108 protein-coding genes, 1 other RNA gene and 2 pseudogenes (1 of these 111 only partly in view) are annotated in these 111,711 nt (G+C 63.0%); 76 read left to right on the forward strand and 35 right to left on the reverse strand.

Features of this window, described 5'->3' with window-relative positions:
• Nucleotides 1-207: 207 nt before the first annotated feature.
• The 8 genes and pseudogenes from NKI38_RS11015 to NKI38_RS11050 all read left to right on the forward strand — a co-directional run.
• Nucleotides 208-423, forward strand: a pseudogene (locus NKI38_RS11015) (transcriptional regulator); the annotation flags it as partial.
• Between the two features lie 20 nt (nucleotides 424-443).
• Complete coding sequence (locus tag NKI38_RS11020; protein ID WP_352657310.1) at nucleotides 444-902, forward strand: carboxymuconolactone decarboxylase family protein; 459 nt, start codon at nucleotides 444-446, stop codon at nucleotides 900-902.
• Nucleotides 903-971: 69 nt separating this feature from the next.
• Nucleotides 972-1,349, forward strand: a complete 378-nt coding sequence (locus tag NKI38_RS11025) for a DoxX family protein (protein ID WP_352631558.1) — start codon at nucleotides 972-974, stop codon at nucleotides 1,347-1,349.
• A gap of 110 nt (nucleotides 1,350-1,459) precedes the next feature.
• Nucleotides 1,460-2,521 (forward strand): glycosyltransferase family 4 protein, encoded by a 1,062-nt coding sequence (locus tag NKI38_RS11030; protein ID WP_352631560.1) that lies wholly within the window; start codon nucleotides 1,460-1,462, stop codon nucleotides 2,519-2,521.
• A gap of 35 nt (nucleotides 2,522-2,556) precedes the next feature.
• Nucleotides 2,557-4,719 (forward strand): amylo-alpha-1,6-glucosidase, encoded by a 2,163-nt coding sequence (locus NKI38_RS11035; RefSeq protein ID WP_352631561.1) that lies wholly within the window; start codon nucleotides 2,557-2,559, stop codon nucleotides 4,717-4,719.
• 149 nt (nucleotides 4,720-4,868) lie between these two features.
• The gene (locus NKI38_RS11040; protein WP_352657313.1) at nucleotides 4,869-6,647 is read left to right on the forward strand and encodes an alpha,alpha-trehalose-phosphate synthase (UDP-forming); all 1,779 of its coding nucleotides are present in this window, start codon (nucleotides 4,869-4,871) and stop codon (nucleotides 6,645-6,647) included.
• A complete protein-coding gene (gene otsB, locus NKI38_RS11045; protein WP_352657316.1) occupies nucleotides 6,644-7,408 on the forward strand; it encodes a trehalose-phosphatase in 765 nt (254 codons plus the stop codon). The genes NKI38_RS11040 and otsB overlap by 4 nt, the downstream gene beginning before the upstream one ends.
• A gap of 53 nt (nucleotides 7,409-7,461) precedes the next feature.
• The gene (locus NKI38_RS11050; protein ID WP_352657319.1) at nucleotides 7,462-7,722 is read left to right on the forward strand and encodes a hypothetical protein; all 261 of its coding nucleotides are present in this window, start codon (nucleotides 7,462-7,464) and stop codon (nucleotides 7,720-7,722) included.
• A 30-nt stretch (nucleotides 7,723-7,752) separates the two neighbouring features.
• On the opposite strand, the gene NKI38_RS11055 is transcribed toward NKI38_RS11050, so the two are convergent.
• Nucleotides 7,753-8,475, reverse strand: coding sequence for an SDR family oxidoreductase (locus tag NKI38_RS11055; protein WP_352657322.1), 723 nt, complete (start codon nucleotides 8,473-8,475; stop codon nucleotides 7,753-7,755).
• The gene (locus tag NKI38_RS11060) at nucleotides 8,472-9,317 is read right to left on the reverse strand and encodes an SDR family oxidoreductase (protein ID WP_352657325.1); all 846 of its coding nucleotides are present in this window, start codon (nucleotides 9,315-9,317) and stop codon (nucleotides 8,472-8,474) included. The genes NKI38_RS11055 and NKI38_RS11060 overlap by 4 nt, the downstream gene beginning before the upstream one ends.
• A gap of 103 nt (nucleotides 9,318-9,420) precedes the next feature.
• Here NKI38_RS11060 and NKI38_RS11065 point away from each other — a divergent pair, with 103 nt between their 5' ends.
• Nucleotides 9,421-10,302 carry a helix-turn-helix transcriptional regulator gene (locus NKI38_RS11065; RefSeq protein WP_352657328.1) on the forward strand — a complete coding sequence of 294 codons (882 nt, stop codon included), beginning with the start codon at nucleotides 9,421-9,423 and terminating at the stop codon, nucleotides 10,300-10,302.
• A gap of 4 nt (nucleotides 10,303-10,306) precedes the next feature.
• On the opposite strand, the gene NKI38_RS11070 is transcribed toward NKI38_RS11065, so the two are convergent.
• Complete coding sequence (locus tag NKI38_RS11070; protein WP_352657330.1) at nucleotides 10,307-10,942, reverse strand: TetR family transcriptional regulator C-terminal domain-containing protein; 636 nt, start codon at nucleotides 10,940-10,942, stop codon at nucleotides 10,307-10,309.
• Nucleotides 10,943-11,169: 227 nt separating this feature from the next.
• Between NKI38_RS11070 and aptA the strand changes: the two genes are divergently transcribed.
• The 6 genes from aptA to NKI38_RS11100 all read left to right on the forward strand — a co-directional run bounded on the left by aptA (nucleotide 11,170) and on the right by NKI38_RS11100 (nucleotide 16,597).
• Complete coding sequence (aptA, locus tag NKI38_RS11075) at nucleotides 11,170-12,498, forward strand: omega-aminotransferase AptA (RefSeq protein ID WP_352657333.1); 1,329 nt, start codon at nucleotides 11,170-11,172, stop codon at nucleotides 12,496-12,498.
• A gap of 112 nt (nucleotides 12,499-12,610) precedes the next feature.
• Entirely contained in the window at nucleotides 12,611-13,057 is a 447-nt protein-coding gene (locus tag NKI38_RS11080; protein WP_352657336.1) for an endonuclease domain-containing protein, read from the forward strand.
• Between the two features lie 4 nt (nucleotides 13,058-13,061).
• Nucleotides 13,062-14,312 carry a Zn-dependent hydrolase gene (locus tag NKI38_RS11085; protein WP_352657339.1) on the forward strand — a complete coding sequence of 417 codons (1,251 nt, stop codon included), beginning with the start codon at nucleotides 13,062-13,064 and terminating at the stop codon, nucleotides 14,310-14,312.
• Between the two features lie 65 nt (nucleotides 14,313-14,377).
• Nucleotides 14,378-15,829, forward strand: coding sequence for a dihydropyrimidinase (gene hydA / locus NKI38_RS11090; protein WP_352657342.1), 1,452 nt, complete (start codon nucleotides 14,378-14,380; stop codon nucleotides 15,827-15,829).
• A gap of 2 nt (nucleotides 15,830-15,831) precedes the next feature.
• A complete protein-coding gene (locus NKI38_RS11095) occupies nucleotides 15,832-16,203 on the forward strand; it encodes a hypothetical protein (RefSeq protein ID WP_352657345.1) in 372 nt (123 codons plus the stop codon).
• A 16-nt stretch (nucleotides 16,204-16,219) separates the two neighbouring features.
• Nucleotides 16,220-16,597: a hypothetical protein gene (locus NKI38_RS11100; protein WP_352657348.1), complete on the forward strand. Its 378-nt coding sequence runs from the start codon at nucleotides 16,220-16,222 to the stop codon at nucleotides 16,595-16,597.
• Between the two features lie 29 nt (nucleotides 16,598-16,626).
• Here NKI38_RS11100 and NKI38_RS11105 read toward each other — a convergent pair whose 3' ends face one another.
• On the reverse strand, nucleotides 16,627-17,031 hold the full coding sequence (locus tag NKI38_RS11105) for a cupin domain-containing protein (RefSeq protein WP_292458110.1): 405 nt from the start codon (nucleotides 17,029-17,031) through the stop codon (nucleotides 16,627-16,629).
• A 129-nt stretch (nucleotides 17,032-17,160) separates the two neighbouring features.
• Between NKI38_RS11105 and NKI38_RS11110 the strand changes: the two genes are divergently transcribed.
• The 5 genes from NKI38_RS11110 to NKI38_RS11130 are packed head-to-tail and all read left to right on the forward strand — an operon-like array spanning nucleotide 17,161 to nucleotide 21,520.
• On the forward strand, nucleotides 17,161-17,952 hold the full coding sequence (locus NKI38_RS11110; protein WP_352657351.1) for an ABC transporter ATP-binding protein: 792 nt from the start codon (nucleotides 17,161-17,163) through the stop codon (nucleotides 17,950-17,952).
• Nucleotides 17,945-18,478, forward strand: coding sequence for an endonuclease domain-containing protein (locus tag NKI38_RS11115; protein WP_502899293.1), 534 nt, complete (start codon nucleotides 17,945-17,947; stop codon nucleotides 18,476-18,478). The genes NKI38_RS11110 and NKI38_RS11115 overlap by 8 nt, the downstream gene beginning before the upstream one ends.
• Nucleotides 18,479-19,357 (forward strand): ABC transporter permease, encoded by an 879-nt coding sequence (locus NKI38_RS11120; protein ID WP_352657356.1) that lies wholly within the window; start codon nucleotides 18,479-18,481, stop codon nucleotides 19,355-19,357.
• Entirely contained in the window at nucleotides 19,354-20,508 is a 1,155-nt protein-coding gene (locus tag NKI38_RS11125) for an ABC transporter permease (RefSeq protein WP_352657359.1), read from the forward strand. Before NKI38_RS11120 ends, NKI38_RS11125 begins: the two co-directional genes overlap by 4 nt.
• 40 nt (nucleotides 20,509-20,548) lie before the next feature.
• Nucleotides 20,549-21,520 carry an ABC transporter substrate-binding protein gene (locus tag NKI38_RS11130; protein ID WP_352657361.1) on the forward strand — a complete coding sequence of 324 codons (972 nt, stop codon included), beginning with the start codon at nucleotides 20,549-20,551 and terminating at the stop codon, nucleotides 21,518-21,520.
• A gap of 48 nt (nucleotides 21,521-21,568) precedes the next feature.
• Here NKI38_RS11130 and NKI38_RS11135 read toward each other — a convergent pair whose 3' ends face one another.
• The gene (locus tag NKI38_RS11135; protein ID WP_352657363.1) at nucleotides 21,569-22,027 is read right to left on the reverse strand and encodes an Lrp/AsnC family transcriptional regulator; all 459 of its coding nucleotides are present in this window, start codon (nucleotides 22,025-22,027) and stop codon (nucleotides 21,569-21,571) included.
• Between the two features lie 122 nt (nucleotides 22,028-22,149).
• Between NKI38_RS11135 and NKI38_RS11140 the strand changes: the two genes are divergently transcribed.
• Together NKI38_RS11140 and NKI38_RS11145 are read left to right on the forward strand one after the other, a co-directional pair.
• Nucleotides 22,150-23,433 (forward strand): cystathionine gamma-synthase family protein, encoded by a 1,284-nt coding sequence (locus NKI38_RS11140; protein ID WP_352657366.1) that lies wholly within the window; start codon nucleotides 22,150-22,152, stop codon nucleotides 23,431-23,433.
• A gap of 157 nt (nucleotides 23,434-23,590) precedes the next feature.
• Nucleotides 23,591-24,031 (forward strand): CHRD domain-containing protein, encoded by a 441-nt coding sequence (locus NKI38_RS11145; protein WP_352657369.1) that lies wholly within the window; start codon nucleotides 23,591-23,593, stop codon nucleotides 24,029-24,031.
• Nucleotides 24,032-24,080: 49 nt separating this feature from the next.
• Here the strand turns inward: NKI38_RS11145 and NKI38_RS11150 are convergent, their stop codons facing one another.
• From NKI38_RS11150 to NKI38_RS11160, 3 genes are all read right to left on the reverse strand, one after another.
• A complete protein-coding gene (locus NKI38_RS11150) occupies nucleotides 24,081-25,730 on the reverse strand; it encodes a thiamine pyrophosphate-binding protein (protein WP_352657372.1) in 1,650 nt (549 codons plus the stop codon).
• Nucleotides 25,727-26,902: a CaiB/BaiF CoA transferase family protein gene (locus NKI38_RS11155; RefSeq protein WP_352657374.1), complete on the reverse strand. Its 1,176-nt coding sequence runs from the start codon at nucleotides 26,900-26,902 to the stop codon at nucleotides 25,727-25,729. Before NKI38_RS11155 ends, NKI38_RS11150 begins: the two co-directional genes overlap by 4 nt.
• A gap of 99 nt (nucleotides 26,903-27,001) precedes the next feature.
• A complete protein-coding gene (locus NKI38_RS11160; RefSeq protein WP_352657376.1) occupies nucleotides 27,002-27,934 on the reverse strand; it encodes an alpha/beta fold hydrolase in 933 nt (310 codons plus the stop codon).
• Between the two features lie 184 nt (nucleotides 27,935-28,118).
• On the opposite strand from NKI38_RS11160, the gene NKI38_RS11165 reads away from it, so the two are divergent.
• From NKI38_RS11165 to NKI38_RS11185, 5 genes are all read left to right on the forward strand, one after another.
• Nucleotides 28,119-29,126, forward strand: a complete 1,008-nt coding sequence (locus NKI38_RS11165) for a ribonuclease T2 family protein (RefSeq protein ID WP_352657378.1) — start codon at nucleotides 28,119-28,121, stop codon at nucleotides 29,124-29,126.
• 257 nt (nucleotides 29,127-29,383) lie between these two features.
• Complete coding sequence (gene ettA / locus NKI38_RS11170; RefSeq protein WP_013530923.1) at nucleotides 29,384-31,033, forward strand: energy-dependent translational throttle protein EttA; 1,650 nt, start codon at nucleotides 29,384-29,386, stop codon at nucleotides 31,031-31,033.
• 43 nt (nucleotides 31,034-31,076) lie between these two features.
• Nucleotides 31,077-31,844, forward strand: coding sequence for a trans-aconitate 2-methyltransferase (gene tam, locus NKI38_RS11175; RefSeq protein WP_352657380.1), 768 nt, complete (start codon nucleotides 31,077-31,079; stop codon nucleotides 31,842-31,844).
• Nucleotides 31,845-31,984: 140 nt separating this feature from the next.
• Complete coding sequence (locus tag NKI38_RS11180; RefSeq protein ID WP_352631611.1) at nucleotides 31,985-32,323, forward strand: hypothetical protein; 339 nt, start codon at nucleotides 31,985-31,987, stop codon at nucleotides 32,321-32,323.
• Nucleotides 32,324-32,455: 132 nt separating this feature from the next.
• Nucleotides 32,456-33,577, forward strand: coding sequence for a beta-ketoacyl-ACP synthase III (locus NKI38_RS11185; protein ID WP_352657383.1), 1,122 nt, complete (start codon nucleotides 32,456-32,458; stop codon nucleotides 33,575-33,577).
• Here the strand turns inward: NKI38_RS11185 and NKI38_RS11190 are convergent.
• The 3 genes from NKI38_RS11190 to NKI38_RS11200 all read right to left on the reverse strand — a co-directional run bounded on the left by NKI38_RS11190 (nucleotide 33,564) and on the right by NKI38_RS11200 (nucleotide 35,088).
• The gene (locus NKI38_RS11190; RefSeq protein WP_352657386.1) at nucleotides 33,564-34,154 is read right to left on the reverse strand and encodes a methyltransferase family protein; all 591 of its coding nucleotides are present in this window, start codon (nucleotides 34,152-34,154) and stop codon (nucleotides 33,564-33,566) included. The genes NKI38_RS11185 and NKI38_RS11190 overlap by 14 nt on opposite strands.
• Before the next feature lie 99 nt (nucleotides 34,155-34,253).
• Nucleotides 34,254-34,646: a VOC family protein gene (locus NKI38_RS11195; protein ID WP_352657388.1), complete on the reverse strand. Its 393-nt coding sequence runs from the start codon at nucleotides 34,644-34,646 to the stop codon at nucleotides 34,254-34,256.
• Nucleotides 34,647-34,665: 19 nt separating this feature from the next.
• Nucleotides 34,666-35,088 (reverse strand): tautomerase family protein, encoded by a 423-nt coding sequence (locus tag NKI38_RS11200; RefSeq protein ID WP_352657391.1) that lies wholly within the window; start codon nucleotides 35,086-35,088, stop codon nucleotides 34,666-34,668.
• 110 nt (nucleotides 35,089-35,198) lie between these two features.
• On the opposite strand from NKI38_RS11200, the gene NKI38_RS11205 reads away from it, so the two are divergent.
• Together NKI38_RS11205 and NKI38_RS11210 are read left to right on the forward strand one after the other, a co-directional pair.
• Nucleotides 35,199-35,861 (forward strand): TetR/AcrR family transcriptional regulator, encoded by a 663-nt coding sequence (locus NKI38_RS11205; RefSeq protein WP_352657393.1) that lies wholly within the window; start codon nucleotides 35,199-35,201, stop codon nucleotides 35,859-35,861.
• Between the two features lie 4 nt (nucleotides 35,862-35,865).
• The gene (locus tag NKI38_RS11210) at nucleotides 35,866-36,483 is read left to right on the forward strand and encodes an MOSC domain-containing protein (RefSeq protein WP_352657395.1); all 618 of its coding nucleotides are present in this window, start codon (nucleotides 35,866-35,868) and stop codon (nucleotides 36,481-36,483) included.
• A 69-nt stretch (nucleotides 36,484-36,552) separates the two neighbouring features.
• Here the strand turns inward: NKI38_RS11210 and NKI38_RS11215 are convergent, their stop codons facing one another.
• Nucleotides 36,553-37,386 carry an SDR family oxidoreductase gene (locus NKI38_RS11215; protein ID WP_352657398.1) on the reverse strand — a complete coding sequence of 278 codons (834 nt, stop codon included), beginning with the start codon at nucleotides 37,384-37,386 and terminating at the stop codon, nucleotides 36,553-36,555.
• A gap of 132 nt (nucleotides 37,387-37,518) precedes the next feature.
• Nucleotides 37,519-38,481 (reverse strand): D-amino acid aminotransferase, encoded by a 963-nt coding sequence (locus NKI38_RS11220; RefSeq protein ID WP_352657401.1) that lies wholly within the window; start codon nucleotides 38,479-38,481, stop codon nucleotides 37,519-37,521.
• A gap of 158 nt (nucleotides 38,482-38,639) precedes the next feature.
• Here NKI38_RS11220 and NKI38_RS11225 point away from each other — a divergent pair, with 158 nt between their 5' ends.
• Nucleotides 38,640-39,137 (forward strand): hypothetical protein, encoded by a 498-nt coding sequence (locus NKI38_RS11225; RefSeq protein ID WP_352657404.1) that lies wholly within the window; start codon nucleotides 38,640-38,642, stop codon nucleotides 39,135-39,137.
• 7 nt (nucleotides 39,138-39,144) lie between these two features.
• Here the strand turns inward: NKI38_RS11225 and NKI38_RS11230 are convergent, their stop codons facing one another.
• Nucleotides 39,145-39,459: a DUF2293 domain-containing protein gene (locus NKI38_RS11230; protein ID WP_352657407.1), complete on the reverse strand. Its 315-nt coding sequence runs from the start codon at nucleotides 39,457-39,459 to the stop codon at nucleotides 39,145-39,147.
• Nucleotides 39,456-39,995: a tRNA (N6-threonylcarbamoyladenosine(37)-N6)-methyltransferase TrmO gene (gene tsaA, locus NKI38_RS11235; RefSeq protein ID WP_352657409.1), complete on the reverse strand. Its 540-nt coding sequence runs from the start codon at nucleotides 39,993-39,995 to the stop codon at nucleotides 39,456-39,458. The genes NKI38_RS11230 and tsaA overlap by 4 nt, the downstream gene beginning before the upstream one ends.
• Before the next feature lie 186 nt (nucleotides 39,996-40,181).
• On the opposite strand from tsaA, the gene NKI38_RS11240 reads away from it, so the two are divergent.
• Nucleotides 40,182-41,204: an ArsR/SmtB family transcription factor gene (locus NKI38_RS11240; RefSeq protein WP_352657412.1), complete on the forward strand. Its 1,023-nt coding sequence runs from the start codon at nucleotides 40,182-40,184 to the stop codon at nucleotides 41,202-41,204.
• A complete protein-coding gene (metF, locus tag NKI38_RS11245) occupies nucleotides 41,204-42,121 on the forward strand; it encodes a methylenetetrahydrofolate reductase [NAD(P)H] (RefSeq protein WP_352657415.1) in 918 nt (305 codons plus the stop codon). The genes NKI38_RS11240 and metF overlap by 1 nt, the downstream gene beginning before the upstream one ends.
• 437 nt (nucleotides 42,122-42,558) lie before the next feature.
• Here the strand turns inward: metF and NKI38_RS11250 are convergent, their stop codons facing one another.
• Nucleotides 42,559-43,476, reverse strand: a complete 918-nt coding sequence (locus NKI38_RS11250) for a DMT family transporter (RefSeq protein WP_352657418.1) — start codon at nucleotides 43,474-43,476, stop codon at nucleotides 42,559-42,561.
• Nucleotides 43,477-43,683: 207 nt separating this feature from the next.
• Here NKI38_RS11250 and NKI38_RS11255 point away from each other — a divergent pair, with 207 nt between their 5' ends.
• Nucleotides 43,684-44,904: an alanine racemase gene (locus tag NKI38_RS11255; RefSeq protein ID WP_352657421.1), complete on the forward strand. Its 1,221-nt coding sequence runs from the start codon at nucleotides 43,684-43,686 to the stop codon at nucleotides 44,902-44,904.
• A gap of 111 nt (nucleotides 44,905-45,015) precedes the next feature.
• Here the strand turns inward: NKI38_RS11255 and NKI38_RS11260 are convergent, their stop codons facing one another.
• The gene (locus tag NKI38_RS11260) at nucleotides 45,016-46,197 is read right to left on the reverse strand and encodes a lytic murein transglycosylase (RefSeq protein WP_352657424.1); all 1,182 of its coding nucleotides are present in this window, start codon (nucleotides 46,195-46,197) and stop codon (nucleotides 45,016-45,018) included.
• 306 nt (nucleotides 46,198-46,503) lie between these two features.
• Nucleotides 46,504-47,304, reverse strand: a complete 801-nt coding sequence (locus NKI38_RS11265) for a glycoside hydrolase family 25 protein (protein WP_352657427.1) — start codon at nucleotides 47,302-47,304, stop codon at nucleotides 46,504-46,506.
• A 276-nt stretch (nucleotides 47,305-47,580) separates the two neighbouring features.
• On the opposite strand from NKI38_RS11265, the gene NKI38_RS11270 reads away from it, so the two are divergent.
• Nucleotides 47,581-48,960, forward strand: coding sequence for a serine hydrolase domain-containing protein (locus tag NKI38_RS11270; RefSeq protein WP_352657430.1), 1,380 nt, complete (start codon nucleotides 47,581-47,583; stop codon nucleotides 48,958-48,960).
• A gap of 21 nt (nucleotides 48,961-48,981) precedes the next feature.
• Here NKI38_RS11270 and NKI38_RS11275 read toward each other — a convergent pair whose 3' ends face one another.
• From NKI38_RS11275 to NKI38_RS11295, 5 genes are all read right to left on the reverse strand, one after another.
• A complete protein-coding gene (locus tag NKI38_RS11275) occupies nucleotides 48,982-49,290 on the reverse strand; it encodes a HigA family addiction module antitoxin (protein WP_352657432.1) in 309 nt (102 codons plus the stop codon).
• A gap of 9 nt (nucleotides 49,291-49,299) precedes the next feature.
• Nucleotides 49,300-49,596, reverse strand: coding sequence for a type II toxin-antitoxin system RelE/ParE family toxin (locus NKI38_RS11280; RefSeq protein ID WP_352657435.1), 297 nt, complete (start codon nucleotides 49,594-49,596; stop codon nucleotides 49,300-49,302).
• A 105-nt stretch (nucleotides 49,597-49,701) separates the two neighbouring features.
• The gene (locus NKI38_RS11285) at nucleotides 49,702-50,385 is read right to left on the reverse strand and encodes a class I SAM-dependent methyltransferase (protein WP_352657437.1); all 684 of its coding nucleotides are present in this window, start codon (nucleotides 50,383-50,385) and stop codon (nucleotides 49,702-49,704) included.
• Nucleotides 50,382-51,680 carry a BtaA family protein gene (locus NKI38_RS11290; RefSeq protein WP_352657440.1) on the reverse strand — a complete coding sequence of 433 codons (1,299 nt, stop codon included), beginning with the start codon at nucleotides 51,678-51,680 and terminating at the stop codon, nucleotides 50,382-50,384. The genes NKI38_RS11285 and NKI38_RS11290 overlap by 4 nt, the downstream gene beginning before the upstream one ends.
• 22 nt (nucleotides 51,681-51,702) lie before the next feature.
• Nucleotides 51,703-55,551, reverse strand: a complete 3,849-nt coding sequence (locus tag NKI38_RS11295) for a hydantoinase B/oxoprolinase family protein (protein ID WP_352657443.1) — start codon at nucleotides 55,549-55,551, stop codon at nucleotides 51,703-51,705.
• Between the two features lie 179 nt (nucleotides 55,552-55,730).
• Here NKI38_RS11295 and NKI38_RS11300 point away from each other — a divergent pair, with 179 nt between their 5' ends.
• The 7 genes from NKI38_RS11300 to NKI38_RS11330 all read left to right on the forward strand — a co-directional run bounded on the left by NKI38_RS11300 (nucleotide 55,731) and on the right by NKI38_RS11330 (nucleotide 59,788).
• Nucleotides 55,731-55,991 carry a hypothetical protein gene (locus NKI38_RS11300; RefSeq protein ID WP_109668284.1) on the forward strand — a complete coding sequence of 87 codons (261 nt, stop codon included), beginning with the start codon at nucleotides 55,731-55,733 and terminating at the stop codon, nucleotides 55,989-55,991.
• A gap of 176 nt (nucleotides 55,992-56,167) precedes the next feature.
• Nucleotides 56,168-56,887: a TerB family tellurite resistance protein gene (locus NKI38_RS11305; protein ID WP_352657446.1), complete on the forward strand. Its 720-nt coding sequence runs from the start codon at nucleotides 56,168-56,170 to the stop codon at nucleotides 56,885-56,887.
• On the forward strand, nucleotides 56,884-57,639 hold the full coding sequence (locus tag NKI38_RS11310) for an N-acetylmuramoyl-L-alanine amidase (protein WP_352657449.1): 756 nt from the start codon (nucleotides 56,884-56,886) through the stop codon (nucleotides 57,637-57,639). Before NKI38_RS11305 ends, NKI38_RS11310 begins: the two co-directional genes overlap by 4 nt.
• A 210-nt stretch (nucleotides 57,640-57,849) precedes the next feature.
• Nucleotides 57,850-58,575, forward strand: coding sequence for a lytic transglycosylase domain-containing protein (locus tag NKI38_RS11315; RefSeq protein ID WP_352657452.1), 726 nt, complete (start codon nucleotides 57,850-57,852; stop codon nucleotides 58,573-58,575).
• Nucleotides 58,576-58,625: 50 nt separating this feature from the next.
• An RNA gene (gene rnpB / locus NKI38_RS11320) (RNase P RNA component class A) lies at nucleotides 58,626-59,036 on the forward strand.
• 177 nt (nucleotides 59,037-59,213) lie between these two features.
• Complete coding sequence (locus NKI38_RS11325; protein WP_352657455.1) at nucleotides 59,214-59,489, forward strand: type II toxin-antitoxin system ParD family antitoxin; 276 nt, start codon at nucleotides 59,214-59,216, stop codon at nucleotides 59,487-59,489.
• Nucleotides 59,486-59,788, forward strand: coding sequence for a type II toxin-antitoxin system RelE/ParE family toxin (locus tag NKI38_RS11330; RefSeq protein ID WP_352657458.1), 303 nt, complete (start codon nucleotides 59,486-59,488; stop codon nucleotides 59,786-59,788). The genes NKI38_RS11325 and NKI38_RS11330 overlap by 4 nt, the downstream gene beginning before the upstream one ends.
• An 8-nt stretch (nucleotides 59,789-59,796) precedes the next feature.
• On the opposite strand, the gene NKI38_RS11335 is transcribed toward NKI38_RS11330, so the two are convergent.
• Together NKI38_RS11335 and NKI38_RS11340 are read right to left on the reverse strand one after the other, a co-directional pair.
• Nucleotides 59,797-60,909, reverse strand: a complete 1,113-nt coding sequence (locus NKI38_RS11335) for a cystathionine gamma-lyase (RefSeq protein ID WP_352657460.1) — start codon at nucleotides 60,907-60,909, stop codon at nucleotides 59,797-59,799.
• Between the two features lie 126 nt (nucleotides 60,910-61,035).
• The gene (locus NKI38_RS11340) at nucleotides 61,036-61,887 is read right to left on the reverse strand and encodes a glycosyltransferase domain-containing protein (protein WP_352657463.1); all 852 of its coding nucleotides are present in this window, start codon (nucleotides 61,885-61,887) and stop codon (nucleotides 61,036-61,038) included.
• Between the two features lie 450 nt (nucleotides 61,888-62,337).
• Between NKI38_RS11340 and mraZ the strand changes: the two genes are divergently transcribed.
• The 23 genes from mraZ (at nucleotide 62,338) to NKI38_RS11455 (ending at nucleotide 89,948) form a co-directional block, all read left to right on the forward strand.
• Nucleotides 62,338-62,796 carry a division/cell wall cluster transcriptional repressor MraZ gene (mraZ, locus tag NKI38_RS11345; RefSeq protein ID WP_352657466.1) on the forward strand — a complete coding sequence of 153 codons (459 nt, stop codon included), beginning with the start codon at nucleotides 62,338-62,340 and terminating at the stop codon, nucleotides 62,794-62,796.
• Nucleotides 62,793-63,824: a 16S rRNA (cytosine(1402)-N(4))-methyltransferase RsmH gene (rsmH, locus tag NKI38_RS11350; protein WP_352657469.1), complete on the forward strand. Its 1,032-nt coding sequence runs from the start codon at nucleotides 62,793-62,795 to the stop codon at nucleotides 63,822-63,824. Before mraZ ends, rsmH begins: the two co-directional genes overlap by 4 nt.
• 4 nt (nucleotides 63,825-63,828) lie before the next feature.
• Complete coding sequence (gene ftsL, locus NKI38_RS11355) at nucleotides 63,829-64,224, forward strand: cell division protein FtsL (protein WP_352657471.1); 396 nt, start codon at nucleotides 63,829-63,831, stop codon at nucleotides 64,222-64,224.
• On the forward strand, nucleotides 64,221-65,930 hold the full coding sequence (locus NKI38_RS11360) for a peptidoglycan D,D-transpeptidase FtsI family protein (RefSeq protein ID WP_352657474.1): 1,710 nt from the start codon (nucleotides 64,221-64,223) through the stop codon (nucleotides 65,928-65,930). The genes ftsL and NKI38_RS11360 overlap by 4 nt, the downstream gene beginning before the upstream one ends.
• Before the next feature lie 54 nt (nucleotides 65,931-65,984).
• Complete coding sequence (locus tag NKI38_RS11365) at nucleotides 65,985-67,439, forward strand: UDP-N-acetylmuramoyl-L-alanyl-D-glutamate--2,6-diaminopimelate ligase (protein ID WP_352657477.1); 1,455 nt, start codon at nucleotides 65,985-65,987, stop codon at nucleotides 67,437-67,439.
• Nucleotides 67,436-68,893 (forward strand): UDP-N-acetylmuramoylalanyl-D-glutamyl-2,6-diaminopimelate--D-alanyl-D-alanine ligase, encoded by a 1,458-nt coding sequence (locus NKI38_RS11370; protein WP_352657480.1) that lies wholly within the window; start codon nucleotides 67,436-67,438, stop codon nucleotides 68,891-68,893. Before NKI38_RS11365 ends, NKI38_RS11370 begins: the two co-directional genes overlap by 4 nt.
• An 18-nt stretch (nucleotides 68,894-68,911) precedes the next feature.
• On the forward strand, nucleotides 68,912-69,994 hold the full coding sequence (gene mraY / locus NKI38_RS11375; RefSeq protein ID WP_013530954.1) for a phospho-N-acetylmuramoyl-pentapeptide-transferase: 1,083 nt from the start codon (nucleotides 68,912-68,914) through the stop codon (nucleotides 69,992-69,994).
• Nucleotides 69,995-70,002: 8 nt separating this feature from the next.
• On the forward strand, nucleotides 70,003-71,403 hold the full coding sequence (gene murD / locus NKI38_RS11380) for a UDP-N-acetylmuramoyl-L-alanine--D-glutamate ligase (protein WP_352657483.1): 1,401 nt from the start codon (nucleotides 70,003-70,005) through the stop codon (nucleotides 71,401-71,403).
• Nucleotides 71,403-72,554 (forward strand): putative lipid II flippase FtsW, encoded by a 1,152-nt coding sequence (ftsW, locus tag NKI38_RS11385; RefSeq protein ID WP_292189153.1) that lies wholly within the window; start codon nucleotides 71,403-71,405, stop codon nucleotides 72,552-72,554. The genes murD and ftsW overlap by 1 nt, the downstream gene beginning before the upstream one ends.
• Nucleotide 72,555: 1 nt before the next feature.
• Complete coding sequence (gene murG / locus NKI38_RS11390; protein ID WP_352657486.1) at nucleotides 72,556-73,683, forward strand: undecaprenyldiphospho-muramoylpentapeptide beta-N-acetylglucosaminyltransferase; 1,128 nt, start codon at nucleotides 72,556-72,558, stop codon at nucleotides 73,681-73,683.
• Entirely contained in the window at nucleotides 73,680-75,086 is a 1,407-nt protein-coding gene (murC, locus tag NKI38_RS11395; RefSeq protein ID WP_352657489.1) for a UDP-N-acetylmuramate--L-alanine ligase, read from the forward strand. The genes murG and murC overlap by 4 nt, the downstream gene beginning before the upstream one ends.
• On the forward strand, nucleotides 75,083-76,048 hold the full coding sequence (gene murB, locus NKI38_RS11400) for a UDP-N-acetylmuramate dehydrogenase (protein WP_352657492.1): 966 nt from the start codon (nucleotides 75,083-75,085) through the stop codon (nucleotides 76,046-76,048). Before murC ends, murB begins: the two co-directional genes overlap by 4 nt.
• A 301-nt stretch (nucleotides 76,049-76,349) precedes the next feature.
• Entirely contained in the window at nucleotides 76,350-77,276 is a 927-nt protein-coding gene (locus NKI38_RS11405) for a D-alanine--D-alanine ligase (protein ID WP_352657495.1), read from the forward strand.
• The gene (locus tag NKI38_RS11410; protein ID WP_352657497.1) at nucleotides 77,264-78,205 is read left to right on the forward strand and encodes a cell division protein FtsQ/DivIB; all 942 of its coding nucleotides are present in this window, start codon (nucleotides 77,264-77,266) and stop codon (nucleotides 78,203-78,205) included. Before NKI38_RS11405 ends, NKI38_RS11410 begins: the two co-directional genes overlap by 13 nt.
• On the forward strand, nucleotides 78,202-79,509 hold the full coding sequence (gene ftsA, locus NKI38_RS11415) for a cell division protein FtsA (RefSeq protein WP_352631679.1): 1,308 nt from the start codon (nucleotides 78,202-78,204) through the stop codon (nucleotides 79,507-79,509). The genes NKI38_RS11410 and ftsA overlap by 4 nt, the downstream gene beginning before the upstream one ends.
• 66 nt (nucleotides 79,510-79,575) lie before the next feature.
• Nucleotides 79,576-81,255 (forward strand): cell division protein FtsZ, encoded by a 1,680-nt coding sequence (ftsZ, locus tag NKI38_RS11420; protein ID WP_352657500.1) that lies wholly within the window; start codon nucleotides 79,576-79,578, stop codon nucleotides 81,253-81,255.
• 275 nt (nucleotides 81,256-81,530) lie between these two features.
• Nucleotides 81,531-82,481, forward strand: a complete 951-nt coding sequence (lpxC, locus tag NKI38_RS11425) for a UDP-3-O-acyl-N-acetylglucosamine deacetylase (protein WP_352631683.1) — start codon at nucleotides 81,531-81,533, stop codon at nucleotides 82,479-82,481.
• A gap of 262 nt (nucleotides 82,482-82,743) precedes the next feature.
• Nucleotides 82,744-83,613, forward strand: coding sequence for an outer membrane protein assembly factor BamD (locus NKI38_RS11430; protein ID WP_013530965.1), 870 nt, complete (start codon nucleotides 82,744-82,746; stop codon nucleotides 83,611-83,613).
• 226 nt (nucleotides 83,614-83,839) lie between these two features.
• Nucleotides 83,840-85,513: a DNA repair protein RecN gene (recN, locus tag NKI38_RS11435; RefSeq protein WP_352657503.1), complete on the forward strand. Its 1,674-nt coding sequence runs from the start codon at nucleotides 83,840-83,842 to the stop codon at nucleotides 85,511-85,513.
• A 168-nt stretch (nucleotides 85,514-85,681) separates the two neighbouring features.
• Nucleotides 85,682-87,886, forward strand: a complete 2,205-nt coding sequence (gene ligA, locus NKI38_RS11440; RefSeq protein ID WP_352657505.1) for an NAD-dependent DNA ligase LigA — start codon at nucleotides 85,682-85,684, stop codon at nucleotides 87,884-87,886.
• The gene (locus NKI38_RS11445; protein WP_352657507.1) at nucleotides 87,883-88,587 is read left to right on the forward strand and encodes a DUF2461 domain-containing protein; all 705 of its coding nucleotides are present in this window, start codon (nucleotides 87,883-87,885) and stop codon (nucleotides 88,585-88,587) included. Before ligA ends, NKI38_RS11445 begins: the two co-directional genes overlap by 4 nt.
• Nucleotides 88,588-88,926: 339 nt before the next feature.
• The gene (locus tag NKI38_RS11450) at nucleotides 88,927-89,655 is read left to right on the forward strand and encodes an AzlC family ABC transporter permease (RefSeq protein WP_352657510.1); all 729 of its coding nucleotides are present in this window, start codon (nucleotides 88,927-88,929) and stop codon (nucleotides 89,653-89,655) included.
• Nucleotides 89,652-89,948 (forward strand): AzlD family protein, encoded by a 297-nt coding sequence (locus NKI38_RS11455; protein ID WP_352657512.1) that lies wholly within the window; start codon nucleotides 89,652-89,654, stop codon nucleotides 89,946-89,948. The genes NKI38_RS11450 and NKI38_RS11455 overlap by 4 nt, the downstream gene beginning before the upstream one ends.
• Before the next feature lie 77 nt (nucleotides 89,949-90,025).
• Here the strand turns inward: NKI38_RS11455 and NKI38_RS11460 are convergent, their stop codons facing one another.
• From NKI38_RS11460 to NKI38_RS11470, 3 genes are all read right to left on the reverse strand, one after another.
• The gene (locus tag NKI38_RS11460; protein WP_352657515.1) at nucleotides 90,026-91,870 is read right to left on the reverse strand and encodes an aminopeptidase P family protein; all 1,845 of its coding nucleotides are present in this window, start codon (nucleotides 91,868-91,870) and stop codon (nucleotides 90,026-90,028) included.
• A gap of 139 nt (nucleotides 91,871-92,009) precedes the next feature.
• Complete coding sequence (locus NKI38_RS11465; RefSeq protein ID WP_352657518.1) at nucleotides 92,010-92,882, reverse strand: 50S ribosomal protein L11 methyltransferase; 873 nt, start codon at nucleotides 92,880-92,882, stop codon at nucleotides 92,010-92,012.
• 10 nt (nucleotides 92,883-92,892) lie between these two features.
• Complete coding sequence (locus tag NKI38_RS11470) at nucleotides 92,893-93,471, reverse strand: SCO family protein (RefSeq protein ID WP_352657520.1); 579 nt, start codon at nucleotides 93,469-93,471, stop codon at nucleotides 92,893-92,895.
• Nucleotides 93,472-93,685: 214 nt separating this feature from the next.
• Between NKI38_RS11470 and NKI38_RS11475 the strand changes: the two genes are divergently transcribed.
• Both NKI38_RS11475 and NKI38_RS11480 read left to right on the forward strand, forming a co-directional pair.
• A complete protein-coding gene (locus NKI38_RS11475; RefSeq protein WP_352657522.1) occupies nucleotides 93,686-94,189 on the forward strand; it encodes a CreA family protein in 504 nt (167 codons plus the stop codon).
• Nucleotides 94,190-94,271: 82 nt separating this feature from the next.
• Complete coding sequence (locus NKI38_RS11480; protein ID WP_352657525.1) at nucleotides 94,272-94,913, forward strand: DapH/DapD/GlmU-related protein; 642 nt, start codon at nucleotides 94,272-94,274, stop codon at nucleotides 94,911-94,913.
• A 38-nt stretch (nucleotides 94,914-94,951) separates the two neighbouring features.
• Here the strand turns inward: NKI38_RS11480 and NKI38_RS11485 are convergent, their stop codons facing one another.
• Nucleotides 94,952-96,058, reverse strand: coding sequence for a LysR family transcriptional regulator (locus NKI38_RS11485; RefSeq protein WP_352657528.1), 1,107 nt, complete (start codon nucleotides 96,056-96,058; stop codon nucleotides 94,952-94,954).
• Between NKI38_RS11485 and NKI38_RS11490 the strand changes: the two genes are divergently transcribed.
• Nucleotides 96,057-96,212 carry a YjiS-like domain-containing protein gene (locus NKI38_RS11490; protein WP_245266380.1) on the forward strand — a complete coding sequence of 52 codons (156 nt, stop codon included), beginning with the start codon at nucleotides 96,057-96,059 and terminating at the stop codon, nucleotides 96,210-96,212. The genes NKI38_RS11485 and NKI38_RS11490 overlap by 2 nt on opposite strands.
• A 363-nt stretch (nucleotides 96,213-96,575) precedes the next feature.
• Nucleotides 96,576-97,001: a low affinity iron permease family protein gene (locus tag NKI38_RS11495; RefSeq protein WP_352657531.1), complete on the forward strand. Its 426-nt coding sequence runs from the start codon at nucleotides 96,576-96,578 to the stop codon at nucleotides 96,999-97,001.
• A gap of 3 nt (nucleotides 97,002-97,004) precedes the next feature.
• Here the strand turns inward: NKI38_RS11495 and NKI38_RS11500 are convergent, their stop codons facing one another.
• Complete coding sequence (locus tag NKI38_RS11500; RefSeq protein WP_352657533.1) at nucleotides 97,005-97,871, reverse strand: SDR family NAD(P)-dependent oxidoreductase; 867 nt, start codon at nucleotides 97,869-97,871, stop codon at nucleotides 97,005-97,007.
• A 125-nt stretch (nucleotides 97,872-97,996) separates the two neighbouring features.
• On the opposite strand from NKI38_RS11500, the gene NKI38_RS11505 reads away from it, so the two are divergent.
• Entirely contained in the window at nucleotides 97,997-98,278 is a 282-nt protein-coding gene (locus tag NKI38_RS11505) for a hypothetical protein (RefSeq protein WP_352633593.1), read from the forward strand.
• Between the two features lie 35 nt (nucleotides 98,279-98,313).
• Here the strand turns inward: NKI38_RS11505 and NKI38_RS11510 are convergent, their stop codons facing one another.
• A complete protein-coding gene (locus NKI38_RS11510; RefSeq protein ID WP_352657535.1) occupies nucleotides 98,314-98,742 on the reverse strand; it encodes an SgcJ/EcaC family oxidoreductase in 429 nt (142 codons plus the stop codon).
• 105 nt (nucleotides 98,743-98,847) lie between these two features.
• A complete protein-coding gene (locus NKI38_RS11515) occupies nucleotides 98,848-99,423 on the reverse strand; it encodes a TMEM175 family protein (RefSeq protein ID WP_352657538.1) in 576 nt (191 codons plus the stop codon).
• Nucleotides 99,424-99,656: 233 nt separating this feature from the next.
• Here NKI38_RS11515 and NKI38_RS11520 point away from each other — a divergent pair, with 233 nt between their 5' ends.
• Nucleotides 99,657-100,061 carry an SH3 domain-containing protein gene (locus NKI38_RS11520; RefSeq protein ID WP_352657541.1) on the forward strand — a complete coding sequence of 135 codons (405 nt, stop codon included), beginning with the start codon at nucleotides 99,657-99,659 and terminating at the stop codon, nucleotides 100,059-100,061.
• A 194-nt stretch (nucleotides 100,062-100,255) separates the two neighbouring features.
• On the forward strand, nucleotides 100,256-101,464 hold the full coding sequence (locus NKI38_RS11525) for an MFS transporter (protein WP_352657544.1): 1,209 nt from the start codon (nucleotides 100,256-100,258) through the stop codon (nucleotides 101,462-101,464).
• Nucleotides 101,465-101,527: 63 nt separating this feature from the next.
• On the opposite strand, the gene NKI38_RS11530 is transcribed toward NKI38_RS11525, so the two are convergent.
• Nucleotides 101,528-103,000 carry an MATE family efflux transporter gene (locus tag NKI38_RS11530; protein ID WP_502899294.1) on the reverse strand — a complete coding sequence of 491 codons (1,473 nt, stop codon included), beginning with the start codon at nucleotides 102,998-103,000 and terminating at the stop codon, nucleotides 101,528-101,530.
• Nucleotides 103,001-103,271: 271 nt separating this feature from the next.
• On the opposite strand from NKI38_RS11530, the gene NKI38_RS11535 reads away from it, so the two are divergent.
• Complete coding sequence (locus NKI38_RS11535; RefSeq protein WP_352657549.1) at nucleotides 103,272-104,060, forward strand: L,D-transpeptidase; 789 nt, start codon at nucleotides 103,272-103,274, stop codon at nucleotides 104,058-104,060.
• 56 nt (nucleotides 104,061-104,116) lie between these two features.
• On the opposite strand, the gene NKI38_RS11540 is transcribed toward NKI38_RS11535, so the two are convergent.
• Nucleotides 104,117-105,592 carry an esterase-like activity of phytase family protein gene (locus NKI38_RS11540; protein ID WP_352657552.1) on the reverse strand — a complete coding sequence of 492 codons (1,476 nt, stop codon included), beginning with the start codon at nucleotides 105,590-105,592 and terminating at the stop codon, nucleotides 104,117-104,119.
• Between the two features lie 306 nt (nucleotides 105,593-105,898).
• Here NKI38_RS11540 and NKI38_RS11545 point away from each other — a divergent pair.
• The 3 genes and pseudogenes from NKI38_RS11545 (at nucleotide 105,899) to NKI38_RS11555 (ending at nucleotide 110,266) form a co-directional block, all read left to right on the forward strand.
• Nucleotides 105,899-108,309: pseudogene (locus NKI38_RS11545) on the forward strand (GcvT family protein).
• Nucleotides 108,310-108,321: 12 nt separating this feature from the next.
• On the forward strand, nucleotides 108,322-109,875 hold the full coding sequence (locus NKI38_RS11550) for a trimethylamine methyltransferase family protein (protein WP_352657554.1): 1,554 nt from the start codon (nucleotides 108,322-108,324) through the stop codon (nucleotides 109,873-109,875).
• 76 nt (nucleotides 109,876-109,951) lie between these two features.
• Nucleotides 109,952-110,266 carry a ferritin family protein gene (locus NKI38_RS11555; protein ID WP_352633612.1) on the forward strand — a complete coding sequence of 105 codons (315 nt, stop codon included), beginning with the start codon at nucleotides 109,952-109,954 and terminating at the stop codon, nucleotides 110,264-110,266.
• Between the two features lie 43 nt (nucleotides 110,267-110,309).
• Here the strand turns inward: NKI38_RS11555 and NKI38_RS11560 are convergent, their stop codons facing one another.
• Nucleotides 110,310-111,335: a LacI family DNA-binding transcriptional regulator gene (locus NKI38_RS11560; RefSeq protein WP_352657557.1), complete on the reverse strand. Its 1,026-nt coding sequence runs from the start codon at nucleotides 111,333-111,335 to the stop codon at nucleotides 110,310-110,312.
• A gap of 194 nt (nucleotides 111,336-111,529) precedes the next feature.
• Between NKI38_RS11560 and NKI38_RS11565 the strand changes: the two genes are divergently transcribed.
• Nucleotides 111,530-111,711 carry the 5' portion of a Gfo/Idh/MocA family protein gene (locus NKI38_RS11565; RefSeq protein WP_352657560.1) on the forward strand. Its footprint extends 850 nt past the window's final position, so 182 of the gene's 1,032 nt are visible here — the first part of the coding sequence; it begins with the start codon at nucleotides 111,530-111,532; its stop codon lies off the right edge, out of view.

The raw sequence follows: 111,711 nt of genomic DNA on the forward strand, positions 1-111,711 counted from the left end.
TCTTCACGCAGATGACGCCGCCGCCCGGCGACGCCGGCGGCCTGCTCAACGCCATCTATGGCAGCGTGGTGATGACGATCATCGCCGTGCAGGGGGGGGGGCCCCCGGGGGGGGGGGGGGGCGCCGTGTCTTTGTGCGCGGCACACCTGTGGGCGCCCGGTCCGGGCCCCCCCGGGGTGTGCGGGGCGCCGTCTTCGCCCCCCACCCGGTCCGGTCAGGCTCGACGCTTCCGCCTATGTCAAACCCTGCGGCATCAATGCCGCGATGCTGAAGGCCGAGAAGGCCTATCGCGCTGCACTCGCAGAAGCAAAGCTGTCCGACATCGTTTCGGAATACGTGACCGATGCCGATCCGCGTTCGGTCGCCGCCGGCTGCGCCTTTGTCGCGCGCCATCAGCGGCCGCAGAAATCCAGTTCAACCTAGCAAGCGTAAAGGACATCAAGATGAAGCAGAGGCTGCAATTTTTCGCCAAGGCGCCGGAGATCATGAAGGCGGTGTCGGCGCTCAACAAGGCGGTGGACGAATGTGGGCTCGAGGAAAGCCTGCTGCACCTGATCAAATTGCGGGCGTCGCAGATCAATGGCTGCTCGTTCTGCGTCGAGATGCACAGCCGCGAGGCGAGGCGTGACGGCGAGACCGAGCAGCGGCTCTACCTCGTCTCGGCGTGGAAGGAATCGCCGCTGTTTTCCGAGCGTGAACGCGCCGCTTTGGCCTGGACCGAGGCGGTGACCCTGATCGCCAACAACGGCGTGCCGGACGAACTCTATGCAAGGACACTTGAGCATTTCTCGGAAGAAGAATTGGTCAAGCTGTCTGTCGCGCTCGGCATGATCAACACCTGGAACCGGCTCTGCGTCCCGTTTCAGGCCCTCCATCCGATGCCGGCGGCCAAGGCTGCCTGATTGTCCGGATTTGGTTTTGGAGTGCCGTCGAGAGGCGGCGCTCCCACTGCTTTTCAAAGGGAGCGTTTGATGCCTGCCGATTTGCCTTCGACCCTGTTGTTCCTGGGCCGCCTGTTGCTCGGCGGCGCCTTCGTTTTCGCCGGCCTGCGCAACATCCAGAACGCGGCCTTCCTGACCCAGTTGATGGCCGCGCGCGGCGTGCCACAGGCGCGGTTGGTGTTGTGGCTCGGCATCGTGCTTCAGGTCGCTGCCGGCATGCTGGTGATCGCGGGCCTGTGGACGGCAATCGCTGCGGCGGTACTGCTGGTATTCCTCATCGTCGCCACGCCGATGTTCCACAATTTCTGGGATCATCAGGGCCCGGATCGCGCGTCGCGCATCAATGGCTTTGTCGGCAATGTCGCGCTGAGTGGCGGTTTCCTGTCGCTGATCGCGCAATCTGTTTGACGCCATAGCGACTGCGGCACTGTGGCGCCGCCAGTATCGATCATTAAATCGGAACCAATCGAGCGGTTGACGCATTTCGCACCTGTATGCCGAGCATCCCGGGATGAAATATGAAAATTGCCCATGTCGCGCCGCTGTATGAATCGGTGCCACCCAGGCTTTATGGCGGCACCGAACGCATCGTCTCGTATCTGACCGAAGCGCTGGTCGACCTGGGCCATGAGGTGACGCTATTTGCGAGCGGGGATAGCCAGACCTCCGCAAAGCTGGTGGCTGGCCGGGAATGCGCGCTACGCCTCGATCCGCGTCCGCTCAAATCCGAGATCGCGGCGCATCTTTCGATGCTTGCGCAGGTGCGGAAACGGGCGCGAGAGTTCGACGTCATCCATTTCCACCTCAGCCACTTCCTGCATTTTTCCTTCTTCGAGGACATGGCGGAGCGGACGGTGACGACGCCGCATGGCAGGCTGGATTATGTCGACCTGGCGCCGGCCTATGAGCGTTTCCCACGCTTCCCGATGATTTCCATTTCGCACAGCCAGAAAACCGGCCTTGCCCGCGCCAACTGGTTGGCAACAATCCATCACGGACTGCCGACCGGCATCTACGAACCGACTTTCGAGACGACGGCGGAAGAACCTTATCTTGCCTTCCTTGGCCGGTTTTCACGCGACAAGCGCGCGGATCGCGCCATCGAGATCGCCTTGCGCTCGGGGCTCAGGCTGAAACTTGCGGCGAAGATCGGCGACGATGACCGCGCTTTTTTCCACGAAGCGATCGAGCCTTTGATCGACGGCGATCGGATCGACTTTGTCGGCGAGATCGAGGAGGGTGAGAAGGCGGAATTTCTCGGCAACGCAGCCGGCCTGCTGTTCCCTATCGACTGGCCGGAGCCGTTCGGCCTTGCGGCCATCGAGGCGATGGCCTGCGGCACGCCGGTGATCGCCTGGAATTGCGGCGCACTGCCTGAGATCATCGATCAAGGCGTCACCGGCTTTATTGCCGACACAATGGATGGCGCCGTCGCCGCGGTGCCGGACTTGCTGCGGCTCGACAGGCGGACCGTGAGAACCGTCTTCGAAAAACGGTTTTCCGTCAGAAGAATGGCCGGCGACTACCTGGCCGCCTATGCGCGGCTGATCGGTCTCCCGGGCGAAGCGAAGGCGTCGTGAACAGCGACGGGAACGAACGACAGGATCTGTAACGGATGACCCAACTCGATGAGCGCCAGCTCGATCCCGCCGTAGCGCTTGCATCGCTCGACGCGACCGCACCTCGTGAGCCGCACCGGCTGTTTGCGCTCAAGCAGGCCGACTGCTTTGCGGTTGCCGATGCCTATGGCGACATACGCGGCGCCGGCGACGGTTTCTTCCGCGACGACACACGGGTGCTCTCCGAATTCCGGCTGACCGTCGGCGGCAGGCCGACATCGCTGCTTGGCGCCTCGCTCAGCCAGGACAATGTCTTGTTCACCGCCAACCTGACCAATCTGCCGATACTGAGCGCCAGCGGTCGCGACATTCCGCAGGGCGCGATTCATATCGAACGCACCAGGCTGCTTTGGCAGGACAGGCTGTTCGAACGCATCACCCTTTCCAACTACAGTCGGGAAACTTCGACAATCGGCGTTTCCCTGCACTTTGCCGCCGATTTCCGCGATATGTTCGAAGTGCGCGGCTCGACGCGGCTGAAGCGCGGACTGGCCCATGTGGCCGAGATGGATGCCACATCCGTCCTGTTGCGCTACGACGGGTTGGACGGGCTGGTGCGCACATCGGCGATATCGTTCTCGCAAGCACCGGATCAACTGACAGCCGAGCGCGCGGATTTCCTGATCGCCGTAACCAAGCGCAGCAGCAATGTGCTGTATATCGAGATCGGCCCCGAGATGACGGATCCGCCCGATCGCGACCGTTTCCGCGCCGCCGCCGCCAGGGCCCGCTTTGGCATGCGGGCCAAGCGCCGCCACGGCGCCACGGTGCACAGTTCCGGTCGCGTCTTCAACGACTGGGTCGAGCGCGCCCGCGCCGATGTCGCGCTGCTGACCACCGAACTGGCGACCGGACCCTATCCCTATGCCGGCATCCCCTGGTTCTCGACGGCGTTCGGCCGCGACGGCGTCATTTCAGCGCTGCAGATGCTCTGGCTCAATCCAGGCCTGGCGCGGGGCGTGCTGGCCTTCCTTGCCCAGCACCAGGCGACGGAGACGTCGCCGTTCAGCGATTCGCAGCCGGGCAAGATCATGCACGAGACGCGCAAGGGCGAGATGGCGGCGCTGCGCGAGCTTCCTTTCGGCCGCTACTATGGCGGCGTCGACACGACGCCGCTCTACATCCATCTCGCCTGTGCCTATGCCGATCGTACCGGTGACATGGCGTTCATCGACAGCCTGTGGCCGTCGCTGTGCGCTGCGGCCGAATGGACGGAGGAGGCGGGCCGCGAGACCGGATTCGTCACCTATCAGCGGGCCGCCGAGTCCGGCCTCGCCAACCAGGGATGGAAGGACAGTTTCGATTCCGTCTTTCATGCCGATGGCCGCATTCCCAAGGGCCCGATCGCGCTCGTCGAGGTGCAAGGCTATGTCTTTGCCGCCTTCCGGGGGCTGGCCGCACTTGCCCGTCGCCGCGGCGAGGACGACAAGGCCGCTCACTGGGAGGACCGCGCCGAGGCCATGCGGGTCGCGGTGGAACGCGATTTCTGGCTCGACGATCTCGGCTTCTATGCCCTGGCGATCGATGGTGCCGGAGAGCCCTGCAAAGTGCGGACCTCGAATGCGGGCCATCTCCTCTTTGTCGGATTGCCCGAGCTGGAGCGGGCGCAGATGGTCGCCAATCAGCTGGTTTCGGCCTCCTTCCATTCCGGCTGGGGGCTGAGGACGCTCGCCGACGATGCCGTGTTCTTCAACCCGATGTCGTACCACAATGGCTCGATCTGGCCGCATGACACCGCCATGTGCGGTGCCGGCCTGGCGCGCTATGGCGAGCGTGAAAGTGTGGTCCGCCTGATGAGCGGCACGTTCGAATCCGCGGTCCATTTCAATATGCGGTTGCCCGAACTGTTCTGCGGTTTTACCCGCGCACCGGGCGAAGCACCGATCGCCTATCCCGTCGCCTGCCTGCCGCAAGCCTGGTCGGCGGGCTCCGCCTTCATGCTGATGCAAGCCTGCCTTGGCCTGGAGATAGACGGTTGGGATGGCGAAATCCGCGTTACCCGTCCCAGGCTGCCGATTGGCATCGATACGCTCACGCTGCGGCACCTGGGCGTCGGCGAAAGAGTGGTCGATCTCAGTTTCCAGCGCGTCGGCGACAGAGTCGTCGCTTTCCTCGCCGATCGCCATGAAGGACTGGTGCCGCTCGTAGTCAGAACATGATCTGAGCCAAATTGGCTGGGAACCGATCCCGGCTTTGTGCGTTGCAAAAGCACATGATCGGACGGCGACCATGTCGCCACCGGACAGTTTTAAATCGGAAACACGAACAAAAAAGGCCGCCGAACGGCCGGAGGCGAGTTGACATTCCAATGACAAACTACGGTGCGGACCTGCTCTGGGTTCTGATCCTTGCGAGCCTCGGTCTTTCCGCTCTTGCCGTTTTCTTCTCCATATCGCGACAGCGTCGCAGTCACCCCCCGGCGGTCGCACATCCGGCCGGCGAGGACGTGGCTGCGGAAGCGGCGCGCAAGGTGATACGGGAGTTCGAAAAGAACGGCCAATCGGCCGATGCGGCCCTTGTAACATGGTCGCCCGAAACATTGCGCAAGATCCTGGCCGATGATTTGCCCGATGCGCAGGTCATCGTGGTCTCCAACCGTGAACCGTACATCCACAACGCAAAGGACAATGATGTCGAGTTGCTCGTGCCGGCCAGCGGACTGGTGTCGGCGCTTGAGCCGATCACCCGCGCTTGTGCCGGCACCTGGATCGCCTATGGCGGCGGCACCGCGGACCGGCTGATGGTCGACGAGGACGACCGGATACAGGTGCCGCCCAGCAATCCGTCCTACACGCTGCGCCGGGTCTGGCTGACGGAGGAAGAGTATCAGGGCTACTACCTCGGCTTCGCCAATGAGGGCCTCTGGCCGCTCTGCCATATAGCCTTCACACGGCCGATTTTTCGCGCCTCGGACTGGGAGGCATACGAAGCCGCCAACCGGAAGTTCGCCGACACGGTGGTGGCCGAAGCCCGCAACGAGCGGCCGATCGTGCTGGTCCAGGATTACCACTTCGCGCTGCTGCCGCGCATGATCCGGGAGCGCCTGCCCGAGGCGATCGTCATCACCTTCTGGCACATCCCGTGGCCGAACTCGGAAGTGTACAGCATCTGTCCGTGGCGTGAACGCATTCTCGAGGGACTGCTCGGCAGCTCGATCATCGGCTTCCACACCCAGTTCCATGCCAACAATTTCACCGAAAGCGTCGATCGTTTCCTGGAAAGCCGCATCGAGCGGGCCGATGCGGCCATCTCCTATGGTGGGCAGACGACGCTGGTGCACGCCTATCCCATTTCCATAGAATGGCCGGCGGACCTTCTGGCAAAATTGCCCGACGCCGACGACTGCCGCGCCCGCCTGCGCGACAGGTTCGGACTGAAAGCGGATGTGAAGCTGGCCGTCGGGGTCGAGCGTCTCGATTACACCAAGGGCATTCTGGATCGTTTTCACGCGTTGGACGAATTGTTCAAGCGATACCCTGAATGGATCGGAAAGCTGGTTTTCCTGCAGATCGCCGCCCCCAGCCGCGGCACGCTCCCTGCCTACAAGCAGCTCCATGACGAATGCCGCCGCTATGCCGAAGAACTCAACCAGCGTTATGGCAGCGAAGGCTACAGTCCGGTGATCATGGTGGCCGAACACCATTCGCAGGAACGGGTCTATGAGATCTATCGGGCCGCCGACATTTGCATGGTCACCAGCCTGCATGACGGCATGAACCTGGTCGCCAAGGAATTCGTCGCGGCGCGCGACGACGAACAGGGCGTCTTGATGCTCAGCACATTCGCCGGTGCCTCGCGCGAATTGCTGGAAGCGTTGATCGTCAACCCCTACGACGCAGCCATGATGAGCGAAGCGCTGCTGCAGGCGCTGACCATGACTTCAGACGAACAGCGCGAGCGCATGCGGCCCATGCGGCAGATAGTCCGCGACAACAATGTCTATCGCTGGGCCGGCAGCATGCTTCTGGACGCGGCACGCTTGCGCAAGCGCGGCGACCTGGATCGGGTAACCGGTGCTGGCGACCGGCCGTCAGGCATCGACAATGTCGTCTCCATGTTCGAGCGTAAACGGGTGGCACTATCATGAGCGAAATCCTGCAAAAGGCTGCGAGCGAGACCCTGCAAAAGCCGCAGCCTTTGCTGACTGGCGAATGGGCGCTGTTCCTCGACATCGATGGCACCCTGCTGGAGCATGCCGAACATCCGGACGCCGTTTCGGTCAGCGCCGAGCTTCGCTCTTTGCTGCAAGGCCTGGATCACAAGTTGAACGGGGCATTGGCCTTCATCACAGGCCGCTCCGTTGCGGCCGTGGATCAGTTGTTTCAGCCTTTGAAGCTGCGCGCAGCCGGGCTTTATGGGCTGGAACACAGGCTCCTGCCGGACGACGACGTCGAAATCGCGGACGAGCCGGCGGATATTGCGGCCCTTGCCGAGGAGATTGAGGCCGAGTTCGGTCGTGGGCAGGTCTATATCGAGCGCAAAGGCCGGGTGCTGGCCATCCACACGCGCGCCGCCCCGCACCTGCTCCCCCGCGCCACGCAGCTTGTCGAGCAAGCGCTGGCCGTCCTGCCGAAGGGCTACCGGGTGGTTGCCGGCAATGCCGGTGTGGAGTTGCTGCCGCTCGAGGCAGCCAAGGGCGCCGCGATCCGGCGTTTCATGGACATCGCGCCATTCACGGGCCGCCGCCCGGTCTTCCTGGGCGACGACACGTCGGACGAAAACGGCTTCGAAGCCATCAACGATGCCGGCGGCATATCGATACGGGTGAAGCCACCAGCGTATACCGCCGCGCGGTACGGGCTTGCCGGCGTTGCCGAGACGCTCGCCTGGCTGAGAGGTCAACTTTAGGTGCGCGACCGTGATCGCGCATGCTGGAAAGGGCAAGGAAAGGAACGGTTTCGATGGGACGCTTTGCAGAATTGGTTCGAGAGATCACGCCGAGTTGGCTTCATTCTCGCTCCTCCCGCCATGGGACCGCCGACGTTTCACCGTCCGATGCGGACTACAACTGGCAAGAGGCGATCGACAACAAGATGTATGGAGCCGACACGGCTGATTATTCCTATGTTCCGGGAAAGCCCGCTTCAGATGACGCAAGACCGGCAGGCGACAGTTCCATGGACGAGGAGGACATTGAGCGCGGTCCAAGGAAAGCCAATTGAGGGTGAAAGCCTTTCTGCGGCGGACGATCGCTACGCCGCAAACCGCAAGCCGCCGTCGCAGGTCAGCACCTGACCGGTCATGAAGCCGTTGGAGACGAGAAAGGCGATTGCGCTGGCGACGTCTTCGGCGCGGCCGACGCGACCGACCGGGGTCTTGCCGGCATAGTCGGCAAACAGCGCCTGCCTCTGCTCCTCGGCCAGAAAATCCCACCAGGGCGTATCGATGACGCCGGGCGCAACGACATTGACGCGCAAGGGCTTCAGTTCCATCGCCAGGATCGGCACCACGGTCAACAGCATGCCATTGATGGCGGCGATGCCGGCGACGCCGGGCGTTGCGAGTTGGGCCGATACCGCCGAGATGAAGGTGACAGATCCGGCCCTGTTCAGAGTCGGCAAAGCGGCCTGCAGGCAAGACAACTGCGGGCGGACTTTCTCGTCGACGCCGCTGCCGATGTCGGTCAGGTCAAGCGTGGGGAAGGGGCCAAGGCCCTTGCCGCCGCTGGCGGCCAGTACCAGATGGTCGAAAGGGCCAAGGCGCTCGAAGAACCCGCTGACCTCGCCCGGCTTCGCGGCATCGAAAGCAGCCTTGTCGGCAGCGCCGCCAAGGCTTTTCCACGCGCTCCTCAGCTTCTCTTCGTTGCGCCCGGTGATGGTCACCTTCATGCCGGGGCCAAGCAGTTTGCTCGCCGTCGCCAGGCCGATGCCGGACGAGCCGCCGATGATAACGGTATGCTGGATTGCCTTGGTCATGAACGCTGTTCCTTCGATATTGGTGAGGCCGGGCCGATGAGATCGAGACTCAAGGCTCGCAACTGTTGTCTTGCCTTGGCGTCATAGGCCTGGGCGTCGGCACGGGATTCCCGCAGGCTGTCGAAATAGAGGCCGCTTTTTCCGTCGAGCGTGGGTGACGTGGCGAGGTTGAGGATGGCGTCGGCGCCGGTTTCGACCGAGTTCCAAGGCGTCAGGCCTGCCTGCCGGACCATGGTGGTGTTCATGTAGCTGGCCGGATGCAGTGCGTTGACGGTGACGCCGGTGCCTTTCAACTCCTGAGCCAGGTCGATGGTGAACAGGATCTGCGCCAGCTTGCTCTGGCAATAGGCACGCACGCCGTCGTAGCTACGGGTCAGCATGACATCGCTAAAATCGATCGCCTGCTGCCCGGCCGAGGCGACATTGACGATGCGTGCCGGAGCGCTCGCCTTCAGCAATGGAAGAAGCTCGCTGGTGAGCAGGAAACCGGCGAGATAATTGACTGCGAAGCGCAGTTCGTAGCCGTCGGCGCTGACTTGCCTTTTGGCGCCTTGGCCCGCCGTGCCGATGCCGGCATTGTTGATGAGGATGTCGAGCCGGTCGGTCCTGGCACGCACCGCCTCGGCAAGGCGGCGGACCTCGGCCAGAGAAGAGAGATCGGCGACCAGCAGCTCGGCCTTGCCGCCGGCGGCTTCGATCTCGGTGATAACAGCCTTGCCGCGCGTCGCATCGCGGCCGTGAACCAGCACCCGGGCGCCAGCGGCGCCGAGCCGTTGCGCGACGACGCGGCCAACGCCGTCGGTTGAGCCGGTGATGAGGATTGTCTTGTCTTTGAGTTCCATGTTCGGAGCCTCCGTTCTGTTGCTCTGAACGGAAGATGGGACAGTTGGCGCGCGTCAAACAGTTCAAACTTTATCCTGGTATCAATACTGCTATAATAGGCACATGGAGTCCCACGCTGCTCCCACACACTCCGCTGAAGACAGCCGCCGGCGCGAACTCGGCGCCTTCCTGCGCTCGCGCCGCGAAAGGCTGACGCCCTCGGCCACCGGCATCGCGACTGGTCTCAGGCGGCGCACGCCGGGCTTGCGCCGCGAGGAGGTCGCGATGCTCGCCGGCGTCGGCACGACCTGGTACACATGGCTGGAGCAGGGGCGCGAGGTCAGGCCCTCGGTTGAGGTATTGACCGCGCTCGCCGAGGCACTGCGCCTCGACGCGGCTGAAAAACAGCATTTATTCATCCTTGCCGACCGCCAGCAGCCGGAGCGCCGTGCCGTGGCGCCGGAAAAGGTCGAAGGTCCGTTGCTGCACATGCTGCAAAGCCTGGTTCTGCAGCCGGCCTATGTGGTCGGGCGACGCTGGGACGTGCTGGCCTGGAACCCGGCGGCCGTCGCGGTGTTCGGTGATTATGGCCTGCTGGAGGGTGACGCCCGCAACATCGTCCACATGGTGTTCACCAGTCCGCACCACCGGCGCCTGCTGGTCGACTGGGAGGAATTGGCGCGCACCGTGCTGGCCTCGTTCCGGGCGGCGAGCGCCCGGTATGTCGGCGATCCGGATTTCGAGCGGCTGATCGAGTTGATGACGCGCACGAGCCCCGAATTTCGCGCCTGGTGGCCGCAGCGCGACGTGGCGCACCGACTGTCGGGAGTAAAGCATGTCCGGCACCCGAGCGCGGGCGCCATGACCTTCGAGCATATGAGCCTGTCAATCGGCGACGGCTCCGACATGAAGCTGATCGTCTACACCCCGCTTGCCGAGCAGAATTCGGTCGCCAAGCTGCAGACATTGCTGGACGCGCTGCCGGCCGAGCGGCGCAGCGCCTGAGGCGTCAGCCCTTCGGCTTCAGCCCGTCGAGGAACAACTGCTCGAGAAATCTTGCCGCATCCTCGAAGCGGCCGTCGCCGCCGCGGTTCGGCCCGAGCACGGCGCGGACCTGGACGTCGAAATCGGCATAATGCTGCGTCGTCGCCCAGATCGAGAAGATCAGGTGCCACGGATCGGTGCGTGCAATCTTGCCGGCGCGCATCCAGCCCTTGATGACGGCGGCCTTCTCGTCGACCAGCGTTTTCAGCTCGCCGGCCAGCAGCGGCATGATGCGCGGCGCGCCTTGCAGGATCTCGTTGGCGAACAGCCGGCTCTCGCGCGGGAAATCGCGCGCCATCTCCAGCTTGCGCCTGATGTAGCTGCGCAATTCGGTCAAGGGATCGCCAATGTCGTCGAGTTCGCGCAGCGGCGCCAGCCAGGTGTCGAGCAGGCGCTGCATCAGCGTCTCGTGGATGTCTTCCTTGCGGCGGAAATAATAGAGCAGGTTCGGCTTCGACATGCCGGCGGCTTCGGCGATCTGGTCGATGGTCGAGCCACGGAAACCGTTGGTGGAGAACACTTCGAGCGCCGCCTCCAGGATGAGTTCGCGCTTTTCCTGCTGGATGCGGGTGCGGCGAGGGGCGTCCGTGCTGGTGGTCACCGTTGCAAGCCCTCGTGTTGAGGGTCATCTGGACCAATTCTCTGGACCAGTTTTTCCCTAGCCTGTGGAACGCACTTCAGGTGCCGCATTTCCGCTAGTAATCCCTTGACCGCCGACAGGGCGGTGCTAACGTTTGTCCAATCGGTCAAAAATTTGCGTAGCATGAAAACGCGGCAGAGACCAAGCGTTGGGCGCACCGAAACAGGTTACAAGGGGAAGTCTTGGTCATGTCCAACCGGCTGAAAGTCACGCCGAACGATCTCAGCGCATTCTGGATGCCGTTCACGGCAAACCGGCAGTTCAAGCAGGCGCCGCGCATGATGGTGTCCGCCAAGGACATGCATTACACGACCAGCGACGGCCGCAAGGTGCTCGACGGCACCGCTGGTCTCTGGTGCGTCAATGCCGGCCATTGCCGGCCGAAGATCACCGAGGCGATCCAGCACCAGGCCGCTGAACTCGACTATGCGCCCGCCTTCCAGATGGGCCATCCGATCGTTTTCGAACTGGCCAACCGCCTGGTCGACCTCGCACCCAAGGGCATGGATCATGTCTTCTTCACCAATTCCGGCTCGGAATCGGTCGAAACGGCGCTGAAAATGGCGATCGCCTATCACCGCGTTAAAGGCGAGGGTTCGCGCACCCGCCTGATCGGCCGCGAACGCGGCTATCACGGCGTCAATTTCGGCGGCATTTCGGTCGGTGGCATCGTCACCAACCGCAAGATGTTCGGTACGCTGCTCGGCGGTGTCGACCACATGCCGCACACGCATCTGCCGGAAAAGAACGCTTTCACCAAGGGCGTGCCGGAATATGGCGCGGAACTCGCCAACGAACTGGAGCGCATCGTCGCCTTGCATGACGCCTCGACCATCGCCGCCGTTATCGTCGAGCCGGTCGCCGGCTCCACCGGCGTCATCCTGCCGCCGAAGGGTTATCTCGAGAGGCTGCGCGAGATCTGCACCAAGCACGGCATCCTGTTGATCTTCGACGAGGTCATTACCGGTTTCGGCCGTCTCGGCACGCCGTTCGCCGCCGATTATTTCGGCGTCACGCCCGACATCATGACCACCGCCAAGGGTGTCTCGAACGGCGTCATCCCGATGGGCGCGGTGTTCGTGAAGAAGGAGATCCACGACGCCTTCATGGCTGGCCCCGAGCACATGATCGAGTTCTTCCACGGCTACACCTATTCGGGCAACCCGATCGCCTGCGCGGCCGCACTCGGCACGCTCGACACATACAAGGAAGAGGGCCTTTTGACTCGCGGCGAGGAGCTGGCGCCGTACTGGGAAGACGCACTGCATTCGCTGAAGGGCGAACCGAACGTCATCGACATCAGGAATATCGGCCTGATCGGCGCGATCGAGCTGGCGCCGATTGCCGGCCAGCCGACCAAGCGGGCCTTCTCGGCCTTCGTCAAGGCGTTCGAGCGCGGCGCGCTGATCCGCACCACCGGCGACATCATCGCGCTGTCGCCGCCGCTGATCATCACCAAGGGGCAGATCAACGAACTGATCGACCATGTGCGCGATGTGCTGAGGTCGATCGGTTGAAGAACTGGGCGCGGATATCCCTCCCCCTTGAGGGGAGGGTGGCCGCGAAGCGGTCGGGTGGGGTCGGTGCGGCAGTGCGCCGACCTGATCTTTTGCTGCGAGGTCGTTCCTGATGCCCCGTACCCGCGTGAGCTTCGAAATGCGCCAGAAGGCGCGCGCGCTTCGAGTTCACGCGACCAAGGGCGAATCCCTGCTGTGGTATGAACTGCGGGAGCTGAAGTCGGCGGGCCTCAAGTTCCGCCGCCAGTGCCCGATCGGGCCCTATATCGTCGACTTCGCGTGCCTCGCCATAAAGCTGGTCGTTGAGGTCGATGGTGATCTGCATGAACACGAGAAGGGTAAACGGCACGATGCCGTCCGTGATGCCTATCTCCGCTCGCTCGGGTTCGATGTCTTTCGCGTTGACGAGCCCGATGTCATAAATAGCGCTTGGCATGTCGCGCAGGTGGTCAAGGGGAAGGTTGAGCATATGTCAGCCGACCCCACCCGACCGCTTCGCGGCCACCCTCCCCTCGAGGGGGAGGGGGACGCCAGCGAACCGCAATCGATAAGGTTTTAGAAAAATGGCCGCACCCGGCGAGAATCTGCGAATCAATTCAGACCGTTTGTGGGATTCCATCATGGAGATGGCGAAGATCGGCCCCGGCATTGCCGGCGGCAACAATCGTCAGACCGTGACCGATGAGGACGGCGAGGGCCGGCATCTGTTCAAGCGCTGGTGTGATGCGGCCGGGCTCGAAATGGGTGTCGACGAGATGGGCACGATGTTTGCCCGCCGCGAAGGCACCGATCCCAGCCTGCCGCCGGTCTATGTCGGCAGCCATCTCGATACGCAGCCGACCGGCGGCAAGTATGACGGTGTGCTCGGCGTGCTCGGCGGGCTTGAAGTGGTGCGTTCTCTCAACGACCTCGGCATCAAGACCAAGCACCCGATCGTCGTCACCAACTGGACGAACGAAGAGGGCGCGCGCTTCGCTCCGGCGATGATGGCATCCGGCGTGTTCGCCGGCGTGCTCGACCAGGCCGATGTTTATCAACATGTCGACAAGGCCGGCAAGAAATTCGGCGAAGAGTTGGAGCGCATCGGCTGGAAGGGCACCGAGAAGGTCGGCGATCGCAAGATCCACGCCTTCTTCGAACTGCATATCGAGCAGGGACCGATCCTCGAGGACGAAGATATCGACATCGGTGTCGTCACCCACGGGCAAGGTTTGAAGTGGCTGCAGGTGACGCTGACCGGCAAGGAGGCGCATACCGGCTCGACGCCGATGCCCAAGCGCCGCAATGCCGGGCTCGGCATGGCACGGGTGATCGAGCTGGTGCACGAGATCGCCATGGACTACCAGCCCGACGCCGTCGGCGCGGTCGGCCACATGGAGGTTTATCCCAACTCGCGCAACATCATCGCCGGCCGCACCGTCTTCACGATCGACATTCGCTCGCCCGAGAAGGAAGTGCTCGACGCCATGGACGGCCGCATCCGCGAAGGCATCGACACGATCTGCGAGGCGCTCGACATCCGCTACGAGATCGACCAGGTCGGCGCTTTCGATCCGGTCACATTCGACGCCGGCTGCGTCAAGGCGATCCGCGATGCCGCCGAACGCCTCGGCTATTCCCACCGCAACATCGTCTCCGGCGCCGGCCACGACGCCTGCTGGATCAACCGCGTTGCGCCGACCGCAATGGTGATGTGCCCTTGCGTCGATGGTCTCAGCCACAATGAGGCCGAGGAGATTACCAAGGAATGGGCCTCGGCTGGCGCTGATGTATTGTTCCACGCGGTGGTGGAGACGGCTGTCATCGTGGAGTGAACACAGAAATCTACCTTCCAAACGCCGCTCGCAAAGAAGCGCGAAGAGAACAAGGGAACACGAAAATGACCAAAGTCATCAAGAACGGTACCATCGTCACCGCCGACCGCACCTGGAAGGCCGATTTGCTGATGCAGCATGGCAAGATCGTCGCCATCGGCTCCAACCTGCATGGCGATCACGAGTTCGACGCCACCGGCTGCTATGTCATGCCGGGCGGCATCGATCCGCACACCCATCTCGAAATGCCGTTCATGGGCACCTATTCGGCCGATGATTTCGAATCCGGCACGCGGGCAGCCCTTGCCGGCGGCACGACGATGGTGGTCGATTTCTGCCTGCCGGCGCCGAAGCAGTCGCTGCTCGAAGCGTTGCAGATGTGGGACAACAAGACCTCCAAGGCGTCCTGCGACTACTCCTTCCACATGGCGATCACCTGGTGGGGCAAGCAGGTGTTCGACGAGATGGCTGATGTCGTCGACAAGGGCATCACCTCGTTCAAGCACTTCATGGCCTACAAGGGCGCGCTGATGGTCGACGACGACGAGATGTATGCGTCGTTCCAGCGCTGCGCCGACCTTGGCGCACTGCCTCTGGTGCATGCCGAAAATGGCGACGTGGTTGCTGCCCTGTCGCAGAAACTGCTTGCCGCCGGCAACAATGGCCCCGAGGGCCACGCCTATTCGCGGCCGCCAGAGGTGGAAGGCGAGGCAACCAACCGCGCCATCATGATCGCAGACATGGCCGGCGTGCCGCTCTATGTCGTGCATGTCTCCTGCGAGCAGAGCCACGAAGCGATCCGCCGGGCGCGCCAGAAGGGCATGCGGGTGTTCGGCGAGCCGCTGATCCAGCATCTGACGCTGGACGAGAGCGAGTATTTCGACAAGGACTGGGATCATGCGGCGCGCCGCGTGATGAGCCCGCCCTTCCGCAACAAATTGCACCAGGACTCGCTGTGGGCCGGCCTGCAGGCAGGCTCGCTGCAGGTGGTGGCGACCGACCATTGCGCCTTCACCACCAAGCAGAAGCGCAACGGCGTCGGCGATTTCACCAAGATCCCGAACGGCACCGGCGGACTGGAAGATCGTATGCCGGTGCTGTGGACGACGGGCGTCAACACTGGCCGGCTGACGATGAATGAGTTCGTCGCGGTGACCTCGACGAACATTGCCAAGATCCTCAACATGTATCCGAAAAAGGGCGCCATCGTCGAAGGCGCGGATGCCGACATCGTCGTCTGGGATCCGAAGCGAAAGAAGACGATTTCCTCAAAGAAGCAGCAGTCCGTCATCGACTACAACGTCTTCGAAGGGTTCGAGGTGACCGGCCTGCCGCGCTTCGTGTTCTCGCGTGGCGAACTGTCGATCCTGGAGGCCGAGGTCAAGGCCAAGCCCGGCCATGGTGAGTTCGTCGCCCGCGAGCCGAACGCGGCGGTCAACCGGGCGCTATCGACGTGGAAAGAGATTTCCGCGCCGCGCAAGGTGGAACGCACCGGTATCCCGGCGACCGGGGTTTGAGCTTGGCGCGTTCGGCCGCGCTCATTTTGTTGGTCCTGGCGGCAAGTGTCGCTGGCCCGGCAGCAGCAGGCGGCGTGCTGGCCGGCTCCTGGGGCAATGATGTCGGCTGTGCCGGCGTCAAGGCCGGTTATCAGGACAGCGACGCCTATATCGTTCTGACCGCCGAAGGCATCGAAACCTATGGCAGCGGCTGCCGGTTCGCGCAGCAACTGACGCCGATGCTGGGCACGCAATCGCTCAGTTCGACCTGCTCCGCCGAAGGCGAGGCAGGAACGACGGTCGAAACCGTCGTGGTCACCAACAAGGGAGAGGATGGTTTCTTCGTCATCATCCCCGGCCTTGAGGAAATGGGGCCGCTGCAATCATGTTTGTGACGTTTTGGAGGTCAGCATGCGTGTTTTTGGTCTATCTGTCGCGATGGTTCTCGTGCTGGCTGCGGGCCAAGCCTCGGCGGCGGGCATCGATCTATCCAAGCCCTATGGCAACAAGTCCGGCTGCATCAACAAGAACGGCCAGAAGGTCTATGCGGAAGACATGCTGCTGCTGAACGCTACGGAATTCATCACCGCGACCAACGCCTGCACCTTTACCGACAGGAAGATACAGGCTGACGGTTCTCTGGTGGTAAAGTCAATGTGCGAGGCAGACGGCGGGGATGGTCAGTCGCCGATACAGTTCACCATCAAGCGCAGTCCCAAGAACGCCAAGAAGCTGGTGATCGCGGATGAGGATGGCACTGTCTACGGGGAAGTGTCCCGGTGCCGATGACGCGCAAGTTTCCATCGACGCCGTCGATTTCAGGCGACCAGCGCATCCAGTTCCGGCAACAGCACGACGCTTTCCTGTTCGTTGGGATCGGTGCGGGCAATCACGGCCGAGGACGGGGCGCCGCTCAGATTGGCCGGCAGATGCGGCACGCCGGCGGGAATATAGAAAAGGTCACCTGCCTTGACGACGATATGATGCTCAAGCCGGTCGCCATACCAAGTATGGACTTCGCCGGAGAGGACATAGATCGCCGTTTCATGGCTCTCGTGCATATGTGCCTTGGCACGAGCGCCGGGTGGCATGGTGAGCAAGTGCATGCAGATGCCGGAAGAGCCGACGGTCTCCGTGGCAATGCCGGCGAAATAGGTCAATCCCTGCTTGCCTTCATAAGTGCTTTCAGGGCGGATAAGATGACAAGTGGGTTTGGGCGACATCGGGAAACTCCGGGCGTCGATTGAGTGGGACAAGACCAATGGGACAGGGCGAGTGGAAAACAACATCGCAATAAAAGCAATCGGATTCCGGCCGGAGCCGCAGGGACGGGAACAGGCGGGCGGCAGCCGATGACAGGGACTTCGCCAGCCGTCGTCGCGGCAAGCAAACTCGGACTGACCTTCCAGACCAATGACGGGCCGGTGCAGGCGCTGTCCAATGTCGATCTCACCATCGGCAAGGGGGAGTTCGTCTCCTTTATCGGGCCCTCCGGCTGCGGCAAGACCACGCTGCTGCGCGTTATCGCCGATCTGGAGAAGCCGACCTCGGGGACGATTTCGGTCAACGGCATGACAGCAGAACAGGCACGCGAGAAACGCGCCTATGGCTATGTCTTCCAGGCCGCCGCGCTGTTTGCCTGGCGCACCATCGAGCGCAATGTCGGGCTGCCTTTGGAGATCATGGGCCTGTCCAAGGCAGAGCAGGCGCAACGCATCAAGCGCACGCTCGATCTCGTCAACCTCTCGGGATTCGAGAAGAAATATCCCTGGCAGCTCTCGGGCGGCATGCAGCAGCGCGCCTCGATCGCCCGCGCGCTGGCCTTCGACGCCGACCTGCTGCTGATGGACGAGCCGTTCGGTGCTCTGGACGAGATCGTGCGCGATCATCTCAACGAGCAATTGCTGGAACTGTGGGGGCGGACCAACAAGACCATCTGCTTCGTCACCCATTCCATTCCGGAAGCGGTGTATCTGTCGACGCGCATCGTCGTCATGTCGCCTCGTCCCGGTCGCGTCAGCGATGTGATCGAGTCGACGCTGCCGAAAGAACGGCCGCTCGACATCCGCGAGACGCCGGAGTTTCTGGCGATCGCAGCGCGCGTGCGCGACGGGCTGCGGGCAGGGCACAGCTATGATGATTGAGGGGGCGAACGATGGGCTTCCTCCTCTCCCCAACGGGGAGAGGGTGGCCGGAGCGAAGCGGAGGTCGGGTGAGGGGGCGGCACCGACAGATCCGACCAAAAGAAGGGTCGGGGCAACCGAGCGCGCCCGAAAGCTGCGGTTTGACGAGACCGAAGCCGAGTACAGGCTTTGGGGAGAACTGAGGGGCCGTCACCTCAACGGCTACAAATTTGTGAGACAGGTGCCGCTTGGGCCATTCATCGCTGATTTTGTTTGCCGTGAGATGGGCCTGATTGTCGAACTCGACGGCAGCCAACACGCGGATTCACCAACCGATCCGGCCAGAACAGCTTGGCTGAATGGCCATGGTTATTCGGTTCTCCGGTTCTGGAACCATGAGGTTTTGGCCGAACGTCGAGCGGTCCTGGATACGATCTTGGCTTGCCTGGACGGAAAGATTTCTACCCCCTCACCCGACCTCCGCTTCGCTCCGGCCACCCTCTCCCCGTCGGGGAGAGGAGGGCGCGTACCTGGCGAGACCGGCTAGATGGACACCTTCCGCGACAAGCTCATTCCCGTGACCTCGATCCTCGCTGGCGTCGTCGTCCTCTGGTATATCTTCGCCGTCATCCTCAACACGCCGTTCCAGCGTGATCTCGATCGCCGCGCCGGTGAAACGCCTGCCTTGAGCGAGTTCATCGGCAAGACGCTGTCGCAGCCGAAGCCGACGCTGCCGGCGCCGCATCAGGTGGCGGTGAATTTCTTCGAAAACACGTTTCTGCGGTCCATCACCTCGAACCGCAGCCTCGTCTACAATGCCTGGGTGACACTGTCGTCGACGCTGCTTGGCTTTGCCTTCGGCACGGCGCTCGGCATCATCATTGCTGTCGGTATCGTGCATGTGGCGACGCTCGACCGCAGCCTGATGCCGTGGATCATTGCCTCGCAGACGATTCCCATCCTGGCGGTGGCGCCGATGATCATCGTCGTGCTGGCGGCGGTCGGCATCACCGGCCTGGTCCCAAAGGCGATGATCTCGACCTATCTGTCGTTCTTTCCGGTGACCGTGGGCATGGTGAAAGGGCTGCGTTCGCCCGAGATCATGCATCTCGACCTGATGCACACCTACAATGCCAGCCGTGCGCAGACCTTCTGGAAATTGCGCGTGCCGGCCTCGGTGCCGTTCCTGTTCACCTCGATGAAGGTGGCGGTGGCGGCAAGCCTGGTCGGCGCCATCGTCGGCGAACTGCCGACCGGCGCTGTCGCCGGCATCGGCGCCAAGCTGTTGGCAGGCGCCTATTACAGCCAGTCCATTGACATCTGGTCGGCGCTGGTCGCAGGCTCGGTGGTGGCCGCGCTTCTGGTCATGGTGGTCGGCATTGCCGGGCGCATCGTCGATCGCTCCATGGGCGGGAGGCCGGCATGAACTGGCTGAAACCTTCCTGGCAAGCGGTGCTGGCCATTGTGCTCTGCCTGATCGCGGTCGCGCTTGGTGCGACGTCGAAGCCGGAGGCGGCTGCGCTTGCGGACCCAACGGTCAGCATCAACTATCCTTATCTCGGAACCAAAAGCTTGATGTTCGGCCTGGCCATGCTGGCGGCGCTGATCTCAATGACCAGGATTCCGCCCCTTGCGGAAGCGGCGGTGCTCTTTGTCGGCGCTCACCTGATCGCCTGGCTGCTGATATCGGGCATCACAGGTTTTGAGGGCACCGCATTGGCGCCGTATTTCCTGCTGCTCGCAGCCGCATGGCTGCTTGGTTGGCGTTGCGTGGCGGTGCTGTCGTCATTGCGTCCTTTCGCCAGTTGGGCATGGACGGGCTTGCGCCTGATCATCCCGGCCATCTTCGGCGCCTGGATCCTGATCATCTGGGAAGCGGTGACGCGAGGCGCGGGCATCCCCTTCATTCTGTTGCCGCCGCCTAGCGCCATCGGCGTGCGCATCGCCGATTCGCTGCCTGTGCTCGGCGCCGATGTCCGACAGACCATCTTCAAGGCGGTTGTCTTCGGCTATGTCGTGGGCAGTGGCGCCGGCTTCATCGCCGCGGTGCTCGCCGACCGTGTGCCGTTCCTGCGGCGCGGGCTGCTGCCGATCGGCAATATGGTCTCGGCGTTGCCGATCATTGGCGTCGCACCGATCATGGTCATGTGGTTCGGCTTCGACTGGCAGTCCAAGGCGGCGGTGGTCATCATCATGACCTTCTTCCCGATGCTGGTGAACACGGTTGCCGGCCTTGCCGCCTCGGGCCACATGGAACGCGACCTGATGCGCACCTATGCGTCGGGTTATTGGCAGACGCTGCTGAAGCTCAGGCTGCCGGCAGCAGCTCCATTCATCTTCAACGCGCTGAAGATCAACTCGACGCTGGCGCTGATCGGCGCCATCGTCGCCGAGTTCTTCGGCACGCCTGTCGTCGGCATGGGCTTCCGCATCTCGACCGAAGTCGGGCGGATGAACATCGACATGGTCTGGGCCGAAATCGCAGTTGCAGCACTTGCGGGTTCGGTCTTTTATGGCGTGGTCGCTCTTGTCGAAAGAGCCGTCACGTTTTGGCATCCCTCTGTCCGTGGTGGATAGGGGCGGTGGGTTTAGGGCACTAACTTCAGAGGGTAATAAAATGAAAAGACTGATTATTCCCGTTCTGGCCGGCGCGATGTCGCTGGCGGCTTTCCAGGCAATGGCCGCCGACAAGGTGACCTTGCAGCTGAAATGGGTCACGCAGGCTCAGTTTGCCGGCTACTATGTCGCCAAGGCCAAGGGTTTCTATGAGGCCGAGGGCCTCGACGTCGACATCAAGCCGGGCGGTCCGGATATTGCCCCCGAGCAGGTGATCGCCGGCGGCGGCGCCGACGTCATCGTCGACTGGATGGGCGGTGCATTGGCCGCCCGCGAGAAGGGCGTGCCGCTGGTCAACATCGCCCAGCCGTTCAGGAAGGCCGGCATGGAGCTGGTCTGCCCGAAGGACGGCCCGATCAAGACCGAAGCCGACTTCAAGGGCCACACGCTCGGCGTCTGGTTCTTCGGCAACGAATATCCGTTCTATGCCTGGATGAACAAGCTTGGCCTCAAGACCGATGGCGGTCCGGACGGTGTCACCGTCCTGAAGCAGAGCTTCGACGTGCAGCCGCTGATCCAGAAGCAGGCGGATTGCATCTCGGTCATGACCTACAACGAGTACTGGCAGCTGATCGATGCCGGCTACAAGCCGGAACAGCTGACCGTGTTCAACTACTCTGCGATGGGCAACGACCTGCTCGAAGACGGGCTTTATGCGTCGGAAGACAAGCTCAAGGATCCGGCCTTCGAGGACAAGATGGTGCGTTTCGTGCGCGCTTCGATGAAGGGCTGGAAATACGCCATCGACAACAATGACGAAGCAGCAGGCATCGTCATGGACGGCGGCGGCCAGGACGAAAACCACCAGAAACGGATGATGAGCGAAGTCGCCAAGCTGATCGACAATGCCGACGGCAAGCTCGATCCGGCAACCTACGAGCGCACCGCCAAGGCGCTGCTCGACCAGAAGATCATCACCAAGGAGCCGACCGGCGCCTACACCACCGCCATCACGGACAAGGCGGTCAAGTAAGCCTAGCTGGCAACATCTCGATCTCGAACGGCGCCTCTGGCAGAAGTGCTAGAGGCGCCGTTCCTTTATGGTGTTCATGACGAAGCTGGTCTCGATTGAGGCGACGCATTTCAATCGCGCGATCTTTTCCTTGATGAAGCGCTCGTACTGCTCGAGGCTTCCGGTCACCACCTTCAGCACATAGTCGCGCGAACCGGTGACGAGGTGGCATTCCAGCACCTCTTCCCAGCTGCGGATTGCGCCCTCGAACATGACGATCTCGTCCTCGTTCTGGCGGCTGAGCCGGATTGTGGCGATGGCGACCATGCTCCAGCCGAAGGCTGAGGGATCGACCAGCGTGGTGTAGCCCCTGATGACGCCGGTTTCCTCCAACCGCCGCACCCGCCGCAGGCAGGGCGAGGGCGACAGGCCGATCCGTTCGGCAAGCTCGTTGTTGGTGATGCGGGCGTCGGCCTGCAGCTCGCGCAGGATCTTGCGGTCGAAATCATCAGCTATCTTCTGCTGCACTTTCGGTCTCTCCAGGCAACTTGTTGCGGGAATGCAGCCATGCGAGCCGCAGAATAGCAAGGACTGGCGGATCGGGATCGCATAAATTGCCGCGACACTCCTCGAAAAAGGCAGGAAAGATCATGACCGCGCCACGCCCGTCGAAAACCCATATCGGTAACCACAAGCTCCATCCGGAAACGCTGATGCTGAGCTACGGCTTCGATCCGCAGCTTTCGGAGGGCGCGGTCAAGCCGCCGGTGTTCCTGACCTCGACCTTCGTCTTCAAGTCGGCGGAAGAGGGACGAGACTTCTTCGATTACACGTCCGGCCGCAAGGAGCCGCCGAGCGGCACGGCGTCGGGCCTGGTCTATTCGCGCTTCAACCATCCCAACAGCGAGATCGTCGAGGACCGGCTGGCGGTCTATGAGGGAACGGATGCCTGCATCCTGTTTTCGTCAGGCATGTCGGCGATCGCCACGACGCTGCTGGCCTATGTCCGTCCGGGCGATGTCATCCTGCATTCGCAGCCGCTCTATGGCGGCACCGAGACGCTTTTGACGCGCACGCTTTCCGGTTTCGGCATCGGCGCTGTCGGCTTCGCGGACGGCGTCGACAAGACGGCTGTGCGCGCCGCCGCCAAAGCTGCAGCCGCGAAGGGCCGCGTGTCGGTCATCCTGATCGAGACGCCGTCAAATCCGACCAACAGCCTGGTCGATATCGCGCTGATGCGGACAATCGCCGACGAGATCGGCGCGAGCCAAGGGTCGACGCCGATCGTCATCTGCGACAACACGCTGCTCGGCCCGGTATTCCAGCGGCCGATCGAACACGGCGCCGATGTCTCCGTCTATTCGCTGACCAAATATGTCGGCGGCCATTCCGACCTGATCGCGGGTGCGGCCATGGGCAGCAAGGCGGTCACCAAGCCGATCAAGGCGCTGCGCGGCGCGATCGGTACGCAGCTCGATCCGCATTCCTGCTGGATGCTCGGCCGCTCGCTGGAGACGCTGTCGATCCGAATGGAGCGGGCCAATGACAATGCGCGCCTGGTCGCCGAATTCCTGCGCGACCACGCCAAGGTCGAGAAGGTGCATTATCTGCCGTTCCTTGGCGAGGACACACCAGCGGGCCGCGTCTACAGGGCGCAATGCAGCGGCGCCGGCTCGACCTTCTCCTTTGATATCAAGGGCGGGGAGAAGGCTGCTTTCGCGTTTCTCAACGGGCTGCAGATCTTCAAGCTGGCGGTAAGCCTCGGCGGAACGGAATCGCTGGCCAGCCACCCCGCGGCCATGACCCATTCGGGCATTCCCTTCAACGTGCGCCAGCGCATCGGCGTGCTGGAGACCACGGTCAGGCTGTCGATCGGTGTCGAGCACCCGGACGATCTGATCGCCGACCTGACGCAGGCGCTGGCGGCGGTCTGATCGCCGTCATTCCACTGAAATCCGGGATGGGCAGGCATCAGGCTCGTCCGCCATCACATATGCGTGCACCAAGGATACTTTTGGCGGGCTGGCCGTTGTGCTGACGCATCCCTGCGCTGGGGAGCCGCAGCGTGTCATCCAACGGAGGTTTCTAAAAATGCGCATGCATTCCTTTTCGCCGATCGTTTCGGCACTCGCCGTCTCTGCTTCCATCTTCCTTGCCTCGCCCGCCTTGGCCGACATGGAAAAATTCAAGGCGACGCTCGACGGCGGCCAGCAAAACCCGCCCATCACCACGAAGGGCAAGGGCACGGCCACTCTCACGTTCGACACGGCCAAGAAGAAGCTCAGCTGGAACGTCAAATATTCAGGCCTCAGCGGACCAGCAACGGGCGCGCACATTCACGGCCCGGCGGCGATGGGTGCAAACGCCGACCCGGTCATCCCATTCAAAAAGCTCAAGAGCCCGATCAGGGGATCTGAAACGCTGACGGATGCCCAGGCGGCTGACTTGGAGGCAGGCAAATATTACGTCAACATCCATACATCAGCCAACCAGGACGGCGAAATCCGCGGCCAGATCGAAAAGGCGAAGTAGTACAGGTTGTTTCGAAAGAAGGGGCGGGCGACCGCCCCTTCTTTCTGAATCACGCCTTGTCGCGGATCTGGGTCATCGTGCGGGTCGGCGTGATCGCTTCGGGATCAAGCCTGATTTCGACGATCGCCGGCTTGCCGCTGGCGAGGGCACGCTCGAAGGCCGGGGCGAAATCGGTGGTCTTCTCGACCGTTTCGCCATGACCGCCATAGGCACGGGCAAGGGCCGCGAAGTCGGGATTCCTGAGATCCGTGGCCACCACGCGGCCGGGATATTCGCGCTCCTGGTGCATGCGGATGGTGCCGTAGATGCCGTTGTTGACGACGACGACGACGATCGGCAGGTCGTATTGCACGGCAGTAGCGAATTCCTGCCCGTTCATCAGGAAGCAGCCGTCGCCGGCAAAGGCAACCACGGTGCGGTCTGGAAACAGCTCTTTGGCGGCGACCGCGGCAGGCGTGCCATAGCCCATCGAGCCCGAGGTCGGCGCTGCCTGCGTGGCAAAGCGGCGGAAGCGGTGGAAGCGATGCACCCAGGTGGCGTAATTGCCGGCGCCGTTGGTCAGGATGGCGTCATCGGGCAACATCTTTTCCAGGTAGTTCATGATCGGTCCCATCTGGACGGAACCGGGGCCGCTTTCCGGCGGGGTCGACCAGTCGAGATAGGCGGCGTGCAGGCGTCCGGTTTCGCTGGCCCAGCTTGGCGACGCCGGCCCTTTTCTTCTGGCGAAAAACCGAACGAAGGCGGAAGGCGAGGCGTTGATCGCCAGTGTCGGCCGGTAGACGCGGCCGAGTTCGCCGGCGTCAGCATGGACATGGACCAGTGCCTGGTCTGGGTAGGGGCTTTTCAGCAGTGTGTAGTCGGACGACGGCATTTCGCCCATGCGGCCGCCGATGAGCAGCACGAGGTCGGCCTGCTTGATCGCTGTCGCCAGCTTCGGATTGATGCCGATGCCGACATCGCCGGCATAGTTCGGATGGAGATGGTCGAACAGCATCTGGCGGCGGAAGGAGCAGCCGACCGGCAGCGACCACGCTTCGGCTATGCGCGTGATTTCCTGAACAGCAACAAAATCCCAACGCGTGCCGCCCAGAATTGCTATCGGCCGTTTTGCGGCATTGAGCAGCGCGTCCAGCCGGTCGAGCTCGGCCTCACTGGGAGAGGTTTCGACGCGCGTGTAATGCAAGGCTTCGGGCGCCTCGACTAGACTTGTCAGCATGTCTTCCGGCAGCGAGATGACGACCGGGCCGGGACGGCCCGATGTCGCCACCGCGAAGGCGCGGGTGACGAATTCCGGGATGCGCGAGGCATCGTCGATCTCGACCACCCATTTGGCGATATCGCCAAAAAAGCGCTTATAGTCGACTTCCTGGAATGCTTCACGCTCCTTGGCGTGGCTGGCGACCTGGCCGATAAACAGGATGAGGGGAACCGAATCCTGCATGGCGATGTGGATGCCGGCCGAAGCGTTGGTGGCGCCAGGGCCGCGAGTGACGAAACAGATGCCGGGCTTGCCGGTCAGGCGGCCGTGGCAATCGGCCATCATGGCGGCACCGCCTTCCTGGCGGCAGACGATGGTGCGGATCGCCGAATCGTGCAGCGCGTCGAGCACCGCCAGATAGGATTCACCGGGCACGCAATAGATGCGGTCGGTGCCGTTGGCTTCGAGCGCGTCGACGATCAGTTGTCCGCCGGTCTTCATTGTCCAGACTTCTCCAGTTCGGCAAGGATTTCTTGCGTGTGTTCGCCCAGGCGCGGCGATGGGCGCTCATAGACCAGCGGCGTGCCTGACATCACCATCGGCGCACGCACTGAAGGCAGAAGATTGCCATGGCCGTCGTCGAGGTCGAGCCGCATGCCGCGCGCGATCGTCTGCGGGTCGGCGAACATCTGGCCGATCGTATTGATCGGGCTCGCCGGCACGCTTGCTGCCTCCAGCTTTGCCAGCAGCGGATCGCGATCAAAAACCTTCAGCGCCTCGATCATGTGCTCGCGCAGCTTGACCCGGTTGGCGACGCGGGCAGGGTTGGTGGCGAAGTCGGGATTTGCAGGCAAATCGTCCAGTCCGACAGCGGCGCAGAATTTGGCGAACTGGCCGTCATTGCCGACAGCCAGGATGATATGGCCGTCCCGGACCGGCACCACCTCGTAGGGGGCGATGTTCATATGTGCATTGCCCATCTGGACCGGCGATTTGCCGGAGACGAGATAGTTGAGGTTTTGGTTGCCGAGCGCCGAGATCTGGGTGTCGAAGAGCGCCATGTCGATGTGCTGGCCTTCGCCGGTCTGTTCGGCGTGGCGTAGTGCCGCCTGGATGGCGATGACCGAATAGAGGCCGGTGAAGATGTCCGAGATGGCAACGCCGGCTTTTTGCGGCTCACGGCCGACCTCGCCGGTGATCGACATCATGCCGGCCATGGCCTGGATGATGAAGTCGTAGCCGGCGCGTGGCGCATACGGGCCGTCCTGGCCGAAGCCGGTGATCGAGCAATAGATGAGGCGCGGGTTGATCTTGCGCAGGCTGTCATAGTCGAGGCCGTATTTCTTCAGGCCGCCGAGCTTGAAGTTCTCGATCAGCACGTCTGAAGTCGCGACCAACCGGCGCACCGTCTCGGCACCTTCCGGCGTCGAGAAATCGATGGCGATGGAGCGCTTGCCGCGATTGCAGGAATGGTAATAGGCGGCCGACAGGTTCTCGCCGTCCTTGCCCATGACGAAGGGCGGGCCCCATTTGCGGGTGTCGTCGCCGCCATCGGGGCTCTCGACCTTGATGACATCGGCGCCAAGATCGGCAAGCAATTGCCCGGCCCATGGCCCGGCAAGGATGCGGGCGAGTTCGACGACGCGGACGCCTTTCAGCGGGGGCTCAGCCATGGATCACCGTGGTTGCTGCAATCACCTTGATTGCTGCGAAAGCAGAGCCTCTATCAAGCCCTGCAACGGCTGTCACGGCTCTTGCGATGGGCCAATCCGTCACGCTTTCAGGGTACCGTCGGCCCAGGCGGCGAAATCGTCCATGATAATGTCGCGATTCACCTCGTTCAGGCTTTCGTGGCGGGTGTCGGCGTAAACCTTTGAAACCAGATTCGAAAAGCCCATCTTGCGCATGCGATTGGCAAGGTGGGTGATCCCTTTGCCGTGGTCCGAGGCAGGATCCTTTTCGCCGCCGACGATGCTGACGGGGAGATCGCGCCGGATGTCGGCAAAGCCGGCATCCTTGCCGCCGTTGAGCGCCATGCCGACGACGTCGCGCCACATCGACACCGAAGCATCCCAGCCGCACAAGGGATCGGCGATGTATTTCGCCACTTCCGCTTCATCGCGCGACAGCCAGTCGAACAGCGTGCGGTGGTTGGGCACCGCCTTGCCCCAGGCCTGGAAGGTGAGTTTCGGCAGCAGCCGCGACGGCACGTCAGAGCCGAGCCGCATCCGTTCCCAGGCAAGGATGCCGAGCGCCAGTTGGCCGAGCAGACCTTGAGAAAAATTGCCGTTCCAGATCGCGGCGGCATGAACGCGCGGCGAATGGCGCAGCAGGTAGTTCAGCGCCATGGACGCACCCATCGAATGACCAAACAGGATGACCGGCCGGTTCGGGCATTCGCTGGCGATGACATCGTGAATGGCATCGACGTCGGCGATCACCTTGGCCGGACCGTCCTTGCCGGCGAACCTGCCGAGTAGCGCGTCGGGGGCCTTGGTCGCACCGTGGCCACGATGATCATGGACATAGACGTGGAAGCCGCGCGCAGAGAGAAAATCGGCAAAGCGGTCATAGCGCGCGGCGTGCTCGGCCAGGCCGTGATTGATCTGGATGACCGCACGCGGCCGGCCATCGGCCTGCTTGACGTAAAGATTGAGATCGGCACCGGTCGGCGAGGCAACCACGCGCTGCTGGCTGAATGACATGCCGCCTGGTCTCCGCCCTTGCTCTATTGTTGTTGGCTTTGTTTGCGCTGGCCCCGGTTTTGCGTCAATCCGCCGTGCCTGCTTTTCCGCGACGATGTTTCTTGCGTTTGGCCAGCAAAATATCGCAATTCTGACATGGAGACAGCTTCAGTCTGTCGTCCACTTCTTCAGCCGGGGATTTTCCATGCGCATTGGTGTCGTTTTCGGATTGGCCGTATTGGCGGCGTCGCTGGCTGGTGTGGCGCGTGCCGACGTCAAGATGAGCGGCAGCTTCGTTGCCGACGCCGCCTGTCCGGCGACGCAAGCCATCAAGAATGGCAAGAATCCCGGTAATGTCTCGACCGACGCCGGGCAGAGCTACCAGCTGCTGGCCGGCAACAAGGATGCGCCGACGCATTACCTCATCCTGGTGCCGGGCGCCGATCCGGAGCGCCGCTGGGTGAAGGTCAGCTGCGGCCATATCTCCGGCAGCAGCGCCGCGACCGTGCCGGCAGCACCTGGCGGGCAAGCCAAGCCGGCGGCGTCGGGAAAACCCGAATACGTCTTCGCGCTGAGCTGGCAGCCGGCCTTCTGCGAGACCAAGTCGAGCAAGACCGAATGCAAGGCGCAGAGTTCCGGTGATTTCGACGCGACGCATTTCACCTTGCACGGGCTGTGGCCGCAGCCGAACGGCAATTTCTATTGCCAGGCGACTGCGAGCGACAAGGCCAACGACAATCCGGCTCACTGGAAGGACCTGCCGCCGGTCAATTTGGACGCCAGCACCCGCACGGAACTCGACCAGGTGATGCCGGGGACAGCTTCGAAGCTCGAACGGCATGAATGGATCAAGCACGGCACCTGCTACGGCAAGAGCCAGCAGGACTATTTTTCCGACGCGCTAAACCTGATGCGCGCGGTGAACAGCTCGCCGGTGCGCGATCTCTTTGCCAAGAACATCGGCGGAAAGCTGACGGCGGACCAGATCCGTGGCGCTTTCGATACTGCCTTCGGGGCGGGAGCAGGGGACCGCGTGCGCGTTTCCTGCGTCATCGATCCGTCGAGCGGCCGGCGGCTGATCGGCGAACTGACGCTTGGCCTTGCCGGCCCGATCGGACCCAACAGCTCGCTCAAGGATCTGTTGCTGGCTTCGGTGCCGACCAACAAGGCCGGTTGCCCGACCGGCACCGTCGACGCGATCGGGTTCCAGTAAGGACGCGGCGGGTCGAGCCCGGCGAGACCATGCCGAACGGCAAGGCGACGTAAAAGACGCTGGCGAGATAGATCTCAAGGACGCAGGACCGACGGAAAACGTTCCGGTTCGGCGGACACTTCCGCGTGTGACCGGCCAGATATGGCAAAAGCGATTGCCGTTCGCCGCCGCATCGCCTACATAGCGGCCAACCTCCACCCAATTCGACAAATCCAGTCAGTTTTCTGGGCCAGTCAGTTTTTTTAGGGAAAGCGCGCGTGGCACGCCAGTTCATCTATCACATGGCCGGCCTCAACAAGGCCTATGGCACCAAGAAGGTGCTTGAGAATGTCCATCTCTCTTTCTATCCGGACGCCAAGATCGGCATCCTCGGCCCTAACGGGTCGGGCAAGTCGACGATCCTCAAGATCATGGCCGGGCTCGACAAGGAGTGGAACGGCGAGGCCTGGCTGGCTGAAGGCGCCACTGTCGGCTACCTGGCACAGGAGCCGGCGCTCGATCCGGACAAGACCGTGTTCGAAAACATCATGGAAGGCGTCGCCGCCAAGACCGCTATCATCGAGCGCTACAACGAATTGATGATGAACTATTCCGACGAGACGGCCGACGAGTCGGCCAAGCTCCAGGACGAGATGGACCGGCTCAACCTGTGGGATCTCGAACAGCAGGTCGAGATGGCGATGGAAGCGCTGGGCTGCCCGCCCAAGGATTCGGAAGTCACCAAGCTTTCGGGCGGCGAGCGCCGCCGCGTGGCACTTTGCCAGCTCTTGCTGCGCCAGCCCGACCTTTTGCTGCTCGACGAACCGACCAACCATCTCGACGCTGAAACCACGGCGTGGCTGGAAAAGCATCTGCGGGCCTATCCGGGCGCCGTGATGATCATCACCCACGATCGTTACTTCCTCGACAATGTCACCGGCTGGATCCTCGAACTCGACCGCGGCCGCGGCATTCCCTATGAGGGCAATTACACCAAATATCTCGAAGCCAAAGCCAAGCGCCTCAAGCAGGAAGGCCGCGAGGACGACGCCCGCCAGCGCGCCATCGGCCGCGAGCGCGAATGGATCCAGTCGAGCCCGAAGGCCCGCCAGACCAAATCCAAGGCGCGTATCCAGGCGTTCCAGGACCTTTTGGATGCGGCAGACAAGCGGCGTCCGAGCGATACGCAGATCGTCATTCCGCATGGCGAGCGGCTCGGCAATGTGGTGATCGAGGCGGAAGGCCTGTCGAAGGGCTTTGGCGACACGCTGCTAATCGACGGCCTGGAATTCAAGCTGCCGCCCGGCGGCATCGTCGGCGTCATCGGCCCGAACGGCGCCGGCAAGACGACGCTGTTCCGCATGATCACCGGCCAGGAAAAGCCGGATGCCGGCTCCGTCCGCGTCGGCGAGACGGTCAAGCTCGGCTATGTCGATCAGAGCCGCGATGCGCTCGATCCGTCAAAGACGGTGTGGGAAGAGATTTCCGGCGGCGCCGAAGTGGTCAAGCTCGGCAAGTTCGAGGCCAACACGCGTGCCTATTGCGCCTCGTTCAATTTCCGTGGCGGCGACCAGCAGCAGAAGGTCGGCAATCTCTCCGGCGGCCAGCGCAACCGCGTGCATCTGGCCAAGATGCTGAAGACTGGCGGCAACGTGCTGCTGCTCGACGAACCGACCAACGATCTCGATACGGAAACGCTTGCCGCACTCGAAGACGCGTTGGAAAACTTCGGTGGTTGCGCGGTCATCATCTCGCACGATCGTATGTTCCTCGACCGCTTGGCGACGCATATCCTCGCCTTCGAGGGCGACAGCCATGTCGAATGGTTCGAGGGCAATTTCGAGGATTACGAACAGGACAAGATCCGCCGCCTCGGCCCCGATGCCGTCAATCCGCACCGTATGACCTACAAGAGGCTGACGCGGTAGAGGGATTTCCGGGCGGCGATCTCAAACGAGCGTGGGAGCTCACATGGCTGATTGGTCCGCCGCTCAGTACCTGAAATTCGAGGATGAGCGCACGCGTCCAGCGCGTGATCTTGTCGCACAAGTACCGGTCGACTTCCCGCGCCGGGTCGTCGACATCGGCTGCGGGCCGGGCAACTCGACCGAACTGCTTGTCGGGCGCTGGCCGAACGCTGAGGTGAGCGGCTTCGACACCTCAGCCGATATGATCGAGAAGGCGAGGACACGCCTGCCCGAGGTCACCTTTGACCTGGCCGATGCATCGAAGTGGCAGCCGGCTGAGCCGGTCGACGTGATCTTCGCCAATGCGGTGTTCCAGTGGCTGCCCGAGCATCCCAAGGTCTTCCAGCGGCTGATGGGCTTCCTGGCGCCAGGCGGCGCGCTCGCCGTTCAGATGCCCGATAATATGGGCGAAGACTCCCACCGCCTGATGCGGGAGACCGCCGCCGAAATGCCGTTTGCCGAAAAGATGAAGGGCGCGGCGCGCGGGCCGTTGCCGCTGGTGTCGTTCTACTATGACCTCCTGTCGCCGCTCAGCGATCGGCTGGACATCTGGCACACCATCTACAACCACCCGCTTGCCGATGCCGAAGCGATCGTCGAATGGGTGAAATCGACGGGCCTGAAGCCCTTTGTCGATCCACTCGATGCAAACGAGAAGGCGCTGTTCCTCGACAGCTACACGACCAAGATCGCCAAGGCCTATCCGAAGACGGCAAACGGCAAGGTGCTCTTGCGCTTTCCTCGCATCTTCATCGTCGCCAAGCGGGCCTGATTATCCACGTTGCACGATGCCCATTGCCGCCGCTTGACCCGGTTTCGCCGCCATGCGCATTTCATCACCTTGGGATCACAATGCCCGTATGGCAGGGGTGGGCCCGTGTGGCAGGGGTGGGCTCGCGTGGCAGGGGGTGAATGATGACACTGAACAAGATGCTTTTCGGCGGCGGCGTGTGCGCGGCGGCACTTCTGGCGTTCTCGATCTCGGCGGAGGCCAAGCGAGCGCGCTGCTTCACCAGCGATGACGGCTATTTTCCGTGCAGCTATCGCGCGATCGATGATACCGGCAGTTTCCGCATCTCGGCGCCGGGCTATCCGACCTATGTCCTGGAGATCGACGGGCCAGGCTTTGCCTATGGCTATGTCAATCTCGGCCGCCGCAATGTGCCGCTGCCGGGGCAGTTCGTGCGCAGCCGCGACGACGGTGCCTGCTGGAACAACCCGCAGACCAACACCAAGCTCTGCGCCTGGTGAAACCAGGTTTAAGTCGGCCTAAACCTTTGGTTTAAGTCGGCGTAAACCGCCTCGGTGAGAAAACTGTTGCGCCGGAGCATTCCGGCGCCCACATGAAGCCCGCAACGCCTGCGGATGGGACGGACTGGATATATGCATCGCGTCATCATCAGCGGCATCGGCGTAGAAATCCCTGAAGCCAAGATCACCAATGAAGAGCTGGTTGCCAGCTTCAATGCCTGGGTCGACACGGAGAATGCGCGCCGCCTGGGCACCGACGAGCCGCCGCTGTCGAAATCGGACAGCGACTTCATCGTCCACGCCTCAGGCGTGCGCACCCGTCATGTGATCGAGCGCGAAGGCATTCTCGATCCGACCCGCATGGCGCCGCGCATTCCGGCACGGCCCGACGATGCGTTGTCGCTCGAAGCCGAGTTCGGCATTGCCTCGGCCAAAAAAGCTCTCGACCATGCCGGGTTGAAGCCGTCGGATATCGATCTGGTTATCTGTTCGGCCTCGCATCACCAGCGGCCCTATCCGGCGATCGCCATCGAAATGCAGGAGGCGCTGGGGACCAAGGGCGCCGGCTTCGACATGGGGCTTGGCTGCTCTTCGGCTGCCGCCGCCCTGCACATTGCCGTCAATCTTGTGCGGTCGGGCGCGCACAAGCGCATTCTGGTGACGACGCCGGAGATCATTACCGGTCATCTCAATTTCCGCGACCGGCAGACACATTTCATCTTCGGCGACGCTTCGGTGTCGATGGTGGTCGAGGGGCTGGCGCAGGGCGACAAGCGGCCGGGACGTTTCGAGGTGCTCGACACGCGCATCTGGACGCAGATGTCCAACAACATCCGCACCAATCTGGGCTACCATACCCGCACCGCCCAGGATGATCCCTACATGATCAATCTGGAAGGCAATCTGATCAAGCAGGTCGGCAACAAGGTGTTCAAGGAAGTCACCGTCGCCGGGCAGAAATTCATCGTCGAATTCCTCGCCGAGCACGGGCTGACGCCGCAGGCGATCCGGCGCTTCTGGCTGCATCAGGCCAATGCGCGCATGAATGCGATGATCCTGAAACTGTCATTCGGCCATGAGGTCGATCATGACCGCGCGCCGATGGTACTGGAACGGCTGGGCAATACGGCGGGCGCCGGCGCCATCGTTGCACTTTCGGAGAACCACGCCGACATGAAACCCGGCGATTTCGGCCTGATCTGCGCCTTCGGCGCGGGCTATTCGATAGGCGGCGCGCTGCTCAGAATGCTTTGAACCAGACGCGTCGGGCTGGTGCAAACGGCACCAGCATCGGCATCCGCCTGGCATAGTCGTCATAAGCGGTTCCAAGTTCGCCACGCAGGAATCGCTCCTCCAGCCTTGCTTTCATAACGATGCCGATGGTCAGCAGGACGGCGCCGGCAATGCCCCAGGCGGTGCCTTTCGCCGCCATGGTGGCGAGGATCGCCAGAAGCAGGCCGGTGTAGATCGGGTGGCGGACGAGCCCGTACGGGCCGGTGTCGACGACACGATGCTCGGCCTTGGCGGTTACCGTGCCCGACCAGAGGCGGCCGAGATGCAGGCGGGCCCACCAGGCGAATGCCAGACCGATCGCGATCAGAACAACGCAGATCCACGCCTCAATGGGGTTCGGAATCCAAAGCCGAAGCCGGCCTTCATAGCCGTGCGCAGGGATGAACAACAGCGTCGCCCCGAACACCGTCACGACCCGATATCGCAACTCGGCCTGCAAGCCGGCGCGCCTTTGCGCCGGATCGGCCCAGAAGGCAGCTGCGAGCCAGGACACCAGCCAGATCAGCCAGAGCGCGGCGATTGCAGGAGCGGGATGCATGACAAGGTTCCTTGGTCTGGAGGCCACCATGGAACCGGTGCAAAGCGCCGGCAATGCGGCGCAGGCCAAGTTTCTGGTCAGAAGATCGTGATCCGGGCCTCATTCGTCGGAGAACATCCATTGCACGCCGAAGGCGTCGATCAGCATGCCGAAGCTGGTTCCCCAATATTGCCGCGCCAGGGGCACGGTGATCCGGCCGCCCGAACTCATTCGGCCGAAAAGCTCCTGCATGGCGGCCAGGTTGTCGAACTCCAGCATCATGGCGGAGCCCTTCATCGGCTCCGCATCGTCATTGTCCGAGGCGTGGAACAGGACGCCCGGACCTTCGAAGCGTGCATGCAGGATCTTTCCGCGCATAGCTTTGGTTCGCACCGGCATGTTGTTGTCGCCCCAGCGCAGCAGGATCGTCCGCCGGCCAAGGCCGCACTGCTCGTAGAAGGCCAGTGCCGGCTCGCAATTAGTGGTGAAGAACAGCGAAGGGGAGAGCCGCATCGGTTTGCCCTTTGCCGGATCAGTACGCGGCGGCGGTGGCGGCTGTGATAAGCGCCTCGCCCGTATATTGCCTGTCACCGATCCCCCAGCCGCCGTCGGGTGCGTTGACGATGTTGATCCAGGTGTTTTCGGGCCGGTGGTTTGGCTCGCAAAGCTCGGCGACGATCCCGGCGGCTGCGGTGATGAAGCTATTTCGGGCTTCGATCGAAGCAAGACCGATGTTGGGTAGCTTCAGCTCGACCATCACGACCGGCCGATTGGCGCCGCCGGCATAGATGCGATGAAGCGGCAGGACATGGACCGTGCCGCCGACGATCGCGGTGAAGAACGAATTGCCGGTGGCGCCCGAGGCTTCGATGAGGGCGGCGCTGAGGCGCGGCAGGATCTCGCGCTCTCCCGCAGGGGTCAGTACGCCTTCGGGCGCGGTCACGGTGATTGGCATTTGGCTCTCCTCTTTCCTCTTTGCTGGTTTCCATGGGCCTTCCGGCTGACATGTCTTCCGGCTTGCGATGTTTCGTATCGATTGGTACGTTACATGAGGAAGATGAGTCAATGGGTTTCGTATCGATCACTATGGATAATTTGGAGAAGCCCCGTGGCGGCCGGCCGCGCGCATTCGATCCCGACCGGGCGCTGGATGCGGCGATGCATCTGTTCTGGGAGCATGGCTATGAGGCGACGTCGCTGGCCATGCTGCGCGAGGCTATGGGGCTGACGCCGCCGCAGATCTACAACGCCTTCACGGACAAGGAGACCTTGTTCCGCAAAGCGCTGACGCGCTATCACGAAACCGAGATTGGGTTTGCGCTGGAAGCGCTGAGTGCGCCGGTATCGACGCGGGAGGCGATCCGGCGATTGCTGCTCGGCGCGGCGCAGGCGTATTCCAGGCCCGGCAAGCCCGGTGGCTGCCTGTTCGTCAGCGGCGCGCTGGCAGCCTCGCCGCAGGCGCAGTCCATTGCCGATGAGCTCAAGACCTATCGCAAGGCGAGTGAAGCAGCGATCGCAGAACGCCTGGCCAGGGGCAAGGCAGTGGGCGACCTCCCGGAAAACCTCTCGGTCGAGGGGTTGGCCAAATACCTGGCTGGCGTCATGAATGGCATGTCGATCCAGGCGCGGGACGGCGCTTCGGTCGAAGAGTTGCGCGTTTTGGCCCAAACCGCTCTTGCGGCCTTGCCGGCCGAAGGGCAAAACCAAGCGGCATCATCCAAGGAATGAAGCCATGTTGGATCTCTTTCCCGCAGCTGAAAAGCCGGTTGAAATCGTCCCCGCGCGAAAGCTGGTCGCCAAGGCGGCAGCGCTTTACGTGGCGCCATCGGATCATTTCCAGACCCACCCAGTGGGCGAACTGCGGCTAGGTTTCGGCGGTATATCAGGCGATTTCCATGCCGGGCCGACGCGGCGTTCGGGCGGGCGCGAACCCTGGTATCCGCGCGGCACCGAAATGCGCAACGAACGGCAGATATCCATCGTGGCGGCGGATGAACTCGCTATCGTCGCCCAACGGATGGATCTCACCGAAATCAAGCCGGAGTGGATCGGCGCCAACCTGGTGATCGAAGGCGTGCCGAACCTCTCCATGCTGCCGGCCGGTACGCTGCTGTTCTTCAAGGGCGGCGCGACCATCAAGGTCGACGCGCAGAACGGCCCCTGCCGCATCGCCGGCCGATCGATCGCCGAAAATACCGGCATGGCCGACATCGAAGCCGGCGCGCTGCTGTTCCCGAAGATGGCGAAGCGGCTGCGTGGCGTCGTCGCCTGGGTCGAGAAGCCGGGAACGGTCAAGGCCGGCGAAGAGATTTCGGTGCGCGTGCCGGAACAGTGGATTTATTCGGCATAGCTATGCTGCAACCAAAGGGCAGGGGCTACGCCGCCGGGGCGGCGTAGCCAAAGCCCACTAGGCGTTAGCTTAGCGGTTCTTCTTCTCGCCTTGCGCCATGATGGAAACGTCATCCCACTTTTCCCAGGTGGCGATGCGGTTGGCGTATTCCTGTTTGATCATCGGCAGGCCGCCGTCGCCGAAGAACACCCTGAGCGGCGGCTCGGCGGCGTCGACAATGGCCAGCATGGCCGGCCCGGTGGCCTCGGGATCGCCGGCGACCGAATTGGCGCGGCGTTCGGCCATCTTGGCGCGGGCGGGCGCATAGGCCTCGATCGGTTGGGAGACCTTTGCCGACGGGCCGGCCCAGTCGGTGGAGAAACCGCCGGGTTCGACCAGCGTCACATGGATGCCGAATTCCGCGACCTCGATGCTCAGCGACTGGCTGAAGGCTTCCAGCGCCCATTTCGAAGCGTGGTAGAGGCCGAGCGAGGCAAAGGCATTGACGCCGCCGATCGACGAGATCTGGATGATGTGGCCGGACCGCTGCGCCCGCATGATCGGCAGTGCGGCCTGGGTGACCCACAGGGCGCCGAAGACATTGGTTTCGATCTGGTCGCGAGCTTCCTGTTCGCTGACCTCCTCGATGGCGCCGAAATGGCCGTAGCCGGCATTGTTGATGACGATGTCGAGCCGGCCAAAGCGCTTGTGCGCCTCGGCGACAGCGGCATCGACGGCTTTCTTGTCGGTGACGTCGAGCTTTATCGCGGCAATCTTGTCGCCATATGTCTCGACGAGATCGGCGAGCGTGCCGGCATCGCGGGCGGTCGCCGCGACGCGGTCGCCACGCGCTAGTGCTGCCTCGGCCCAGACGCGGCCAAAGCCCTTCGATGATCCGGTGATGAACCAAACCTTGTTTGTCATGATGTGGAGTCCTTGCCCCTGCGGGCGTGATTTCGGGTGAAAGCGGAGGCTTCTCCGCTTTGGGGCATATACGGTCTATCCCGCATTTTTCCAGAGGTGAGGGGAAATCTTTTGAAGAAGCCGCCAGGTTGATCAGGGATAATGCACCTGAGACGACCATGCCGGGTCGTCGTGCTTCTCCCAATAGAGTGCCATCAGCCGGCTGGTGATCGCGCCGACCTTGCCGTCGGCTACCCCCGCGCCATCGACCACCGTTACCGGCATGATGCCGCCCGCGGTCGAGGTGATGAAAACCTCGTCTGCCTCGCGCAATGCGGCGACACTGACGTTGGTCGCGGCGGCAACGAGACCTTCCTCAGTGCAGAGATCGAAGACGGTGCGCCTTGTGATGCCGGGCAGCACGCCAATGGCTGGCGTCGATAGTCTGCCATCCTTGACGCAGAAGACGTTGAAGCCCGGACCTTCGGCGACGTTGCCGTTGAAGTCGAGAATCACTGCGGTCTCGGCGCCGCGGTCATAGGCGTCGTAGAGACCGCGCACCAGATCGAGCCAGTGGTAGTTCTTGATCGCCGGGTCGATCGAGGCCGGCGGAATGCGCACCTTGTCGCTGATGGCGACACGCAGGCCGCGCTGCAGTTGCTCGGCATTGGCGACCGAGCCGAACGGCACCGCGAACGCCATGAAGCGGTTGATCGCCTGGCGCGGGTCGCGGCTGAAGGTCGGCGAGGCGCCGCGCGTGCACAGCATTTCGACATAGGCGGCGCGATGGCCCGACAGGGCCACGCAATTGTGCAGGATTTCGGTCACCCCGTCGCGATCGAAGGGAATGGTCATGCGCAGCTTTTCCAGCCCGCCGAAGAAGCGGTCCAGATGCAGGTCGAGGCGGAAGAAGCGACCGTTCCAGACATGCACGGTGTCGTAGGTGGCGTCGGAATGCAGAAAGCCCCAGTCCAGCACCGAGATCTTCGCTTGCGACATCGGCAGATATTGGCCGTCGAGGAAAGCGACGCCCTCGGGGTAGGAGTGCGGGTCGACATGGCGGTCGCCAACCACGGGCAGTTGCTTCGCGTCCTGTGTTGCCGTCGTCTGGCTCATCGGGGGCCTCCTGTCGCGCAAGGCGAGGTCAGCAGGCTAGCGGTGCCGGGCAGAAGGCATAGAGCCACCCGCTCGGCGCCGTTCGGCCTCCACGATGGTCTGGACGATACATTGGATTGGAATTGCCCTACCATTCTGGTTCTGAACAGGAGGGGAAGATGGGCAAACTTGGGGCCGTGATAGCAGCCATGATGATGTTCGCCGCCGCGAGCGAAGCCAGCGCCCAATGTGTGAAAGAAGGCGAGGAACTCTGCCAGGGTGGCCAGACCTATCGCTGCGAGAAAACCGGCAGCGAATTGACGCCGATCTTCCAGAACGTGCCTTGCGCGGTGCCGTCGCTGAGCGGCACCTGGGTCGGCAGTGGCCATCAGAGCCCTGCCGGCGATGCCGGGGCCGACTGGCCGATCGCCATGACGATCACCGATGGCAGTGCGTCGATCGACTATCCGTCGCTCGGCTGCGGCGGCTCCCTGTCGCAGACGTCCAGGGATGACACATCGGCGGAATACCACGAGAGCATCACCTACGGTCAGGACAAGTGCATCGACGGCGGCAACATCACCGTCCGGTTTTTCAAGGGAAATCTGTCTTGGATCTGGGTCGGCCAGGCCGACGGCCAACCCTACAATGCCGTCGCCGTGCTGAAGCGGCAGTAGCGAGCGTTCATTCCTCGTCGTCATCGGCGTCGAGCAGGCGGGTCGCGCGCCAGCGGGTGAGCACGATGTTGGTATGCTCGATGACGAAGAAACGCGCCGCGTCGCGATCGTAACCTTCGGCCAGCAGTTTTTCGTAATCGGTGTGCACGTGGCGGATATGGGCAATGGTCGCCAGCCATACGGCGATGGCCGGCGGCAAGGTCTTCATGTGAACCGCGCCGGCGTCGGTGCGGATCTTCTCCATGTCGGCATAGGGCGCCAGCGGCAGAAGTGCGGTCAGTGCCTTGGCGATGGCGCGGCGGCGGCCGGTGGGCGCTGTCATGGCCGGCTCCGATTGGGCTCGTCGCGCCCTTCGATGGTCGCCTCCGATATGGCGTCGGTCGAGGCGAAATAGGGTTTCAGGTCGATGACCGGCGTGCCGTCGAGCACGTCGATGGCGTCGAGATCGATGCGGCCGGTGTTTTGGTCGAGCCCGACGAGCCTGGCCACATGCAGTCCGATGGGGTTAGGGCGGGCAGGGGAGCGCAGCGAAAATACACCTTTCGCTTCAGCCGCATGGCGCGGTTTCTGCACAATCAGGTCCCGCGGCGCATGATGCAGCCAGGACAGGATGATGACGTGGCTGGCACGCTCTAGGCCCTGCAGGCCATCGCGATAGGGCGCGTCGATGGTCAGCACCGCCGGCTGTCCGGTCTCGCGCGCGGTTCGCATGTTCTTCGGGCAGGTTTCGCGAGTTGTCCATGGCGAGGCGATGCGGCCGATGAAGACGATACCGCTATCCGGCGGCATCGATGCCGGATCGTTTTCCAGTCTCTGCTCGCCTTCGCGCTCCTCGAACATCTTACGCGTTCCGGTCATCTTGCTCTCATCTCGCATCTTTTTGTTCGTGCATGTCGTTGTCCCAAAATCGCAACGCACTTTTGGGGAACAGGCACCGAGCGGCCACGCAAGCGCCATTTTCTTGTCCGGAAGCGACATAGCGCTTGCAAGGTTTCGAAAATCGACATAAACATATGTTTATATCTTTTCAAAGAGAATACGCTGATGCATGTCTCGCTCGACACCATGGTGGATACATTGAAGGCGGCGGCCGAATCCAGCCGGCTTCGCATACTGGCACTGTTGTCGCGCGGCGACCTCACCGTTTCCGATCTTACCGAAATTCTCGGCCAGTCGCAGCCGCGCGTTTCACGGCACCTGAAGCTCTTGCTGGAGGCCGGGCTGATCGGCCGCTACCAGGAAGGGTCTTGGGCCTTCTTCCGCCTGTCGGACGCGGATTCCGCGCGAGACTTCGTCATGGGGCTGGTCTCCGGCATTCGCGGTGCCGATCCGCAGGTCGAGCGCGATCTCGAGCGGCTGGCCTCGGTCAAGCGCAAGCGGCAGGACCGTGCGGTCGAGTATTTTTCCGTGAATGCGGCGAGCTGGGACCATATCCGTTCGCTGCATGTGCCGGACCGCGCGGTCGAAGCCGCAATGTTGAAGCTGGTCGGCAAACGGCCGTTCCAGTCGATGCTGGATCTCGGCACCGGCACCGGTCGCCTGCTTGAAATCTTCTCGCCGCTCTACCGGCGCGGTGTCGGCATCGACATGTCGCGCGAGATGCTGACCGTGGCGCGCGCCAATCTCGACAAGGCCGGCGTTTCGAATGCGCAGGTGCGGCAGGGCGACATCTTCGCGCCGCCGGTCGAGCGCGATGCCTTCGATCTCGTCACCATCCATCAGGTGCTGCACTATCTCGACGATCCCGCCCGCGCCATCCACGAGGCGGCGCGGCTTTTGCGCCCGGCCGGGCGCCTGGTCATCGTTGACTTCGCACCGCACACGCTGGAATTCCTGCGCGACGAGCATGCGCATATGCGGCTCGGCTTTTCCGACCGGCAGATCGCCGACTGGTTTTCGGAAGCGGGCCTCGATCTCGAGGAGGCCCAAGAGTTCGAGCCGCGCGGCGGCAACGAGGCCAGGCTCACTGTAAAGCTCTGGCTTGGCCGCGACCGGCGCCTGCTGATCGCCGATCCTCCCAACGATGCCCGGCAAGCCAAAATGAACTCGATAGGGGAAATCGCCTGATGAACCAGTTCCGTTTTTCCCGCCGCCCCGACATTGGCGACAAGGTCAGGGTTTCCTTTGAATTCTTCCCGCCGAAGACCGACGAGATGGAGGCCAAGCTGTGGGACACGGTCACAAGGCTGGAGCCGCTGAAGCCGAAATTCGTCTCGGTAACCTACGGCGCCGGCGGCTCGACACGCGAGCGCACCGCGCGCACCGTAAAGCGCATCTTGACGGAAACCGATATTCCCGCCGCGGCGCACCTGACCTGCGTCGGTGCTACGCGCGACGAGGTCAACGCGGTCATCCAGGATTACAAGTCGATCGGCATCAACCGATTCGTGGCGCTGCGCGGCGACCCGGCCTCCGGCGTCGGCGAACCCTATCGCCCGCATCCCGGTGGCTACGAGAATGGCGCGGAGCTGGTCGCCGGGCTTAAGACGATCGCGGATTTCGACATCTCCGTCGCGGCTTACCCGGAAAAGCATCCGCAAAGCCCCGATTTCGCCACCGACATCGAGATGCTGAAACGCAAGGTCGACAATGGCGCGACGCGCGCCATCACCCAGTTCTTTTTCGACAATGATCTCTACGAGCGCTATGTCGAGCGCGTCCGCCGCGCCGGCATCTACATACCCATCGTGCCGGGCATCCAGCCGGTTCACAGTTTCAAGCAGGTCGCGAACTTTTCCGCGAGGGCGGGCGCGCATGTGCCCGGCTGGCTGGCGGAACGGTTCGAGGGCCTTGACCGGGACCCGCAGACGCATGCGCTGGTGGCGTCGGCGGTGGCGGCCGAACAGGTCATGGACCTGGTCGAGCGCGGGGTCGGCGACTTCCACTTCTACACCATGAACCGCGCCGACCTGGTCTTCGCCGTCTGCCACATGATCGGCATCCGCTCGCATGAGGCGGAGGTCGCCGGATCAGCCGCTGCATGAGGTCGTCCCAACAACAAAAGGCCGGGAAAAACCCGGCCTTTTGAATTGGTTGGACTATTTGGGTGCTGGTCTTCCCCGCTTTGGCGGTCAGGGAAGGAAGCCCATAATGAGGGCTCCAATAAAGGCGAACGCAGCACAGATCATCAATGCGTTGATAGGCCTCGTAAGTCCCATGACATAGCCTCCTCTTAAAGAGCTATGCCTAGGAGTCTAGGTTCATTTATGCCACAGGCAAGCGGAAAATGTGCTGCATTGCGACGTGATTGTGAAATTCGCGACCCGCTTTTTGCCGTTAGGCATTGAAACTCTTCGGCAAAAGCCGGCTTCGGGCCTGTGAATAAATTATGGCGGTGATGTGTCTCTGTCGTGTCATGGCAGCGCTACCGCGAAAGTCGAATTCGACTTTCGCGGTACGGCGCGTCCAGTTGGACACACGGCTAACGTCTTGCGAACAGTCGCCCGTCGATGGTGACGAGGCCGAGCGCGATCAGCACCACACCGCCGATTTCGAACAGTTCGAGCCGCTCGCCAAGAAACAGGAAGCCGAGCAGCATGGCGCTGGCCGGCACGATGAGCGTGACCAACGAAGCGTTGGTGGCGCCGGCCGAGGCAACGAGGTTGAAATAGAGGATGTAGGCGAAGGCGGTGGACAAAAGCGCCAGCGCCAGCACCGCAGCCCAGACCGGCGGCGAGGCCAGGAACAGGCCTGATGGGCCATAGGTGAAGAGCACGATCGGGATCATGATGATGGTCGAGGCGGTCAATTGCCCGGTGGCGATGACCGGCGACGGCACGCCCTTGAAGCGGCGGGCGACCATCAGGGCGATGCCATAGGACAGTGAAGCGCCGATCAGCGCGAATTTGGCCCAGACCGGGCCGCCGAGCCCGGCAAGCAGGCCGGGGCCGATCATGACGGCCGTGCCGGCGATGCCGAGCGCAATGCCGGCGAGCTTGTTCCAGGAAAGCTTTTCGTCCGATGTCAGCGCGTTGGCGAGGATCAGCGTCCAGAACGGCGTCGTCGCGTTGAGCACCGACGCGACACCGGCGCCAAGCTCCGTCTGGCCGGCAAAGATCAGCGAGAAGGGCACGACGTTGTTGGTGAGTGCCAGCAGGAAGAACAGGCCGGCATGTGGTAGCGCGAGGCGGAAGGAGGGGCCACGTAGGCCGAGATAGATATGCAGTGCGACTGCCGCGATGGCGACGCGAAACAGCACCAGCACAAGCGGATGAAGTTCCGCCACCGCGATGCGGGCAAAGAAGAACGAGCCGCCCCAGATCGCACCGAGCAGCAGGAGCTGCCCCCAATCCCTGAGCACCATCGGCCCGCGTAATGTTGATGTCGTTGCTATCGCCATGTGAAACGTCCCCCAGACGGCCTGAATTGCCAACCGGTCAGGCACAACGCATATCGGGTTCGGCCACAAGGGCCACCCGAAACCTGATGATGGCAAACCTTCACGCCAAGACCTAACGCCGTGGCGTCAGCGCCGCGAGACACAGAATTGTTTTCATTAGCCGCTAGCTTGGATTAATTGTGCGCAGGCTAGGTCAAGGATTCGTCGATGCAGCGATTCGAAAATGCCCGCGAGGCGGCACTGGCGCTTCGTCCGGACGATCCGGTCTATTGCTTTCGCCCGCAGGTGCTGATGGCCGACGCCAGGCAGTTCATGGGCATGTTCCCCGGCAAGACCGCCTATGCGGTCAAGACCAATGGCGAACAGATCGTGCTGAAGACCCTGGTGGAGGCCGGCGTCAAGGCTTTCGACGTGGCTTCGCCGGGTGAGTTCGCCGCCGTGCGCGCGGTGTCTCCCGATGCCGAGATGCTCTACATGCATCCGGTCAAGGCGCAGTCGGACATCAAGCTGGCGCTGGAGAAGTACGGCATCCGCGTCATTTCACTCGACCATGAGGACGAGATCACCAAGCTGACCCGGGTGGTGCGGGCACTCGACATCGATCCGGGGTCGATCAGCGTGTTCGTGCGGGTGCAGACCAAGGGGCATGCCGCCTACGAACTGTCGAAGAAGTTCGGCGCCGGGCCGGCCTATGCCGTCGAACTCGCCGAGCGGCTGAACCGCACCGGCTACAAGGTTGGCCTGTGTTTCCATGTCGGCAGCCAGATCGAGGATCCCGACACATACGAGCGGGCGCTTGCCTCCGCCGACTGGGTGCGCAACCGGCTGACCTTCGATATTGCCGGGCTCGACGTCGGCGGTGGTTTCCCCGCCGAATACGGCCATGATCCCAACCGCAAGCAGATCGAAATGCCGTCGCTCGGCCAGATCATGTCGCGGCTGTCGGGCGATCTGAAGGAGTACCAGTTCGACCAGATGCCGCTGGTGGCGGAGCCAGGCCGGGTGATCGTGGCGCGCTGCCTGTCGCTGATCGTGCGGGTGCTGCTGCGCAAGGGCAAACGGCTCTACATCAACGACGGCATCTGGGCATCGCTGTCGGATTCATGGACCGGCAAGATCACTCTGCCGGCGCGTTTCATTCCCGATCCGGCGATCCGCTCGCGCAATGGCGAAGAAAAGAACATCATGCCGTTCAAGGTCTGCGGCGCGACCTGCGATTCCGTCGACATCCTGTCACGGCCGTTCTGGCTGCCGGAGACGGTCGACACCGGCGACTGGATCGAGATCGGCCATATCGGCGCCTATTCGCTGTCGCTCAGGACCCGCTTCAACGGCTTTTACCCCGACACATTCGTCGAGGTGACGACGCCGTTCGACGAGGGCGACGCACCGGAGGGGTTTGCGAGTCTGGAGACGATGGCGGACTAGCGAATAGGGAATAGCCAGTAGCGAATAGGGAAGATTTGACAGCAGCGAGGAAGGACTACCTTCTATTCGCTATTCGCTATTCGCTATTCGCTATTCGCTATTCGCTATTCGCTAAAGCTTTGCCAACAGCTCCGGCGTCGGCCAGCCATCCACAGGCAGGCCAAGCCGCATCTGCTCCTTGCGGATGGCTTCGCGGGTGTTGGTGCCGAGGATGCCGTCGACGGTGCCGACATCATAGCCCCTGGCTTCGAGCTTTGTCTGCAAAGCCTTCATCTGCCCGCTGTCGAGACCGGTCTCGGGATTGCGCGGGTCGAACTGTTTTGCTCCCCCCAGCCGGGCGGCGAGATTTGCCGCGGTCAGCGCATAGGTGAAGGACTGGTTCCACTCCAGATAGACGTCGAAATTGTCATAGGCGAGGAAAGCGGGGCCCTTGCGGCCCATGGGCAGCGCCAGGCCGGCCTTGAGGCCGTTGTCGATGAGCGGCGTGCCGTCAGGGTTGGTGACGCCCCATTGGGCCCATTGCGACAGCGGCAGCTTGTTGGTGCGGCCGGTCTGGTCCCACGGCATGTCTTCGGGCACGCGGACTTCCAGGATCCAGGGCTCGTCGCGTTTCCAGCCGCGCGACAGCACCTTGTTGGCGGTGGTCATGATCACGTCCGGCACGCTGCCGCGCAGGTCGACCTTGCCATCGCCGTCGCCATCGACACCGCGGGCCAGATAGTCGGAAGGCAGGATCTGCGTCTGGCCGATCTCGCCGGCCCAGGCGCCCCTGACGTCGGCCGGCACCACACCGCGATCGATCAGTTCCAGAAGCGGCACCAGCTGCGGCCGAAACAGTTGCGGGCGGCGGCAATCATGCGAGAGTGTCACCAGCGCGCTCAGTGTGTGGAAATCGCCCTGCACGGCGCCGAAATCGGTCTCCAGCGCCCAGAAGGCTGCGATGATCGGCGCCTGGACGCCGAACTGCTGGTCGGCGCGGGCGAAGACATCGGCGTATTTCGTCAGGTTCGCCGCACCTTGCTTCAGCCGGTAGGCCGAGATCATGCGGTTGGAGAATTCGATGAAGGTCTGGGTGAAGACGCCCTGGGCGCGGTCCCGTGCGAGAACCTTCTCGTCGATGGTGGCGTCCTCCAGCGCGTCGAGACCGACGGGACCAACGCCAGCCGCCTTGGCTTCCACCGCCACGCCCTGCTTCCAGGCTTCGAAGTCGCCGCCGCATTCCTGCGCCATCGCCGGCAAGGCCGTGGCGCACAGGGTGAGCGCAGCCGCGAGGACTTTAGAACGCAGTCGCATCAGCTTCCTTTCGACATTCAGAATTCCGGAGCGTCCCTGCGCGTCCATCTGGGCGCGGAACTCTGGAGTACCGGCGGTTGCAGACTTTACCGCTGGCTGTGTCGAAAAGCAGGCGGCAGGCCCGGTGTCAACGGGTGTTGTGCGGCAGTCCCTTGTTGCGGGCGGCTTCGCTGCCGTTTCCCGGTGTGAATGCGTGTTCTGCCGAGCCACTTATTCGCTGCGGCTTCGCTGCCGTTGACCCGGTATCAACGGATGTTCTGCCGCAGCCACTTATTCCCTGCGACTTCGCTGCCGTTGAACCCGGTATCAACGGGTGTTCTGCCGTAGCCACTTGTTCCAGGCGGTTTCGCTGCCGTTGAAGACGTTGATATCGGACTTGCCGGTCATGCCTGGAACGATGCCGGTTCCAGTATACTGCCAGAAGGTGAAGGGGTGGCTGCCATACTTCTCGCGCGGATGGCCGGCGACGGAGCGCAGCCAGTAGGGGTAGCCGCGGAAGCTCGACAACTCGTTGTCGTCGAAGAAGTCGACGGAGGTGTAGATGATCGGCTTCTTGCCGTAGTGCCGTTCGACGATTTCGAGGAAGGTGGTCATCTCCGCGCGCACCGTGGCCGCGTCGGGACGCAGCCTGCAGGTCGGCGATTGCGGGTTCCATTCCATGTCGAGAACCGGTGGCATCGCCGAGCGATCGACAGGGACGTTGCGGATGAACCAGCGCGCCTGCACGGCAGCCGGCGTGCAGAAGTAGTAGAAATGATAGGCGGCTCGCGGAATCCCGTTGGCCTTCGTGCGTGCCCAATGCTCGTTGAAATAATCGTCGAAACGGTCACCGCCCTCGGTCGCCTTGATGAAGGCGAAGGAGATGCCACCGGCCCTGGCTGCCGGCCAATCGACCGAGGTCTGGTATTTGGAGACATCGGTTCCGTGGACGGCGTAGCTCCACGGCGCGCCGCTTTCCCATTCATGCGGTTTGGAATCGGCAAAGCGCGGCGCGCGCACGGCGAGCGTCGGGCTGCTCGACGCGGATGGCGACAGCGGCGAGAGATCGTCCACGGTCGAGCAGGCGGCAAGCAACGTCAGCATGAAAAGAGCCGCAAGACGGCGCATCACAACTTCCAATCCGGAATCAGCCGGTCGCTGATGGGTCTGTGAACTGATGGCCGGTCTGGCCCCCTCCGAACGATCGCCCCACGCATCGCCCGGCGTCTTCATTTCGCGCATGTCGTTGCCCCAAAACCGTTGCGCACTTTTGGGCGACATGCATCTCTGTGATCGCCGATCATGGTTGATAATCCGTTGACGGCGCTCGACAAGCACCATGATTTGCGGAAGCAATGGCGGCAAATCGATGACATAAGGTCGGGCAGGCCCCGGAGTAAAGAAATGCGGATCGTCGTCAAGATCGTCAAATGGCTGCTCGGCCTGATCGTGCTGGCGATCGCAGCACTTTTTGCTTGGCTTTATATCGCGCCGCCCGAATTGATCCGCGTCGGCTCCGGCTACTCGGCCAAGATCGTCTGTTCGAACGTCTTCATCGCCGGTCGTGACGCCAACGAGGTGCTCGCCGTCGACGTGCAGGCGCCCGGGCATCCCCTGCTGCGGCTAATGCGGGTTTCGGTGGACAAGAACAGGGGGACGGTCTCCGCAGGCTTGCTTGGCTTCCTCGGCAAGAGCGTTGCCGTCGCCCGCGATGGGCTCGGCTGCGCTTCGGTTCCGGACGGCGATGCCGGCAAGGCGCGGCGCACGGCAATCCAAGCGGGGCCGTCGGCAGCCACCATGGGCGACCTGTGGCCGGAAGGCGAGCGGGTTGAGGCATCACAGGAGCCGGTGATCGCCAAGCTGCTTGACGATGCGGCGCTGACCGGCAGCGGCATGCGCGCCGTGGTGGTGGTCAAGAATGGCCGCGTCGTCGCCGAGCGTTATGGCGACGGCTTTTCCGCCAAGACGCCGCTGCTCGGCTGGTCGATGACAAAGACGGTGAACGCCGCCATCGTCGGCACGCTGGTCAAGGACGGCAAGATGGCCTTTACCGACAAGGGACTGTTCGGGCCGTGGAAGGCGGACGGCCGCACTGCCATCAGCCTTGCCGACATGATGGCGATGTCGAGCGGGCTCGAGTTCAACGAGGATTATGGCGACGTCGCCGACGTCACGCGCATGCTCTATCTCGAGCCTGACATGGCGGGCTTTGCCGAATCAAAGCCTCTAGCGGCCGAGGTCGGCAAGGTGTTTTCCTATTCGAGCGGCACGGCGGTGATGCTGTCGCGCCTCTGGCAGGACGCGATCGGCGATAAGGCCAAGGCGCTGACGTGGCCGCGCACGGCGCTGTTCGAACCGCTCGGCATGCACAGTGCGGTGCTTGAGACCGACGAGCAGGGCACCTTCGTCGGCTCTTCCTATCTCTACGCCACGGCGCATGACTGGGCGCGTTTCGGCCAGTTCCTGCTGCAAAGCGGGGTGTGGAACGGCAACCAGATCCTGCCTGCAGGATTCGTCGATTGGATGCGGGAACCGGCATCGGCGTCGAAAGTCTACGGCAAGGGCCAGCTGTGGATCGAGGCCCCGGGCGATGAGGAAAACCCTGGCGCCGGCGTTGCCGCCGGACTGCCCAAGGACACCTACTGGATGGAAGGCCATGACGGGCAGACGGTCGCCATCATTCCCTCGGAGCAACTGGTGGTGGTGCGGCTGGGGCTGACGCCGGCCAAGCTCGGCTACCGGCCGCAGACGATGGTGGGAGCGCTTTTGAAGGCGCTGCATTAGATTAGCGTGCCGCAACTCTTACTATGCTGCTGTCGCCAAAGGCTTGGCGCGATCAATCCGCGCCCGCTCGTCGGGCGAGTTCATGACCTGCCAGAGGTCGCTGCGGCGCTGGACGTTCAACCAGAAATCCGGGCTGTTGCCGAACACTCGTGCCAGAATAAGCGCGGTCGCCGCCGTCACGTTGCGGCGGTCGTTGCACAATTCGTTGACATGTTTGCGCTGGACCCCCATCGCCTCGGCCAAAGCTGCCTGCGTAAGGCCAAGCGGTTGCATGAATTCTTCTGTGAGAATTTCGCCAACCGTTGCTGGCTTTCGTGCGGTCATCAACATGTTCTCACCTCATTTATAGCTGTGGTCGTCGAGATAGATGCTCGACGCCTCACCGCGGCCACCGTCCCAGTGGAAGATCAACCGCCATTGCTTGTTGACGCGTATCGAATGGAAGCCTTCGAGGTTGCCGCGCAGCTTCTCGAAGTGATTGCTGGGCGGTACTCGCAAATCCTGATCGATCATCGCGTCGTCAATCATTTGGAGCTTGCGGAACAAACGGCTTTCGAGATCGGACGGAATGTTTCGAGAATGGGTGTCTTCTACAAAGAAGGCTCGCAGCCATTCGTCCCTAAAGCCGACGATCATCACATGCTTCCATACATGTGAGATACTGTACCGCTCTCACGGTCACATGGCAAATGTAGATCCAGCTGCTTGCGGCTGCTGCCTACATGCCTTCCCCGGCAATATTCAGAGGGCCATCTTGATTACCGCCAGCCAGGCATAGCCACGATAAAGCGTGCGGAAACGGAAGCTTGCGCCGGTTCGCCGAGATTCCGATTCCAGGACCTCGCGTAGCGAAGCACGTGGCGCGACGTGGAATTTTTTCAGCCAGCCGCGCAGCAACGCGCGGAACCAGCCCGGCAGGCCCTCCTGCTGGCCGAAGTCGACGATGTGCAGCGAGCCGGTCGGTGACAGCGCGGCAAGGGCCGCCGATACGGTTTTTTCCCAGCCGGGGATCATCGACAGCGAATAGGACACGAAGATGCGGTCGAACCGCTCGATGCCGAAGAGTGCCTTTGCATCGAAGTCGGTGGCATCGCCTCGTGCCAGCGTGACGCGGCTGGACAGGCCTTCGCGGTCGATCGCCTTGCCTGCCGTCTCCAGCATTTCGGCCGAAATATCGAGGCCGAAGAAGCGAGCGTCGGGATAACGACGGGCAGCCAGGATGATGTTGCGGCCGGTGCCGCAGCCGAGCTCAAGCAGGGTGCCACCGACAGGCACGTCGAGCCCCGATATCAGCCGGTCGCGACCGAGCAGGTAGTATTTGCGGGTCAGGTCGTAGATATGGCGCTGCCAGCGGTAGACGCCGTCCATCAGCTCGGCATGGTTTGCCTCGAATTCTGGGCTGGCCGGCAGCTCGGTCGTGCTCATGCCGCGTGCTTCACATAGAGGTGGAAGCCGCCATAGATGGCCGAGCGGTCGCGGGCCGAGAATTCGCGCGACGCCTCGTCCTGATAGGCCCACTGGTCGAGCAGCGAGCTGGAGACCCGGCCCGGCAACAGGCTGGGCTCAGCGGCGGTGCGGAAGATGACGCGGGCGCCGACTGAGGCGGTGCGGGTGATTTCCGCCCACAGTGCGTTGAGCTGTTCATCGGTCATCCAGTCCTGTGCGTCGAGCAGGACGAAGCGGTCGACCGCGCCCGCATCCTTGCCGGCAAGGAATTCGATCAAATTGGCATGGTGGATGGCGACGCGGTCGACATTGCCGCGAATGGTCTCGTAGTTCTGCTTTTCCAGATAGGCGGGCAGGGCGGCCTCGCCGGGGTTCGGATAGCGCCGGGCGAAGGCCTGCCAGGCGAAGTAGTTATTCTCCAGCGGAAAATCGCAAGCGAGCTTTTCCAGCCGGGCCTTCAGCACACTGGCCATGGTGCCGTCGCCCGAGGTGATCAGCGAATCGTACTGCGCCGGCGGAATGCCGAGGCCGAACAGCGAGGCCTTGCGCGACGTCGCCCATTTCAAAAGCTTCTTGTCGAAGACCGGCGCCAGCTCCTCATGGAAGAAACGGCGCTGCTCGCCTAGGTTGCGAGCCTGCATGATACCGGCTGGGTCGATGCCGAAGAATTTTGCCGTGCGATGGCCCATGGCGATGAACAGGCCAAGCAAGCCGGTCTGGTAGAAATTGTGGTCGAAGACGGCGATGCGCCTGATACCGCGCCAGTTGCGGCGCCCCCAGTAGTGACGGCTGACGGGATCGAGATGCGGCGCGATGAAACGGTCGTAGGCTTTCGAGTTGTGGCTGGTGTCGGTAGCGCCGAAGAAGCGGAACAGGTCGCCTTGCGAAGGCAGGTGGCGCACCGCCTCCAGCTTCATGCGGTTCAGCGCGATGTGGGCGGCGTTGAGGTCGACGGCATCGACCCGCGCCGGCGAGCGGGTGAGGTAGGCCAGGATGTTGCAGCCGCCCGAGGCTATGGTGACGACGCGGTGACCCTGGCCAAGCTGCATCGCCTCCATGTCGACATCGGGGTCTTCCCATATCTGCGGATAGACGAGGCCGGAAAACAGGAAGGCGAACAACCGCTCCGAAATACCTGCCTTCGACAGCGGACGGTTCTGGTAGACAGCCTTCCCAACTTCCTTGCCGCGGCGAAAAACCAGATCTGCGGAGACGTCCGTCATGGCAAGATGATTCCCCATTTGCTTTGCCGCAAGCGGGTAGCCCAGGGTCATGACAAGCCGGTGACACGCCTCCTTACAGTTTGCCAAATCCGCCCGGCGTTGGCGTCGTCAGAATGACGGCTTCGCCCGGCTGAAGCACGGTCTGGTCGCAGGCCTTGAGGATTTCAATGGTTCCGTCCTTGCGGCGGATCTTGGTCGAGCCGACCTCGCCATCGCCGCCGCCATCCAGCCCTCGCGGCGGGCGGTTGCGGTGCGAGGACAGGATCGCGCATTCCATCTTTTCGAGGAAGCGGATGGTGCGCTTGGTGCCGTCGCCGGCGCTCCATTTGCCCTTGCCGCCGGAACCTTCCCGAATGTGAAAATCCTCGAGCAGTACGGGAAAGCGCAACTCCAGCACTTCCGGATCGGTGAGGCGCGAATTGGTCATGTGGGTGTGAACCCCGGAGGTGCCGGCAAAGCCGCGGCCGGAGTTCATCTGGCCGGCGGGCGAGCCGGAACAGATCGTCTCGTAATATTGATATTGCTTGTTGCCGAAGGTGAGGTTGTTCATCGTGCCTTGCGCGTTGGCCATGGCGCCCATGGCGCCGAACAGCGCGTTGGTGACGTGCTGCGAGGTCTCGACATTGCCGGCGACGACGGCGGCGGGGTAGGCGGGTTTCAGCATGCAGCCGTCGGGAATGATGATGTTGATGGGCCGCAGGCAACCGGCATTCATCGGGATCATGTCCTCAACCATGACGCGGAAGGCATAGAGCACGGCCGCGCGGGCGACCGGCTCGGGCGCGTTGAAATTGTTGTTCATGACCGACGACGTGCCGGTGAAGTCGACGGTTGCCTCGCGTTTCTGCCGATCGACCGTGATCTTCACCTTGATGACCTGGCCGGTGTCGGTCGGATATTCATACTGCGAACTGTCGGGCAGCCGCTCCAGCACGCGGCGCACGCTTTCGGCGGCATTGTCCTGGACATGGCCCATATAGGCCTCGACGACATCGAGGCCGAAATGCGCCACCATCTTGCGCAGTTCGGCGACGCCCTTCTCGTTGGCGGCGATCTGCGCCTTGAGGTCGGCGATGTTCTGGTGCGGGTTGCGGGCCGGGTAGCGGTGGTCGGTGAGCAGCGTTTCCAGCTCCTTCTCGCGGAAACGGCCACGATCGACGATGCGGAAATTGTCGAACAGCACGCCTTCCTCGTCGACGGTGGTGGCAAGCGGCGTCATCGAACCGGGTGCCGTGCCGCCAATATCCGCATGATGGCCGCGTGACGCGGCCCAGAAGAGGATTTCCTCCCCCCTTGAGGCGGAGGGGGTCGGTGCGGCAGTGCTCGACGTTCTGGCGGTGCCTTCTGAGAGGACCCCACCCGGCCGCTGCGCGGCCACCCTCCCCTCGAGGGGGAGGGAAAACACCGGCGTCACCACCGTGATGTCTGGCAAATGCGTGCCGCCATTGTAGGGGGCGTTGAGGGCAAAGACGTCGCCGGGGTGGATGTCGCCGGAATTCAACCGGATGATGGTTTCGACCGAACGGTCCATCGAGCCCAGATGCACCGGCATGTGCGGCGCATTGGCGACCAGTGCGCCGGTGCGGTCGAAGACGGCACAGGAGAAATCCAGCCTTTCTTTGATGTTGACCGAATAGGCGGTGTTCTGCAGCGTCACGCCCATCTGTTCGGCAATCGACATGAACAGGTTGTTGAAGACCTCCAGCATGACCGGGTCGGCCTCGGTGCCGAGCGCTGCCTGCCGGCGCTTTTTCTCGACGCGGCGCAGCAGCACATGGTTCCTGGCGGTGATTTCGGCCTGCCAACCCGGCTCGATGACGATTGTCTGGTTCGGCTCGATGATCAAGGCTGGACCTGCAACCCTGTTTCCCGGCTTCAGCGCCTCGCGCCGGAAGATGCCTGAAGCACGCCACTCGCCCTCGGTGAAGATTTCGCGGGTTTGCGAAGGGCTTACGGCAAGGTCTTCGATTTGCGATTCACTTTCGTCGCGGCCGGTGCCGCCGGTGTCGGTGCCTTCGACGCCGACGGTCTCGACGATCATCGGCTTGTCGTCGTAGACGAAACCGAACTGTGCTTTGTGGGCGATTTCGAAATCGCGCCTGGCCTGGAAAATCGAGTCTTCCTCGAAATTCACCGGCAGTGTCGTGTCGGTGCCGTCATAACGAATGTGCAGCACCGGCTTCGCGGCAACCGCATCCTCGGCGATGCCTTGTACTGCGAGTTCGGCGATGACGGCTTTTTTCAAGGTGGCAATGAGGTTGCCGATCTCCGTCCTGGACTCTTCGGCAAGCGGTTTCAGAAGCGCCTGCTGGCGCGAGGCAAAGACCGAGGACAGGCCGATGCCATAGGCCGAGAGCAGGCCGGAGAAGGGATGGATCAGCACGGCCTCCATGCCGAGCGCGTCGGCAACCAGGCACGCGTGCTGGCCGCCGGCGCCACCGAAGCAGTTCAAGAGATATTCGGTGACGTCATAGCCACGCTGGACGGAGATCTTCTTGATGGCGTTGGCCATGTTCTCAACGGCGATGGTGACGAACCCTTCGGCAACAGCCTCGGGCGTGCGGCCATCGCCGATTTCAGCCGCCAGTTCGGCGAATTTTGCCCGCACCGTCCCGACATCGAGCGGCTGGTCCTGGCCGGGTCCGAAAATGGCCGGGAAGAAATCGGGCTGCAGCTTGCCCAGCATGACATTGGCGTCGGTGACGGCGAGCGGGCCGCCGCGCCGGTAGGCGGCCGGGCCGGGATTGGCGCCAGCCGAGTCGGGTCCGGCCCGGAAGCGGCCGGCCTCGTAATGCAGGATCGAGCCGCCGCCAGCGGCGACGGTGTGGATGCGCATCATCGGCGCGCGGATGCGCACGCCGGCGGCCTCGGTGTCGAAGGCGCGCTCATACTCGCCGTCATAATGGGCGACGTCGGTGGATGTGCCGCCCATGTCGAAGCCGATGACCTTGTCGAAGCCGGCGAGGCTGGCCGTCTCGACCATGCCGACGACGCCGCCGGCCGGACCGGAGAGCAGCGCGTCCTTGCCCTGGAACATGTCGGCGGCGGTCAGTCCGCCGGACGACATCATGAACATGAGATGAGGGCTTTCCCTCCCCCTCGAGGGGAGGGTGGCGGCAAAGCCGCCGGGTGGGGTCGGATCGACCGGGTTCGACGCATCGGCGGTGCCTTCTGTTAGGACCCCCTCTGGCCGCTTTGCGGCCATCTCCCCCTCGAGGGGGGAGAGGACGCCGAGCTCTTGGCCCACCCTTTGCACATATCTCGACAGGATCGGCGACAGATAGGCGTCGACCACCGTGGTGTCGCCGCGGCCGACCAGCTTGATCAGCGGCGAGACCTCATGGCTGACCGAGACTTGGGCGAAACCAAGTTTGCGGCAGACTTTTGCCACCGCCTTCTCATGATCGGGATATTTCCAGGCATGCATGAAGACGATGGCCACGGCATCGATGCCATCGGCTTTCGCCTGTTCGATCGCCGGCCGGCAGGCGGCGATGTCGAGCAATTGTTCGACGCGGCCATCGGCGCGCACACGCTCGTTGACCTCGATGACGCGCTCGTAAAGTTGTTCGGGAAGGATGATCTCCTTGGCGAAGATGTCCGGGCGCGCCTGATAGGCGATCTTCAGCGCATCGCGAAAGCCCTTGGTGATGAGCAAAAGCACGCGGTCGCCCTTGCGCTCCAGCAGCGCATTGGTGGCGACCGTGGTGCCCATCTTGATGTCGCCGATCAGGCCGGGTGGGATCGCGTCGCCGGAGGACAGGCCGAGAAGATCGCGAATGCCCTGGATGGCGGCATCGGTATAGGCTCCGGGATTTTCGGAAAGTAGCTTGCGGGGATGCAGCCCGCCTTCCCGATCTTTGCCGATAACGTCGGTGAATGTACCGCCGCGGTCGATCCAGAAATCCCACTTCGCGGTCATGCGGCATGCTCCCGGCAATTTTGTCGATGCAATCTGTTAATTCGCAATGGCTTGGCCGGCAACGGCCATGCGCATGATGTTACATGCGGACACGCAACGTTACGAAACTGATGGCTGTCTGATGCATTTTCCTTTCGACCGTTCACCGCAACGTGAACGTGTGTTGAAGGAGAGAAACTATGAAAAAGCTCATTCTCGCGTCCGTTTCCGCGTTGGCCTTGCTTGGCGTTGCCGCCTGCAGCGACAGCGGTACGGATAACACTACCACCCAGAGCACCAACCCGCCGGCCGCCGAACAGCCGATGAAGCCGGCTACGCCGGAAGCAACACCACCGGCCGCCACGCCTCCGGCTACCGATAATTCGACCACGAAGAGCATCACACCCGAGAAGCCTGCCGAGCCGGCTCCGGCAACACCAGCTCCTGCGCCCGCGCAGTAGTCAGTAACGCAGTACTTCGTGTGATGAATGAGAAAGGCCGGCTCACGTCGGCCTTTCTCATTCTGTCCGAGCGCCGCGGGCACATCCCGCGTCAACGTCGGGCCAGTTTGTCGTGCCGAAGCCTGCGGCACTGTCCCGGCTTGATAGCAGGGGACGGTGGCTCTAAGAAGCAGGCTATGTCGATTTGGGATCGCCTCGGCGAGTTCATCAACCGCGTTTCATCTTCAGCCTCGTCGGGTGTCGCCGACGTCGTCGAGGCCGTGCGCACGGTTTTCTCCGGCGATGCGGATCTGCGCCGGCGTGTCGCCTTTTCGGTGGCGATGATCGCGCTGTCGGCCAAGATGGCCAAGGCCGATGGCATCGTCACCCAAGACGAGGTGCGCGCCTTCCAGGAAATCTTCGATGTGCCGCCGAAGGAGACGCGCAATGTGGCGCGGCTGTTCGATCTCGCCCAGCGCGACGTGGCCGGTTTCGAGACCTATGCCGAGCGGATGGCGCAGCTATGCGGCTCGGGGCATTCCAACTGCGTGATGCTGGAAGACATACTCGACGGCCTGTTCCATATCGCCAAGGCCGATGGCCTGGTGCATGAGCGCGAAGGCCACTTTCTGCACCGCATCGCCGAGATTTTCCGCATCGACGAGGCACATTACGAAAGCATCATGGCGCGGCACGTCAATCTGGGCGCCGGGGATCCCTATGTCGTGCTCGGCATTGAGCGCGGCAAGCCGTTCGAAGAGGTCAGGAAGCGCTATCGAAAGCTGGTTTCCGACAATCATCCGGACAGGCTGATCGCGCGCGGCCTGCCGCAGGAATTCATCAAGATCGCAACCACCAGGGTGGCGGCGATCAATGCCGCCTATGAGATGATCGAGCGGGGTCTGCGCCACGCATGAGCGGTTTCCTGCCCGACGAGCCACGTGCCGAGGTCAGGGTATCGCCGAATTTCGGCCCGCGGCGCGAGACACTCAAGCCTGACATGATCGTGCTGCACTACACCGGCATGGCGACCGGCACCGGGGCCGAGGCGTGGCTGTGCGATCCGGCCAGCGAGGTCTCGTCGCATTATCTCGTCCACGAAAACGGCCACATCGTGCAGATGGTCAGGGAAAGCGACCGCGCCTGGCACGCCGGCAAGAGTTCGTGGTTCGGGCGCGCCGACATCAATTCCTGTTCGGTCGGCATCGAGATCGTCAATCCGGGACATTCGCTGGGCTATCCCGGTTTCCCAAGGCGGCAGATCGATGCGGTGATTGGGCTGTGCAGGGGGATCGCCGGGCGGCATTCGATTGCCGCCGACCGGGTGCTCGCGCATTCCGACGTGGCGCCGGGGCGTAAGATCGATCCGGGCGAGAAGTTTCCGTGGCGGACGCTTTTCGAGGCCGGTGTCGGGCATCTCGTGACGGCCGCCCCCGTCAGACAAGGGGCCAAGCTCAAGGTTGGCGACACCGGCGGCGATGTCGAGGCGTTGCAGTCGATGCTGGCTCTCTATGGCTACGGCGTCGAGATTTCGGGCATTTTCGACCGGCAGACGGAAATCGTCGTCGAAGCCTTCCAGCGGCATTTCCGGCCGCGCAAGGTGGATGGCGTTGCCGATGGCTCGACGCTGCGGACGCTGCAAAGGCTGCTTGCTTCCGTAAGGCCCTGATCCCAGGAAAAACCTCTCTCGGCAGTCCTCTTCAAATCCTTAAATTACAAGCTGTCACTTAAAGTGACTTGCCTGGCCTTGTTTGACACCAATTCGAGCGTCAAACGGCTGACGTGCAAGTTGTCGGACCCACAGCCCCCCGGATGTTCCGATATTGATTAAGCGTTGCTGCGTGAACTTCTTCACGCGGTTCAGACAGAACAGGATCACATGCAGAAATTGACCGTTTTAACGGCAGCTCTTGCTGCCGGCGTAATGACTTTTGCCTTCGGCGCGGCGCATGCCGCACCACTCAGCCCGCGGGCCGATCAAGGGCTTGTCGTGGTATCCGCGAAAGGCGGCAAGGCCACGTTGGCCAGAAGCGGTAAGGCAAGCCACGACGCCAAGGCGACAAAGCGGGCTTCCGCCAAAGTGGAAAAGGCAAGCTGGTCCAAGCCGAAGAAGTCTACCGCCAAAAGAACGAAGCGCGGCCGCAAGGCCGTCGACATGACGACAACGGCGTCGGTTGGCCTGAGGAACGTGGCGGCATCGACGGCCGCGGTGGCCAGCAGCGGCCAGTATTCCGCAATCGTTGCCCGCTATGCGGCGATCGAAGGCGTTCCGGTGTCGCTAGCCACCGCGGTCATCAAGATCGAGAGCAACTACCGGCCCAACATCGTCGGCAGCGCCGGCGAGATCGGCCTGATGCAGATCAAGCCGGCAACAGCGCGGATGATGGGCTATAGCGGTTCCGCCAAGGGCCTGTTCGATCCCGACACCAACATCAAATATGGCATGAAATACCTTGCGATGGCGCGGAATCTCGGCGGCGGCACGACCTGCGGCACGATTCTGAAATACAATGCCGGGCACGCCGCAACTCGAATGAACCCGGTGTCGGCTGCCTATTGCGGCAAGGTGAAGGTGCAGATGGCCGCGCTTGGATCGCCGGCATAAGTCTGCTTTTTCGTTTGCGTTTTCGGACGTGAACCCCTTTATACGCCTTGCCAGCTGGCCGGGCGGCCGCACCAGCAAACGCCGAAAGGCCGCGGGTGAGGAAAGTCCGGGCTCCATGGAAATACGGTGCCGGTTAATGGCCGGCGGGGGCGACCCCAGGGAAAGTGCCACAGAAAGCAAACCGCCACGGTTCGGCTTTGCCGGATTCGGGGCAAGGGTGAAAGGGTGGGGTAAGAGCCCACCGCGCGACTGGCAACAGGAGCGGCACGGTAAACCCCACCGGGAGCAAGACCGAATAGGGGCGGTGCGAGGGGAAACCCTCGAGGGCTGTTTCCGGCCCACCGTCCGGGTAGGTTGCGTGAGGCGCATGGCAACATGCGCCCAAGATGAATGGCCGCCACGTTCTCGCACCGCAAGGGGCGAGGGCCATACAAAACCCGGCTTATAGGCCAGCTGGCAATTTTTTCTCCCGCGATATCGAAGAGAAGTCTCTTGAGATCAGCAGGTTGCGCCCTCGGGCGCGCCTGTTGATCTCAAGCTTGTTCAGCTGTTCATCCATGCGAGCGAGGATCGGCTGTTCTTGAAACTGGTGCGATTAAATCGTACCATCGATCGGTGAAGAGCATCAGGAGCCTATCATGGGACAGGTCGACAAACGCAGCATCACGCTGTCGCCGGAACTGGCGCAGGCGGTGGATGATGTGGTCGCCGCTGGCGAATATGCGTCGGCGAGCGAGGTGATCCGCGACGCGCTGAGGCAATGGAAAGACCGGCGCGACCTGCATGGCTACACGGTCGAGGAATTGCGCAAACTTGTGCAGGAAGGGATCGACAGCGGGCCTGGTCGATTTGTGTCGATGGACGATATCAAGGCTGAAGCGAGGAGACGCTTGCGATCTGACGACGCGGCATGAATCTGCAGCCCATCGTCCGGAATGCGCGCGCAGAAGACGATTTGATCGCGATCTGGCTTCATGTTGCACACGAAAGCGAGGTTGCGGCCGATCGGTTGCTCGATCGCATCGAGGCGCGGTGGCAGCAACTGGCCACTTATCCATTCTCAGGCGCGCCGCGCGACGACATTGCGCCAGGCATCCGTCATCTGGTCGTCGGCAACTATCTCACCTTGTACCGGGTCGGTGACGACGCGATCGGGATCATCCGCGTGCTGCATGGCAAGCGCAACATCGAGGCTGATGACCTGGCTCGCTAGCCGATTTGTCAGCTGATCTTGTCCAGCGACGTCTCGATCGCCTTCCAAAGCTCTTCCACCGGCTCACAGCCGACCGAGAGGCGCACGAAACCGGCGGAAACCGCATCGCCTCGCTTCAAGCGCCGTTCGGCGGAGGTGTGGACGCCGCCGAAGGATGTCGCGGCCTGCATCAGCTCGCAGTTGTTGATGAAATCCTCGGCCTTGTCCTCCGAGGCGAGTTCGAAAGAAATGAGAAAGCCGAAGCGTTCCATCTGGGCGCGGGCGAGGTTGTGCGACGGATCGCTTTCCAGTCCGGGGAAACGTAGGCCGCTGATCGCCCGATGGCCTTTCAGCCGCCGCGCTATGATTTCCGCGGAGGAGCACATGCGATCGAAGCGCACATCCAGTGTTTCCAAGCCGCGATGCACCAGCCAGGCTTCGAACGGCCCGGGGATGCTGCCGGAAACCTCGCGCCAGCCGGTCACGGCGGCGATGATATCGGCATTGCGGCTGGCGACATGGCCGAACAGCACATCGGAATGGCCATTGGGCGCCTTGGTGTCGGCGGCCACGACGATATCGGCGCCATGGTCGAGCGGCCGCTGGCCGAAGGGCGTCATGGTCGTGTTGTCGACCACAAGGATCGCGCCGGCTTTGTGAACAGCGTCGGCGACGGCCGTGATATCGCAGATATCCAGCCCCGGATTGGCAGGGGTTTCGACAAAGGCAAGGCGATACCCTTCGAAGCCGCCATCGAGGAAGGTCGAGGTCGGCCTGACATCGTAGGTGATGCCGAGCGGCTTGAGGAAGCGATCGGCCAAAGCCCTTGTCGTGTGGTAGCCGTCCGAAGGCAGCAGGACACGGTCGCCGGCCTTGAGCACGGCAAAAAAAGCAGCCGAGATTGCTGCCATTCCCGACGGAAAGGCGACACAGGGCGCATCTTCCAAATGGGCCAGCATATGTTCAACCGCGTCCCAGGTTGGGTTGCTGAAGCGGCCGTACTGGTTGAAACCGGTGGCGTCGCCGGGCGCGTGAAAAATGGCTGCCATGGTCAGGGGCAGGGGAATGGAATCGCCTACGGCAAGCCCGCTGCGACGCAGGTGAGGAAGTGTTGCTGCGCGTGACTTTGCTGTTTCAGACATCGATGTTCATTCCAGTTCAAATCAAAATGGAGTAGGCGCTGGCTGGGGCTGGCCGCAATGGCATAGAGTTGATTTTCGGGCCAATCAGACAGGATAGCCGCGTTATGTCGTTGGTTTGCATGGCATCTATTCCGATCGTGGAACGGCTCGATAAGGTCGGCCCTCGGCGATACCATGTTTCAGATAATGTTCGCGCGGATTCATGCCTGAAAGCCTGATGTCCTCGTGCAGTTCAAGATAGACGCGGTCACGAAAATCTCGAGGAAGTCTCGTGCCGCCTGGAACGACCGGCCAAAGCACAAGCGCTCCGTCATCTAGCTGTCCAGGAAAATAATTCGGCGCAAAAGCCATTTTTCTTGCAACGACATTGAAGGAGAGCTGGTCTCGATAGGAGTATTTGCAGACCTGATAGAACCACTGCTCCATCACTGACTGCAAGTTGGCATCGTTATGATCGCGCAGGAGGACACCACCGAAGATCAGTCCGGCGTCAACTGGATGGCCAATCAACCGATAGTGGCTCATTTGCTCCTCAATGACGGCTGCGTCATCAAAACCTAACTTGATCACGACCTCGGCTTCCGCATAGACGCAGGATCGCTCTGGATGCCGGAAGCAAACCATTGGAGATTGGTCGTCTTTCAAGTGATCGAAGATCGTCGATATCGGTGAATTGAGCAGGCACGTATTGTTCAAATAGAGGCTGGTGCTGTACTCACCAAGGAAGCGATGCGCCAGGATCTTGACCATCTTGGCCGTCCTGACGGGTCCAAGCAGATCGGTATCTATATATCGAAAATCCCAGGTCTTTGAGCGTAGGCTTTTGTCATCCGTAAAGCATATGAAATCAGTCCTGCCGTCATCCTCGTATTCAGAATCAGCAAATCTTTCCGAGTAACCAAATAGGCAAGTGTATACGACCCGAGACCGAGCTGAGCGGGTAACGAGATTTGCAAAGATGCGCAGTAGCTTGTTCATACCAATTTTCTTGCATCGGTCGCGTGGTCACGGTGGTGATGTCGGACGCACAACGGCCTATCAGAACCATTAGAGATAACAAATTTTTCATGGCTTGAACCATGTTTTGTCGCGCGCAACCGTGGCCGCAAAATCCCTCTAAACGGTTCGTTAGGCTTAATAGACCATAAAGACGAGACGTGCCGTCAAGCTGCTCTCATTGGTTGCGGCGCGCGTGTTTGTGAAGCCTATTCCCGTTGACGCCCATAGTGCCCCATGATATCCCATTTGACATCAAAGCCTTCGTTCCGCGTCAGGGTAAAGCGTACGCCAATCGGGCAGCCGCGGCGGCTGCGCGTTTGCCGATTTTTGCCCCAGCGAACGGGATTGATACGGGGCAGGGAACGCGCTGCGGCGGCGCGTGCGACACGATGAAGAGGGGTGCGGCGGCGCAAGCGGCTGTAGAGTTTAATGGACCGGTTTCTCTCGAACACGGTGAGCAGGATCGATGCGAAGGGTCGGGTATCCGTTCCGGCGCATTTCCGTGCCGTCGTGCAGAAGCGCGGCTATTCGGAACTCTATGCACTGCGCTGCCTCGATCTGCCGGCGATGGATGTCGGCGGGCTCGACCTGCTCGACCGTTACGAGCAGCGCATCGCACTCGAAGATCCCTTCTTGCGGACGGCGGACGATATGTCGTTCTTTTGCCATGGCGACGGAACATTCTTGAAAATCGACCAGGACGGCCGCATCACGATGAGCGATTTCATTCGCGAACACACCGGCATTTCGGCGGAAGCGGCCTTTGTCGGACGCGGCAATTTCTTTCAGATCTGGGAGCCGGGACGGCTTGCTGCTTATGGGGCGCAGGCGCGAGCCCGGCTTTTGCAGCTTCGGCAGGGGACGAAGCCTGGGGAGAGACCGGAATGACGGTGGGTCACGGCGATGATCTTCACGCCGTTGGCGGATCGGCCCGCCATATTCCGGTCCTCCTCGCCGAAGTGCTGGAAGCACTGGCGCCAGCTGAGGGCGACACCATCATCGACGGCACGTTCGGCGCCGGCGGCTACACCAGGGCCATTCTGGCGACAGGCGCTTCCGTGGTGGCGATCGATCGCGACCCGGATGCCATCGCCGCCGGGCGCGATCTCGAGGCGCGGTCGGGCGGCCGGCTGCGGCTGGTGCAGGCGCCGTTCTCGACACTGGACGAACATGTCGAGCGCGCCGACGGCGTCGTGCTCGACATCGGTGTGTCCTCGATGCAGCTCGACCAGGCCGAGCGCGGGTTTTCGTTCCGCGCCGACGGGCCGCTCGACATGCGCATGGCGCAGGCGGGCCTCAGTGCCGCCGATGTCGTCAACAGCTTCAAGCCGGGCGATCTCGCCCGCATCTTCGGCTTCCTCGGCGAGGAGCGTCATGCCGGGCGCATCGCCCGCATGATCGAGGCGCGCCGCGAAAAGCGTCCGTTCGAGCGCACGCTGGAACTGGCCGACGCCATCGAGACGCATGTCGGCCGCGCGCCGAAGGACAAGATCCATCCGGCGACGCGCGTCTTCCAGGCGCTGCGCATCTTCGTCAATGACGAGCTTGGCGAACTGGCCAAGGCCCTGTTCGCGGCCGAACGCGCGCTGAAGCCGGGCGGACGGCTCGCCGTGGTGACGTTCCATTCGCTGGAAGACCGTATCGTCAAGCGTTTCATCGCCGACCGCTCCGACGTCGCCACCGGCTCGCGTCACTTGCCCGAGGCTCATGCGCGCACCGCGACCTTCCGCAAGGCGGGCGGCGGCGTGACTGCCGGCGATGCCGAGGTGGCGGCCAATCCACGCGCCCGTTCGGCCAGACTGCGCGCGGCTGTCCGCACCGAGGCGCCGGCGCGCAGCAGCGACTTTTCGATTTTCGGCCTTCCAAAACTTCCCGGCCCAAAGCTTCCCGGTACAGACCGGCCGGGGGAGAGGTAAGCACGTGTTTCGTACCAGCGACATTGTCCTGATTGCCGTCATGGTTGCGGCGGCTGCCTTTACCTACAAGGCCAAGCGCGAGGCCGAGGAACAATTGGCTTCGGTGCAGAAGATCCATGCACAGATCCGCTATGAGGAGGACACGATCGACCTGCTCAAGGCAGATTGGAGCCTGCTCACCCAGCCGTCGCGGCTGCAGAAGCTGGCCGAGCTCTACAAGTCGCAGCTCGAGCTCCAGCCGGTCAGCGCTCGCCAGATCGTCGGCATCGGTGATCTGCCTGCCAAAGCTCTGGACATTCAGGACATCCTGAACGGGCGCCAGGGTGGTATGGCCGACAATTCCGACCAAGCGCCTCCGGGCAGCAGGGATCCCGTCGTGACCGGAGGCATCGCCCAATGATCGGCAAACTGCTGAAGCGTCGCGTCAAGACGAGCGGAGACGGATCGATCGTGGTCGAGGGCGCCCGCAAGGCGACCGGCGGCAAGGGCAGGACGCGCATCGTGATGACGATGGCAGTGTTCTTCGGTATTTTCTCGACCATTTCCGGGCGCCTGGTCTATCTCGGCTTCCAGACCCCCGACATGTCGGGCGGTCCGCAAAGCCGGGTAACGGCATCGCGGCCCGACATTGTCGATCGCAACGGCGAAGTGCTGGCGACGGATATCAAGACGGCGTCGTTGTTTGCCGAGCCGCGCCGCATCGTCGACGCCGACGAGGCGATCGAGAGGCTGTCGACGGTGCTTCCGGACATCGACTATGAGCAGACCTACCATAAGCTGAAGAGCGGCGCCGGTTTCGTCTGGCTGCAGCGGCAGCTGACACCCAAGCAGCAGTCCGACATCATGCAGCTCGGCATTCCCGGCTTTGGCTTCCGCACCGAGAAGCGCCGTTTCTATCCGAGCGGCGAGACCTCGTCCTACATTGTCGGGCTTACCAACATCGACAACCAGGGCATCTCCGGCATGGAGAAATATGTCGATGAGCAGGGCTTGAGCGACCTGCAGGCATCGGGTCTGGCGGTGGCCAAGGATCTGAAGCCGGTCAAGCTTTCGATCGATCTGCGAGTCCAGCACGTGGTGCGCGACGAGATTGCTGCCGGTCTAGAGCGCTATCGCGCCATGGGCGCTGGCGCCGTTGTGCTCAACGTCAAGACCGGCGAAGTGGTGGCCATGGCCTCGGTGCCGGATTTTGATCCTAACAATCCTTATAATGCGCAAGACAAGGACCGGCTGAACCGGATGTCGGCAGGTCTCTACGAGATGGGCTCGACCTTCAAGAGCTTTACCTCTGCCATGGCGCTCGATTCGGGCAAGGCAACGATGGCGAGCCGTTTCGATGCGTCGCATCCAATCCGGGTCGGCCATCAAGCCATTCACGATTTCCACGGCAAAAACCGTGTGCTGTCGTTGCCGGAGGTGTTCCTCTATTCGTCCAACATCGGGTCGGCCAGGGAGGCCGAAATGGTCGGCATCGCGGGACACCGCGAATTCCTGCATCGTCTTGGAATTTTGGATAAGATGCAGACCGAACTGCCGGAAGTCGCCCGCCCGACTGAACCGAAGGTCTGGAAACAGGTGAATTCGTTCACCATCGCCTTCGGTCACGGCGTGTCGACGACGCCGCTGCAAGCGGCTGTCGGCTGCGCCGCGCTGATGAATGGCGGCTTCCTGATGAACCCCACCTTCCTGATCCGTACACAGGAAGAAGCGATGGCCATGGCCAAGAAAGTGGTCAGCGAAAAGACGGTCGACGGCATGCGCTACCTGTATACGCTCAACGCCGAGAAGGGCTCGGCCAGGAATGCCAGAGTCCCGGGCTACCGCGTTGGCGGCAAGACCGGAACAGCCGAGAAGGTCATCAATGGCCGCTACTCGAAGGACTTGAATTTCAATACCTTCGTCGCCGCCTTCCCGATGGACGATCCGCAATACCTGGTGTTTACGATTGCCGACGCCCCGCATCCGGAAAAGCCTGGCATGACGGATGTCGCGGCTGCGAATGCGGGGGTCATGGCTGGCAATATTATCCGGCGTTCGGCTGCCATGCTTGGCGTGAAGCCAGATTTCAGCCATGAAAATGGTGCAACGCTGGTTTCCTATCAGTGATTCTTAGGGCGCGCCGGCAACAGCGCGCTATTTTGTTGCGGTGAACGGGACTCGATGAAGCTCAGAGATCTAGCCGGTATCCTGCCCGTCGAGGGAATGGCATCCATCGATCTGGAGGTTACAGGGATTTCTTCGGATTCCCGCCAGGTAAAACCGGGCGTTGTCTTTTTTGCGCTCGCCGGAACCAAGGCCGATGGTGCCGTCTATGCCGCCGACGCCGCCGCGCGCGGTGCGGCCGCGATCGTGGCGGGCAAAGGCAGCGCCATTGCCGGGCTGTCGGTTTCGGTGCTGGCGGTCGGTGATCCGCGCCTGGCACTGGCGATGAGCGCGGCCCGCTATTTCGGCAAGCAGCCGCAGACGATGGTCGCGGTGACCGGCACCAGCGGCAAGACGTCGGTGGCCGCCTTCACCAGGCAGATCTGGGAGCAGGCGGGTTATGCCGCCGCTTCGATCGGCACCACCGGCGTGGTAGCACCGGGCCGCAACGATTATGGCTCGCTGACGACGCCCGATCCGGTCGCCTTGCACCAGCTGCTGCGGGAATTGGCCGATGCCGGTGTCACCCACGCCGCCATGGAAGCCTCCAGCCATGGGCTCGACCAGCGCCGCCTCGACGGTGTGAAGCTGGCAGCCGGCGGGTTCACCAATCTCGGCCGCGACCATATGGACTACCATCCGACCATCGCGGACTATCACCGGGCCAAATTGCGGCTGTTCGACACGCTGCTGCCGAAGGGCGCGCCGGCCGTGATCTTCGCCGACGATCCATGGTCGGCGCCGACGATCGAAGCGGCGCGGGCCGCCGGGCTCGAGGCGCTGACGGTTGGCCGCCATGGCGATTTCCTCAGGCTGAAGCGGGTCGAGCACGAGCGCCACCGCCAGCGCGCCGAGGTCGAGGCCGACGGCGTGCTCTATGAGGTCGACCTGCCGCTGGCCGGCGATTTCCAGATATCGAACGCGCTGGTTTCGGCGGGGCTTGCCATTTCCACGGGAACACCTGTCGCCAAGGCCTTGATGGCGTTGGAGAAACTGAAGGGCGCGCCGGGCCGGCTTGATCTCGTCGGCACCACCGCCAATGGCGCACCCGTCTATGTCGATTATGCCCACAAGCCCGACGCGCTGGAAAATGTGCTGGCTTCGGTGCGTCCGTTCACCACCGGCCGCGTCATCGTCGTGTTCGGCTGCGGCGGCGACCGCGACCGCGGCAAGCGACCGATCATGGGCGAGATCGCGACGCGGCTTGCGGACGTCGTCATTGTCACCGACGACAATCCGCGTTCGGAAGTGCCGGAAACGATCCGCGCGGCGATCCTCGCCGCAGCACCCGGCGCCATCGAAATCGGCGACCGGCGCCAGGCGATCCACGAGGCGGTCGTCATGCTGCATGCCGGCGACACGCTGATCGTGGCCGGCAAGGGCCACGAGGAAGGCCAGACGGTCGGCTCCGAGACCTTGCATTTTTCCGATCATGAGGAAGTTCGCGCGGCACTCGCGGAGCGTGCGGCATGAGCCTGCTGTGGACCTCCGAGACGCTGGTTGCCGCTATGGATGGGCGGCCGCTCGGGCCAATGCCGGACGGCATATCGGGCATTTCGATCGACAGCCGCAGCCTGCAGCCGGGTGACGCCTTCTTTGCCATCAAAGGCGAGGCGATGGACGGCCATGACTTCGCCACCGCTGCCATCAAGGCCGGTGCCGGGGTGCTGGTGGTGGCTGAAGGCAAGCTGCCGTCGCTTGGCCGGCTGACGGCGCCGATCATCGTCGTAGAGGATGTGCTGGTCGCGTTGGAAAAGCTCGGGGTCGCGTCGCGCGCCCGCTCGAGCGCGAAAATCATCGCGGTGACCGGTTCTGCCGGCAAGACCACCACCAAGGAAGCGCTGCGCCATGTGCTGTCGGCCGTCGGCAAGGTGCATGCCTCCGCGCAGTCCTTCAACAACCATTGGGGCGTGCCGCTGACATTGGCGCGGATGCCCGCCGATTGCGATTATGCCGTGTTCGAGATCGGCATGAACCATCCCGACGAAATCCGGCCGCTGGTGAAGATGGTGAGGCCGCATGTCGCCATCGTCACCATGATCGCGGCCGCGCACCTAGGCTTTTTCCGCAATCTCGACGAGATCGCCAAGGCCAAGGCCGAGATTTTCGAAGGACTGGAGCCTGAGGGCGCCGCTATCCTCAACCGCGACGATGCGCGCTTCAAGCTTCTCGACAAGATGGCGCATGCCGCCGGCGTCGAGCACGTCTACGGCTTCGGCGAGAATGCGCGTTCGACCTTCAAGCTGGTCCAATGCGAACTGCATGCGGATCATTCCGACATCACCGCCAGGATCAGCGGCCATGAGGTGAAGGGGCGGATCGGTGCGCCCGGCCGCCACATGGTGCAGAACGTGCTGGCGGTGCTGGGTGCGGCGCATCTGGTCGGGGCCGATCTCGATAGAGTGGCACTCGCACTGGCCGATCTCTCGGCCGAGCGCGGGCGCGGCAAGCGCTATGTGCTGCGCCATCCCGGTGGCCCGGCCTCGGGCCACTCGGGAGGACCGATCACGCTGATCGACGAGAGCTACAACGCCAATCCGGCGTCGATGGGCGCTGCCATGGCATTGCTCAACGCGACGCCGGTCACCGGCGAGGGCCGCCGCATCGCCGTGCTCGGCGACATGCTGGAACTCGGCGACCATTCGGCCAAGCTGCATGCCGCACTTGCCGATCTCATCGTCGGCACGGGGACGGAGACCGTGTTTCTGGGTGGCCCGGAAATGCGGGCGCTGGCCGAGATACTGCCCGGCGAGGTCAAGACGGAATACCGCGCCGGCGTCGAGGAGCTGAAGCCGGTGCTGCTTGCCGCACTGAAACCGGGCGATGTGGTGATGATCAAATCGTCGAAAGGCATCGGTTTTGCAAAACTGGTCGATGCGCTGCTGGGCAAATTCCCGGCCGAATCTACAACCAGAAAACAGACCTAGGTCGGGGACGAAAAGCGCATGTTTACACTGCTCGTCGATTTTGCGGACAAGGTCTCGGTCTTCAATGTCTTCCGCTACATCACCTTCCGCACCGGCGGAGCGCTGATCACGTCGGCGCTGATCGTCTTCATCTTCGGGCCGACGATCATCAATTCGCTGCGGCTGCGGCAAGGCAAGGGCCAGCCGATCCGCGCCGACGGGCCGCAGACGCATTTCAAGAAGGCCGGTACGCCGACCATGGGCGGCCTTATGATCCTGTCCGGCATCATCGGCTCGTCGCTTTTGTGGGCGAACCTGTCGAGCATCTATGTCTGGGTGGTGTTGCTGGTCACGCTGGGCTTCGGCTCGATCGGCTTCTACGACGACTACCTCAAGGTGACCAAGCAATCCCATCTCGGCTTTTCCGGCAAGGCGCGGCTGGCGCTCGAATTCGTCATCGCCGGCATCGCCGCATGGGTGATCATGCATAACGGGCAGGCGCCGTTCTCGTCGTCGCTGACATTTCCCTTCGCCAAGGAATTCATCGTCAATCTCGGCTGGTTCTTCATTCCGTTCTCCTGCTTCGTCATCGTCGGTGCCGGCAATGCGGTGAACTTGACCGACGGCCTGGACGGGCTGGCGATCGTGCCGATCATGATCGCGGCGGCATCCTTCGGCGTCATCGCCTATCTCTCCGGCAATGCCGTGTTCGCCGAATATCTGCAGATCCATTTCGTGCCGGGTACCGGCGAACTGGCTGTCGTGCTTGGCGCGGTTATAGGTGCCGGCCTCGGCTTTCTCTGGTTCAACGCGCCGCCGGCTGCGATCTTCATGGGCGACACCGGCTCGCTGGCCATGGGCGGCCTGATCGGCACCGTCGCGGTCGCCACCAAGCACGAGATCGTCCTGGTCATCGTCGGTGGATTGTTCGTGGTCGAAATCCTGTCCGTCATCATCCAGGTCGGCTATTTCAAGATGACCGGCAAGCGGGTGTTCCTGATGGCGCCAATCCACCATCATTTCGAAAAGCTCGGCTGGACCGAAAGCCAGGTGGTGATCCGCTTCTGGATCATCGCCGTCATCCTGGCGCTGGTCGGCCTTTCGACCCTCAAGCTGAGATAGGAGGCCGCTTGATCCCCGCCGCATCCTTTTCAAACAAGCGCGTTTCGCTCTTCGGGCTCGGTGGCTCGGGGATCGCGACGGCGCGCGCGCTGATCGCCGGCGGAGCGGACGTGCTGGCCTGGGACGACAATCCCGAAAGCGTCGCCAAGGCGGCCGCCGCCGGTATCGCAACCGGCGATTTGCGCGGGGTCGATTGGGCAAAATTCTCGGCTTTCGTGCTGTCGCCCGGTGTGCCGCTGACACATCCCAAGCCGCATTGGACGGTGGAGCTGGCGCGTGGCTCCGGCGTCGAGATCATCGGCGACATCGAGCTTTTCTGCCGCGAGCGGATGCTCAGTGCGCCGACGTCGCCCTTCATTGCCATCACCGGCACCAACGGCAAGTCGACGACGACCGCGCTGACCGCGCATATTCTAAAGGCCGCGGGGCGCGACACGCAGATGGGCGGCAATATCGGCCGCGCGGTGATGACGCTCGATCCGCCGCAGCCCGATCGGCACTATGTGGTCGAATGCTCATCCTACCAGATCGACCTCGCGCCCTCGATCAACCCGACGGCCGGCATCCTGCTCAATCTGACGCCAGACCATCTCGACCGTCATGGCACCATGCAGCACTACGCCACGATCAAGGAGCGGCTGGTGGCTGGCAGTGAGACGGCGATCATCGGCATCGATGATCCCTGGTGCGCGCAGATCGCCGAGCGGCTGGAGCGGGCGGGGCGGCATGTCATCCGCATTTCCAAGCGGCTGCCGCTGACCGACGGCTATTTCGCCGACGGCAGCGATCTGATGGAGGCGGTGCACGGCCGCTACAGCCGGGTCGCCTTCCTCGAAGGCATCGGCTCGCTTCGTGGCCAGCACAATGCGCAAAATGCGCTGGCAGCGGTCGCGGCCTGCCTCAAGGTCGGACTGGAGCTTGGCGAGATTCAGTCCGGGCTGGAAAGTTTTCCCGGCCTCGCGCACCGCATGGAGCAGGTCGGCCGCAAGAACCATGTGCTTTTCATCAACGATTCCAAGGCGACCAATGCCGATGCGGCGGCACCGGCGCTGTCGAGCTTTGCGCGCATCTACTGGATTGCCGGCGGCCTGCCCAAGGAAGGCGGCATCGAGCCTTTGCGCGGTTTCTTCCCACGCATCGCCAAGGCCTATCTGATTGGCGAGGCCGCGCCTGCCTTTTCCGCGACGCTGGGTGAGGCCGTGCCCTACGAGATTTCAGGGACGCTGGCCGCGGCGGTCGCGCACGCCGCGCATGATGCGGCCCAGGACGACAGCGGCGAGGCGGTGGTGCTGTTGTCGCCGGCCTGCGCCAGTTTCGACCAGTTCAAGAATTTCGAAGTCCGCGGCGAAGCCTTCAGGCAAGCTGCGAATGCTATCGAGGGCGTGAAACCCATCGGAGGGGCACGATAATGCAAAGCCGTCTCGACAAAAGCCCGGTTGCGACCTGGTGGTGGACGATCGATCGCTGGTTCCTGGCGGCGTTCCTTTCGCTGATGGGGCTTGGCATCGTGCTGTCCTTTGCCGCCAGCCCGGCGGTGGCCGAACGCATCGGTCTCGACAGTTTCCACTTCGCCACAAGGCAGATCATCTTCACCGTGCCGGCGCTAGGCGTCATGCTGGCCGTTTCCTTCCTCGATTCCAGGGAAATCCGGCGCATGGCATTGATCATGCTGTGCCTGATGCTGGTGCTGATGGTGGCGGTGCTCTACATCGGCGTCGAGGTGAAGGGCGCGCGTCGCTGGGTGTCGCTCGCCGGCCTGTCGATCCAGCCTTCGGAATTCCTCAAGCCCGCCTTCGTCATCATGTGCGCCTGGCTGTTTGCCGAGCACAAGCGCCAGCCCGACATTCCGGGCAATCTGTTCGCCATGCTGTTGCTGGTGCTGGTCGTGTCGCTGCTGGTGGCGCAACCGGACCTCGGCCAGACCATGCTGACGACCGGCACCTGGGGTATCATGTTCTTCATGGCCGGGCTGCCATGGCTGTGGATCGTGGCGCTTGGTGCTGCTGGCGTCGGCGGTGTCTTTGCCGCCTATACGGTGTTTCCGCACGTTGCCTTGCGCATCGACAAGTTCCTTACCGGCGAAGGCGACACGTTCCAGGTCGACATGGGACGCGAGGCGCTGATCAATGGCGGCTGGTTCGGCGTCGGGCCGGGCGAGGGCACCGTCAAGCGGGTCATTCCCGACAGCCATGCCGACTTCGTCTTCTCGGTCGCCGGCGAAGAGTTCGGGCTGATCATGTGCTTCTTCATCATGTCGATCTTCGCCTTCATCGTGCTGCGCGGCCTCAACACGGCGCTGAAGGAGCATGACGATTTCACCCGCTATGCGGTCGGCGGCCTTGTCACCGTCTTCGGCCTGCAGGCCGTCATCAACATGTGCGTCAACCTGCAACTTGTCCCGGCCAAGGGCATGACGCTGCCGTTCATCTCCTATGGCGGCTCCTCGCAGATCGCCATCGCCATCTCGATGGGCATGGTGCTGGCGCTGACACGCAAGCGGCCGGAAAAGCGCAAGCAGATGGGCTTTGGCCTGTCGCAACGCGCCGTCCCGGCGGAGTAATATGGCCAGAGGCGTCATCCTTCTCGCAGCGGGCGGAACCGGTGGGCATCTTTTCCCGGCCGAGGCGCTGGCGCATGAGCTGAACGAGCGCGGCTGGTCGGTGCATCTGGCGACCGACGATCGTGCCGAGCGGTTCGCCGGTCATTTTCCGGCGGCAGCCATTCATCCGATCCAGTCGGCGACGATGGGTTCGAAAAATCCTTTTGCCGTGCTTGGCGCTTTCTGGAAAATCTGGCGCGGCGTGCGCCAGGCTTCCGCCATCATCGCCAGGATCAAGCCGGATGCCGTCGTTGGCTTCGGCGGTTATCCGACCTTGCCGCCGCTCTACGCGGCGACACGGCGCAAGGTGCCGACGCTGATCCACGAGCAGAACGCGGTGATGGGGCGCGCCAATCGGGCGCTGGCCGGTCGTGTCGATGCGATCGCCGGTGGCTTCCTGCCGCAGGACACCAGTGCCGCCGGCACCAAGACGGTGACGACGGGCAATCCAGTCAGGCCTGCCGTGCTGGAAGCGGCCAAGACGGCTTACGCGGCGTCGGCCGGGGAACAGCCGTTCCGCCTGCTGGTGTTCGGCGGCAGCCAGGGCGCCCAATTCTTTTCCGATGCCGTGCCGGGGGCAATCGCGCTGCTTTCCGATGCCCAGCGCAAGCGGCTGGTAATCACGCAGCAGGCGCGCGCGGACGACGTGGCGCGGGTCAAGGCGGCCTATGCGGCACTCGGCGTCGCCGCCGAGGTCTCACCCTTCTTCACCGACATGGCGCTGCGCATGGCGGCCGCGCATCTGGTGATCTCGCGCTCAGGCGCTTCGACCGTCTCCGAGATCGCCGTCATCGGCCGGCCGGCGCTGCTGGTGCCTTATCCCTACGCGCTCGATCACGACCAGGCGGCGAACGCGGCGGCCCTTGCCGCCGGCGGCGGCGGCGAAGTGCACCCGCAATCCTCGCTTTCACCCGAACGCATCGCAGCGCTCCTCGACGGGCTGATGGACCAGCCTGAGCGGCTTGTGGCGATGGCGGCGGGCGCAAAATCGGCCGGCCGGCCGAACGCGGCACGGTTGCTCGCCGATCTCACAGAGGCTATTGCGTCCAAAAAAACCGTTTCGGATTTCAGGAAGGGGACGCACGCATGAAGATGCCGCAGACCATCGGCCTTGTGCATTTCATCGGCATTGGCGGCATCGGCATGAGCGGCATTGCCGAAGTGCTGCACAATCTCGGCTACAAGGTGCAAGGGTCCGACCAGGCCGAAAGCGCCAATGTGCAGCGGCTTCGCGACAAGGGCATCGAATGCTTCGTCGGCCACAAGGCCGAAAATCTCGGCGATGCCGAGGTGGTGGTCGTCTCGACGGCGATCAAGAAGTCGAATCCGGAACTCAAGGCCGCGCGCGAAAAGCTGCTGCCGATCGTGCGCCGGGCAGAGATGCTGGCCGAACTGATGCGCTTCCGCCAGGCGGTGGCGATCGGCGGCACGCATGGCAAGACGACGACGACCTCGATGGTGGCGACCTTGCTCGACGCCGGCGGGCTCGATCCGACAGTCATCAATGGCGGCATCATCAATGCCTATGGCACCAACGCGCGCATGGGCGACGGCGAGTGGATGGTGGTCGAGGCCGACGAGAGCGACGGCACCTTCCTCAGGCTGCCGGCCGAGATCGCGGTCGTCACCAACATCGATCCCGAGCATCTCGATCACTATGGCAGCTTCGACAAGGTGCGCGAAGCGTTCCGCCAGTTCGTCGAGAACGTGCCGTTCTACGGTTTTGGCGTGATGTGCACCGATCATCCGGAAGTGCAGGCGCTGGTCAGCCGTATCGAGGACCGCCGCATCGTCACCTATGGCGAGAACGCGCAGGCCGATGTGCGCTTCACCAACCACCGCATGGCGGGCGCCATTTCGGAATTCGACGTGGTAATCCGCGACCGCAAGACCGGCGGCCAGACGACCATAGCAGGCCTGCGCCTGCCGATGCCCGGCCGTCACAACGTCTCCAACGCGACCGCCGCGATCGCCGTCGCGCATGAGCTTGGCCTGTCGGCCGAGGCGATCAAGAAGGGCCTGTCGTCTTTCGCCGGCGTCAAGCGCCGCTTCACCCATACCGGCTCCTGGAACGGTGTCGATGTGTTCGACGATTACGGCCACCATCCAGTCGAGATATCGGCGGTGCTGAAGGCGGCGCGCAGTGCCACCAAGGGTCGCGTCATCGCCATTGCGCAGCCGCATCGCTTCACCCGGCTGCATGATCTGTTCAACGAGTTTTCCGCCTGCTTCAACGACGCCGACACGGTGATGGTGGCGCCGGTCTACGCAGCCGGCGAGGAGCCGATCGACGGCGTCAGCTCGGACGCGCTGGTGTCGCGCATCCGCGCCGGCGGCCATCGCGACGCGCGCTACATCGAAGGACCGGCAGCGATTGCGCCCATCATCCGCGATCTGGCCAAGTCAGGCGACTTCGTCGTCTTCCTGGGCGCCGGCAACATCACCCAATGGGCCTATGCGTTGCCCAAGGAGCTTGGCGGGACCGTCTCATGATGCACGGCCAGGCCCTGATCGACAGACTTGGCGACCGGCTTGCCGGCCTGCGCGGGCGCGTCACGCCGAATGCCGAGATGGACAAGATCACCTGGTTCCGTGCGGGTGGCCTGGCGGAAGCTCTGTTCCAGCCGGCGGACGAGGAGGACCTCGCCGCGTTCCTCAAAGCCGTTCCGGAGGAAATACCGCTGACCATCGTCGGCGTCGGCTCGAACCTTCTGGTCCGTGACGGCGGCATTTCGGGCTTTGTCATCAGGCTTTCGGCCAAGGGTTTTGGCGAAGCGGAAGTCATTTCGCCAATCAGGATCAAGGCTGGCGCGGCCACGCCCGACAAGCGCGTCGCCGCGGTGGCGCTCGAGGCGGGCATTGGCGGCTTTCATTTCTATCACGGCATTCCCGGCGCCATCGGCGGCGCACTGCGGATGAATGCCGGTGCCAATGGCGTCGAGACGCGCGAGCGCGTCGTCGAGGTGCGCGCGCTCGACCGCAAGGGCAATGTGCAGACGCTGAGCAATGCCGATATGGGCTACGCCTATCGTCATTCAGCAGCACCTGCTGGGCTTATCTTCACCTCGGCCGTGTTCGAAGGCTTTGCCGAGGACAAGGCCGCGATCAAGGCGGCGATGGATGCCGTGCAGAACCATCGCGAGACCGTGCAGCCGATCCGCGAGAAGACAGGCGGCTCGACCTTCAAGAATCCCGAAGGCACGTCAGCCTGGAAGGAGATCGACAAGGCAGGCTGCCGCGGCCTGATGATCGGCGGCGCGCAGATGTCGCCGATGCATTGCAACTTCATGATCAACACGGGAACCGCGACCGGCTACGACCTTGAATATCTCGGCGAGACGGTGCGCACGCGGGTGCTGGAGAATTCCGGTATCCGGCTGCAATGGGAAATCAAGCGCATCGGCAATTTCCGGCCGGGACATGCTGTGCAGGAGTTTCTCGGGCAGCTTCTTTAGCCCGCTTCGAACTTCATGTGACACATGAAGTTCGACGGTGCCAAAACGGCCCGCAACCGTTGCCCCGAAGACTCAACGACACGCTTTTCGTATCCATTTTCTCAGAAAGTGAATCTCTCGGAATCGTAAGCACTTGCCAGTGAATCAACTCTCTGATTCTCTGCTCGAAAGCGTTTTCTGATTTGAGTCGTTCGACGCGTTACCCGCGTTTTCCGTCTGGGGGGCAACCTGCTGGGAGACTCGGACTCAATGTTGCGGAAAATCTTGGTTTTTGGTCCGCCGTGAGAGGGGATGCCGGGGAATGAAGAGCAAGCATGTGGCCGTCCTGCTGGGTGGGTTTTCGTCCGAGCGGCCCGTGTCTCTGTCTTCGGGAAAGGCTTGTTCCGATGAGCTCGAGAAGGAAGGCTATCATGTCACGCGCGTCGATGTCGGGCGCGATGTCGGCTCCGTGCTTGCCGAACTCAAGCCCGATGTTGTCTTCAATGCGCTGCATGGCCCTTTTGGCGAGGATGGTACCGTCCAGGGCATTCTCGAGTATCTTGGCATTCCCTACACCCATTCCGGCGTGCTCGCCTCGGCTCTGGCCATGAACAAGGAGCAGGCCAAGCGGGTTGCCAAATCGGTCGGCGTCCCGGTCGCCGAATCGAAGGTTGCCAGCCGCTTCGCCATTCAGAGCAAGCATCCGATGAGGCCGCCCTATGTGGTCAAGCCGGTCAATGAGGGTTCGAGCTTCGGCGTCGTCATCGTGCATGAAGGCCAGTCGCATCCGCCGCAGGTGATCGGTTCGTCCGAATGGAAATATGGCGATACCGTCATGGTCGAGCGCTATATCCACGGTCGTGAGCTGACCTGCGCGGTAATGGGCGATGTGGCGCTGGGGGTCTGTGAGATCATCCCGACCGGCCATTCCTTCTACGACTATGATTCAAAATATGTCGCCGGGGGATCAAAGCACGAATGCCCCGCAAAAGTTTCACCGAATATTTACCAAAAAATACAAACACTGGCGCTCAAGGCTCACCAAGCGATCGGCTGTCGGGGCGTTTCCCGATCGGACTTCCGTTATGACGATCGGCATTCCGAAAACGGCGAGATTGTCTGGCTCGAGGTCAACACCCAGCCGGGTATGACTCCGACGTCTTTGGTGCCTGAAATCGCCGCCCAGGCCGGGCACTCGTTTGGCGATCTGTTGAGTTGGATGGTGGAGGACGCTTCGTGTCTGCGTTGAAATGGGGACAAGGTAGGGAGAGGGGCGCGGCCGAACCGACGCTGTTCGGCCTGCCGTTGTCATCAGGCCATTTCGTGCTGCCGCGTATGCTTCGCCGCCCGGTGCGCATTCTGGCGCGCCTCGGTGTCGGGGAATTCCAGGCACCACGCTTTTCCGCAGCCATGATGTCGGCCGTGCTGATCGCCTCGAGCAGCGCCTATGGCGCTTATCTCGGCGGCCATGTCGACGGCATCGTACAGAGCATCACTGCCCGCACCGGCTTTGCCGTCGATCAGGTCAAGGTGGTCGGCAATCGCCAGACCTCGGAGATCGATATCCTCGACAGGCTCGAACTCGACGGCTGGACATCGCTGATCGGCTTCGACGCCGAGGCCGCGCGGGAGCGTATCGACACCTTGCCGTGGATCGAGGTCGCGGCGGTGCGCAAAGTTTATCCGCACACTCTGGAAGTGCGTGTCGAGGAGCGCGCGCCCTTCGCGCTCTGGCAGCAGGGCGACGAGCTGTCCGTCATCGAGAAGGATGGCGCCGTGATCGCGCCGTTCTCGGGCGGCAAGCAGGTGCTTTTGCCTCTGCTGATCGGCACCGGCGCGCCGGCGAGCGCTCCCGGCTTCCTGGCCAAGATCGAAAAATATCCCGAGCTGGCGAACCGGATCAAAGGCTACATCCGCGTCGGTGAGCGGCGCTGGGACCTGAAGCTGGACAATGGCATCACCGTCAAGCTTCCCGAGGACGATGAGGATCAGGCGCTCGCCGAACTCGTCAAGATGGACCACGACAAGGGCTTGTTGTCGCGCGATATCGCCGCCGTCGACATGCGCCTGACCGACCGGCTGGTCGTGCAGTTGACGCCCGAGGCGGCGACGCAGCGCGAAGCCGCACTCAACGAAAAACCCAAGAGCCTGAAGCGCAAGCCGGAGACGAAGATATGAGCTGGCTTGGCGGTCATGGCGATGCCTCGTCGCGCCGGTCCGGCACCCTGACGGTGCTGGATGTCGGTTCGAGCAAGGTCTGCTGCATGGTGGCCAGGCTGAAGCCGAGCGATGACGGCAAGCTGCTGCGTGGCCGCTCGCACCGGATCCAGGTGATCGGCATCGGCCATCAGAAATCGCAAGGCGTGAAGTCGGGCGTCGTCGTCGATCTCGACCGCGCCGAGCATGCCATCCGCCTTTCCGTCGATGCGGCCGAGCGTATGGCTGGGCTGACGGTCGATTCGCTGATCGTCAACATGACCGCCGGCCGGCTGAAGAGCGAAGCCTTCTCGGCAACCATCAACCTTGGCGGCCACGAGGCCGACGAGGCCGACATCAAGCGCGTTCTCGGTGCCGGCGCCAAGCAGGCGCTGAAGGCCGAGCGCGAGGTGATCCATTCGCTGCCCGTCGGCTTCTCGCTGGATGCGGAACGCGGCGTGCGCGATCCGCGCGGCATGGTCGGCGACGCACTCGGCGTCGACATGCATGTGCTGACCGGCGACGCCGCTCCGATGCGCAACCTGGAGCTTTCCATCAACCGTTCGCATCTGTCGGTCGAGCGCATGGTGGCGACGCCCTATGCCAGCGGGTTGGCGGCGCTGGTCGACGACGAACTGGAAATGGGCGCGGCCTGCATCGACATGGGTGGCGGCACGACCACGATCTCGGTGTTTTCGGAAGGCAAGTTCGTCCATGGCGATGCCATCGCCATCGGCGGCAACCATGTCACGCTGGATATGGCCAAGGGACTTTCGACCTCGCTCGACGCCGCCGAACGGCTGAAGGTGATGCATGGCTCGGCACTGCCGGGCAGTGCAGACGACCGTGACCTGGTCTCGATCCAACCGATCGGCGACGATGGCGACGTGCCTTTGCAGATCCCGCGCTCGGTGATGACGCGCATCGTGCGCGCCCGCATCGATGAGACGCTGGAACTGCTGCGCGATCGGCTGAACAAGTCCGGCTACGGCAATGCGGTGGGCAAGCGTGTGGTGCTCACTGGCGGCGCCAGCCAGCTTGCCGGCCTGCCGGAGGCAGCGCGCCGCATCCTGGGACGTAATGTGCGTATCGGCCGTCCGCTCGGCGTGGCCGGCCTGCCGGAAGCGGCGAAGGGGCCGGCCTTCTCGGCCGCGGTGGGGCTTCTGATCTATCCGCAGATGGCGAGTTTCGAGAGCCATCCGGCGAAAGGAATTTCCGGTCTCAGAATGACCGGAACGGGCGGAAAACTGCATCGCATGAGTCAGTGGTTGAGAGACAGTTTCTAATTGACGGGGACAGCCCCATAGGCGGCCGCGGCGGCGAAGCGGCGTGAAAGGCAAAGGACGGAGACAATGACCATCAATCTGCAAAAGCCGGACATCACCGAGCTTAAGCCGCGCATCACCGTGTTCGGTGTCGGCGGCGGCGGCGGCAATGCCGTCAACAACATGATCACCGCCGGTTTGCGCGGTGTCGAGTTCGTGGTGGCCAACACCGACGCGCAGGCGCTGACCATGTCGAAGGCAGGCCGCCTGATCCAGCTCGGCGCGCATGTCACCGAAGGCCTCGGCGCCGGCTCGCAGCCGGAAGTCGGCCGTGCGGCGGCGGAAGAGTGCATCGACGAGATCCTCGATCACCTGACCAACACCCATATGTGCTTCGTCACCGCCGGCATGGGCGGCGGCACCGGCACCGGTGCTGCTCCGGTCGTTGCCCGCGCAGCGCGCGAAAAGGGCATCCTCACCGTCGGCGTCGTCACCAAGCCGTTCCATTTCGAAGGCCAGCGCCGCATGAAGACAGCGGACTTCGGCATCGAGGAACTGCAGAAGTGCGTCGATACGCTGATCGTCATCCCCAACCAGAACCTGTTCCGGCTGGCCAATGACAAGACCACCTTCGCCGACGCCTTCGCCATGGCCGACCAGGTGCTCTATTCCGGTGTTGCCTGCATCACCGACCTGATGGTCAAGGAAGGCCTGATCAATCTCGACTTCGCCGACGTGCGCTCCGTCATGCGCGAGATGGGCAAGGCGATGATGGGCACCGGCGAAGCTTCGGGCGAGGGCCGCGCGATGGCCGCCGCCGAAGCGGCGATTGCCAACCCGCTGCTCGACGAGACCTCGATGAAGGGCGCCAAGGGCCTGCTGATCTCGATCACGGGCGGCCGCGACCTGACGCTGTTCGAAGTCGACGAAGCGGCGACCCGTATCCGCGAGGAAGTCGACCAGGACGCCAACATCATCCTGGGCGCTACCTTCGACGAGGAACTCGAAGGCGTCATCCGCGTCTCGGTGGTTGCCACCGGCATCGACAAGTCGGCGGCTGAAATCGCTGCTGCGCCGATCTCGATCCGCACAGCGCCGCCGAAGCCGGTCAGCCGCCCGGCCGTTGCCGCGGTGGAAAGTCGCCCAGTGCCGGTCCAGCAGACCATGTACGAACCGCGCGCCGCTGACCCGGTTGCCGAAGCCATCCAACTGGCCGAAGCCAATGCCGCGGCCATGGCTCAGGCGCGCCCGGCTCCGGTTGCTCACGCTGAAGATTTCCGCCCGCAGAGCAAGATCTTCCAGGCGCCGCCAGCACAGCCGATGCCGCAGCCGGTGGTCCAGCAGATGCAGCCGGCTCCGCAGCCGCGCGAGATGCTGCGCGAAGCCCCGCAGCCGGTTGCCATGGCGCCGCAGCGTATGCCGCGCGTCGAGGACTTTCCGCCCGTCGTCAAGGCCGAGGTGGATGCCAAGAGCCGCCCAGCCGACCACGAAAACAACAGCGGGCCGATGGGCCTGCTGAAGCGCCTGACCAACGGCCTGACCCGTCGCGAAGAAGAGCCTGCACGGCTCCAGCCGGCGCAGCCGCGCGAACCCAAGCTGCGCCAGGCCGCACCCGAAGTGCGCCGTCTCGCCAGCCAGGATGCGCAGCTCTACGCGCCGCGTCGTGGTCAGCTCGACGATCAGGGCCGCCTGACACCGCAGGTGAGGGCGACTCAGGAAGACGATCAGCTGGAGATTCCGGCGTTCCTGCGCCGCCAGGCCAACTGATTGGTAAACGGACTGTAACATTTGTTAACAGGCAAGCGAGGGATCGCTTGCCTGTTAAGAGGGGTGTAATTTCAAGCACTTACCAAGTCGTGCCCATTCTAGTTTGCGGTTACACAGAGTAAGAAACCGTGATTTGGAGTCTCCCCGACGGGACATTATCTTCGCCGCCTACCATCGTCGGTTTGCCAGGATTTCGGGGGAAGTCGCCCTGCTTGCCGATTCACACAAGAGCCGCGCCCTCGGGCTGGAGAAGCGGACCTAGGCATTACGGGCTTATGGGGATTGTCTTGCACGACTATCAGACGACATTGAAGACGCGCGCGTCGCTTACCGGCACCGGCGTCCACAGCGGCAAGGAAGTTTCCATCAGCTTCATGCCGGCGGATGCCGACACCGGCATCGTTTTTCAGCTTTTCAGCGGTGCGGAGCAGGGCCGCGAGTTCCGGGCCTTGGTCTCGGAGGTCGGCGCCACCGACCTGTGCACCATGCTTGGTGATCCCGCCGGCGAGCACATCGCCACGGTCGAGCACATCATGGCTGCGTTGCTCGGGCTCGGTATCGACAATGTCGCCATCGAGATCGATGGTTCCGAGGTTCCGATCTTCGATGGCAGCGCCATGGCGTTTGTCGAGGCCATCGACCAGGCGGGCATCGAGACGCTGTTGGTCAAACGGCGCTACATCAGGGTCATCAAGCCGGTCCGTATCGAGAATGGCGCCTCGTGGGCAGAGTTCAGGCCCTATGACGGCACCCGTTTCGAGATCGAGATCGACTTCGAAAGCCCGGCAATCGGCCGTCAGCTGTTCGCGTCCGACCTCAATGCCGATATTTTCCGCCGCGACATTGCGCGCGCCCGCACCTTCGGTTTCATGAAGGACGTCGAGCGGTTGTGGGCCGCCGGCTACGCGCTCGGCTCCTCGCTGGAGAATTCGCTGGTGATCGGTGACGACAACCGCGTCATCAACATGGGCGGCCTGCGCTATCCCAACGAATTCGTGCGCCACAAGACGCTGGACGCCATGGGCGACCTGGCCTTGGCCGGCGCCCGCTTCATCGGCTGCTTCCGCTCCTATCGCGGTGGCCACAGGATGAATGCCGCGGCACTGCGCCGCTTGCTGTCGGATCGCACCGCGTTCGAAATCGTCGAGACGACACGCCGGGAACGTGGCCGCAGCGCCGAGATGAACGCTGTCAACGCGCCGCTCTACGCGCCCTGGATGATCTGATTTTCTTATTTTTTCGTATTCCATGATAGCCGGCCAGTGTTGCAGGAATGCACCATCCGTCGGTGAAATTGCACGGATGTTCAAGCTGTGTCCGGCCGCCACAAAAATGCGCGATTGGCCGGAGATAGCGTTGCCGGGCAAGGCGGTAATGGTCTATGGCTGCTGCCGTCGATTAGTGCATGGCGCTCAAAAGTGGGGACCAGTTTTGAGACAATGGCGTGCAGCGGACATTAAAATAACGCCGAAAGGGCGGAATCCAATCATGTTCTTCAAGCGAGTCGGTCAATTGAAAGCGCCGCAGAGGGCTGTTTTCCTGGCGCTTTCGGTGGTTGTTCCATCGCTCTTCCTGTCAGCCTGCATGTCGTCGGAGAAAGATATCGACCTGTCGACCTACGTCGACCAGACCGAACCGGCCGATGTTCTCTACAATCAGGGCCTTGCCAATCTCAACGCCGGACGCCTGCAAGAGGCGAGCCGCAAGTTCGACGCGGTCGACCGCCAGCATCCCTATTCGGAGTGGGCCCGCAAATCGATGGTGATGGGCGCTTTCGCCGATTATCGTCAGGGCAATTACGACGAGGCGATCGGCTCGGCCAAGCGCTATCTGACGCTCTATCCGTCGACCGATGACGCTGCTTATGCGCAGTACATCATCGGCTTGAGCTACTACCGCCAGATCAAGGACGTGACGCAGGACCAGAAGGAAGCGCGCCAGACCGTTCAGACGATGCAGGATCTGGTGACGCGCTGGCCGACCTCGGAATATGTCGACGACGCCAAGGAAAAGATCCGCTTCGCCAACGATCAGCTGGCCGGCAAGGAAATGCAGATCGGCCGCTACTATCTCGAGCGCCGTGAGTACATCGCCGCCGTCAAGCGCTTCCGCACCGTGGTCGAGAACTATTCCAACACGCGCCATGTCGAGGAGGCGCTCGCTCGCCTGACCGAAAGCTATTACGCGATGGGCCTGACCTCCGAGGCGCAGACCGCCGCCGCGGTGCTCGGTACCAACTACCCCGACAGCTCGTGGTACAAGGATTCCTACAAGCTGTTGCAGAGCAATGGGCTTGCACCGCGCGAAAATGCCGGGTCGTGGATATCCAAGGCCGGGAAGATGATCACCGGCGCCTGATCCGAAGCAGACGTCGCGGACTTCGCCTACGCGCCGTCCGCTTGGTCTTCCTGGTTTGTCGCAGGTTCTTGTCGCAAAACCGCGCGGCACTTTTGCGGAACCTGCTTGGAGTCATTCGGACCGAAGCGTGTGTAGCGCTTTTTCGGATTGATCCGGTGCTCAAACAAAAAGATAGTGCGGCGCTGCGACTGCGAATGGTCGCGTGCCGTTCTAGATTCGGGTTCTGATGCTCTCCAGACTGTCGATCCGCGATATCGTCCTGATCGAGAAGCTGGATATCGACTTCCAGCCGGGTCTTTCCGTGCTGACCGGCGAAACAGGCGCCGGCAAATCCATCCTGCTCGATGCCCTGTCGCTGGCGCTTGGCGCGCGCGGTGACGCATCGCTGGTGCGCCATGGCGCGGCGCAAGGCCAGGTCATCGCGGTCTTCGACGTGCCGCGCAACCATCCGGCCCGCACCTTGCTCGCCGACAACGCCATCGAGGATGACGGCGACATCATCCTGCGCCGCTTGCAGACGGCGGATGGCCGCACCCGCGTCTTCGTCAACGATCAGCCTTCAAGCGTCACCTTGATGCGCGATGTCGGGCGGGCGCTGGTCGAGATCCATGGCCAGCACGATGAACGCGCTTTGGTCGATCCCGGCGCGCACCGCGAGGTGCTCGACGCTTTCGGCGGCCATCTCGGCGCTGTTCGCTCGACGGGCGAAGCATGGCGGCACTGGCGCGCCTGCGAGCAGGAGCTGTCGCGACACCGCGCCAAGGTGGCGGCGGCCGCGCGCGAGGCCGACTATCTGCGCGCCGCGGTCGCGGAACTGACGAAGCTCGATCCGCAGCCGGGTGAGGAGACCGATCTCGCCGAATTGCGCGCGTCGATGATGCGGGTGGAGAAGATCGCCTCCGAAATCCATGATGCGCAGGATGTGCTGTCTGGTCCGTCCTCGCCCCTGCCGCAGCTGGCCAGCCTGCTGCGCCGGCTGCAGCGCAAGGTGACGGAGGCGCCCGGCCTGCTCGACGACGTGGTCAAGTCGCTCGATGAGGCGATGCTGTCGCTCGACGCGGCGCAATCGGGTGTCGAGGCAGCATTGCGCGCCACCGAATATGATCCGCAGCGGCTGGAGAGGGCGGAGGAGCGGCTGTTTTCGCTGCGTGCGGCCTCGCGTAAGCACAGCGTTGCCGTCGACGACCTGGCGCAGCTGCGCGACACGATGGTTGCCGATCTCGCCGATCTCGATGCCGGCGAGGAGCGCCTGCACGGGCTGGAAAAGCAGGCCGCCGCGGCGCGCGAGACCTACGACATCGCCGCCGCGCAGCTATCCTCGCTTCGTCATGCGGCGGCCGTCGGCCTGACGAAGGCGGTCATGGCGGAATTGCCGGCGCTGAAGCTCGAACGCGCCGCCTTTATCGTGGAAATGAAAAGCGAGGCCGAGAGCCGCATGGAAGAGGGCATCGACCAGATCGAATTCTGGGTGCGCACCAATCCAGGCACGCGGCCCGGGCCGATGATGAAGGTGGCTTCCGGGGGCGAGCTGTCGCGCTTCCTTTTGGCGCTGAAGGTGGCGCTTGCCGACCGTGGCTCGGCGCCGACGCTGGTCTTCGATGAAATCGACACCGGGGTGGGCGGCGCCGTGGCGGACGCCATCGGCCAGCGGCTGGCCCGGCTTTCGAAGCGCGTTCAGGTGCTGTCGGTGACGCACGCGCCGCAAGTGGCGGCGCGCGCGGCGACGCATTTCCTGATCTCCAAATCCGGCACCACCGACCGTGTCGCCACCGGCATTGCCGAGATGGACCGGCCGGCGCGGCAGGAAGAGATCGCGCGCATGCTGGCCGGCGCCACCATCACCGACGAGGCACGTGCCGCCGCCGAACGGCTACTGCGCGAGAACACCGGCGCTTCCTGACGGCGATACTTCTCGATCGGGCTGCTTCTGGTCGGTGAAATTCGGCGTCCGAACAGAGTCAGTATATGGCTCCATCCCGCTGTTTCGGCGTGGTTTTGTCAGAATTCGGCTCCCTTCCATCCGAATCCTGATCTATTGTCCCGGCCAACAGCAGCCAGGTGCAAAAACATGCCCGAAAAACCCGTCGATGCCCTGACCGAAAGCGAGGCCGAAGCCGAGCTGAAGCGTCTGGCGGAAGAGATCGCCGAGCACGACCGGCGCTACCATACCGAAGACGCGCCTGTTATCACCGACGCGCAGTATGATGCGCTGGCGCGGCGCAACCTTGCCATCGAGGAGCGCTTTCCGGCGCTGGTGCGCGAGGATTCGCCGTCGCTCAGGGTTGGTGCAGCCCCGGCGGAAGGCTTTGCCAAGGTGCGCCATGCGGTGCCGATGCTCAGCCTCGCCAAGGCCTATACCGATCAGGACGTCACCGATTTCATCGAACGCGGCCGGCGGTTCTTCGATCGCGACAAGGATCTCGACATCGCCTTCACGGCTGAGCCGAAGATCGACGGGCTATCGGCTTCGCTGCGCTACGAGAAGGGCGTGTTCGTGCAGGGTGCGACGCGGGGCAACGGCGCCGTCGGCGAGGACATCACCGCCAATTTGAGGACCATTGCCGACATTCCTTCGAAGCTGAAAGGCTCGGGCTGGCCCGAGATTATCGAGATACGCGGCGAGGTCTACATGACCTATGCGGAATTCGAGGCGCTGAAGCAACGCTCGGCGGCGGTCGGCGGCCAGGACTACGTCAATCCGCGCAACACGGCGGCCGGGTCGCTGCGCCAGAAGGACCCGTCCGTCACCGCCAGCCGCAACCTCAAATTCTTCGCCTATGCCTGGGGCTACACAACAGCGGATCCTGCTCCGACCCAGTATGATTCGGTGCAGAAGTTCGCGGAGTGGGGATTCAAGGTCAGTCCGCTGATGGTGCGGGCGAAATCGGCCGATGACTTGATCGCGCATTATCATCGGATCGAGGAGCAGCGCTCGGCGCTTGGCTACGACATCGACGGCGTCGTCTACAAGGTCGACCAATTGGAGTTGCAGCGCCGATGGGGGTTCGTCACCGGCGAACCGCGCTGGGCCGTCGCGCACAAATTTCCGGCCGAACAGGCGATGACGACCCTGCTCAAGATCGACATCCAGGTCGGCCGCACCGGCACGCTGGCGCCGGTTGCGCGGCTGGCGCCGGTCACGGTTGGCGGCGTGGTGGTCGAGAACGTCACGCTGCACAATGAGGACTACATCAAGGGCCTGGATAGCACCGGCCAGCCGATCCGCGACGGCATCGACGTGCGCATCGGCGATACGGTGGTGATCCAGCGGGCAGGCGATGTCATTCCGCAGATCGTCAGCGTCGTCATCGACAAGCGGCCTGCTGATGCGGTGCCGTACGAGTTCCCGCATACTTGCCCAATCTGCGGCTCGCCGGCAACGCGCGAGATCAACGAGAAGACCGGCAAGGAAGATTCCCGCCGCCGCTGCACCGGCGAACTGATTTGTCCGGCGCAGGCAGTGGAAGGATTGCGTCACTTCGTGTCACGCGGCGCCCTGGACATCGAAGGCCTGGGGGCGGAGAACATAGACACCTTCTTCAACGCGGGATTGATCAAGACAGCCGCCGATATCTTCACGCTCAGGGACCGCCGTCCGGCCGTCACGAGGGCACTGGCAGAGCGGCGCGAAGAGCAGGCCAGGCAGCGCGAGGCCGCATCGGGCAAGACGCGCAAGAATGTGCGCAGCGTCGAGGATCGCAATTACGAAGGGCTCGACAAGCTATTTGCGGCCATCGATTCGCGCCGCGAGCCGGAGCTCGACCGTTTCATCTTCGCGCTCGGCATCCGCCATATCGGCGAAACGACGGCCGCAGTGCTTGCCCGGACGTTCTCGACCATCGAGGAACTGATCCGCGTCGGCAAGGAAACAGCGGCCGCTGCCGATCCGCACAGTGTTTTCCCGTCGGTCAACGGCATCGGTGACACGGTGATCGATGCGCTGCGCGATTTCTTCGGCAATCAACGCAACGACGATGTGCTCGACGCGCTGCTCAAGCAGGTCAAGCCGAAGCCCTATATCGTCAACGTCTCGGCCGACAGCGAGGTCACCGGCAAGACGGTGGTGTTCACCGGCTCGCTGGAGAAGATGACACGCTCCGAAGCCAAGGCGATGGCGGAGCGCCTCGGCGCCAAGGTCGCAGGCTCGGTTTCGGCGAAGACCGATCTTGTCGTGGCTGGGCCGGGTGCCGGCTCCAAGCTGAAGCTCGCAAGCGAACTCGGCATCGAGGTCATCGACGAGGACGCCTGGCTGGTGCGGATCGGCAAGGCATGACCGGACCGTTCAGCGGCTTCGGCCCCAAAGCCATTCCGTTCCTGAAGGCGCTGGATTTCCACCAGAGCCGCGAGTGGTTCCTGGAGAATCGCGACCTCTTCGAAAAAGATTTGCGCGATCCCTTCGGCGATCTGGTCGAGACGCTGACCGAGCGCTTCGCGAAGGCAGGGCTCGGCCTGCGCGGCGACCGCAAGAAGTCGCTGTTCCGGATCAATCGCGACGTGCGCTTCGCCAAGGACAAGCGGCCCTACAACCGGCATTTGTCGGCCATCCTGTCGCCCGACGGCACCAAGATGGAGCAGGGCGTGTTCTACGTGCATATCGGGCTTGAGCGCTGCTTTGCCGACATTGCCTGGTGGCAGCCGGAGCCGGCGCTGCTGCTGGCGATGCGCAAAGCCATCGAGGCAAAGCCGGACAGGTTTCGTGCCCTGGTGGCGGCGTTGAAGAAGAACCGTCTTGAACTCGAGACGGAAGGCCGCATGAAGCGCACGCCACGCGGCTTCGAGCATATCAGCGATGCTGATCTGATCGCCGCCATCCGCAACCGGCATTTTGTCGTCCAGCATGTCATCGATCCGGCCGGAATCCATACGGCTGATCTGGTCGACGAACTCGTCGATTTCACCTTGCGCGCCAAGCCGCTGCTCGACTGGGGCCGGGCGATCGAGGGCAAGGTTTCGGAGCATTTGGCCAGCCCGTAGCCGTTTCGGATTTCAAGTCGAAGCGCGGGCCGATGCACGGCCTGGTTGCTTTGTGAGGGCAGTTATGCTATCTATTTAGCTATGGTGCTGATTCGCGCCAACGACCCGCCGCAGAGGCGGGTTTTGCGTTTCGGGCCCTGCCGTCATCGTGCACAGCCGATGAAGCACAGGCATGTGCGCCACCAGGGAGCCAACTGAATCAGGGAATCCCGAAGGGCGCGTATCGCGGCCTTGCTCGATCCAGGGCATATCAGTTTCGCTGATGTGTTGGCTCAAGCGAATTCGTCTGACTTTTCAACCGCGCACCCCTAAATACCGGCGCGACGTTAGGAATGTGACATGTCGGCTGAGACTTTGACCGCGAATTCCGTGAGCAGCGATTTCTGGCAGGGCGTGCGGCTCTCGATGCCGGTCGTGGTGGCGTCGGCGCCGTTTGCGGTGTTGTTCGGCGCGCTCGCTGTCGACAACGGCTTCTCGGTCCTGGAAGCCTTCCTGATGAGCGCGCTGGTCTATGGCGGCGCCAGCCAGATGGTCGGCATCCAGCTGTTCGGCCAGCATGTGGCACCGTGGCTGATCGTGCTGTCGATCTTTGCCGTCAATTTCCGCCATGTGCTCTATTCCGCCGGCATCGGCCGGCGCATCGCGCACTGGCCCGTCATCAGCCAAGCGCTCGGCTATTTCATCCTTACCGATCCGCAGTTCGCGGTGGCCGAGACGAGGGCGCAATCCGGCCAGACGGTTGGCTTCGCTTGGTATCTTGGCCTCGGTCTGCCGGTCTATCTGTTCTGGATCGTCGAAAGCGCGCTCGGCGCGGTGTTCGGCAAGCTTATCCCCGATACGCATGCGCTGGGCATCGATTTCCTGCTGCCGATCTATTTTCTCGGCCTTGTCCTGGGCTTCCGCAAGCGGCCGCCGTGGCTGCCGGTGGTCATCGCCAGCGCCGCCGCTTCCATCATCGCCTACAAGACGGTGGGCTCGCCCTGGCATGTCTCGATCGGCGCGATTGCCGGCGTGCTGCTGGCGGTCATCCTGCCACCCCACCACAGCGGCGTGAAGGCACGGCCATGAGCACGACATTCTGGATCATCATCGCCGGCGCGATCGCGACCTATCTGACCCGCATAGGCGGGCATCTGGTCATCTCCCGCTTCGACACCATCCATCCACGCGTGGAAGCAGGCCTCAATGCCGTGCCGGCGGCGGTGCTGACGACGCTGGTGGCGCCGGAGCTGTTGAACGCCGGCCCCGCGGAATGGGCGGCATTGGCCGTCACATCAGTGGTTTCGCTGCGCGGTGGGTTGATGGCGATGTTTCTGGCGGGGGCTGCGGTGTTGATACTGGCGCGGCAGGTTGTGGGGTAGCTACTCCCCAAGGAGATTTGCAAAGGTCGCGAAACTGCCAATCTCCCCCACGAGGGGGGAGATTGGCAGCTTCACCCTCAAATCTTGGCGTCATGCGGCAGTGGCGCGGTGGCCTTTTCCAGCCAGGCCAGCGTTTCGCCGTCGAGCATCGGCCTGATCTCGGCCAGCACCCGGGCATGGTATGTGTCGAGCCAGTGCAGCTCGTCGCGCGTCAGAAGGTCCGACCGCACCAGCCGGACGTCGATCGGCGCCAGCGTCAGCGTCTCGAAGCCGTGCATGGCGATGTCGCCGCCCTCGACCTCTTCGGCCGGCGTCACCAGGATGAGGTTCTCGATGCGGATGCCGTAGGCGCCTTCCTTGTAGTAGCCGGGCTCGTTGGACAGCATCATGCCTTCGAGCAGCTTTTCGGTGCCGGTGCGGGCAATGCGCTGCGGGCCTTCGTGCACGGCCAAATATGAGCCGACGCCATGGCCGGTGCCGTGGGCGAAGTCGCAGCCATGCTTCCACAGCGCGATGCGGGCGACGGCGTCGATTTCCGAGCCGCGCGTGCCGGCGGGGAAGCGCAACGTGGAAATGCCGATCATGCCTTTCAGCACCAGCGTGAAGCGTTCGCGCATCTCCTGCGTCGGCTGGCCGATCGGTACGGTGCGGGTGATGTCGGTGGTGCCGTCCTGATACTGCGCACCGGAATCGAGCAGGAACAGTTCGCCGGCCTTAAGCTTGCGGTTGGTGGCGCGCGATACGCGGTAGTGCATGATGGCGCCGTTCGGGCCGGCACCGGAAATGGTGTCGAAGGAGTTGTCGCGCAGCGGCATCTGGGTTTCCTCGCCGGTCCGCCGGCGCGTCTCCTCCAACCTGGTGACGACTGATATCTCGTCGAGCGAGCCGGGTTTTTGTCGCTCCAGCCAGCACAAAAGCTTCGCCACGGCCGCGCCGTCGCGGCGATGCGCGGCACGCGAGCCGTTGATCTCGGCCTGGTTCTTGGTGGCGCGCGGAATGCGGGCGGGGTCGACTGCTGTAATCACGGTGCCGCCATTGGGCTCGACCAGCATGCGCAGCCTGTCGGCGGCCAGCACGGGGTCGAGCGCGATTTTCGCGCCACTCTTGGCGAGGGCCACGATCGCCGCTTCGAATTCGCTGGGCTCATGCGGCTCGGCGAGTTGGGTGAGGTAGGCCTCGACCTGACGCGAGAATTTGCGCCGGTCCATGAAAAGCTGATGCGACCCATCGGCGGCGAGGATGGCGAAGCCGAGCGCCAGCGGCGTGTGCGGCACGTCGCCACCGCGGATGTTGAAGGCCCAGGCGATGGAGGAGGGGTCGGTCAGCACGGCGTGGGTGGCGCCGTCCTTGCCGATCGCGGCTGCCAGCCGCGCCAGCTTGTCTTTGGCGAGCTCGCCGGCAAAGCCGATCGGGTGAAGTTCGACTGGTGCCATCGGCGCGTCGGGCTGATCCTCCCAGATGATGTCGATCGGGTTCTTGTCGAGCGGCACCAGCACGGCGCCCGACTTGTCGGCTGAGGCCTGCAGCGCCTTGACGTCGCTGATCGTGTGCAGCCATGGGTCGAAGCCAAGCCGCGCGCCCTTGCCGATGTTGTCCTTGAGCCAGACGGCGGGCGGGTTGTCGACCAGGCTTTCGATGGAAAAGATGTCGAGATCGACCTCGCTGCGCACCTGCAGCGTGTAGCGCCCATCGACAAAGACGAAGGCGCGGTCGCGCAGGACGATGGCGACGCCGGCCGAACCGCTGAAGCCGCTCAGCCATTTCAGCCGCGCCGAACGGTCGGCGACATATTCCCCCTGGTGCTCGTCGGCGCGCGGCACGATGAAGCCGTCCAGCCCGTTGGCTTCAAGCCATTGGCGCAGCAGCGCCACGCGCGGTTTGCCGACGGCCGGGTCGCCCGCGGAATCGAAGGTCTGGAACATGGTGGGGCCTCCTGCAGTCAGCGCAACCGTAGCGCACGGTCGCGGAAATCGGAATCGATTTCCAGCCGGCGCAAACTGCTACAGCATCGCTTGACTGACAACCGGCGGAACTTGGTCCAGGCCCGGTCGTTGCCGGCCCTCAATGCTTGAGGTGGATCGTCACCCAGCCCTCGCGGTGCAAGGTTTTGATATGGCGGAAGTTCTGGCCGACATAGGCCGAGACGACGGCGTCGCGCTGACGCTCGAGGATGCCCGACAGCACGATCGAGCCGCCAAGCGCGATGTGATCGGCCATTTGCGGCGCCAGCCGCATCAGCGGCCGTGCCAGTATGTTGGCGACGATCAGATCGAAAGGCGCGCGCTTGCCGAAGATCGGGTGGTGAAAGCCCGGCGCGGTCACTGTTTCCACCAACGCCTTGACGTGGTTGAGCCGCGCATTGGCGGCAGCGACTCTCACCGCCACCGGATCGATGTCGGTGGCCAGCACCGGAATGTGCGCCAGCTTGGCGACGGCAATCGCCAGCACGGCACTACCGGTGCCGAGGTCGAGCGCATTGCGCGGGTGTTCGCGCCGCACCACTTTTTCCAGCATTTCCAGGCAGCCGGCCGTGGTGCCGTGGTGGCCGGTGCCGAAGGCGAGGCCGGCCTCGATCTCGATGGCGAGTTCGCCGCTGCGGCGCTTGCGGCGATCATGCGCACCGTGGACGAAGAAACGACCGGCACGCACCGGCTTCAACCCTTCCAGCGAGCGCGCCACCCAGTCGATATCGGGCAGGGGCTCGCGCTCGATCGGCTTCGACAGGGAAAGCCCGGCAAGGATGTCCTTCAAACGGGTCTCCACCCTATCGACGTCGCCGTCTGCGTAGAGCGACACTTCGTGGATATCCTTGTCCTCGTCGACTTCCAGCACGGCGATCGGCAAGCCTTCATCCTCGAAGGCTGCATCGAGCGCCGCGAAGATGCTGACGGACTCGATCTTTCCGGTGGTGAAATACAGGCGCGTCTGGGTCATGAAATGGCAATCAGCCCTTCGCCGCCAGCCGCTTCAGTTTGGCGACGGCCGTTTCCGAACTTTCGCCATAGGCGATGGTGCCGGCAAAGTCGCCCCTTGCATCGAGCAGCAGCACCGACGCGGTGTGATCCATGGTGTAGTCGCCGTCGCCGGTGTCGACCTTCTTCCAGTAGATGCCGAATGACTTGGCCATGGCATGGACCTTGTCGGGATCGCCTGTGATACCGGTGATCCGGTCGGAGAAATTGCTGACATAGGCGTTCATCACTTCCGGCGTATCGCGCTCCGGATCGACCGAGACGAAATAGGCATGCAGGTTCTTGCCGTCGTCGCCGAGCGTCTTAAGCCAGCCAGCCAGTTCGAACAGCGTGGTCGGGCAGACCTCGGGGCAATGGGTGAAGCCGAAGAAGACGGCGCTGGGCTGGCCCCTGAAGGCGGCTTCGGTGATCGGCGCGCCCTTCTGGTCGACCAGGGTGAAGGCGGCACCGAAGGGCTCGCCGCCATAGTGACCGCGGTACCAGTCGAAGGTCAGCCAGCCAATGCCAGCCGCCATAAGGACGAGAATGCCGACCAGGATAGAACGCATCATCAGAAAAGTCCGTCTTGCAATTTCTTCGGCGTGCCGGCCAAAGCGAGCCCTTGGTTCGGCGAACAGTCTTAGCGGTTTGACCGGGTACACGCAAAGGTGCCGCGTTGACGCAACCGGCCATGGCGGATGCGGCGTTTTCATCCGGTGCCGCCGCTTGCAATGCCGTGCTCTTCGCCCCACCTGAGACCGGCAAACTCGAACCCCGGAGGCCATCTTGCGAGGACTGATTGGGCGAAAACTGCTCGGTGGCGCGTTGGCCGCATGCGTTGTGCTTGGCGCCGGTGCGGCTCTTGCCGATGAAGTCGGCAAGGTCGGCGTCGACTGGCTCGGCAACGACATCATCGTCGAGGCGATCAAGGACCCGAAGGTGGAAGGCGTGACCTGTCACGTCTCCTATTTCGATCGCGGCATCATCGATCGCCTGCATAAGGGCAACTGGTTCGAGGATCCGTCCGATTCCTCGATCTCCTGCCGCCAGACCGGTCCGATCATCATCGGCGACATCGACATGAGCGAACGCGGCGAGGAAGTGTTCAAGCAAGGCATCAGCCTGATCTGGAAGAAGCAGGTGGTGAACCGCATCTACGACAAGACCAACGAGACGCTGATCTATCTCTCGCATTCGCGCCAGGTGCAGAACGGCTCGGCCAAAATGTCGGTCACCACCGTGCCGCTCTATGGCCAGAACGTGGTCTGGAGCAAAGGCAAGCCTCAATAGGGGCTTCAGCTCTTTCGCGGAACCGGTAGACGGACGATTGGTCCCGCTTGCGGGACCAATCGCTCGGGCGTAAAGCCGCCGCATGGACCGTTCCGAAAATCTCGTCCCGAAGGATTCCGAGCCGCGCATCCATCCGACCGCGGAATTGAAGGCGTGCAAGCTCGGCCGCTATGTCTCGATCGGCGAGCGCGTGGTGCTGCGCGAGGTGAGCGTCGGCGACTTTTCCTATTTCGAACGCCATTCGGAAGCGATCTACACGACGATCGGAAAATTCTGCTCGATCGCCGCCAACAGCCGCATCAACGCGCTGGAGCATCCCATCGAGCGGTTGACCCAGCACAAGGTCAGCTACCGGCCGAACGAGTATTTTCGCTGGCTGGGCGTCGACGCTGCATTCCGCGCGCGGCGGCAAGCGAAAGCCGTGACCATTGGCCATGATGTCTGGATAGGCCACGGCGCGGTGATCATGCCCGGGGTCACCATCGGCAATGGCGCGGTGGTCGGCGCCAACGCGGTGGTGACGCAGGATGTGCTGCCCTATGCAATCGTCGCAGGCGTGCCGGCGAAGGCGCTCCGGCCACGCTTCGCTCCGGATATTGCTGCGCGGATCGAAGCCCTCGCCTGGTGGGACTGGCCGGTCGAAAAGCTCGCCAGAGCGGTTCCAGACATGCAGGCGATGACGATCGAAGCCTTCCTCGATCGCTGGGAAAACGACGGGCTCTGACCTCCCGCATCGGTTGGCGACCGATCGACGCCCGAGGCTTACCGGATCGGCGTCTCGCCACGAAACAGCGGCTGGTGCGCCCGCATCAAGGCGGCAATCCGGTCGGCGACCTTTCGTACCGGCGGGGAGTGACGTTCCTCGTGATGGGTGACGATCCATTGGTCGGTTTCGAGTTCGGGGATAGGCTGAGCGACGCGAACCAGCCGCGGGTCGCCGTCACCGACGAAGCACGGAAAGACCGAAAGGCCGGCGCCGGCGGCCACGAGTTCGCGCACCGAATGGGTGTTGTTGCCGCGCACGGCGATGCGGTCGCCGTGATGGGCTTGTAGCCAGCGCGCCGAGGCGATGTTCGCCCCTTCGCCGGTGACGCCGACGAACAAGCCGGCGGCGATGCCATTGATCAGGTGGCGTCCGGAATAAATGGCATGAGCGACCTTGCCGCTCTGACGGCCGGCCAGCCACTGCTCGGTCGGGCGGTCGCTGCGGATGCCGATGTCGGCGGCGCGGCGACCGATGTCGACCCGGTCGGTGGTGGTGACGAGCTCCACCCTTATGCCGTCGTCGACCGTCCAGATCTCGCCGATATGGGCCGATACGAAGGCCGAAGTCCACGGCCCGGCCGACACACGGACAATGCGGTCGGGCAGGCTTCCTTCGCGCCAGCGGGTCAGCGACTGCATTGCTGCCTCGACGTCTTCGGCGCGCCGCAGCAGTTCTTCACCGACCGGGGTCAGCCGGTAGCCGGTCTGCTGACGCACGAACAGCGGCTCGCCGATCTGTCTTTCGAGCGCGGTGACGCGTCGGCCAAGGGTGGCTGCGCTGAGGCGCGTGGTTCCCGTCGCTGCGCTCAAGCCACCCAGCCGCGCAACGACGAGAAACAATCTTAGATCGTCCCAGCCAATGTCCATTTTGCAGAAATGAAAAACTCCTTGCGACCCTGGCTGTAGCGCGAAGCCAGCATCACGCGCAAGTATGCAGGCATTGGAAGCATTGGACAATCCTGCTTGGCGGGATAGCGACAAGCGCCTCGGCTGGCCGACGAGCCAGCGCAATCCTCTCGATCGCGCATGCGCTTTGCGCAGATGCTTTGCGCTTTCGACCAACCAGAGCGCGCCGCCATTCTGCGCGCCAAAGGAGACGATCATGTTGTATGAACTTCGATCCCATTTCGCCCGCTGGCTTGCCTATCGCCGGACGCTTGCGAGCTTGAGGCGGGCCCCGGACAGCACATTGGCGGACGCTGGTATTTCTCGCGAAGAGATCCGCGAGCGTGCCCGCCACGCCAGCTTGCGGCTTTGAGACAATGGAGGCGGGCATGCAGATAATGGAGCTTTGGGAAGATCGGTCGGTACCGCGCATCGGGGATCTGGCGGTCGTAGTGCCGTCTGCTTCAGGGAACCGTTCTGCGCGCTCTCCGGACTGAAACCCCTTCCGCCATGCGGGGGTGGCGCAGCGGAAGGGATTGGAGGTAAACCGCTGTGAAGCGGAAGGAACAGGCACTCTTGCCTGCACGGTTACTATGACATTAAACCCATAAGGTGTGTTTTTCGCCCCGTTCTCTCTATGCGTGCATTCGATTGCGCTGACGTATTTGTCTCCGCCGGGAACCTGAAACGGCCGCCGGTTGTTTCTTATCGCGCTGCTGCATCGAGGTTTCGATAAATGGAAAAGCTTTTCACCAAGATCGCCAACTGGGTCGCCCATATAACCGGCCTGCCGCTGACATTTGCCGTCTGCTGCCTGATCGTCGTCGTCTGGGCGGTGACCGGTCCATTCTTCGGCTTTTCGGACACCTGGCAGCTCGTCATCAACACGGGCACCACCGTCATCACCTTCCTGATGGTGTTCCTCATTCAGAACACCCAGAATCGCGACGGCGCGGCGATCCAGGCCAAACTCGACGAACTGATACTAGTCGGCAAGGGTCACAACCACTTCATCGGCATCGAACATCTGACCGAATCCGAAGTCGAGGAGATCCGCGCCAAATGCGAGCGTGCGGCCAAGCGGCACGACGAGCATATCGCCGCCATGGCGGCGAAGAAGGCCGTGGCGCAGAAGCGCGGGCCGAAAAAGCACGCGGCGTGAAGATCAGCCTTCCATGAACGCCGCGAAAGGCTTCTTGTAGTCCGGATGCCAGCGCGACAAAGCAGGGCGGTTTTCGATGATGTCGCCGATCGCCCAGGCCATGCGCTTTTCATCCAACGGCCGCGCCGCCTCATTGTCCGGGCACAGTATGTAGAAATCGCCCCTGGTCAGGGATTCCAGCATGAAATCAACGACCTGTTCGCCGGTCCAGGCGCCGGCCGGCTTTTCCGTCGCTCCTTCGGTCAGGCCGGTAAAGGTGAAGCCGGGGATCAAAAGATGGGCTGCGACATGGGCACCGGGTTCGTTGCGCAGCGCATGCGCCAGGCCTTCGGTGTAGGTCTTCAACCCGGCCTTGGAGACATTGTAGGCGAGGTTGCCGGGCGGCGTGGTGATGCCTTGCTTGGAACCGGTGTTGACGATCAGACCCGGCCTGGCCGAGGCCAGCATGCGCGGTGCGAAGGCCTCGACGCCATGCACGACGCCCCAGAAATTGATATCCAGCAGCCGTTTCCAGGCGTCGCGATTTTCCCAGGGCTTTCCGGGGTTGTCGCCGACTCCGGCATTGTTCATCAGCAGCGACACATCGCCGAAGGCGCCGAACGCCCTTTCGGCGAGACGGTCCATCTCATCCGCCTTCGAAACGTCGGCGGCGACGGCAAGCACGGCATCGTCTCCGGCAATCGCAGAAACGGCGCGCGAGGCGTCGTCAAGGCGCGCGCCACCGATGTCGGCCAGTACGATCTTCATGCCCATCAACGCAAGCCGCTTGGCGGCAGCAAGCCCAATGCCGCTGGCGGCGCCGGTGATGACGGCGGCGTTGCCTCGGCCAAGCGCGGGCAGGGCGGTCTGGATTTCAGTGTCGGAGATCATGGGCGATGGTGTCCTTCTTCGATGGCGCCGAACTTAGCGCCGGAGCGGGCTTGCGCAAGGCTCTGTTGACCAGTCCGGTCGAGGCTGCGCATGTTGCCTCGGCAAAAGAAATGGAGATTTCCTGATTGACGGACTGGGTTGCAATTCTGAAGGAACAGACCGCCATCGGCGACCAGATGGGGCGCGAGGTGCCGCAGATGCTGGCCAACCCCGACATCAGCGAAGCGCAGGTGAAGACACTGTTTTCCGCGCTGGAGAAACAAGCCGAGTTCGTCGAGAAGCTGCGCATGGCGCTGGAAAAGTTCGGCCATGATTTCTCGATCATCAAGGCGGCGGAACGGCTGGAGGAGCGCTATGCCGACCTAGCCGCATCGGTGGCGGAAAAGCTGAAGGCAATGCGCAAGTAGGGTCGTGTCTTGCCTTTAGGTCCGGTCGGCATGAGTTAGCTTTTCGAGCCGGTTGGGGCGATTGTGCCAGGAACAATATCAGTGTTCTGAGCCACCTTGATACGCCATCCCGACGGCCCTTCTTGGGCAATCAGAAGCAATATGCCTTTCCTAAGCCCTGCCGGGGACCCGTCCGGGGCAGATGCTCCCGTTAGGGTCCAAGTGTAATGAACGGAAGCAAGCCCCGGAGCCAATTCCACGACCGACGAGACATCGCCTTCTAGTCGGCTATCCCGAAACATGGTGTCATGAGTAGCTCGGTGCGCCGCTTCGATTTCGGATCGGTTCTTCCACCAAACACCTACGACGTTGACGAAATTAGCATCAGAAGCGAACAGAGATGCAAACTCATCCATATCATGCCGGTTCCAAGCGTTCGCAAAAGCGGTAGCGACATGCTCAGGCTTGCTAGTCGTCGTGCCCATGACCCTACGTCTCCTGGATACTTTCCGCTAAGCGTATAGAAGTCGGGGGCCGGATGCGACAACGGCAAGGTCACATTTCAAACTGAGACACTACCGCAATAGCGGCTACTTTTCGATGACCCGCGCGAAACGCCTATCCGGCACGAGCCATACCATCGCGACCAGCACATAAAGCGCGACGCCGATCCACTGGCTGACGAAGGTCAGCACGACGGCTGCGATGTAGATGGCCAGCGAGATCTTTCCCTTGCGATCGTTGCCCAGTGCCTTGGCAAAGGCTGTGTCGTTGCCGTGCAGGCGATGCAGTGCGGCGGCCAGTATCGTATAGGCGATGGCGCATAACGCCAAGTCGATGCCATAGACGGCGACCGGCACCGGCGCAAAGTGGTTCTCGCCCATGAAGGCTGTCGTCACCGGCATTAGCGACAGCCAGAACAGCAGATTGAGGTTCGCCCACAGCACGCGGCCGTCGACGCGCTGCACGGTGTGGAACATGTTGTGCAGGTTGTTCCAGTAGATGCCGACATTGATGAAGGACAGCACGTAACTGAAGAAGATCGGCCACAACGGCAACAGGGCGTAAACATCCTCGCCATGCGGCACTTTCAGCTCAAGCACCATGATGGTGATGATGATGGCCACGACGCCGTCGGTGAATGCCTCGACCCTGCCTTTGCCCATGGACCCCACCTTTGCCGCACCGGATTGTCGAAAGACAGTAAACTGTTAGCGGATATTGAAGGGCCGATAAACGGAGAATTTCCTCAACCATATCCAAGGAAACTTCTGCATCAGCCCCGCTGGTCGGAATGGTTGCGGCCGCCACATGTTGACTTTTCTTGGCTTGGCCTCTCCGCTTGCGGCGCAGCCTCGGCCGAAGCAGACGAACGGCCGGGGTTCGAATGGAGGGACTGATGAGATTTCGATTTCTGCTTGTGATCGCGACCATACTGGCCGCGGTCTTCGGGACGTCCGCCGCGGCCTTCGCCTACAGCGCCCACACCACGACCAACCTCAATGTCCGTAGCGGGCCGGGGGCTGGATACGCCAGGGTCGGAACGTTGCCCGCCGGCTTCAGGGTGAATGTCACCGGCTGCGAGCCCGGCTGGTGCAGAATCCATGGCGGCGGCGTGAGCGGCTGGGCCAGCGCCGGCTATCTTGAACGATCTCACGTCGTTCGCCCGCCGATCATCATCGTGCGCCCGCCGCATCGGCCGCCGCAGTGGCAGCACAGGCCGCACCGCCCCCCGCACCATCGCCCGCCGCACAAGCCGCGTCCCGGCAAGTGCAAGATCGCACCAGGCTTTCCCTGCCGGTAAGGCAGATTGCTCGGAATTGAGCGATAGACGTCATGACGGATCGGAGCCGCTGGCCCCGATCCGAGCCCGTCAAGCCGTCGGATATCCGTCCAGGCAATGTCCAACGTGCTGTCAGGAGCGTGCCTGTAGGCCGGAACGTCGTGGGTGAAAACGCGTTAAAGTCTCGATCCCCGAAATCGGTGACGAGGTTGGCCATGGCCATTCGCGATTTTGCGCATACGCACGAAGGGGCCGGCGGCGACGCTCTTGCAGTCCCCACCGTCGCCGCGATGATTGCCGTGCTGTTTGCCGGCAGCACCGTGCTGACGCCGCTCTACATCGTCTACAAACAGCAATTCGGCTTTTCACAAATCACGCTTACGCTGATCTACGCGGTGTATGTCGTCGGCAATCTGACGGCACTGCTGATGTTTGGCGGTGTCTCCGATGTTATCGGTCGCCGGCCCGCGAGCCTGGCGGCCATGCTTGTCGCCATCATCAGCGCGCTTGTCTTCCTGTTTGCCGGAAACGTCGTCTCGCTCGACGTGGCCCGCATTCTGAGCGGGCTTGGGATCGGCGTTGGCGCGGGGACCGGAACCGCATGGATTGCCGAGCTTCTTCCCGGTACGGACAAGTCGCGCGCCAGCGTCATCGCCACCAGCACCAATTTCCTCGGCCTCGGTTTCGGGGCCTTGATTTCAGGACTTCTGGCTGAGTACGAGCCATGGCCGCTGCGGCTGATCTTCATCGTCTACCTGGCAGCACTTGCGATGGTGACGATCCTGGTCTGGCGCACCCGCGAAACGGTGGCGAAGCCGGGCCGCCTCGGGCGGGTTTCCTTGCGGCCGCAATTCTCCGTCCCGGATGAGATCCGTGCGCGCTTCGTCGCGCCGGCGGTGACCGGCTTTGGCGCGATGGCGCTGGTCGGCTTTTACGCCGCCGTGGCGCCGAGCATCCTGGCGCAGCAACTGCATGAGACAAACCACGCCGTCGCCGGCGCGCTGTTCTTCGAACTGGCGATCGTCACCGCGGTCAGCATCGTGGTTCTGATGCACATGAAGAGCAACAAAGCGATGCTGGCTGCGCTGGCATTGATGATCCCAAGCGTCTTGTTGGTGGTGGCGGCGCAAATGCTGGCTTCGCTAGCGCTGATGATCGCGGCGACAGCCTGCTGCGGCGTGGTGGCGGCGCTCGGCTACCGTGGTGGCCTGCAAGTGGTGAACGAGATCGCGCCGCGGGATCGCCGCGCCGAAGTGGTGTCCAGCTTCTTCATCTGCTGCTTTGTCGGCAACGCCTTGCCCGTCATCGGCATCGGCGTCGTGTCGACCTATGCCAGTCCCGTCGCCGCGAGCCTGGCGTTTGCCTGCATGATTGTAGCCTTTGCGCTGCTGGCGCTGGGCTTCGGACTGAAACAAAGGCGTTGAGACCCCGGACAATCCAGTGTGACGGCCCAGCGGGACGGGTTGGCCAGCGGGGCCATGATGGCTTCAGCCGTTCGGCGTTTCAGGCGAAAGATGCGCGCGTTCGCGCGGCACGCCAAGCCCGGTGTCCGGCGGTTCTCCGGCAGCCGGCCTGTCCTCGATCATGTGCATCGTGCGCCAGCGACCGAAGCGGTAGTAGGCGGCGGCCAGCACGAGTGAGGTGATCGAACCGGCCGGGAAACTCCACCAAAGCGCTTCCTCGCCGATCACGCCGCGCATGAAATAGGCAAAGCCGGTGCGCACGACCAGCACCGAGATCACCAGGATGATCAGCGGCGGCATCACCGCGCCGGTGGCGCGCACCGTGGCAAACAGCACGATGGTGATGCCGAACAGGACGAACGACCACGATGCGACAGTGTTGATGTGGACGGCGATGTCGATCGCAGCACTATCGCTGCTCAGGAACAGGCTCAGCACCGAGCGGTCGAAAACGGAAAGCACGGCAACCAGTGCGCCGGTCAGGACCAGGTTGAAGCCGACGCCCGAAGCCGCGATGCGGCCGATCCGGTCCCAGCGGCCGGCGCCGACATTTTGCGCCGCCATCGAGGAGACCGCGGCGCCGATGGCGAGCGCCGGCATCTGGATGTAGGTCCATAGCTGCGCGGCGATGCCGTAGGCGGCGGCGACCTGCGAGCCGTAGGAATTGACCATGCCCATCACTGTCAATGCAGCCGCGGAGATGACAATCATCTGCAGGCCCATCGGCACGCCCTTGAAGACGACGATGCGCAGCAAGGTGGGGTCGGGCCGCAGCAGAGCGAGATTGGCGCCGGCCAGCCGCAGGGGATGCTCGCGCACATAGAGCACGATCAGAATGGCAATCACGCTCACCGTTTGGCCGATCAGCGTCGATGTGGCGGAGCCCGCGATACCGAGTTCCGGGAATGGCCCGATGCCGCGGATGAGCAGCGGGTTAAGCACGATGTCGAGGACGACGGCCAGCGCCATGAAAAAGAAGGGCGTGCGTGAATCGCCGGCACCGCGCAGCACGGTCATGACGAAGGACAGAAGGTTCATCATCGGCACGGCGATGAAGATGATGCGCAGGTAGGAGCGGGCCAGCGGCAAGGCATCGGCCGGCGTGCCCAGCGCGCCCAGGATGGCGTCGACCCAGATCCAGCCGCAGACCGCGAACACCACAGAGACGAGGAAGAAGAAGGTGGCGCTGGTGCCGACGATGCGGCGTGCCTCCGGCAGGTCGCGCGCGCCGACCGACTGGGCCACCAGGATGGTCGCGGCCATGCCGATGCCGAACACCGTGCCGAGGATCAGGAACAGGACGAGGTTGGCATTGGAGGTGGCGGTCAACGCCGATTCGCCGAGGAAACGGCCGACCCAGACGGCGTTGATCGACCCGTTGAGGGACTGCAGCACGTTGGAGCCGAGCACCGGCAGCGCGAACAGCAGAAGCGTGCGCGGGATCGGGCCGCTGGTCAGGTCGCCGGTGCGCCGGCGCGTGGGCATTTTCTCGTCCATGACGGGCAACTCGGCGAAGGTTAGTCTCAAGAGCGGTTCACCGTTTCACGGAAACGGCGAACCGCTCTCTCTTTGTTTCGACGCAATTCCGGACGGAAAACCGCTACGCACTTTTCCTGGAATTGCTCAAGTCCGGTCCGCGATGATTGCCGATTCCACGGGACAGGTCATGCCTTGATCTAATCATGTTCTCAAAACTTCAGGAATGGGATATTGATCCTCGATGCGTGGGGCCGCATTCCTACTAGATCTTGGATAGACCGGGGGGTTCATGTCCGATATTCCGCTGTTTTTCGAGCGCCTGAACCGGCGCGCGTTTCTCGGTGCGTCCGCCTTGGGCGCGGCCTCCGTGGCTCTTTCGGCGTGCACCACGACGGACGTGGCGCCGCCGCCGGTGGCTGCACCGCCAAGCGATCCGGCTTTCGGCGATGCCGCAAGCATGTATGTGGCGCGCGTCGACGAGGGCTATCAATTGCCGGCAATCCCGGTCGCCAAGCTCGATCCGAAGTTCGTACGTCAGATCGTGTCCGACCCGACCGGAGAGAGACCCGGCACGATCGTCGTCGATACCTCCGAGCACTTCCTCTATCTGGTGGGCGACGGCGGCAGGGCTATCCGCTACGGCGTCAGCCTGGGCAAGGCCGGTTTCGGATGGACCGGCAGCGCCGTGGTTCAGGCGAGGAAGAAGTGGCCGGTCTGGACGCCGCCGCCGGAAATGATCCAACGCCGGCCGGAACTGACGAAATACAAGGACGGCATGCCACCCGGCCCGCAGAGCCCGCTCGGCGCCCGCGCGCTGTATCTGTTCCGCGACGGCAAGGACACGATGTACCGGCTGCACGGCACGCCGGAGTGGGATTCCATTGGCAAGAACGCGTCGTCGGGCTGTGTGCGCTTCATGAACCAGGACATCATCGACCTCTACAGCCGGGTCAACGGTGTCGCACAGGTTTTCGTGCGCCCCAACCTGTTGGCCGCCGGCAAGATCAGCGCGGTGTCGAAGAGGACGGCCGAGCCGATCGATGCGGGCGTGCCAAGGGACGCGGAGATGTTGAAGTAAGAGCCTTTACGATCTTTCAGGCGGACGCGCTCGGCGCGTCCGCCTTCGTGTTGTCGCTACTTCTTGGCCAGGCCCGGCAGCGTGACCTGATAGACCAGAAACAGGGTGTCGACATCGGCACCGTCCTCGGCCTTGTAGGGCGCGCCGACCTGGAAGCCGTCCTGGGCGAGGAAGTCGTTATCGTTGGCGACGAACAGGAAATAGTCGTCGGGCAGCTTCGGATCGAGAACGCTGACCACCGACATCGCTTCCCACTTCTCCGACAGGTTGTTCTTGTCGTTCGGCGCGCCATTGTGCAGGCCGAAGCGGCCGAGTTCGGCACTGTCGTTGATGTCGATGAACGGCGTCAGCTTGGCCGGCGTCACCGACGGGTCGAGCACGCCCTTGGGCGCCAGCGGCTTGTCGGCGGCATCGAAGGCGCCGCCGGCGATGTCGGTGGCGGCCGAGACGTCGACGACGAAGATCTGGCGCACCAGCGAGGTGTCGCCCTTCAGACCCTGGCCGTTGCCGCTGTCTCGCGCCAGCATCAGGAAGGCCTGATCCGACAACGCCACGATCTCGCTCTGCGCGGCCACCTTGGTGTTGCCCTTGGCATCCTTGAACACGGGCAGCGGCACGACATACTCATGCGCCAGCTTGAGATGGGCGAGGTCGGAGGCGTCGTAGACCAGCGCCCTGGTGTTCTGGCGCGTCGCGGGCGAATCGCCGCCATCCTGCCGGGGCGCCGACTGCAGCACCGCGATCAGGAATTTGCCGTCGGGCGTCATCGCCATGCCTTCGAGGCCCTGGTTGTTCTGGCGGCCGGTATCGGGATCCTTCGGATCGGGCTCGGCAGCACCGGGACCCGGATTGTTCGAGGCGAAGTTCGGCGCGCCGTGGCGCATCGGCACCAGCGCCGCCGGTGGCTGGGTCGCCGACAGCAGATGTCCGTCGGCGGAAAACCGATAGATGTTCGGGCCGTATTCGTCGGAGATGAACATCGAACCGTCGGGCAGCCGCGCGATCGCCTCGTTGTCGAGCGCCAGCTTGCCGTTGGCTTCGGGCAGGATCGGCATGTCGCCGCTCGCCGCGCGCACGCCGTTGAGCGGGTCGAGGCCCGTGGCGTCAGCGCCCTTGTCGTCGGTGAGAAGCATGGTGTCGGCGAGCGTTGCCTTGACGCCCGTCTGCTCCTGGCCGGCAGCAGGTGCCGCGCCCGGTGCGACCGGGGCAAATTCGATGCCGATGGTGTTGAGGCGCGGCCGGTAGTCGGTGGTGCCGACGACATTGTAGCCGCGGTCCGGCAGCAGCCACAGCGAACCCTTGTAGCCGGCGGCGTCGTGCGTCCAGCCTGATGTGTCGATCGCCATGCCGGAGCCGGAGCCGAACGTCTCGCCGAACTTGTCGCGCTGAGCGGCCGGGATGCGGCCAACGCCGACCAGTCCCTTGTTGACGAGGCCGCCGATCGTCGCGGTGCTGTCGGCGAGCGCCGGCGTCAAGGCGGTGAACAAGGCCAGTGCGACGCCGAGCGACGCGGTTCGGTACAGGTGTTTCATGGATAGTCCTCTTTGTGACAGATGTGCCGGAGCGGCCGCAGGACGAAAAGCTGAAAGAGGTGCGACATCGATGATGCCGCGCGTGCTCCCCGAAACGCGGTCTACGGCGCGAACATGATGCTTGCGTGACAGCGCGCGATGCATTCCCGCCGTCTTCTTCACGCAACGACAAAAACGTGTGCTTGACGGAAAAAATTGATCACCCCGTCAGGCTCAGGTCGACGAAAAGGCGCGTGCGCCGGCACTGGACACTTATGTCCAGTGCGTATATGGTCCAGCCTTCTGACTAACCGTGGAGGGGAAGCCTTGAAGTCGCACTACCGCGCAGTGGTCATCGGGGGTGGCGTGGTCGGGGCCTCGGTCCTCTATCATCTGACGCGGTTTGGCTGGAGCGACGTGGCGCTCATCGAGCGTGCCGAACTGACGGCCGGTTCGACCTGGCACGCCGCGGCCGGGTTCCATGCGCTCAATGCCGACCCCAATGTCGCGGCGCTGCAGGACTACACCATCAATCTCTACCGTGAGATCGAGGCCGAATCCGGCCAAGATATCGGCCTGCACATGACCGGCGGCGTCAACATCGCCAGCGATCCCGCGCGCTGGGAGTGGCTGAAATCGGCCTGGGCGGTGTTCCAGTCGGTCGGCATCGAGACAGCGCGCCTGGTCACGCCCGACGAGATCAAGGCGATCTGCCCGATCGTCGATGTCACCGGCGTGCTTGGCGGCCTGCATGATTCCAACGAAGGTCATCTCGATCCGTACGGCACGACGCACGCCTATGCCGGTGCTGCGAAGAAGCGCGGCGCCGATATCATCCTGCGCAACCGGGTCGTCGAGTTGAAGGCGCGCGCCGACGAGCGCTGGGACGTCGTCACGGAGCAGGGCACCATCATCGCCGAGCATGTCGTCAATGCCGGCGGGCTGTGGGCGAAGCAGCTCGGCCGCATGGCCGGCGTCGACCTGCCGGTGACGCCGATGGAGCACCACTATTTCATCACCGAGGACATTCCGGAGATCGCGGCGCTGGACAAGGAGATCGGCATCGCCGTCGATCTCGACGGCTTCTCGTATCTGCGGCAAGAGCGCAAGGGCGTGCTGCTTGGCGTCTATGAGCAGAACCCCAAGCACTGGAACATGGATGGCGCGCCGTGGGACTATGGCATCGAGCTGATCCCGGAAGACATCGACCGCATCAGCCCCGAACTCGTCAAGGCGCATGAGCGCTTCCCCTGCCTGGCGACGGCCGGCATCCGCAAATGGGTCAACGGCGCCTTCACCTTCACCCCTGACGGCAACCCGATCGTCGGACCGGTGCGCGGCTTGAAGAATTACTGGGTCGCCTGCGGCGTCATGGCCGGCTTCAGCCAGGGCGGCGGTGTCGGCAAGTCGCTGGCCGAGTGGATGATTTATGGCGAACCGCAGGCTGACATCTTCGGCATGGACATCGCTCGTTACGGCGCCTTTGCCGCCAACCGGGAATATCTCAGGCAGACGACGCGTCAGTTCTATTCGCGACGCTTCGTCATGACCTTTCCCAATGAGCGGCTGCCGGCCGGCCGGCCGCTGAAACGCCCCGGTGCCTATGACGGCATGAGCGCGGCGGGATGCGAATGGACGGCCTCATGGGGGCTGGAAATCCCGGCCTATTTCGCGCCGATGGGGTTTGCCGAGAACACGACGTTGCGCCGTTCCAATGCCTTCGACATCGTCGGCGACGAGGCGCTGCAAGTGCGGCGCGCCGCCGGTCTCGTCGATATCTCGGCCTATTCACGCTATGCGGTGTCCGGGCCAGGCGCTGAAGCATGGCTCGACCGGCTGCTCGCCTGCAAGCTGCCGAAAGCAGGACAGGCGAGGCTGGCGCCCATGCTCGGCCATGACGGACGGCTGAAGGGCGACCTAACCGTCTTCAACTGGGGCGGCGGCACCTATTGGCTGATGGGCTCCTACTATCTCAGGGAATTCCACATGCGGTGGTTCGAGGCTCATGCGGCGGAGGGCGTCACCGTCGCCGACCTTTCCGACACGATGAGCGGCTTCCTGCTGACCGGGCCGAATGCGCGCAAGATACTGGAGCGCACGACGCATCGGATGTTTCCGGCGCAGCACTGCCATTCATGGCTTGTGGAGCATTCGACATCGGCATGGCGCAGACGCGTGTGGCGCGGCTGTCGATCGCGGGCGAACTCGGCTTCGAAATCAGTTGCCTCGCAACCATGCATGCCACATTGCGTGAAACACTGCTGGCCGCCGGCGAGGATCTCGGCCTTGCCGAAGTCGGCTATTATGCGCTCAACGCGCTGCGGATGGAAAAGAGTTTTGGCATCTGGTCGCGTGAATTCACTCAAGGGTATACGCCCGATCAGGCTGGGCTCGACCGCTTCATCGCTTTCGGCCGGGGTGATTTCATCGGTCGCGAAGCGGCGTTGAAACAGCGGGAGGCCGGCAGCAGCCAATGCCTGGTAACGCTGGAGGTCGATGCGCTCGACGCCGACGCCAGCGGCTTCGAGCCGGTCTGGCATCAGGGTCGGCGCGTCGGCTTCGTCACCTCGGGCGGCTATGGCTATACGGTCGGCAAGAGCCTGGCGCTGGCGCTTGTCGACCGCGATTTCGCGGGCGAGGGCACCGCGGTTTCGGTGCATGTTGTGGGTGAGGAGCGGCCGGCGCGTGTCATCGCGGCCTCGCCCTACGATCCCCTGGGCAAGGCGATGCGGCAATGAGGAGGATTTCTGATGGTCGATGACGCGGCACGGGACAGCAGGCGCGAACGTCGGCGTGGACGCACGGGCGAGGCCGGCAGCGAAAGCAGCCGTCGACCCAACTACCATTCGCTGAAGAATCCGTTCCTGCCGCAGCCGATTTTTTCGGATGATCAGGTCGCCGCCATTCACGACACGGCGCTGCGGGTGCTGGAAGAGCTCGGCATCAAGGTGCTGCTGCCGCAGGCGCGTGAGCTTTTCGAGCGCGCCGGCGCCCTCGTCGACCCCGACACCGACATGGTGCGCATCGGCCGCGAAATGGTGACGGCGGCACTGGCCTCGGCGCCGAAGTCGATCCACGCCCATGCCGGTTCCCGCGCGCGCGATCTGACGCTCGAACTTGGCTCGATGGCATTCCTGGCCGGAAGCGGAGCGCCGAATGTCACCGACCTTGAACGCGGCCGGCGGCCCGGAACGCTGGCGGATTTTGAGGATCTGATGCGGCTGGTGCAGCATTTCGATGTGCTGCATATGCTCGGACCCTGCATCGAGCCGCAGGATGTCGACAACCGCTTTCGCCACTATGCCGTCAATCGCGCGCAGCTGACGCTGTCGGACAAGTTTCCGTTCGTCTTCGCGCGCGGCACCCCGCAGGTCGAAGACGGATTCGAGATGCTTCGTCTGGCGCGCGGCCTGTCGCAGGACCAATTTCTGGCGAACGCGCATTGCTATACCGTCATCAACACCAACTCGCCGCGCCAGCTCGACATTCCGATGGCGCAAGGCATCATCGATTTCGCCCGCGCAGGCCAGGTCTCCGTCATCACGCCGTTCTGCCTGGCGGGTGCGATGGCGCCGATCACGGTCGCCGGCGCGCTGACGCTGCAACATGCCGAGGCGCTGGCGGGGCTGACGCTGGCGCAGATCGTGCGGCCCGGTGCGCCGGTCGTCTACGGCTCATTCTCCTCCAATGTCGACATGAAATCCGGCGCGCCGGCCTTCGGCACGCCAGAGCATATCAAGGCAACGCTGGGGGCCGGGCAATTGGCGCGCTTCACGGGGTTGCCGTGGCGGTCCGGCGGCGGCAGTGCCGCCAACATCTCGGATGCGCAGGCCGCGCACGAGACGCAGTTCGCGCTGTGGGGCTCGGTGCTGGCCGGGGCGACGATGTGCATCCATGCCGCCGGCTGGCTGGAAGGTGGCCTCAGCGTCTCCTTCGAGAAGCTGGTCACCGATATTGAGGCGTTGCAGACGGTGGCGGAACTCTGTGCCGCGACCCCAGGCGACAGCGATTCGATCGGCTTCGAGGCGATCGCCGAGGTGCAGCCGGGCGGGCATTTCTTCTCGGCCGGCCACACCATGGCGCGCTACCGCACCGCCTTTTACGAACCGCTGGTGGCCGACTGGTCGAATTTCGGCAATTGGACGCAAAGCGGGTCGAAGACGGCAAGCGAGCGCGCCACCGGTGTCTGGAGACGGGCGCTGGCCGACTTCGAGCCGCCGGCTTCAGCTGCCGCTACATCAGGCGTGCTGGACGAGTTCATCGCCCGGCGCACTGAAGAGGGCGGGGCAGCGCCAGTGTCGTGACAGGGGGGAATTGCAGCGATGATGCGGAACCGGCGGCATTCCCGGGCATTCATGGGAATGGCCAACGGAGGACGACATGGGATTCGACCAGTATCACGAACCGCCTGAAGAATTGTCGCAGAAGGTACGGACCTTTGCCCGCATGATCGCCTCGCTGATCGAGGAGGCGGAAGCGATCGGCTGGTACGAACAGCGCATGTCGGTGGAAAAAGACCCGCAGGCGCGGGCCATCATGGAGAACGCGCAAGGCGAGGAATTCAAGCATTTCGGCATGGATCTCGAATTCCTGCTGCGCCAGAATAAGGACTGGCGGGCGGAACTGAAGGAAATCCTGTTCACCACGGGCGATATCGTCAAACGCGGCGAAGCCGGCGAGAAGAAGGTGGATTGAGGCCTATCAGCTCGTACCGACGCGGCTGCGGGTTTCGCCTCAATTAGTCGCTGTCGCGTGCGACCAGTTCCAGCGGCCAGACTTCGCGCATGATCCGCGGACCTTCCGGGCCGGCGAAGGCCGGGATCGAGGCCAGCAGCATTTCGGCGAGCCGCTGTCCCATCGGCTCCAGCGCCGGGCGGAAGGCGGTCAGCGCCGGCGAGAAGTAGCGGCAGAGCGGTGTGTCGACGATGACGGTCACCGCCATGTCGTGACCCGGCCTGATGCCCATCTCGGCCAGAGCCTTGCAGCCGCCAAGCGCCATCGCGTCATTGTTGAAGATGATGGCGGTCGGCGGATCTTTCGAGCGCATCACTTGCGGCGTCACTTCGTAGCCGCCGGCCTCGTTGATGAAGCCGGACGCGATCAGTTCGGGGTCGACCTCGATGCCGTGCCGCCGCAAGGCCTTGCGGTAGCCGGCCAGGAACAGATAGCCGAAGTTGAGATCGAGCGACGGGCGGATGGCGGCGATGCGGCGGTGGCCGCGTGCCACAAGGCGGTCGACGGCGTCAGCGCCAGCCTTTTCGAAATCGAGGTCGAGGGACGGGTAGGACTTGTCTCCGGAGCGGCTGCGGCCAAGCGTGGCGAACGGAAAGCCGACCTGGGTGAGATAATTGATGCGCTCGTCCTCGCGCCGCGTCCAGGCCAGCAGCACTGCGTCGGCCCGGCGCGTCTCGACGACGCGGCGCAGGCGCTCCTGCTGGTAGTCGCCGGGCGCGCCCATCACCACGATCAGGTCGAGACCGCTTTCGGCGAGCCTGGCCTGCAGCCCGATCAGGAACGGAATGAAGAACGGCTCGCCATATTGCTGGTCGCCCGGATGCGGCTGCAGCATGAAGGCGATCGAATGAGTGGCGCCTTGCCTGAGACTGCGGCCGGACTGGTTCGGCGAATAGTTGAGCGTCCTGGCCGCCTCGAGCACGCGCTTGCGCGTGTCGGCATTGACGTCGGCGCGGCCGTTCAGCGCCCGCGACACGGTGCCGATCGAAATGTTCAGGTGACGGGCAAGGTCGTGAATGCTGGATGCCAAATGACTGTTCTCCCCCTTGCTTGGCTAGCACCGGTAGCCGCTCAGGCCAAGGCGCAAGACGATTTTCACGAGCGGCCAATTGACATTCTACGCCTTCGGGTGTGTTCTCGTAAACGTTTACGGAAAAACGTTTACGGTCTTGCCGTGAATGCCGTGACGATCGGTCTGGAGGGACCGAGAGGGAGGAGTGCTGGATGATCGATGTCGTCCTGGTCGGCTGCGGAGCGATGAGCAAAGCCTGGCTCGACGCCGTGCGGCAGATTGACGGGCTGGCCATTGTCGGCCTTGTCGATCTCGACGCCGACAGGGCGCGGGCGAGGGCGCGTGAATACGACCTCACCAATGTCGTCATCGGCACCAGTCTCGACGCCGTGCT

The sequence above is a fragment of the Mesorhizobium sp. M0621 genome (genome assembly GCF_040320745.1).
In the GTDB taxonomy this organism is placed as follows: domain Bacteria; phylum Pseudomonadota; class Alphaproteobacteria; order Rhizobiales; family Rhizobiaceae; genus Mesorhizobium.

Coding starts and splice junctions, on each gene's coding strand:
- NKI38_RS11020 (WP_352657310.1), top strand. CDS start 444: ATGAAGCAGAGGCTGCAATTTTTCGCCAAGGCGCCGGAGATCATGAAG.
- NKI38_RS11025 (WP_352631558.1), top strand. CDS start 972: ATGCCTGCCGATTTGCCTTCGACCCTGTTGTTCCTGGGCCGCCTGTTG.
- NKI38_RS11030 (WP_352631560.1), top strand. CDS start 1,460: ATGAAAATTGCCCATGTCGCGCCGCTGTATGAATCGGTGCCACCCAGG.
- NKI38_RS11035 (WP_352631561.1), top strand. CDS start 2,557: ATGACCCAACTCGATGAGCGCCAGCTCGATCCCGCCGTAGCGCTTGCA.
- NKI38_RS11040 (WP_352657313.1), top strand. CDS start 4,869: ATGACAAACTACGGTGCGGACCTGCTCTGGGTTCTGATCCTTGCGAGC.
- otsB (WP_352657316.1), top strand. CDS start 6,644: ATGAGCGAAATCCTGCAAAAGGCTGCGAGCGAGACCCTGCAAAAGCCG.
- NKI38_RS11050 (WP_352657319.1), top strand. CDS start 7,462: ATGGGACGCTTTGCAGAATTGGTTCGAGAGATCACGCCGAGTTGGCTT.
- NKI38_RS11055 (WP_352657322.1), bottom strand. CDS start 8,475: ATGACCAAGGCAATCCAGCATACCGTTATCATCGGCGGCTCGTCCGGC.
- NKI38_RS11060 (WP_352657325.1), bottom strand. CDS start 9,317: ATGGAACTCAAAGACAAGACAATCCTCATCACCGGCTCAACCGACGGC.
- NKI38_RS11065 (WP_352657328.1), top strand. CDS start 9,421: ATGGAGTCCCACGCTGCTCCCACACACTCCGCTGAAGACAGCCGCCGG.
- aptA (WP_352657333.1), top strand. CDS start 11,170: ATGTCCAACCGGCTGAAAGTCACGCCGAACGATCTCAGCGCATTCTGG.
- NKI38_RS11080 (WP_352657336.1), top strand. CDS start 12,611: ATGCCCCGTACCCGCGTGAGCTTCGAAATGCGCCAGAAGGCGCGCGCG.
- NKI38_RS11085 (WP_352657339.1), top strand. CDS start 13,062: ATGGCCGCACCCGGCGAGAATCTGCGAATCAATTCAGACCGTTTGTGG.
- hydA (WP_352657342.1), top strand. CDS start 14,378: ATGACCAAAGTCATCAAGAACGGTACCATCGTCACCGCCGACCGCACC.
- NKI38_RS11100 (WP_352657348.1), top strand. CDS start 16,220: ATGCGTGTTTTTGGTCTATCTGTCGCGATGGTTCTCGTGCTGGCTGCG.
- NKI38_RS11105 (WP_292458110.1), bottom strand. CDS start 17,031: ATGTCGCCCAAACCCACTTGTCATCTTATCCGCCCTGAAAGCACTTAT.
- NKI38_RS11110 (WP_352657351.1), top strand. CDS start 17,161: ATGACAGGGACTTCGCCAGCCGTCGTCGCGGCAAGCAAACTCGGACTG.
- NKI38_RS11115 (WP_502899293.1), top strand. CDS start 17,945: ATGATTGAGGGGGCGAACGATGGGCTTCCTCCTCTCCCCAACGGGGAG.
- NKI38_RS11120 (WP_352657356.1), top strand. CDS start 18,479: ATGGACACCTTCCGCGACAAGCTCATTCCCGTGACCTCGATCCTCGCT.
- NKI38_RS11125 (WP_352657359.1), top strand. CDS start 19,354: ATGAACTGGCTGAAACCTTCCTGGCAAGCGGTGCTGGCCATTGTGCTC.
- NKI38_RS11130 (WP_352657361.1), top strand. CDS start 20,549: ATGAAAAGACTGATTATTCCCGTTCTGGCCGGCGCGATGTCGCTGGCG.
- NKI38_RS11140 (WP_352657366.1), top strand. CDS start 22,150: ATGACCGCGCCACGCCCGTCGAAAACCCATATCGGTAACCACAAGCTC.
- NKI38_RS11145 (WP_352657369.1), top strand. CDS start 23,591: ATGCGCATGCATTCCTTTTCGCCGATCGTTTCGGCACTCGCCGTCTCT.
- NKI38_RS11150 (WP_352657372.1), bottom strand. CDS start 25,730: ATGAAGACCGGCGGACAACTGATCGTCGACGCGCTCGAAGCCAACGGC.
- NKI38_RS11155 (WP_352657374.1), bottom strand. CDS start 26,902: ATGGCTGAGCCCCCGCTGAAAGGCGTCCGCGTCGTCGAACTCGCCCGC.
- NKI38_RS11160 (WP_352657376.1), bottom strand. CDS start 27,934: ATGTCATTCAGCCAGCAGCGCGTGGTTGCCTCGCCGACCGGTGCCGAT.
- NKI38_RS11165 (WP_352657378.1), top strand. CDS start 28,119: ATGCGCATTGGTGTCGTTTTCGGATTGGCCGTATTGGCGGCGTCGCTG.
- tam (WP_352657380.1), top strand. CDS start 31,077: ATGGCTGATTGGTCCGCCGCTCAGTACCTGAAATTCGAGGATGAGCGC.
- NKI38_RS11180 (WP_352631611.1), top strand. CDS start 31,985: ATGATGACACTGAACAAGATGCTTTTCGGCGGCGGCGTGTGCGCGGCG.
- NKI38_RS11185 (WP_352657383.1), top strand. CDS start 32,456: ATGCATCGCGTCATCATCAGCGGCATCGGCGTAGAAATCCCTGAAGCC.
- NKI38_RS11190 (WP_352657386.1), bottom strand. CDS start 34,154: ATGCATCCCGCTCCTGCAATCGCCGCGCTCTGGCTGATCTGGCTGGTG.
- NKI38_RS11195 (WP_352657388.1), bottom strand. CDS start 34,646: ATGCGGCTCTCCCCTTCGCTGTTCTTCACCACTAATTGCGAGCCGGCA.
- NKI38_RS11200 (WP_352657391.1), bottom strand. CDS start 35,088: ATGCCAATCACCGTGACCGCGCCCGAAGGCGTACTGACCCCTGCGGGA.
- NKI38_RS11205 (WP_352657393.1), top strand. CDS start 35,199: ATGGGTTTCGTATCGATCACTATGGATAATTTGGAGAAGCCCCGTGGC.
- NKI38_RS11210 (WP_352657395.1), top strand. CDS start 35,866: ATGTTGGATCTCTTTCCCGCAGCTGAAAAGCCGGTTGAAATCGTCCCC.
- NKI38_RS11215 (WP_352657398.1), bottom strand. CDS start 37,386: ATGACAAACAAGGTTTGGTTCATCACCGGATCATCGAAGGGCTTTGGC.
- NKI38_RS11220 (WP_352657401.1), bottom strand. CDS start 38,481: ATGAGCCAGACGACGGCAACACAGGACGCGAAGCAACTGCCCGTGGTT.
- NKI38_RS11225 (WP_352657404.1), top strand. CDS start 38,640: ATGGGCAAACTTGGGGCCGTGATAGCAGCCATGATGATGTTCGCCGCC.
- NKI38_RS11230 (WP_352657407.1), bottom strand. CDS start 39,459: ATGACAGCGCCCACCGGCCGCCGCCGCGCCATCGCCAAGGCACTGACC.
- tsaA (WP_352657409.1), bottom strand. CDS start 39,995: ATGACCGGAACGCGTAAGATGTTCGAGGAGCGCGAAGGCGAGCAGAGA.
- NKI38_RS11240 (WP_352657412.1), top strand. CDS start 40,182: ATGCATGTCTCGCTCGACACCATGGTGGATACATTGAAGGCGGCGGCC.
- metF (WP_352657415.1), top strand. CDS start 41,204: ATGAACCAGTTCCGTTTTTCCCGCCGCCCCGACATTGGCGACAAGGTC.
- NKI38_RS11250 (WP_352657418.1), bottom strand. CDS start 43,476: ATGGCGATAGCAACGACATCAACATTACGCGGGCCGATGGTGCTCAGG.
- NKI38_RS11255 (WP_352657421.1), top strand. CDS start 43,684: ATGCAGCGATTCGAAAATGCCCGCGAGGCGGCACTGGCGCTTCGTCCG.
- NKI38_RS11260 (WP_352657424.1), bottom strand. CDS start 46,197: ATGCGACTGCGTTCTAAAGTCCTCGCGGCTGCGCTCACCCTGTGCGCC.
- NKI38_RS11265 (WP_352657427.1), bottom strand. CDS start 47,304: ATGCGCCGTCTTGCGGCTCTTTTCATGCTGACGTTGCTTGCCGCCTGC.
- NKI38_RS11270 (WP_352657430.1), top strand. CDS start 47,581: ATGCGGATCGTCGTCAAGATCGTCAAATGGCTGCTCGGCCTGATCGTG.
- NKI38_RS11275 (WP_352657432.1), bottom strand. CDS start 49,290: ATGTTGATGACCGCACGAAAGCCAGCAACGGTTGGCGAAATTCTCACA.
- NKI38_RS11280 (WP_352657435.1), bottom strand. CDS start 49,596: ATGATCGTCGGCTTTAGGGACGAATGGCTGCGAGCCTTCTTTGTAGAA.
- NKI38_RS11285 (WP_352657437.1), bottom strand. CDS start 50,385: ATGAGCACGACCGAGCTGCCGGCCAGCCCAGAATTCGAGGCAAACCAT.
- NKI38_RS11290 (WP_352657440.1), bottom strand. CDS start 51,680: ATGACCCTGGGCTACCCGCTTGCGGCAAAGCAAATGGGGAATCATCTT.
- NKI38_RS11295 (WP_352657443.1), bottom strand. CDS start 55,551: ATGACCGCGAAGTGGGATTTCTGGATCGACCGCGGCGGTACATTCACC.
- NKI38_RS11300 (WP_109668284.1), top strand. CDS start 55,731: ATGAAAAAGCTCATTCTCGCGTCCGTTTCCGCGTTGGCCTTGCTTGGC.
- NKI38_RS11305 (WP_352657446.1), top strand. CDS start 56,168: ATGTCGATTTGGGATCGCCTCGGCGAGTTCATCAACCGCGTTTCATCT.
- NKI38_RS11310 (WP_352657449.1), top strand. CDS start 56,884: ATGAGCGGTTTCCTGCCCGACGAGCCACGTGCCGAGGTCAGGGTATCG.
- NKI38_RS11315 (WP_352657452.1), top strand. CDS start 57,850: ATGCAGAAATTGACCGTTTTAACGGCAGCTCTTGCTGCCGGCGTAATG.
- NKI38_RS11325 (WP_352657455.1), top strand. CDS start 59,214: ATGGGACAGGTCGACAAACGCAGCATCACGCTGTCGCCGGAACTGGCG.
- NKI38_RS11330 (WP_352657458.1), top strand. CDS start 59,486: ATGAATCTGCAGCCCATCGTCCGGAATGCGCGCGCAGAAGACGATTTG.
- NKI38_RS11335 (WP_352657460.1), bottom strand. CDS start 60,909: ATGTCTGAAACAGCAAAGTCACGCGCAGCAACACTTCCTCACCTGCGT.
- NKI38_RS11340 (WP_352657463.1), bottom strand. CDS start 61,887: ATGAACAAGCTACTGCGCATCTTTGCAAATCTCGTTACCCGCTCAGCT.
- mraZ (WP_352657466.1), top strand. CDS start 62,338: ATGGACCGGTTTCTCTCGAACACGGTGAGCAGGATCGATGCGAAGGGT.
- rsmH (WP_352657469.1), top strand. CDS start 62,793: ATGACGGTGGGTCACGGCGATGATCTTCACGCCGTTGGCGGATCGGCC.
- NKI38_RS11360 (WP_352657474.1), top strand. CDS start 64,221: ATGATCGGCAAACTGCTGAAGCGTCGCGTCAAGACGAGCGGAGACGGA.
- NKI38_RS11365 (WP_352657477.1), top strand. CDS start 65,985: ATGAAGCTCAGAGATCTAGCCGGTATCCTGCCCGTCGAGGGAATGGCA.
- NKI38_RS11370 (WP_352657480.1), top strand. CDS start 67,436: ATGAGCCTGCTGTGGACCTCCGAGACGCTGGTTGCCGCTATGGATGGG.
- mraY (WP_013530954.1), top strand. CDS start 68,912: ATGTTTACACTGCTCGTCGATTTTGCGGACAAGGTCTCGGTCTTCAAT.
- ftsW (WP_292189153.1), top strand. CDS start 71,403: ATGCAAAGCCGTCTCGACAAAAGCCCGGTTGCGACCTGGTGGTGGACG.
- murG (WP_352657486.1), top strand. CDS start 72,556: ATGGCCAGAGGCGTCATCCTTCTCGCAGCGGGCGGAACCGGTGGGCAT.
- murC (WP_352657489.1), top strand. CDS start 73,680: ATGAAGATGCCGCAGACCATCGGCCTTGTGCATTTCATCGGCATTGGC.
- murB (WP_352657492.1), top strand. CDS start 75,083: ATGATGCACGGCCAGGCCCTGATCGACAGACTTGGCGACCGGCTTGCC.
- NKI38_RS11405 (WP_352657495.1), top strand. CDS start 76,350: ATGAAGAGCAAGCATGTGGCCGTCCTGCTGGGTGGGTTTTCGTCCGAG.
- ftsA (WP_352631679.1), top strand. CDS start 78,202: ATGAGCTGGCTTGGCGGTCATGGCGATGCCTCGTCGCGCCGGTCCGGC.
- ftsZ (WP_352657500.1), top strand. CDS start 79,576: ATGACCATCAATCTGCAAAAGCCGGACATCACCGAGCTTAAGCCGCGC.
- lpxC (WP_352631683.1), top strand. CDS start 81,531: ATGGGGATTGTCTTGCACGACTATCAGACGACATTGAAGACGCGCGCG.
- NKI38_RS11430 (WP_013530965.1), top strand. CDS start 82,744: ATGTTCTTCAAGCGAGTCGGTCAATTGAAAGCGCCGCAGAGGGCTGTT.
- recN (WP_352657503.1), top strand. CDS start 83,840: ATGCTCTCCAGACTGTCGATCCGCGATATCGTCCTGATCGAGAAGCTG.
- ligA (WP_352657505.1), top strand. CDS start 85,682: ATGCCCGAAAAACCCGTCGATGCCCTGACCGAAAGCGAGGCCGAAGCC.
- NKI38_RS11445 (WP_352657507.1), top strand. CDS start 87,883: ATGACCGGACCGTTCAGCGGCTTCGGCCCCAAAGCCATTCCGTTCCTG.
- NKI38_RS11450 (WP_352657510.1), top strand. CDS start 88,927: ATGTCGGCTGAGACTTTGACCGCGAATTCCGTGAGCAGCGATTTCTGG.
- NKI38_RS11455 (WP_352657512.1), top strand. CDS start 89,652: ATGAGCACGACATTCTGGATCATCATCGCCGGCGCGATCGCGACCTAT.
- NKI38_RS11460 (WP_352657515.1), bottom strand. CDS start 91,870: ATGTTCCAGACCTTCGATTCCGCGGGCGACCCGGCCGTCGGCAAACCG.
- NKI38_RS11465 (WP_352657518.1), bottom strand. CDS start 92,882: ATGACCCAGACGCGCCTGTATTTCACCACCGGAAAGATCGAGTCCGTC.
- NKI38_RS11470 (WP_352657520.1), bottom strand. CDS start 93,471: ATGATGCGTTCTATCCTGGTCGGCATTCTCGTCCTTATGGCGGCTGGC.
- NKI38_RS11480 (WP_352657525.1), top strand. CDS start 94,272: ATGGACCGTTCCGAAAATCTCGTCCCGAAGGATTCCGAGCCGCGCATC.
- NKI38_RS11490 (WP_245266380.1), top strand. CDS start 96,057: ATGTTGTATGAACTTCGATCCCATTTCGCCCGCTGGCTTGCCTATCGC.
- NKI38_RS11485 (WP_352657528.1), bottom strand. CDS start 96,058: ATGATCGTCTCCTTTGGCGCGCAGAATGGCGGCGCGCTCTGGTTGGTC.
- NKI38_RS11495 (WP_352657531.1), top strand. CDS start 96,576: ATGGAAAAGCTTTTCACCAAGATCGCCAACTGGGTCGCCCATATAACC.
- NKI38_RS11500 (WP_352657533.1), bottom strand. CDS start 97,871: ATGATCTCCGACACTGAAATCCAGACCGCCCTGCCCGCGCTTGGCCGA.
- NKI38_RS11510 (WP_352657535.1), bottom strand. CDS start 98,742: ATGGGCACGACGACTAGCAAGCCTGAGCATGTCGCTACCGCTTTTGCG.
- NKI38_RS11515 (WP_352657538.1), bottom strand. CDS start 99,423: ATGGGCAAAGGCAGGGTCGAGGCATTCACCGACGGCGTCGTGGCCATC.
- NKI38_RS11520 (WP_352657541.1), top strand. CDS start 99,657: ATGAGATTTCGATTTCTGCTTGTGATCGCGACCATACTGGCCGCGGTC.
- NKI38_RS11525 (WP_352657544.1), top strand. CDS start 100,256: ATGGCCATTCGCGATTTTGCGCATACGCACGAAGGGGCCGGCGGCGAC.
- NKI38_RS11530 (WP_502899294.1), bottom strand. CDS start 103,000: ATGGACGAGAAAATGCCCACGCGCCGGCGCACCGGCGACCTGACCAGC.
- NKI38_RS11535 (WP_352657549.1), top strand. CDS start 103,272: ATGTCCGATATTCCGCTGTTTTTCGAGCGCCTGAACCGGCGCGCGTTT.
- NKI38_RS11540 (WP_352657552.1), bottom strand. CDS start 105,592: ATGAAACACCTGTACCGAACCGCGTCGCTCGGCGTCGCACTGGCCTTG.
- NKI38_RS11550 (WP_352657554.1), top strand. CDS start 108,322: ATGGTCGATGACGCGGCACGGGACAGCAGGCGCGAACGTCGGCGTGGA.
- NKI38_RS11555 (WP_352633612.1), top strand. CDS start 109,952: ATGGGATTCGACCAGTATCACGAACCGCCTGAAGAATTGTCGCAGAAG.